Source organism: Proteus sp. TJ1640 (assembly GCF_003144445.1).
GTDB classification, from domain to species: Bacteria; Pseudomonadota; Gammaproteobacteria; order Enterobacterales; family Enterobacteriaceae; genus Proteus; species Proteus penneri.
Genome location: NZ_PENY01000016.1, coordinates 1 through 85,021 on the forward strand (window position 1 = coordinate 1; position 85,021 = coordinate 85,021).

The following is an 85,021-nucleotide window of genomic DNA, read 5'->3' on the forward strand; positions in this document are numbered from 1 at the left end:
TGCTATAGTCAAAGGCACTGGCACTAAATTTAAAAATAATAATCCAGCCATTAATATCGGAATGACGATTTTAATTAAATCGGGAAATACTAATATTCCGTATATGATTAAATCCGTTAATTCTGACACTGAATTAGTATTAGCACAGCCTGCATTAGCTACCGCAACGAACACCACATTCTCAATTCATATTACTGAGCCAGACAATAATAGTGATGCAGCTAGAACGATGGTTGCAATAAATGCATACACGCAATATTTTCTCGACTCAATGAATACGTGGATGACTGAAACAGGGCAGACAAAAATTGAGATGCCGAACGGGGAGATTGTTGCGCTAGATAGTATTAAGAAGATGCAGAGGGATATACAAAATAAGGCAGATAAATCAACAACAGCACTTCAACTGTTTTCAGGTGGAGTGAGAGCGCCTTACGTAGATGCCATTCAAGGAAGTGATTATTTTGGTTTGAGGGCATTTAATAAAACGCCCTCTTTTTATCTTTCATTTGATGGAGTGGGATACAATATAAATGTACCAATTAAACAAGGTACAATGATGCTGACTGGTGATTATGGATTTGGCTTGGTAAATAATTACATAAATAATAAGTATTTAGAGGATTTATCAAGCCCATCATGTTTATTTGCAATGGGTGCTGCGGTGGGTTCTGATTATTTCAGCGCGTATGGTGCGGGTATTAATATACGATATGATAACAATGGAGCCGTTCGTTTATTTATCTATGGCAGTGGTAATGCTGCAACAGAATATAGAACTGGAGCCATAATTAGACGTAATATGTTGTGGGGGGCATTGAATACAACAACAGACCCACAAGGTTTCATCAAAAAAGCTTCTCCGATTATCAACATCAACCCCGACGGCACATTTACCACTAATGACGAATCAGAAGGTGCAACTGTTACTCGAGTAGCTCAGGGTGAATATCTTATTGAAGGTGTGCTGGGTTTTAACGCTGACGCTGGCTGGGGCGGTGTCGATGGTGGTATTGAAATACCACTTGATGTCAATAAACAGCCTCTTATTTGGGTTAACTCTGAAGTAAATGAGGACGGTTCTATTCTCGTTAAAACGTATCATCGAACTCATCCTAACGCACCTAAATTCGCCCGTAATGATATTGACGGCTATAATGACGGTGACCCAATTGATATCCCTGATGGTCGTTTTATTTCCGTGCGTGTACAGATGCCAGAGCAATCCATCTATAACGTGAGAATGCGTGAGATGGAAGAGGCGCAGAAAGTGGAAGAGGAACGCAGACAAAAAGAAGAGGAGAAAAATCAGGACACCAATAAGACACCAGAAATTGATAACTGATTGATTATATAACTCAATCAGTTCCGTCGAGTATCGTGGCTATATTTCTAGACCATACCAAAATAGTTAGTTGTAGTATCAAATATTATAATTTGCCATAATGTTGCTAGGTTTGATTCTTTATAACCATAGTAATTCATACACTTTTAGAAAAATTGATTATTTCAACAATATTAAATTTAAACAAGTTTTTATAAATATTTCATAAAATGAGGTAATAATGATTTGGCTTATTTTGTATGGAGTAGTACTTTCATTAGTTATAATAGTTTATTATTTTAAAGATTGGTTCAAGTTAACTCATGATTCTTTAAGTTCACAAAAGCTATTTTGGGGAGCGATTCTTATCCCATTCATATCATTCTTATATTTTGGTTTTTTTTCATGGGTAGGCCATTCAGTAGATCTATCATCGGAAGGATTAAATAGATTTATTATGATAAGTAAACTACCTCTGGGATTATTATCATTATCAATACCATTTGTTGCAATTATAACTAGTTTACACAGATCTATTCAAACCGCCGCGCAGATATCATCTGCAAATACCCAGATTGATTTGGCAAAGAAAAAAAATACTTTAGATGAGCTTTTTTCAAGAGAAAAAAATTTTGTCGAGAAATGTACCTATATCGAGAAACAAGTTGGAAGTATTAGCATCAAGCTTCAAAACAGTATTACCACTTTTCAATTTAACATATCTGCACCTCATATTTTATTTCATAAAATATACGACACAACTCTTAATAATGGAAATATCACATACGATCTAACTGGTTTCATAAGTGGTTGTTTTATGCAACATTTTTCAACCATAGAAGAAAATCTTAAACTTCGTTATGAATGCATTGATAACAAAAGTGGGGTAGGGATTGATGGTGAGCTATCTCAGCTATTTGTAATAGTTAGAGCAATATGTAGATCTTTTGATATATTATCAGTTCCTACTTGTACAGTTCCTTATTTTTATATAGCGGGAAAGAGTAGCAATTTTCAGCTTTGTATCAGTTCAGAAGCAGAGTTAAAAATGTTACTAAGGAAATATATAACTCTAGCCGAATCTTTATTCAGTATCACCAATCTCTCGGGTAAATATTCTTTTCATTATATGAAAAAATATACTTTTGAAGGTTTTAGTTTATTTCCGTCATTCGACAATGGAGTTATAGCTTCTGATTATATAGAAATAAACTGGGATAGTACTGTTAATGCATTTAAAGGATATAGTTAGGTATAATGAATGTGATTTAAGTGAATATTCAATATAATCTTTTAATGATTACCATATAAATGGTTGTTTAAGTGTAAATCTAAGGCCCAATTTTTGTTTAATGCTAACTATCAAATGTAATTGTGTGGCACGTTAATAAATTACTAGTTCGCATTTAATTTAATGTAAATTAAATGAGTTTAACTCTCTTTAGTTGGGGTTTTTACACTAAGTTTCATTCTTATCTGCGTTAGCTATGAGACTAATATATGGTTATCAAAACCAATAAAAGCATTATGGTAATCAATCAGTTATAAAAAGGCATAACCATCATCTTTTGGGTTTATTAAAAGCAAATATACCTTAATAAACAAGTGGTTAATGATGGTGGATTTATATAATGCTACGCCACATGGGTTGGACAGAAGCCGCTGACTTAATCATTAAAGGTATGGAAGGCGCGATTGCCGCTAAGACTGTAACTTATGATTTCGAACGTCAGTTAGAAGGCGCTAAACTGCTGAAATGTAGCGAGTTTGGTGACGCGATTATCAAACATATGTAATATAATTAGCGTTGCGAACTGATTACGGGAACTTAAGGGTTCCCGTTTTTGTTACAGGATTTTTTATGAGTACGTGTAACGTCTTGATGCGTATTTTTGTATTAAAAGTAGCCTAATGTAGCAAAACCAAACAAACAATGCATAAAGCGTAAGTGTTAAAATCAACCCATTAAAAGAGGCGATAAGGCTTTATTTACGGCGAAATGAAAAAGAAAGAAAATAATCTGCAAACTGCATGATAAACGTGGCGAAAATTATCATTTGCAGATTATCTGATGGATTAAAATAAGGTCAGAAATAAGATTAACACGCGATGGTTATCCATTCTTTGCCACGAACATCATTATAACGGTCTGTCTGTGCTCGAGTGGCATGCCCTAATAAAGCTTGCGTATCGATACCCTGCTTTCGATATAAACGTTCTGATAATGAACGTTGCTCATGAAAGGACGCTGGCATTCCTTCACCCCAATCAATATTGGTTTTATTTCTTGCTTTGGTGAAATTCGTTGTCATCGTATTTGCGGTGACAGGGCCTCCTCGTTGCCCTTGTGATGTAGTCCGAAAATAGTGAATTAAATAGTGGCTTACCACGCGATCACGACAGCGGTCAACGATTTCTTTAAGTGAAACATTGATGGCTTGATTGCGTAAAGAAAGGGGAATGGCCACTTTAGCCCCCGTTTTTCCTTGAACAACATGTAAATGGTCATCCCAAATATCTTGAAAACGCATCCGTGAGATATCGCTAATACGCTGACCTGTTACGAGAGCAAGGAGCATCGCATTACCCATATAACGATGTTGCTTGTCCGCTAAATCATAAATCTGATGCCACTCATCTAAAGTCAATCTTTGACGTTTTATCCGAGTTTTTGGCCTTTTAGTTGCCAATGCGGGGTTATAACCTGGTGGAACTTCACCCGCATGTTGTGCTTCTTTAAAAATATCACTAAAAACGGATCTAACGACCTGTGCCATACGCGATTGTCCCGCCGTTTTATACTCGTCGAGAATACTGACCAAATCTCGAGTGCCTACTTTGGCTAATGGGAGCAACGCTAATTTTTGGCGCATAAGGGCGATGGGTTTTTTCTTTTGCCGATAGGTGGCCAGTTGTATCTCTCCTTGATCTAAGCGCTCCTTTTGGATGTTCCAATAACGATCTAACCATGTGGCAACCGTAATCGACTCATCTTTGTCAGTTGCAATGCGATCACTGATGGCTAAAATTTGACGCGTTCTTTGCTCTGCAATACGGTTATTGGCTTCGATGGCGATTAATCGCGCTTGAGTTTCATCAGCGCCCAAGGAATGAAATTTACCCGTTATAGGGTGACGATATCGCCAATACATTTTTCGCATTCTTGGATGATACGTTGTATATAAATTGGGGATATCAATGTTCTTCTCACGAGGTCGTCCGGTCATCTTTCAGTATCTTCCTTAATATTGGATCATCAAAGGTATTGATTGAAGGGATAGCTAACATGCCGACTAAATCCGCATCTTCTCTTACTCGCCACATGCCACCTTCTTTCCTTGCGGGAGGGCAGAAAAAACCTAATCGCGCATAGCGACTTAATGTGGTGAGAGACGGCGGACGACTTTTGTATCGTTTATCAGCCCATTCTTTTAATGTTAATACTTGCATTATTCTTTCCTTATATTATTAAAAATGAATTAATAATGATTATTCCTTTATTTTAAATAAATGAATGCTGTATTTATTTGATGACTAATTAATACGTAATTATATTTATAGTCTTTTATTCCCTTATCGTTTAAATGCGTGGGTGTTTGTTACTTGTGATTAATTGTACTCTATGTTTCTTTATAGGCAATAACACTGTGAGGGGAAGTACATATTGAGCTGAAGTGATCCAGCTCAATAAATTAAACTAAATAAGTTAAAGTGTTTGAATAATTTGTATCACATAACCAATGATTTGATAATCATGAGTTAATAATATAGGCGTAAAGGCGGTATTTAATGAAACCAAATAAAGATGAGGGGGTTCTGATATCAATTTCTTAATTACCACATCATGGGTAATACAATTTTTCGCGATGATTATCTTTCCATATAATTCAATATTATTTTTAAATTCCGGCTCGATAATAATCGTTGAACCCTTTGGTATGGAGGGGAGCGAGTAAGGGTTAGTCATTGATTCACCTTGATACACAAGCCCATAAGCCTGCTCAGAAACAGGTACTGTTGCATAACACCAAGTTTGAATATCACTTAATCTTAATGTTTCATAACGTGCATTCCAATCAATGGTTTGCTCTAGTGTGATAACGGGAATTTGACGAATATTCATTGTCTTGCGTGTGATTATTAATGCATCAGCATCGGATGATGTTCCACCATAAAGTAACCATTCGGGTGAAACTTCAAGAACTTTAGCCAGCATTTGTAAGTTTTCCCCGTCGGGCTCGGTGACTTGGGTTTCCCATTTTGTAATAGAAACTCGGCTGACACTTAACATCTTTGCTAATGACTCTTGTGTTAAAGCTAATTGCAATCGACGCTCTCTAATTCGGGTATGCATTTTGTTTCTCATGTAATTCCCATTTCCTTTTATTTAAGTAAAAATGATTTGCGTGTCCATTCTCTATTTGTTAATTTTAATAGCGTAATCGATAACTGATTAATTTAATCTATAAAGATGTTATTTAAATTAATCCTATTAATTTAACTCACGATAGTTTCAATAGTAATAACGAATTGGATTTTTTCGTTAAGTGTGCTAATTAAAATTAATGCAACGGAATATTTTACAAAACAAAAGTGGAATTACCATCTTTTGTTATTTTTTCAATTAAATTATTTTTAATTTGATGCGCATCTTTTTTTTAAAAGAATGGTAGAAAAAGGAATTCACATGAAATTATTAATGGAAAAAACACGTCCTCAGATAGTCATACCTGAATTAGCAGTTCAAATTGGGTTATACGAAGCAATTGTTTTGCAACAATTACATTATTGGATAACAGAAACAGCATCGGGTGTTGAATATGAAGGACGGCGATGGATCTACAATACATTACCTGATTGGCATTTACAGTTTCCCTACTTATCTCTATCAACACTAAAACGCGTCTTTACTCATCTTCGAACGGCTGGATTGATTGAAGTGAAACAGCTCAACAAACACCTTCATGATCGTACTAACTTTTATAGTATTAATTATCAGCATAAGATTTTGAAAACAGAAGATGAAGAGCAAAATACGAGTGAAGAAGGTAGTGATAATAAAACGAAAATACGTGCATTCGATGGTGCCAAACAGGAACAATCGAAGGGAAGCAAAAGTCAGTCTCAGAACGGTTCAAATAGGGCTCTTCTTACAGAGAATACAACAAAGATTACTACAAAGAGTAACCTTAAAAGATCTTGTTCAGATTGCTCATTATCAAATCGTGAGCGGCCTGAAATAGACATTATTCGCTATTTTAATAAAACAACTCACTCCCATTATCGAGAATGTCAAACCACGTTGAGCTATGTTCGAGCGAGGTTAGTTGATGGTTTTCAAGTTGATGAATTGATCTTAATTACCGATTACCTAACAGCAAAATGGCTTAATGATAATAAAATGCAGGATTATTTAAGACCTAAAACCCTGTTCCATAAAAACAATTGTGCAGAGTATCTTGATAAAGCGAAAAAATGGCAATTAAAAGGACGACCGGCTTATCAAAATGGGCGGTGCTTAAAGGAGGGCGAGATCCCTATTGAAATCGATTGTGCTGAAAGAGATAACACATTTAGTCTGTTATTTAGTTCAGCATGGAAGCCTAAAACAGCCCTTCAGATCCTCGCGAAAAAAATCGCCTTACAACGTGGTTTAGGGCGAATGCATATTCATAATGCTAAAGCGCTTTGGAAAGAAATTTGGTATCAGTCCGCACAGTTAATTGCACGTTCAACACACCACAATAGTATTGCATAAAGGTACTTGCGACATGAGAGATATACAGCAAGTATTAGAGCGATGGGGGGCTTGGGCATCTGATGCACAAAGTGGTGTGGATTATTCTCATATTGCGGCGGGTTTTAAAGGGATATTACCTTATCAATCCTCATCTCGTATAAGCTGTTGCGATGATGATGGATTGATCATTGATTCTGCTATCGCCCGTCTAAAACAACTGAGAAAAGAAGAAGAGGTGAATGCACTTATATTACATTATATTTATCAGCATCCTAAAAGAAGTATTGCGAGATGTTGGAAAATAAGTGAAAGCCGAGTTCGCCAAATTATACAAGTCGCAGAGGGTTTTATTGAAGGAGGGCTGGCAATGTTAGAAATACGTTTAGAGATGGATCATGAAGTTTATTGTTATAAGAAAACAAATTAAATAAAAAAGTATTAACGCGCTACGCAAACTAGCTGTTAATCTAATAAAAATAAAGATATTTACCTGACTTATGTTTTATTTAAAACGGTAATATTAAATAATGAAATATCAAATACTATTTTAATTAATGTTTATATGGCCTAATCTTGTTAAGTAATGCTTAATTTTTAAGGTTTGAATTTTTATGATATAAACTTACATCTTCATTTTAAATGTTAGAGTTATTATGATCCCTAAAAGACTAAAAACAGCAAGAGCAAGAGTTGAATTAACTCAAGAGGAGTTAGGAATTTTAGCTGAGATAGATGAAGAGTCAGCTAAAATTAGAGTTTGCCAATATGAGTCAGGCACACATCGTCCTAATTTTGAAACTATTTGCCGGTTTGCCAAAATATTGAAAGTACCAGAAAATTATTTTTACACTTTAAATGATGAATTCGCAGAAGAGTTAATTCTTATTTATAATGAAAAATATAATTTACTATAAATTTTTTTAAAGAAGTGCTATGCACGTTTTTTTACTTTATGATATAAAATAAATGAATTACTAAAATAAAATACTATTTTTAAAGAAATTGCTATTTGTTTAATAATTGGGAGGTGAGATAGAATAGATAAAATAAATATTATATTAATTTTGAAGAGTAATTAGTTTTGAATTATGGTTCCTATTAGATTGAGATATGCCCGTAAAAGGGCAAAGTTGACTCAGGCAAGATTAGGTGCTTTAGTTGGAATGGAAATAGCTAGTTCTCGTTCTAGAATTTCGCAATACGAGTCTGGGTTACATAAACCAAGCTTTGATATGGTATGTAAGCTAGCCAAAGTACTTAATTTGCCTGAATGTTATTTTTATACTGTTAATGATAATCTGGCAGAAGATATCATTGAATTATATTATAATAAATATTGCTAATGATGAATTTATTCTTTATTTTTATCATTAAATTTTTGTTCTCTTGTTTTTCGGATAATTTGATTTCCGTTTTCATCAAAATATCTTTCAGGCCATATTGTTGAAGGTGGCAAATTAAGTTTTTGAGCGATAATTTGTTCACCTTTAGGCCATGGTCGGGACAACGCATTAGCTAGAGTTGAGGAACTTAAACCAGCACCTCTGGAGATCTCTGCTAACGTTGTCCCTTTTTTCTTTAATGATGCGATAATATCTGCTGCATGCCAATTTTTATTAATCATAATATACCCATATGAGTTTGATGAAATAATGTATTATAAGTAATTTGTTAATACATCGGTTAACATTTTTTATTTTAAATAATTATTGTATTTTTTCAATTGAAGTGATTCCTATTTTTAAATGTAGTGAATTAGTATTTGTTTTTATAAAAATATCTTAAATATATAAATTAATATTTTTTGTTTTTACAATTATCAATAAAGTTATTTATTTAAAAATAATCTGACAAAAAACTTGCTGTTTTTAGGATGAGGAGTTACATCTTTAGATATATTCTCTTTTAAATAAAAGGTGTAAAATATCATGATAAAACAGAGTGATATGACTATTCAGGCATATGATGTATTAGAAATGATATCACAAAGTGTAGGTAAGGATATAATAGAAATCGTAAGTGAATCAAAACTCAGTTATGAAAGTTGCGAATTTTTACTCACTCAATTGGAAATATCAGGACTAATTTTAAAACAAGATAATTTTTATAGGCGAACAAGTAAGGGGATTAATTAAATACTTTATCTTATAACAGAATGCATCGGTTTACATTTTTCTTGCATAAAAGATGAATTTACATTTGATGAGCCATAGATAAAGATAAGGTCGAATAATTATTTTACAAATTAAAATATAAGATAAAGCTTTTCGATGAATTGACGATATACATAACTACTTATCTTAAATTAGAGATTGAATTTGTGAAAAAAATTTTAATATTATCACTATTGTTTAGTTCTTCTGTATTTGCACAAAATGTCGATGTGGGGCAAGTATGTAAAGCGTCTGCGGCAACCATGTTTGGTCAAGATCATAAGATTATGCAATTAGATACTATTGAAAACGGTATTGCTTATGTACATTACATTCGTTCAGTAGATAGCAGTCGCTGGGCTATTAAATGCAAGCTAAACGGTGAAAAGGTAATTTGGGCATCAAATAATGCTAATAGTATTGGTCGATGGAGGGATGATCCTTTAGATAGCATTGTGAAATATTCTGTAAATGGCGGGGACATCACGATTTCTGAAATTTATAGTGATGGTTCTAAAACGGAAAAAACATATCCAATAAAAGAGCTATAGATTACCACCTGTTTTTTCACTCTTTTATATTAAATATAAATACAAGTCAGAAGTTTGATAATTTCTGGCTTTTTTGTTGCCTCAATAAAGGATATAGATGCAATTATACAATAATGACGCATTGATTGTGCTGAAAGCGTTACCAGAGAATTGTATTGATTTGATAGTGACTGATCCCCCTTATTTTAGGGTTAAATCTTGTGCATGGGATAATCAGTGGGCAAATGAAGCTGAATACTTAGCGTGGCTAGATGACGTATTAACTGAGTTTTGGCGAGTATTGAAACCGAATGGAAGCTTGTATTTATTTTGTGGCTCTAAGCTTGCCTCTGATACTGAATTATTAGTAAAAGGACGGTTTAATATGCTAAGTCATATTATTTGGGCCAAACCTTCAGGCCCTTGGCGACGCCAGAATAAAGAAAGCCTGCGTGCATTTTTTCCTTCGACAGAACGAATATTGTTTGCGGAACATTATCAAAGACCAGTACAAGCAAAAGGGGCTGAGTTTGTTATAAAGTGTCGTGAACTCAAGCAACAAGTATTTAAACCGCTTATGGATTATTTTATCGATGCACGATCAGCATTACAGGTTGGTGTTAAACAAATAAATAAAGTTACAGGGAAGAAAATGGCTAATCACTGGTTTGGTCGCAGTCAGTGGCAATTACCATTAAGGGATGACTATCAAAAATTACAAATGTTATTTTCACAACGAGCTACGCATATTGATCAGTTATCACCGTTATTACGTACCTATGATGATTTGCTGTCAGAACATAAAGTTTCTCAGATACGTTATCAAGTATTGGTTGAAGAATACGGATTATCGAAGCGTCCTTTTTTTGTTACAGCTGATGTTCCTTACACTGATGTGTGGACATATTCTCCAGTGCAATATTATCCTGGGAAACATCCTTGTGAGAAACCATCAGACATGATGGAACATATTATTCGTTCGAGCAGTCGTGAGGGGGACTTAGTGGCCGATTTCTTTATGGGCTCAGGGGCAACACTGAAAGCAGCACTAAAACTTAATCGAGAGGTTTTAGGTGTTGAGCTAGAAAAAGAACGCTTCGAACAAACAGAGAAAGAGATAAATAATACATTGTTATAGATATAATCAGTACTCATTAAGCAAGTATTGGCAAGGTCAGTAAAGTCAGAAGTGCGATTTTAATCACCGAATTGACTTAAGCTAAATGTTATTAAATTATCTTCATACTTAAATGGAGGTAATGAATGGTTGTTTGTCGGGGATGTAAATATCCATTATCTGAATCTCAAGAGATAGAAATAGATGGTGAGTTGTTGAAATCTTGTCCCAAATGCTCATCCAATAAGGGTGTTCATATTTTCTATAGGTATGAAGACTTTGGAATGAGAGATATGGGGGATGGACGTCATATTGTACAATCATGGTGCCCATCATGTCGCTCTGATGAGTATCCGTCCCTTAAAACAAAATTTACTTGTTAATTTATTAGTAAAGTAAAATTATAAGGCCTCCTTTGGTGGCCTTTTTCGTATAAGAGATAGTTATGTAACATAAAAAATTATAAATTGCAGTTAGTATGGCATCAATGCAAGTGGAAGAACGAGGACAATAAATAATAGAGTTAAAAAAATAGCTAGCATGCAATTAATGAGCTATAAATTAGAAACTATTAATAAAGCTACACTAATGGCTCTACTATTTACCACTTAAAGCTTTTTAGTTGTTTGACCTATTAGAGCTATTTGCTCTTTAACTAGTAGTTGCTCATTCCATTTTAGAGTTTTATTTAACATTCTAAAAACGTTATTTTTTATTTTTATTACCATTAGTCATTAGCTTTGCTAACAATGAAAATAAAAAATGTGTGGCATACATCATTTTTCTACTTTAATTTTTAGATCTTTTATTTTTTCAAATTCATATTTCATAAAGCTTCTTTACCGAAGTAAATCAGCCATCCTTTCGGTTCATTACATTGGAATAACCTATCAGTTTAACTTAAGTTTTACTGTTTCTTGTTTAACTCACTCATATTAATCATCAACGGACACTCCATAGGGGTGTATATGCGCATGGAAAAATTGACCAATGTTACCTACGGAACGGCTGGCTTAACTGCCTTTTTTGCAAGTATCTCATTGTATGAATGGGGATTTGTAATAGGGATGGGATTTAGCATGCTGCTTGGATTAGCAACTTATCTGATGACATGGCGAGAACAGCGGAAACGAACAGCGTTATTTGCCGAGCTAGTTCATCGAAATTGTTCTAGTGATCCGCGAGACATAGAAAAGATAGTTGGTGAAATACTGACTAAAGCTAAAAAGGACATTTAATGAATCTAAAACAAAAGGTAGCTGCAGTTGCGAGTGCAGGTGTAGTAAGTATTGCGATAACTATGATTAGTTATTTTGAAGGTGTGCATTACGAACCTTATCGTGATGTTGTTGGTGTGCTGACGGTTTGCTACGGACATACTGGCAATGACATCATTCAGAATAGGCTATACACACAGCAAGAATGTGATGCTTTATTACAAAAAGATTTTATTAAAATACAACGACAAGTCGATGCTTTAGTTAAAGTATCCCTCGATAATCACACTCAAGCCTCTTTATATTCTTTTGCTTTTAATGTTGGAATAACTGCATTTGCGCGTTCTACTTTACTCAATAAATTAAATGCAGGTGATAAACATGGTGCTTGTGAAGAAATGAAACGCTGGGTTTATGCTGGTGGAAAAGTATGGAAGGGCTTAATTAATCGCCGTGAAATGGAATCTACTTTATGCCATGGAAATCTTTAATTATTATTTTGTGCTTTATTATTACTCTTTTTCTTATTGTTATCTTCAGTTTTTATCTTTCCATTGATCCTTTTTGTTCAAATGATAAAGCGAGTTTAGCTAAACGTTGTCAACGCGCTATTTCTCATCATAGGTATTAATCAATAATGAATTGGAAAGTTTATATCATGACTATAGCGATAGTTATCATTGCGGGTGGTTATATGGTGGTAAATGAGCAATCAAAAAAACTCAATAGATTAAACGATGCTAATAAGGAGCTAGCCAGTCGTTTAAAAGAGCTAGTGAATATAAATCACGATTATCAAAAACGGGTAACTCTATTAAATCAGCTCGATATTAAACACACTAAGGAATTAGTTAATGCGAAAAAGAAAATTGATGGGTTGCGTATTTTGGCTGAGCGTAATCCTAAGCGGGTGTATATCAGAGCCGAGTGCTCCTCTCGTATCACCACAAATTCCACCTCCAGCATGGATGATGCAACCCCCGCCAGACCTACTGACACCGCTATCCGAAATTATTGGCTACTTAGAGAGCGAATTGCCGAGTCGGAAAGAATGATTAAGGGATTGCAGGAGTATATCAAAATAGAATAAATCAATAACTACAGTTATAAATTTTTTGATAATAATAAGATTAATTAATAGTATGTATTGGAATATATAATTATAATGCTATTATGTTAAACAACTTTTATAAAATTTAATTTGGCTAGATTTAATGAAAATCATAATAAAATTATTAGTTATAACTCAATTTTTATTCTTATCAATAAATGCACACGCATTAATGGCGAGAACGGTAGTTATAGCAGCAACCTATGAATCTTATTTTGCATGTGCAGCCGCTCAAGAAAATATAGAGTTTGATAAAATTTATCTTCTAATGCGTGATAATCGAAATGAAGTAAATGGCGAAGGAGATCAAATACCATTGTCTTTAAATCCTAGATTTGATACCGATTTACTTAAACATTATCGTATAGTTCAAGAAATTAAAATGAGCGGAAAACAATTAGACTGTAATATCTTTGCTAGTGTTGTGTATGATTCATTAAAAGAAGAGCTCGATGCAAATGATATGAGTGAATATGTTCCAATGAGTAAGAAGAATGCGGATAAAATTTTATCTTTGTTAAAATGATTAATTCTTTGTTATTTATAAAGTTTTCAATAATATTTAATAAATTAATATCTATCTATTAATTCGTTAATAGCTTGAAGAATAGAATAAATTACAAAAGGTACTCCCAATAGCCTCCCTTCCCACGGGGCGGGGGCTTCGCGGAAAACGCCAAATTTTTGCATTTTATTTCAGCATCACCACTACTTAATCAACCTATTGATTTTTAAATATATAAATAATAAATGTTGATGAGTGTGAACGTTTTTTGTTCATCAACATATTTTGAGTTCCATTATTTTCTACAGAAACTTTTCTTAATATTCATAAGAATGTGATGTAGTAACTTGTATTAATTACATTCTGCACGTATATCATAATTTATTATTGAAAGTGGAATATCCCATAATGAAGTTTGATAAAAAATTATTGTTAGGTGTGTTTGGTGCAAGTGAACGAGGTAAAACTCAAACACTGAGCAAATTGATTGATAAGTTTGAATCAGATAAAAGCTATTCTATTCCTTTTGAATTAAAAATAAGGGAATTATCTTCAAGTGATGAGATCGCTATTTTTGAGAAAAATGGTATTAAAATAGGAATTTCTACAGAAGGTGATTATAAAGAAATAGTAGATAAAACAGTTGGGAAATTAATTAGTCATGGATGTGATCTGATCGTTACAGCGACAAGAACTAAAGGTGAAACTACGAACTTAATTAATCAAATAGCAGATAAATATTGCTATGAAATGCAATGGTTCGAAAAAAATACAAATATAAATGAGTGGTGTAATAAATGGCCTCATAAAGGTGAAGATTTTGAAAAAAGAAAAACCGAATATTTTAATAAATTAAACGAAACAGATGCTCAATTTCTTTTTGACTATATTGATTCCCTAACACAATAAAGTTAAATACCACTGTGAACACCCGCTCAACGCGGGTTTTTTTATTCACTATTTACATGCAATGATGGATCAAAAACTCAAACAGCTAACACTCAATATTAGCCAGATAGCTGCATTATCAGGGATACATCGACAAACAGTTTCATCACGCCTTAAAAATCTCACACCTGTTAATACCAATAACTCAAACCTCAAACTTTATGCCCTTAGCGATATTTTAGCCGAAACAATGAAAGCTCCTGCATCGATTGATAGTCAAGACATGCAACCTCAAGATCGCAAAGCATGGTATCAATCAGAACGAGAACGATTGAAATTCGAGCAAGAAATAGGTGAGTTATTACCTGCATCCGATGTTGCTCGTGAATATGCTGCTTTAGCGAAAGCAATGATACAGGTGTTGGAAACACTACCGGATATATTAGAGCGCGATTGTGCATTAACGCCTTCAGCGGTTTTTCAAATACAAACAGTGATTGATGACCTACGTGATCAAATAGCGATAAAAGTGCTAGCAGACGATGAGCTTAAGGAGGATTAAAAGGAGGGGAAATGGTTAAACCAATATCTGCCTCTTTGTTACGTAAGAATGTGGCTCAACTCATTAAAGCACCGAGGCGAATGCCGGTTGCGGATGCTGTGGCAAAATATATGCGCGTACCTATGGGAGCGGGTAACTCTGTTCCTTGGGACCCAGCAGTATCTCCTTACATTGTTGAACCCATGAATTGTTTATCGTCACGGCTCTATGATGCAGTGATATTCGTGGGGCCTGCGAGAACAGGAAAGACAGTTGGGTTAATTGATGGGTGGGTAATTTACAATATTGTGTGCGACCCTTCTGATATGTTGCTGGTGCAAATGACGCAAGATAAAGCACAAGAACACAGTAAAAAACGGCTTTCTCGCACCTTTCGTTGTAGTCCTGAAGTCAGCAAACAACTCAGTCCTCGTCGTAACGATAATAACGTGTTTGATAAATACTTTTTATCGGGCAGTTTTTTAAAAATGGGGTGGCCATCCATTAATGTGATGTCCTCATCGGACTTTAAATGTGTTGCTCTTACCGATTATGACCGTTTTCCCGAAGATATCGACGGTGAAGGGGATGGTTTTTCTTTAGCATCAAAACGGACAACCACTTTTATGTCAGCGGGTATGACGTTGGTGGAAAGCTCTCCGGGGCGTGATATCACCGATACTAAATGGAGTCGTTTGTCTCCTCACGAAGCTCCGCCCACAACCGGCATTTTATCGCTTTATAATCGGGGTGATCGCCGTCGCTGGTACTGGCAATGTCCTCACTGCCACGAATATTTTCAGCCTATTTATGATGCGGTAAAGGGGTATCGTAACAATCCAGATCCCGTAGAAGCGAGTGAATCTGCGTATGTGGAATGTCAGCACTGTTTAGGTCGCATCGAGCCCCATCAAAAAAGAGAACTCAATAATAAAGGAGTATGGTTGATTGAAGGGCAGTCCATTGATAAGCAAGGGAAGATCTCAGGCACTGGGCGTCGTTCGCGTATTGCCTCTTTTTGGATGGAAGGACCTGCTGCTGCTTATCAAACGTTGTCTCAGTTAGTTTATAAATTACTGACTGCAGAACAAGAATACGAATTAACCGGCAGTGAAGAAACCCTAAAAGCGGTCACCAATACAGACTGGGGCTTGCCTTATTTACCGCGCACAGCACAAGAACAACGCCGTAGTGATGAACTGATTAATCGTGTTGAAAGTTGGGATGAGTCAGTTGTGCCAGATGGCGTGCGGTTCTTGGTTGCCACGGTTGACGTGCAAGGTGGTAAAAAACGTCGCTTTGTGGTGCAAGCGGTCGGTTACGGTGAAAAAGGTGAACGTTGGGTGATTGACCGATTTGAGATCACACAATCTCTACGCTATGACAATAACGGTGAGTGCCGTCGAATTGATCCGGGCTCTTACCCTGAGGATTGGCAAGTATTAATCACAGATGTATTAGAGAAAACCTATCCATTGCAACATTATCCTCACCATGAAATGGAAATCATGATGTTGGGCGTAGACTCTGGTGGTGAAGAGGGTGTTACTGATAATGCCTATAAATTTTGGCGTCGCTGTCGAAAAGAGGGATTACACCGTAAAGTCTATCTCTTTAAGGGCGACGGGCATAAACGCAGTAAGTTAATTACTAAATCATTCCCTGATAACACCAGTCGTTCTGAAAGGCGCGCCCAAGCCAAAGGGGATGTGCCTCTTTATTTACTGCAAACAGACCAACTTAAAGATCGGATCAGTTCTGCGTTATCGCGCGATACTGTCGGGCCTAATTATATTCATTTCCCTGATTGGCTGGATGAATCGTTCTATGACGAGTTGACGTATGAAGAGCGTGATGAAAAAGGGCATTGGGAAAAACCGGGTCGAGGCGCTAATGAGGCATTTGACTTGATGGTTTACGCCCATGCCTTGGTGATATTAAAGGGGTACGAAGGGATCAATTGGGAAAAACCGCCTAAATGGGCAAGGTTGCCTGATGTAACGCTTTCCTCATCTCCGTCAATTGCCGATATCGCCACAGAGCCTGAAATAAAACCCTCACCCGAAATCCAAAAACAGGAAATGCCTGCCGTATCAGCATGGGCACCGGTATCAAACAGCGGAGGCTGGATATGACGAAAGAAGAAATTGAACACATGATTGAGCAATACCGTTTAGCGGAAGAGGCGGTATTAAAAGGCAAATCCATCACCTTTAATGGACAAGCCATGACAATGGAAAATCTCAACGAGATCATTAAGGGGCGGGAGCGTTGGGAAACCCGTTTATCGGCGTTGATATCACGAAAACGAGGTAATCCAATGTATAAATTAGCGAGGTTTAGATGACATTATTAGACAACGCCATTGGTTATTTTGCCCCAAGCTGGCAAGCCTCGCGTCTCCGCTCTCGATTACAAATTAAAGCCTATGAAGCCGTTTTACCCACTCGTACTCATCCCGCTAAACGTGAAAATCGTAATGGTAACCAACTGACTCAATTTGGTGGCACATCATTACGGGAGCAAGCGCGATGGCTAGATAACAATCATGATATCTCTATCGGCATTCTCGACAAGATGGAAGAGCGCATTGTCGGGGCAAAGGGCATTATTGTTGAGCCTCAGCCCTTAGATGGCGCAGGGCAAATCCATGAAGAGTTAGCCTCGCAAATTCGTCAAGCCTGGGCGGAATGGTCCGTGTTACCTGAAGTGACAGGGCAATTTAGTCGCCCTGTATTAGAACGTTTATTGGTCAGAACGTGGCTACGTGATGGTGAAGTCTTTGCTCAACTGGTCAAAGGTAAAGCCAAGGGGTTAGATCCTCAAGCCAATATCTATTTTTGGCTCGAAGCCTTAGAGCCTGACTTTGTGCCGATCCACATGAATATGCCAGAAAGTAAGATTATCCAAGGCATTAAGTTCAATGAGTGGGGGCGACCCACAGGGTATCAGGTATATAAAAACCTCCCCCAATTCAGTGCCAATTTAGGGGATATCAAAACCATTGATGCCGAAAATATGTTGCACCTGAAATTCACTCGTCGGCTTCATCAATCGCGGGGTATCAGTTTATTTTCAGGGATCTTGATGCGCTTAAGTGCGTTAAAAGATTACGAAGATGCGGAGTTAACCTCCGCACGTATCGCTGCTTCATTGGGCATGTACATCAAGAAAGGGGATGCCGGCTCTTTCCCAGAGGGTGAATACGACGAAGATGAGCAACGTAACATCGATATTCAACCGGGCATGATTTACGACGGATTAAAACCGGGTGAAGAAGTGGGCATGATCAAATCAGACCGACCCAATCCTAATCTACAAACTTTTCGCAATGGGCAATTACGTGCAGTTTCTGCAGGCAGTCGGGGCAGTTATTCCAGTATCGCCCGTGACTATAACGGTACATATAGCGCTCAACGACAAGAGCTGGTGGAGTCATTTGAAGGTTATAACATTTTCCAAGATACCTTTGTGGCAGGTATTAGCCGTCCGATATATCGCAATTGGTTAAAAATGGCGATAGCCAGTGGTGTGGTCGCCGTGCCTCCTGATGTTGATACTAAATCCCTGTTTAATGCGGTTTACAGTGGCCCTGTGATGCCGTGGATTGATCCGAAAAAAGAGTCTGAGGCATGGAAAACCTTATTACGCGGTGGTGCGTCAACAGAAAGTGACTGGATACGCGCCAAAGGGGGCAACCCTGCGGATGTGAAACGTCGTCGTAAAACCGAAATTGACGAAAATAAACGATTAGGACTGGTATTTGATACTGATCCTGCTAATGACAAAGGGGCACAAGATGCTAAACAACAAAAACTTGATGACGATGCCTAAAATGTCGGGGCCAGTAATTCAAAAAAGCTGGTTTCGCATGCAGGCTAAAGAAGACCAAACCGCCGATATCTATATTTATGATGAAATTGGTGGGTGGGGAATTAGCGCAAGACGCTTTACAGAAGATTTACTCTCGCTGGGTAATCTCAGCCATATCAATCTGCATATTCACTCGCCGGGTGGTGAGGTGTTTGATGGTATCGCCATTTATAACCAACTTAAAAACCATTCTGCAACAATCACGGTTTATATCGATGGTTTGGCCGCCTCAATGGCGTCGGTCATTGCCATGGTCGGTGACACGGTCATTATGCCGAAAAATGCCATGATGATGATCCACAAACCGTGGGGTGTTTCATGGGGGGATGCGAATGATATGCGCGAATATGCTGACTTGCTCGACAAGTTAGAAAACGTATTAATCCCTGCTTATGTGGCGAAAACAGGAAAAACAACAGAAGAAATTACCGCCATGTTAGAGCAGGAAACATGGCTGGATGGTGACGAGTGTGTTGAACACGGTTTCGCCGATAAAGTGATTGAGCCAGTAAAAGCAATGGCAAGTCTTACATCTAAACGAATTGAGGAATTTTCATCTATGCCAAGTGCAATTAAAAATCAAATTACCCCTAAAAATACCACGAGTCCTACACAACCTCATCCAACTCCAGTGCCAGCACCGGAGCCACAACCTAGCGCCACCTATGCTGACGAACAAGCGCGATTAAATGGGATTAAAGATTTATTTGCCATGTTCGGTGGTCGTCACAATGATTTGATGATTACTTGTTTAGCGGATGCGAGCTGTTCTATTGAGAAAGCGCGTGAGCAATTACTTAACACGGTTGCACAACAACAAAATCCTGAACCATCAAATAAAGGTAATGCACATATTTACGCTGGAAACGGCAATATCGTGGGTGACAGTGTGCGTGCCTCTGTGATGGCACGCGCGGGTTATCAGGATTATGAAAAAGATAACGCCTATAACAGCATGACACTGCGTGAATTAGCGCGCGCATCACTGACAGAGCGTGGCATCGGTGTGGCCACGTATAATCCGATGCAAATGATTGGTATGGCGTTTACGCATAGCACCTCTGATTTCGGTAATATCCTGCTGGATGTCGCGAATAAAGCGATTTTGCTCGGCTGGGAAGAAAACGACGAAACCTTTGAAAAATGGACGAAAAAAGGGCAACTCAGTGACTTTAAAACCGCACATCGTGTGGGATTAGGGGCATTCCCTTCCTTACGTCAAGTGCGTGAAGGTGCCGAGTATAAATACGTTACGCTCGATGATAAAGGCGAAACCATCGCGCTGGCGACCTACGGTGAGTTATTTAGTATTACTCGTCAAGCCATTATCAATGATGATATGAACATGCTGACGGATGTGCCAATGAAGTTCGGTCGTGCAGCTAAAGCGACAGTCGGCGATTTGGTATATGCGGTGCTTATCGACAATGAAAAAATGAGCGATAAAAAAGCGCTATTTAGTGCCGATCATAAAAACATGATCACCGGTGGGATGGATGTAGAAACCATCAGTGCGGGTCGAACAGCTATGCGTCAACAAAAAGAAGGAGAGCGTAAACTCAATATTCGCCCTGCCTTTATGTTGGTACCGACCACACTGGAAACACAGGCTATCCAGGTGGTTAAATCAGGCAGTGTGAAAGGCGCAGATGTTAATGCCAATATTATTAACCCAGTGCGTGATTTAGCGGAAATTATTGCTGAACCTCGTTTAGATGATGCGAGCGAGAAAGATTGGTATATGGCCTCACGTCAAGGTAGCGACACCATTGAGGTGGCGTACTTAAATGGGATTGATGTGCCGTATATTGATCAGCTTGAAGGCTTTACTTCCGATGGTGTCACCACAAAAGTGCGTATTGATGCGGGTGTAGCGCCAGTTGATTATCGTGGTCTGCTGAAAGTAACTGGTAAGTAAGACGTCTTTTTTCTTCGTTTTATTCTGATGCCCTGATGGGCTTTTTTTATATCTAAAATCCGGTGTTTCGGCATCGAAAAGAGTTTTTATGGCTAAAAATTATGTACAAGCAGGAAACACCATCGCCATACATAACACCACTCAACATAGGATCAAAAGTGGTCAGCTAGTTTTTGTGGGGAAAGTTGCCACGGTTGCATTGACCGATATTGCAATAAAAAGTGTGGGGGATGGGATCACGGAAGGTGTCTTTTTACTTAACAAAAAAGCGGGGATCACGCTAAAAGCAGGCACAGTCGCATTGGTCAAAAATAATGAAGTTGTGGAGGCAGAAGGCATGCCTGCAGGAATGGTATGGCAGGATGTTGAAGCTTCAGATAGCACTATTGCCGTGAAATTAAATGTTGGTATGCCTAAACACGAATAGAAGGAAAAAATGAGTGTATTTGAATATTTGCGTTATCAAATGGATAGTCTTACTGCAAAACGTATTGGAAAAAGTATCAGAATAAATGGGATCGTTTATCAAGCCATTGATGCTTATTTTATGGCTGAATTAGGCCCAATTCAGGGCGATAGCGTGAGCTATATCGTGTTTTCCCAAGATTATCGACCTCAACGTGGTGATGAGGTTGAAGTGGATAATCACATTTATAAAGTGACTCGCTATCAACAATTTAATGGAAAACCGCATATATGGGTAACATAAGGAACAAATATGAAAGGACTCGATCAGGCAATAAAAAACCTGAACAGCATCAATGATCAAATGGTTCCTAAAGCGACGGCACAAGCGATTAACCGTGTTGCAACACGGGTGATCAGCCATAGTGTAAAGCGAGTGGCGAAAAAAACAGGCGTACCACAGCGATTAATTCGACAACGTGTCAAACTCAATAAAGCTAAAAGTAATTACACAAAACCTCGTGCAAGGCTGGTGATAAATCGAGGTAACTTACCTGCGATTGCATTAGGTAAAGCTCGACTTCAACTGACTCGAAAACAACGTTATCAAAAAAATCAGGGGAGCGTTCTTAAAGTAGGGAAATTTACTTTTCCTAATGCCTTTATTCAGCAACTTAATAACGGGCGCTGGCATGTTCTTCAACGTGTTACAAAGGATCAATATCCCATTGATGTTGTAAAAATCCCACTTGTTACACCTCTGACCCAAGCTTTTCAAGAAGAGACTCAACGATTAATGCATTCAGAAATGTCGAAAGAAATGGGGTATGCATTGAAGCAACAATTGAGACTCTATATTAACGAGAGGACGAGATGAGTAAACATGCTCAAATACGACAGAAAGTGAAAGACTCGATAATACCTTATGTAACGGGGGCGACATTTTTTGATGGACGCCCCTTTTTTATTGATACACAAGAATTACCCGCCATTGCAATTTATTTAACAGATGCGATTTCGATTAGCGATACACTTGATGCAGATAGTTGGCAAGCGATTATCCATATCACTCTTTTTCTCGAAGCGAAAAACCCAGATACCGAATTAGATCAATGGATAGAAACACTAATTTATCCTGCTTTGAATACGCTACCTTCGCTCACCTCTTTAATTGATGTTATGACACCTCATGGTTATGACTATCAGCGCGATGACGATGTTGGCTTATGGTGTTCTGCTGATCTTACCTACCACATACAGTATGTATTGTAAGGCGATTATGATGACAACCTCACTAGCACCGATTAAAGGTACAGGTACTACATTATGGCTTTATCTCGGTGAAAATAACCCATTGGAAGCCCCTTTTTCAGATACAGATTGGATAAAAATAGCCAAAGTGAAAGAACTTCAACCTGGAGAAATGACAGCCGAAAGCCAAGACGACACTTATCTTGATGATGAAAATGCGGATTGGAAAATAACCACTCAAGGTGAAAAATCAGCCGGTGAAGCGAGTATTACACTGGCATGGTTACCTAATGAATCAGGGCAAAAAGAGATCATTCGTTGGTTTGATAAAGGAAGTGTTCGTTACTATCGCATTCGTTTTCCTAATGGTGCTGTCGATATTTACCAAGGCTGGGTAAGCGCATTAGGTAAAACCGTCACCGCGAAAGAAATGATCACTCGTACAATTAAAATTACCAACAACGGCCGCCCTACATTAGCTGAAATTTTACCTAACCCGCCTGTAATAATAAAAACAGTGACTCAACTCACTGAAGAAGAGGAATAAATTATGTTTTTAAAACAAAAAACACTCAATTATGGTGAAAACAATATTGTGATACATGAATTATCAGCATTACAGCGTGTTGAGTATTTCGATTTTCTTGTTGAACAATCAGAACATAAAGCGCCAGAGAAAAACAATGATGACATTAAACGCACCGCTTTTTATTTACGTTTATCTGTAGAAGCGAATGCTTGGTTAGTATCTTGCTCATTACAACAAGGATCCCAAGAGGTAAATGATGTTTACAAAGAGGTTATTAATACATGGCCTCCTAGCATGTTAGAAAGTGTGGCAAAAGAAGTATTATTACTGAGTGATATGTTACCTAATAACCCATCATCAAAATCTTCTTCTCCAGAAGAAAATGGAGAACCCACATCTTATGAGTCATTGGAAAAGTAAGAACCCGTGAACATCAATTTATTTTACGTTTAGCTCATGAATTTAGACGATTAGATTGGCATAAAATGCTGAGTGAAATGTCGTCTAGTGAACTTGCGGATTGGGGGCGTTATTTCGGTGAAGTACCGTTTACGCTCCCTTTTTATGATTGGGCGTTTGCGGGATTAAACTGCACCATAATGATGGCATTAACAGGGAAGGAAAATTGTTCATTAACTGACTTCACCTTATTGAATCAGGAAAATACTGACGAAATGAAAGCAGAAACAATGATGACTATTAGCGAAGGAATGGCAGGTGGAATAAGGTATGAGCCAACAAATAGCCGATCTCACGATTAATTTAAGTGCGGATACCGCAGAGTTTGGTCAACAAATGGGGCGTGTTGAACGTCAACTGCAAGAAACCGCAGAAAAAGCCGAAGCCAGTCAACGACGTATGGCTCAACTGGTTGAACAACAAGCGCAAACTGCTCGCAGTTCAGTAGAGAGTACTGCGCAGTCTCTTCAAGAACTTAACAATCAACAAGAAATCTCTCAACAACAACGGGCTGATTATTATCAGCGAATTGCTCAAGAAGAGGCACGTTCAGCTATTGAATCACGCAAACAAGCCGATGCTTTTTTAGAGCAAGCTCAAAGTGTTGTGCAAACGAGAGATGCACTCAAACAACTCACTGAGGTTTTAAATAAATCAACAAAGGCTTATGACAAGCTCAAAATTACAGGTGAGCAGTTTGCCGAAATTCAGAATGTCACTAAATCAAGAATAAAGGCGATACAAGATCAACAAGATGCGAATACTGAAAAATACTACAAACAAATCGAAGCCGTTAAAGGATTATCAGGTAGTGCATCAGCGTTAAGAGCCATTCAGGCTCAGTTAAACCAAGAAGTGAAGAAAGGCACTATCCATCAACGCGATTATCAGGTGCTTATTTCTGCTATTACTTCAGAGTCAATGAAGTTACGCAGAGAAGAAGAGTCTCTAACACAACAAAAAACACGGTTTATTCAGCGACTAAAAGAACAGGTTGCCACTCAAAATTTAAGTCGTGAACAGATGTTGCGTTATCAAGCCTCTCAACTAGGTGTCAGTTCTTCAGCCGAGATCTATATTCGTCGATTATATGAATCGAACAAAGAAACTAAAGAGTTTGATAAAAACAGCAAGTCATTATCTGGTCGTCTTCAAAGTATTGCCAACTCCTTTAATATGGGCTCACTGGTTCGTGGTGGTATTTGGGGGGGGATCACCGCAGGGTTAACGGGCGTTGCAAAATTAGCTTATGATGCAGAAAGAGAGTTTTCTCAATTTAATAAGCAGTTGATCTTAACAGGTAACTACGCCAATAAATCTGCCAGCCAATTAAATGAAATGGCGCGAACCCTTGCAGGTGGCGGTATTACGCGTGGTGAAATGGCAACATCCATTTCGAGTGTGGTCGGTACAGGCGTATTTTCAAATAATGAAATTTCTCGTGTTTCAAAAGCGGCCGCACAGATGAATTACATCACTGGGCAGGCGATTGATACCACGATTGATCAGTTTAAACGCTTGCAAGATGAACCACTTCAAATGTCGCTTGAATTAGAAAAAGCGAATCATCATCTCACAGCATCCCAATTAGAGCAAATCAGAACACTCGAATTGCAAGGTAATAAAACCGAAGCAGCACGATTGGCAATTGATGCTTATGCCCAAGCTATCAATGATGGTGCTAATGATATTGTTGAAAATCTTGGGTATTTAGAATCGGCATGGCTAGGGATAAAAAATACAGCGAAAAAAGGCTGGGATGCCATGCTCAATATTGGGCGTACAGAAACATTAAATGATCAAATTAGAGAGCAAGAGTCATTATTAAAGAGCCTCAGTAATATCGTGATCACTCCGCAATATCGTCTTGATGAAATCAAAGTAAAAATCGCTACTTTAAAAGAGCAAGTAAGCGATATTGATCTTAAAAATGCACAAAAACAAGCAGAAGTGGTGGCAAATCAATTAGAAGTGAACCAAATCAGGTTACAAGAAAAATGGCGAAGTTTTTATAGTTGGGAAACACAACGGCTAAAAAAATTAGCTGAATTAGAAAAAGAGAAACATGCCTTAACCAAAGAGCAGTACGAAGAAGCTAAAGCGATGATCAATTACCGATTAAGAGATCGTCAAATACCAAGAAGAGGACGAGAAAATGGAAATCGCGTCTCTGCTGGGAAGCGCGAAGAAGAGAATGCCTCACGTGACTTACTCGCATTACAAGCCCAACTTGATGTACTCAGAAAACATCACAATACATATCAACAAATTAGCCAACAACGTAAAGACTTACAAAAACAACAAGCGCAATTTACCCTCTTAGAACAAGCCTCTCAGTCTCGGCAATTAACGGTAACTGAAAAATCGTTATTAGCTCACAAAGATAATATCCTCACACAAAAAGAAAAATTAGCATTAATTGGTGATGAAATCGTATTACAGCAACGCTTAAACAAGATGCAAGCGCAAGCTGAAAAATATCTCACTCAACAAATTAAAAAACGTCAAGCAATAGAGGCAAATGCAGGACTTTCTCGTCAAGAAATTCAACGAAATAATCAGCGAGAACAATTATTAATAGACAATAAAGATAATCCTCAATTATCTATGATGGTTGCAGAGCAACAAAAAACATTTGAAGCGGAAGACAATCAACGAAACAACTGGTTAGCAGGGGCAAAAAGTGCGTGGGCTGATTATTGTGAAACGGCATTAGATGTTAACACGCAAGTTAAAAATGCCACATCAATGGCATTAGACGGATTTAGTAGCCAGTTAACAGATGTATTAGTAGAAAGAGAAGCTGATTTTAAAGCATTCACTAAATCGATATTTAAAATGATCACGAATATCTTAGTTAAAATGGCTTTAATAAAAGGCCTAGAAGCCTTTGGCTTTGGTGGTTTTAGTGCGCCAGTCGCTAATGCGAAAGGGGGTGTTTATTCCTCATCAAGTCTTAGTCGTTATAGTGGACACATCGTCAATCGCCCTACATTATTTGCCTTCGCTAAAGGCGCAGGAGTGATGGGGGAAGCTGGGCCTGAAGGTATTTTTCCTCTTCGCCGAGGGATTGATGGCAAATTAGGTGTTGTTGCTAAAATACCGAATCAAGGTGCAGGATTCACTCAAATCAATAATGTCACTATTCAAAATGAAAGTAGTCAGGGACAAATTAGCCCTCATGTGCTGAAAAAAATCTATGAGATAAGCAAGCGGGGAGCTCAAGATTATATTTTAAGTCAGCGCCGTGACGGTGGTGGAATGTAGGAGGTATATGGACGTTTTTAAATGGAAAGTGAAACCTGATATGACCAAAGTATCTGAACCCAGAGTAAAATCGGTAAAACTGGGAGAGGGTTATGAACAACGACGGCCTGATGGGCTAAATTCTAATACAGTCAAATATCATGTCACATTTCTATCGACTCACGCTGGTTCACAAGAAATCGATCGTTTTTTAGCAAAACATCAAGGTGTTAAAGCCTTTCTCTGGCAACCTCCATACCAATCTGACTATATCAAAGTGATTTGTCGTAAATGGTCAGAGCAAATCAAACTAATGCGCAGTGAAATTGAAGCTGAATTTGAACAAGTGGTAAATTAATAAAATTAATTATTACTGTGTAATCAATCTGAAAATAAAGAATAGAAGAGGAAAATGATTTTTTTGTCTCTGATACATGTATAGAGTATGCTTACATTTTTCTTTTATAGCGAGATTAGTGTGGGAGAATTAATAATGTCGAAATTCACTTTAGAGGGTAATGAAGATTTACCTGCTGTGTTTGGTGGCTATTTAGTGATTTTAAAAGACAATAAAGAGCTTGCGGTTGTGAGTGTACCTTCATTCAATTTACTTGCTGATAGATATAGAGATAGTGTCATTGAAAATGATGATTCATTTGAAGATGATGAGGGTAACGAATATATGATAAATATTTATTCTTCAAATACAGGTATCGATTGGAATTTAGAAATTGGATCACAGAATGAGGAGATATTAAACCATATAAAAGTGGAGTATCAACCCAATGACTACTAATAATCCATTTTATAATATATTTCGATCAGGGATTGAAAATATAAGAAATCAAAGCAAAGATCCTTTCCATAATAAATTATATTATTCTAATGTGATCAGCTTAATGGAACAGTATTTATCAGGCTTATTTATCAATGAGATTACAAAAAATAGAAAATATCTGATTAAATTATCTTCTCATGGGAAATTTAATGCCGACAACCTGCCGTTAGTTAAAGCAATAAATCTATCAAGGAATGATATTGATAATATTCTTATTGATAAGATGAAAAATTTAGTTTGGCATCGCTTAAATGATATAGAAGGATACTTTAAACATGTTTTTAATATCAAGTTTAACATCAGTAGAGAACTACTTTCTTTATTAGAAACGAGACATGATCTTATTCATAGGAATGGGTTTAATATGGATGGTCAAGAAACACAAATCACAGAAGATAAACTGGTAAATTGTATTAGGGTTGTTGAAGATTTTATAAATGATATTGATAAAAAGTATAATTCCTTTCTTAACTCTCATCAATAAATAATTATTGCATTTAAATACTCACTTTTTTATTAATTTAAGCTAGTAATAAAATAATTATCTACGATATATTTTATAAAATAATCGGAGGCATTTATGGATAGAATTACATTTTGGGCTATGATGGGAACTTCATATAAATCAAAGCCAAAACCCAATGACAGCTGTGAAGAAAAAATAAACCGCAAGATATTCTTGTGGCAAGAAAATTCAATATATTACAATCAGTAGATAGACGAAGAATAAAATCTCATTATTAATATAAGCTAAACTAGTGTATTCTATAGTTACTATGATTTCTTTTATTCTGGAGAATTTATGCGAATTTTCGGTGCCATATTAATAGCCTTTGGATTATTGGCTATTATCTATGCATTAAATATGAGTGTAACAGTAAGAGTTTCATCAGGTTATGGTGAAGTAAATAATATGGGATTAATTGCAAGTAAAAATAATACCCTGATGTTAGGATGCTTTATCACATTAATGGGGTTTATTTCATATTGCACGGCTATTATAAAAGAAACTATCGAAAAGAGTGTTCTAGGTGGTTTTATTCATAACAATAATAAAGTTGAGATAATAAAAAGTAAAAAATCTGAGGGTACTGAAGATAAAGAAGAATATAAAACACCTGAAAAGGTTGATATAAAATCTTTATTAATACCTAAAAAAGATGGTTTTATGATTGATGATGAGTCAATTGCAAAACTTGCACTAAGTATTATTCAGCATAATCCTGATGTGAAAAAGGAAAATTTATTTCTACATTGCGAGGAGTTAATAAATAATATTGAATCCTCTTTACCTTCTGAAGTACGAATAACATTTATGCGACGTATAAAGTATTGGTTAGAAAATTAAAAAAATATTGTGATACTGACCCGCTTCGGCGGGTTTTTTATTGGAGCTAATATGCAACATATTCCTCCTGAAATGCGAATTAGTGTTACCGAACTCTCCTCCACTGATGCTTTGCTTGAACTTTACGAATTTGATTTAACCAAAATAGGCGGTATTCGGTACCGCTTTTTTGATGGACTCAATCAGCGTAAAGAACCGTTAATCTGGCAAGGAAATACCTATGAACCTTACCCCGTGAAAGGTGAGGGATTTACCTTCAATGGCAAAGGCCCCTCAGGGCGACCCACTATTACATTGTCTAATTTATTCGGGCTCATTACTGGTATTGCCAGTCAGCTAGATAGTGCAATTGGTGGGCTGGTGGTACGTCGCATTGTCAGCACCCAATTTTTAGATGCGGTAAATTTTCCTCAAGGCAATCCTAACGCTGACCCTTCACAAGAGATTGTGACACGTTGGATCATCGAACAGATGACCAGTTTAAATTCAGTAACTGCTACCTTTATGTTGGCGACACCCAGTGAAACCGACGGATTGATGCTTCCTGGTCGCGTGATTTTGTCGGATATCTGCCCTTGGGGATATCGCTCAGAAGAGTGTGGATATAAAGGGCCTCCTGTTGCCGATGAATGGGGAAAACCGACCACGGATCCATTAAAAGATAAATGCGGTAAGCGTCTGAGTGACTGTAAGTTACGAAAAAACGAATCCCGCATAGGGGCATTTGTTTCCACGTCCCGCATTGGTAACAGTTAATTCCCTCCTAAGGTGTTTCTTATGATTGAACAAGCAATTTTGGCGCATGCAAAAGAGCAAGCGCCCTTAGAGGCGTGTGGTTTATTGATAAGTACCGCGCAGGGTGAACAGTATTTACCTTGCGTTAATCAGCATGCTGATCCGAAAAACCATTTCACAATTTCTTTTGATGATTTTATTCGCGCCGAACAGCAGGGTGAGGTGATTGCGGTTGTACACAGTCACCCCGATGGTCAGCCTTATCTCAGTCCCTTAGACCGACAACTGCAGGTGAACAGCGCGTTGCCGTGGTGGGTGGCCTGTAATGAAAAAATTCACAGCTATCAGCCAGTGCCTCATCTGTTAGGTCGCCAATTTATTCATGGCTCAATCGATTGTTATGGGTTGTTTCGTGATGCTTATCATTTAGCTGGGCATGAATTGCCTGATTTTGAGCGACATGATAATTGGTGGCGACAAGGTAAAGAGTTGTACCTCGACAATATGGCGAACAGTGGTTTTCGGCAGGTCAAAAAAGAGGCGCAACCCGGCGATATTATTTTGTGTTGCTATGCCAGCTCTCGCGCTAATCACGCAGGGATCTATTTAGGCAATCAAACAATTTTGCACCACATTCCTAATCAACTTAGCAAACGCGAGGAGTATAACGAACGATGGCAACGAATGACGCACTCAATCTGGCGTTACCGAGATTGGCAACCTTCCGACTTTACGGGAATTTGCAACGATTTGGACGTCGCTTTGATTTAAATGTGAATACTGCTTCTGAAGGGCTTCACGCGCTTTTTATTCAAATTCCAGCCTTACGTTTAGCGATTCGTGATGGTTGGTATCAAGTCCGCATTGCGGGTACTGATATTTCCCCGCAAGAAGTTCACCAAAAATTCAATGAAGCCTTACCTGATAATGCGGTCGTCCATATTGTGCCGAAATTATCAGGGGCTAAAAACGTCGGCGTTTTTCAGTTTGTTGCGGGTGCCGCCTTATTTTCACTGGGATGGTGGGGGCCTGCGTGGATCTCCGCAACCGTTGCCACATCTTTGATGGCGGGTGGTGCGGCCATGATGATTGGTGGTGTCGCTCAAATGCTGATCCCCGCGCCTAAGCCACCTAATTTATCTCGTAGTGATGAAGAAAAAGGCAATACCTATTTTAGTAATCTTGATAACGCGGTTGCTCAAGGGATGCCGGTGCCCATTGCGTATGGCGAAATTATGTGTGGCTCACGTGTCATTTCACAATCTGTTGAAATTATGGATGACAGTGACGGTGAAGATATTGATGCAGGCAAACACGGTGGATAAGAGGAGTTCGTATCATGGGTAAAGGTGGTGGCGGTCAAAAAACACCGTATGAGGCACCAAACGATTTAACATCACGCCAAAAAGCCTCATTAATTGATTTAATCAGTGAGGGACCGATTGAAGGTCCTATTCATATTCAAGGCTCGATGGATGATTTAGGGTGTATTTATTTGGATGATACACCTGTGATAGACGGCTCTGGCAATAGCACCATTAATGGAATGTATGCACAATGGCGGGCAGGGACATTAGAACAACCAGCAATGAGTGGCTTTACTGCGTCTGCGAATGAAGTGCCGGTGGGTATCGAAGTTAAATATAATTCCCCCGTCACTCGTACTATTACCTCACCCAATATTGACCGTTTACGTCTAACCTTTGGTACACAAGCTCTGGTTGAAACCAAAGATAATGGTGATCGCGTACCGACTTCTGTTCAATTACAAATCCAAATTCAGCGCAATGGGGCATGGATAACAGAGAAAAACGTCACGATTAATGGCAAACGCTCTAACTCACCTTACTTAATGGCCGTTGTGTTGGATAATTTACCCCCCGTGCCATTCAGTGTGCGCATGATCCGTATCACTCAAGACAGCACGTCTGACAAAATTCAAAATAATACCATTTGGTCAAGTTATTCTGAATTAGTCGATATTTCACAAACCTATCCGGGGTCTGCTGTTGCAGGATTAATGTTTGATAGTGAACAGTTTGGCAATAAATTTCCACGCCGTAATTATTTAATTAAAGGTCGTATTATTCAGGTACCGAGTAATTATGATCCAGATAAACGGATTTACTCGGGAATTTGGGATGGCACCTTTAAGCCCGCATTTACTAACAACCCCGCATGGATATTATGGGATTTATTAACCCATCCGCGTTATGGCATGGGGAAACGTCTTAATATTAGTGAAGTCGATAAATTCGCCCTGTATGCAATCGGTCGTTATTGTGATGAACAGGTTGATGATGGGTTCGGTGGAAAAGAACCCCGTATGACGTGTAATGCTTACATTACGGATATGCGCAAAGCCTATGATGTCATGGGTGATATGTGTGCCATGATGCGCATTATGCCTGTCTGGAATGGGCGAACATTAACCTTTATTCAAGATAGACCGTCTGATGTGGTGTGGCCCTATACCAACGCCAATGTGATTGAGGGTAACTTTCAGTATAGTTTTAGTGCATTAAAATCGCGTCATACTGCTGTCGAGGTTCGTTTTATTGATCCCGATAATGGCTGGAAAACCAGTGTTGAGCTGGTTGAAGATGATGCCAGTATTGCCCGTTTTGGGCGTAATGTGATGCGCGTCGATGCCTTTGGTTGCACTAGCAGAGGGCAGGCTCATCGTCACGGTCTGTGGTTATTAACCACGGAAAAATTAGAGACACAGACAGTTGAGTTTACTGTCGGCAGTGAAGGCTTGCGTCATATTCCGGGTGATATTATTGAAATTGCTGATAATTATTATGCCGATAATCAAATCGGTGGACGCATAACACACATTGATTATACCTCTCAAACATTAACCTTAGATCGTAATATCGACACACCCAAAAGCGGTAAATCAAGCGTTACGCTCATCAATGCACAAGGTGATCCACAATCTTATGAAGTGTTGAGCTATCCCGCATCTAACCAAATAAAGCTGGATACCTTACCGTTAGGGTTACGCGAGGGCGGAATTTGGACGTTGACGCTCCCGTCTTTACGTCGTCGATTATTTCGTGCTATCAGTTTGGCAGATAATGGTGATGGTAGTTTTACGGTTATCGCAGTGCAACACACACCCGAAAAAGAGGCGATTGTTGATAAAGGCGCTAAATTTGAGCCAAAGCCCGATACGCCACTGGGTGGATTTATTCCACCGGTTGAAAACCTTTCTGTGGATATCGAATCGGATGCGAGTGCGTGGCAAGTGGAGGCGAGTTGGAACACGCCTTATTCCAGTCGAGGAGTCGATTTTTTATTAAAACTCACCACCGGTTATCGCATTGTCGGTACCGCTTCAACCACGGATACGATGTATCGTTTTGGTGGTTTGCCTCAAGGAAATTACGTTTTATCCGTTGTACCTCAAAATGATCGGAAACAAAAAGGCGAGGTGACCACAACCTCATTTGCGATTAATCCACCCCTACCACCGAGTTATATTGAAGTGGAGTCAGGTTATTTTAGCTTGGGTATTATTCCGCGTTCTGGTGGTCAAAATAGCTTACGAGCACAGTATGAGTTTTGGTTTTCAGAAAAGCAGATCACAGATATTTGCGAAGTGGAAAGTCGTGCCGAATATTTAGGTGTCAGTACGATGTGGGTTATTCAAGGGCGCAACCTAAAGGCAGGGCATACCTATTATATTTATGTTCGCAGTATAAACGCTGTAGGGCGTTCAGAATTTGTGGAAGGAATAGGGCAACCAGAAAGCTACACCAGAGAGATATTAGATAACTTAGATAAAGAATTACAAGAAACCCAAGCATGGAAAACACTGAGTGAAACTGTCGATTGGAATGAAACCACCGTTAAAAGACTGCGTTACAATGAATACCGCTTATCTCGAAAGTTTGAAAAATACAGTGAACAGATTGAAACAGATATTAAAGATATCCGAACTCAAATAGAAAATACGGAAGCGGATATTATTACCCAAAAAGAAGCCATTTCCTCAATAACACAAGCACAATCAACTTATCAACAACAGGTTCAAGCCAAGTTTAATCAGCAGTCAGGTATTGTTAATCAAAAGATGAATGCGCAATTTACGCAATCAGGCGGATATGCGAGGCATTCAATGAACATTACCATTATCCAAGATAATATTAAATATAATGCTGGTGGCCTTGTGGTGAGCGCTGAAATTAAAAATAAAAAGATCACCTCCTATATTGGATTTAATGCCAATAACTTTGCCTTTTATAATCCTAAAAATAATCGAATGGAACTGTTTATGTCAGCAAAAAATGGACAGTTTTTTATTCGAGATGCATTAATTGATAAAGCCATGATCAGAAAATTAGTCTTATCAGAAGCCATTACTTCCGATAATTATTATCCCGACGAGTCAGGTTTTATTATTGACGTGAAAAATAATAAATTAGAATTTTATGGCGGTAATGGTGGTACATCCCTCACAGAACAAAATTTATATGTCAAAGATGAGTTTGGAAATAACGTTGTTATTATTGGTGATATCAGCAATGAAGAGTAAATATGGCGTACTGGTTAGGTCTACATTATATGATATGGATTTATTAAATACCTCAGACAGAGTAGGAAGAATAGTCGGGTATCATGATATCACACCCATCCCACTACATACTCAAAAAGAGTATATTTTCGATTATCAAGATTTAAATAAATATGGCAAGGTTTTTGCTTGGTTTGGTTCGGCATTTTTGATGGGATTGGCAGGTGATATTAAATTAGAGATAAATAATGGAGTGATTAAACTTGAATTAAAAAATATGTATACCAATGGAGTTGATGGTGAATATGAAGATATTATAAAACTCTACTATGGTGTTTATTAATGAAAAGTAAATATGGAATAATCATCCGCGGTGAAAATAGGCAAGTTCAGATCGATAGCCATAACCAAGTGATGTGCTGTCTTGATAAAAGAACCATAAGGATGGCTGGTGGGATAACATCAAATAATGAAGGATATAGCCAAGAGTTTAAAATACCTCCTCATCCCAATACAAAATTATTAGCAATATCACCTAAACATGCATTTATTCGGATCACCTCAAGAATTATAAATAACGAGATGAAAGCGGTTTATATATCACAACCTTGCTATGATTCACAGGGCGTTGTTGATATTTATGAGTTTGGTGATCAGCCAAACAATATTTTTAATGAAAAATATGGATTGGTTGTAAAAAACAGCAAAACAAAAAAGACCGTTTATAATTCAAATTGGGGAATATTGAAAATAGTTGATTATTTTATTGTTTCACAAAAAGAAAGTATGGATTATCCGTTACCGAATATAAAGGATTTAGCCTTTGTTTTTGGTGGAGGTATGGCCGGAATTTGTGAAGATGGTTTTGAAGGTGCTTTGATGGAAACTTTTATTCGAAGAGAAGGAAATGTGCTCCAAATTCGATATAAAGAAAGCATTAAATGGGCAACAAATGTTGCAGGAGAAGAAATATCGAGATTTCCCGCAACCTGCTTGGTGGTTGATGTGGGGAATATAAATAGGGTTTTGTAGTTTGTTTTAAATTATTTATTTTAATCTGATCTAACATCATAATACCTTAATGAAAATTAGTTTTTGAGAGAGGGGTAAGTATGGCGATTGATTATGGGAAAATATCAGTACAAGTAACTAAATTGTATAGTAAAGATGATGATATTTATGAACTATGGGAGAAAGAGCATGGTAAACAAAGTGACAAGAGGATTAAAAGCTGTCCTCGAAGTGTTTTTATAGCACTATGTGAATTAGGATATATAAAACATATTCCCAAGAATAAATATTCAAAGAGAAATGTGAGTGAATCAAAAAAGCATGCTAATAATCTAATTTATTTAATGAAAGCTAATCCAAAAGTATCTTTATCAGAATTAAGAAAACAAAAGAGTGGAGAGCAATCACGAGCTTCTGTCGTATATTCGTTATTTAGAGAGGGTTTATTAATCATCTAACCCATCCTTGGGCTATTATCATTATTATTTATTTTCCACAAGGAAATGCAGACATTAATGATTTAACAACTAAAGACATGCCTGACGAAGAATCAGGTACTTTGTTATTCAAAATGTATCTGATAACTCCTTTATTTAGCGTTATTAGGGTAGCATCAATAGGAGGGCAGTAATAAATTCCTTCTCCAGAATCATATATACCAGCAACATATCCTTGGAATATAGATGCTTCCATAAGCTCTTTGCTGGATAACTCTCCTTTTGTGTAAGCTTTATTGGAAGCAATGGCGAATCTTTTTATTTCTCCGGCGGTATATGCTGAGGAGAATACGGATGGAGAAATAGTTAATAAAATTAAAAAGATGATTTTCTTCATTATTCAAATATTCTATGCTTTCTTAGGTTAGTGGTTGGTTTGGTTATCTGTTTGTTTCATTGAAATTTTAAATCTAAAGTGCTTGTATGTTTGGTATTATATCTACTTTAGTAATTGTACAAGCATTTATTGAAGTTTATTTAGTATTTACTGAATTAGTGGTTATTCACTTAATGCATTGCGATACTTACAATCTATATCTATTTTTTACACCAAACAAGCTATATGCAAAGTTGAAGAAAAGGGCAAAAACTAACTTATCCAACTGAACATAGCTACTATGATGACATTTTTAGTCAAAATATGTAATTAATAATAGGGGGATAAATCAGAAATAAGGACACAAGGAACAATGGATATTTTGTCTTTAAAAGAATTGCTTCGTCCAGAAGTTGGAAATTTAAATGGTCATTGCACTCACCAGGAGCTTCCTGAATTTTTCCGTCAATTGGGATTGCCGATATCAGAGGATAGTGGAAGTAAGCGTGAACGATTATATTCAGCTTTTGACTTACTTGATGACGCAGAATTACCTAGGTTTGCAGAAAAATTGTTAGCACAACAAATTCTAAATGAAAGAGTTCGTAACCAAATCCAAGATTTGTTGTGGGAGGATGAATTAAGCATCGAGATCTCGAAAAGACATCGTCGAGAATTGGCGACTGTTTTACAGCCATTAAAACTTTTTAGCCACTGGGAAAATTTTAAGCAACTAATTAACGATATCTTTATTATTCCTGTTGATTTAAGTTCAATGTTCTTAATACCTGAAACAGGTATTTGGGCAGAAATTGAACGACGTTTTGTTAAATGTCCTGAACATGCTGATATAGAATGGCTATTTGATGAATTGGGTGTAGTTGAATTATCCCATCCACGTTTTCGCCGATGGTTATTCAGATAATGCATTATATAGAGCAAAAAGGCTTTTATTCCATTCAGATCGCCATAATCTGAAACCATTACTTTGATCTTGCTGTTGTTCAGAATTGACTTGAACAGATACTCGCCTTGGTCAAACACATTTTACGGATGAATTTTTGATCGTTTTTCCGTTCTGGGAGATAGTCCATTCAGAGCCAGCAAAGCTAATTTTGGTATCTTTAAGGGCAAATTCAAACGGAAATAGTTATCACCGAATTTCATCAAAACTATATCTGCATGAACATCATTACTGTCAGTAAGTATCAAGATCATTGGTAGAATGTGTCTGAAATTTTTTGTTCACTTAATATCCGATAGTTATGTTACATCGTCAATATTAATTATTGTTAATTATAATTTATTGATTTAAAAGTGGTTTAATCATTGCGTTGGTTTTTATAATCTAATTTCAATTAGGTATTTTATCTTTTATTTTAGTATCTCTTGTAAACTACTTTGCTTTTATTTGACTTAACTAGACTTTTGAATTTGATGGCTTTGTGCTTTTGGTGGCTATGGAGTAATCTAATGTGTAGTAAAACTATGCTAAGGGCTCAATAGATTACTATGTATATCAATAAATTAGCTATTAGAAACTATAAAAACTTTCGAAGCTCAAATTTCTACTTTGTTAAAGACTCAGTGAATACAATTATCGGTGAAAATGCTTCGGGAAAAACAAATTTATTTAATGCTATGAGATTGATTCTAGATGATTCTCTCCCAATGAATTCTAGGATTCTATCTAATGAGGACTTCTACTGTGGATTATCCGAACCTTTTGGTCATTGGATCATAATTACGCTATATTTTGATGATTTAAGTGAGTCGGAGGAAGAACAGGTCCTTGCCAACTATACAGTAAATGATGGTAATGATAAGTCTATAAAGGAAGGTATTTACACTTTTATATATCGACCAAAATTCCATATTCGTCAAAAATTGTATGAGTTAACATTAGAAGATGAAAATGTGGAAGCAAGATCCGATTCTTTTACTGAATTTGTATCTAATCATATTATTTCTAAAGAAACATATGAAGCAGTGGCTTTTGTTAGAACAAAGGTTGATTTGAATAATGACGAAATTTATAAACAAGTAGTTGGGGATTTTGATAGTTACTCCTTTTCAAATCCTAATGATGATGATGCTACTGTATTAGGGGTTAAGAAGCCTCCTTATTTTGCCTTAGGCAGCGAAGTCGCTTGCACTTATGTAAAAGCACTTAGGAATGTAGTTGCAGATCTTAAATATTATAAAACGAATCCATTGTATAAATTACTTACTTTAAAAAGTAAACAAATTGATGATAGAAAAGATATTGTAGAAAATGTTAAAGAGATCAATGGTAAAATCTCTGCCATACCTGAAATTGAGAGATTGAGTAATAAAATATCTGCTTCATTACTTAATACAGTAGGTTCGACTTATTCCCCTAAAATATTAGTATCCTCACAACTTCCAGAGGATTTCACAGAATTAATTCAATCACTTGGTTTAGTAGTTGAAGATTCTCTGGATTACAATGGCTCAGGAAAGATTGATGATCTGAGTCTTGGTGGAGCAAACTTAATTTATCTTGCTTTAAAGTTATATGAATACGAAGAAATAAGGGATAGTGAAGAGCATATTACTCACTTTTTGTTAATTGAAGAGCCTGAAGCACATATTCATAATCATATCCAAAAAACCCTTTTCGATAACTTCAATTTTAAAAATACGCAAGTGTTTGTTTCTACACATTCAACACAAATTAGTTCTGTATCAAAAATATCATCAATGAATATACTATCACGCCAAAAAGGATTCACTGATGTATATCATCCATCGTTTGGTTTGACGCCGAAAGAAATTTCTTCCGTAGAACGATATCTTGATGCAATTCGTAGTGACCTTTTGTTTGCTAAAAGTGTCATTCTAGTAGAAGGCGATGCAGAACTTATTTTAATACCAGCAATGGTAAAAGAAACTTTAGGAATTAGTTTAGATGAGTTGGGCATAAGTATTATCAAAGTAGATGGCACTGTTTTTAAACATATTTCTAATCTTTTCCATGAAACACGGTTGAAAAGAAAATGTGCTATTCTCACGGATCTTGATTCGGCCTATGTAAAAGTAGCTGATAATATTTTTGATGCGGATTTTGTCGAATCTCTGGTAGATGCCGAAGATGATGGATTACGAAGAAAAGAAGAGTTAGATAAATATATTAAAGGTAATGAGTTTATTACTGTTCATTACGCAGAAAATACTTTCGAAACTGAGCTTGTTCGCTACGATGAAAACAATAACTTGTTTATAGAAGTTATGAAAACAGAGTATAAAAAAGAAGCGTATTTTAAAAAGGCTGAATCAGATGTAAATTCATCTGATCTCAGAGTTCGATATAAAAGAGTATTAAAGTTTGCAAAGAAAATAGGGAAGGGATGGTTGGCTACTGAAATGGTAGAGCATCTTAGTGTTGATAATCGTGTTCCTGATTATATTTTACAGGCCATTCAATTTGTTCTTCAGGATAGAAATGTCGAGCCTATATATCAAAAAATGCTTGACTACAATATGTCTTTAATGGGGGTTAAAGAATTTGATTGTATAAATGCCGAAAAGGATTTTTCTAGTAAAATGATAGAATATAAGAAACACTTCAATGACAGTTTTGTAAGATTGTTGGAGTTATAGTTTATGCCATATAGAAATTTAACTTCTGAGCAAATGGATGCCGTTAAATTCAACGGGAATTTATTATTAACGGCATGTCCAGGGTCGGGTAAAACAAAAACATTGGTTTCTAAACTTTGTTTTATTTTAGAAAATAAAGAACTATTTTGTATAGGTAAAAAAAAGATAATTGCTCTTACATATACAAATATAGCAGCTGATACGATTCTTGAACGGATTATGTCATTCGGTATAAGTAGTGAATCGTTATGGATTGGAACAATACACAGTTTTTGTTTGAATTGGATTATAAAACCTAATGTAGATAAGATACCAAGGCTTTGCCGAGGATTTAGTGTAATTGATGAGCATGAAAAGGAATTTCTCATAAATGAATTAAAAGAAAAACATGGCCTATCTGCAAATGATAAAGTTTTTACTAATTTAGATTTTAACCTTGGTCAGCTTTATTCCCGTGGGACCAAAGAATATTTGGTTGTAAAAGAATATCATAATCACTTGTATGAGCAAAAGTTAATCGATTTTGATTTGATATTAAATCTGACTTGTCGAGTGTTGACAAAATATAATACACTTTGTGAAAGATTGTCTTTACTTTTAAGGTGTATTTTAATCGATGAGTATCAAGATACATCTCTTATACAATATGAAATACTCAGACAAATTGTATTAAAGAAAAATACAATGATTACTTTTATTGGAGATAAAGAGCAAGCTATATACACTGGTTTGGGGGCTGTCGTAAAGAATAGAGATGAATTAATTGATTGTTTCAAACTTGATAATCTAACCGAGATGAAATTAACGGGGTGTTTCCGTAGTAGCCAATCTATTATTGATTTTTATAGTAAATACAAAGACGAAGATTATGAGATTAATTCACTTTCAGATAATAAGGATTTCAACTCAGTAATTTTTAAAGAAAGCGAGGTAGATGTTACTCAACTGCCTATTTATGTATCAGGTATTATTAGAACTCATTTAGCTCAGGGAGTACTTCCAAATGAAATTGCTATTCTGTGTCCTGGTTGGTTTGATGTGATAAAACTTTCAAATGATATTGTTACTCTTAATCCTGATATAGAAATTGATGGAGTCATGATCTCTCCTATACCTAAAAACAATGAAAATCTCTGGCTTGCTTTAGTTAAACTCTTTTTAATTAAGAGGGTTCCATCTAATTTTAATACAAGACAGAAGCTATTGCGAGATTTCCTTCAAGAATTAAATGTTACTGCACCCTATACTGAATCTTTGTCTCCTAAAAAAATATTGAAGATGATAAACAAAATATCATTATCAGTGGATTATGATTGTGAAATTGATGTTTGGTTGAGAGAGGTTATAACGAACTTTTGCCATTCTATTAATTTGAGTATAAGTAATGATAGTTACTATTATCAAGAAATGGATCTTTTGATTAATGCCACATTGAAAAGAATGTTGAAGTATAAAATGGCTTATAAAGCAAATGAATTACATTTATTTTTCAATTTTAGAAACGGTGTTAAAATCACGACTTGTCATTCGACAAAAGGTGATGAGTATGAAGTGGTCATTTGCACTGGGTTACTAAATGGAAAAATACCTAATTGGAATGATATTATAAATTGTAGCTCAGAGCATCAAAATTATGTTGCCCGTAGACTTTTATATGTTGTTTCTTCGCGTGCAAAGAAACATTTATACATGATATCAGAGAGAGGTTACAAAACAAAAAGAGGATATCCATATCAGACAACACCACAGCTTTGATCCCGCATTTCTTGTATTATTTGTCAGTTCATACAGAAAATCGCTTTTGTTCGTTACAGTCTATGTATCTTGGTTCAGAAGAAAGTGATATAAAAACAGAAGGTTATGTCTTGGGAGGGAATAAGGGCTAGGAGAATTAACCCCTTATAGAGTTGTTACTCCGCAATAGCCTTAAATTTTTGAGTAATGACGTAATGTCCACTCCCCATTAATTGAGACACGTTAAATTAGAGTTTTCTAACTGTTTTCTGTATGCCTCCGGCGGGAGATGATTTAAACTTTCATGAGTGCGGTTCTGATTATAATCTTGCTGCCAAAACCACACCATTTCTCGCACCTGACTTAATGATTCAAATAAATAGGCATTTAAAAATTCACGGCGAAATGAGCCGTTAGATCGTTCAATAAAGCCATTTTGCTGTGGCTTGCCGTGTTGAATATGGCAAAGCTCAACGTGGTGAGTTTCACAGTAATTCAATAAATTAATCGAGATTAGCTCAGGCCCATTATCCACGCGTATCTGTTTTGGCAACCCCCTTTCTGTTCTTAACCGTTCGAGTACCCTAATGACGCGCTCGGCGGGCAATGACGTATCAACCTCAATTGCCAAACATTCACGCGTTCCTTCATCAATAATGTTGAGTGTTCTGAAACGCTTACCACAATATAAACTGTCATGCATGAAATCTAATGCCCATTGAATATTCGGGACATTTTCAATTTTTAATGGTCTTTTTTCACGCTTCGGAAGTACTTTTTTAACCCGTTGCTTCAAGTTCAGCCCTAGTCGACAGTAAACGAGATAAACTCGTTTATGATTAAACGAATAGCCTTGAAATCGCAGCTTCTCACGCCAATCTTGAGTCTTCCGATAAAACGTGGATGGAGGCAATGACGTGAGCAGACAAGCCTTAATGACTGATAACCCTTGCCTTATTTAAAGCTTGAGCACAGGACTTTTTCTCAGCTATCACCAACCCTTTTTTACGAAAAGCTTCTTCATGGTATGATTTTCAAGGCTGACTTCTTTTTCAGTTTAACATTTTCATCTCCGAGCTCTTTTAATCGTTTAACATCACTGGCTTCTATACCACCATACTTTCTTTGATTTCCAATAATAAGTGGCATTACTGATCCCATTTTGGCGACAAATATCTTCCACTTTCATACCAGAATCAGCGAGTTTTAAAATATTAACGATTTGAGCTTCAGTAAAACGAACTTTTTTCATGATGACTTCTGCAAATTAAAGAGCCGAAAATCTAATTATAGCTGTCTTATTTTAGGGGAAGTGGACATATTGACTGGAAAGGTTTTGGTGTTAACACAAATACACGAAATGGAAATTGTATAGTTTAGAGTGCAAAAACAATATTCATTACATTAATTAGGTTATTAATTAAACTTAAGGTATATTAATGTAACTATAATTAATCATGAGATATCGAGATGAATGGTTTGTATTCTTTGTATGAAACTCTTTATTTTAAATCACTTGAAGAAAGAGATAGGGTTATTTCACGTATTCAAGTGAATGTAACATTATTCACTGCCTTTTCTGTTGCAATATTTTATATGTTTAAATCAATGGATTATAATGAGACCGAAATCCCCATAATTATCTGTATTGTGGCTTTAATATGCACATTCCTTTCTATACTTGCATCTGCTTACTATACATACAAAGTTTTAAAAAATAAAAATGATTATTTAAAGATCTCAGAATGTTCAAGTCTTACTCAATATAGGGAAGGAATGAGTCAATATATAGCAAAACTAGAATTAAAAAATTTAAATAGTGAGGAAAAAATAGTACTACCTGATTTATCCTTAGAAGTGAAAAAAAATTTATGCAAACAAATGTCTGAGTGTATAGATAAAAACAATGCTATTAATGAAAAAAAAATGTTATTGATAAATAACTCATTCACATTTTTAGGTGCTGCATTTGCTTTTTTACTTATATCATCAATGATTTATGTTGTATGGGATTTGGATGGTTCTACTCCTCGAAAAAAATTACAAGTAGAAGATAGCAGTCTGAGTTTTTCTTTAAATAATATTGAGTATTTCTTATATAGAAATCAATCTGTATTAAGTGATTTTATATATACAGCAGGAAAAAATAAAGGAGTACAAAAGATAGAGAAAAAACAATAAATAATAAGGTTAAATATCTTTCTCAATTGAGAAAATGGGAAAATAGTAATTAATATTAATCATATGGAGCAATATATGAGCCGTAGTACAGATAGCAATCCATCAAACGAAGAAAACAATACGCAACCAGAGGAAAGGCCAACAGATAATACAGCTTTTTTTAGACCAAAAGAACCAGAGCCAAGAGTTGTAACTGAGAGCTATAATCCAAAGAGAAATCATGATATGTATAAAGAGAAGAATGATTAAACTTTGACTAGTCCTGATATAGGTTGACAACTTTTCAGGTATAAACGCTCGATGAATCTCATCGAGCGCTTTATAATTATCGGCTTTAGCCAGTTTAAGTCGCGTCAGCCTCTTAAATATACAACCACCCGCTATGCGGGTGGGTATTAAAGGTTATACCAAGAAAAACACCTTTCCGTTACGATATAGATGTTCAAGCTAATATTCGTAACTTAAATAAGGAAAGGTGCTTTTTTTCACCATATATTGGCGAATAAAGGCAGTGATATTTTTTATCCATCCAAGATACAAACTGCTCAACAGTTAAATCAAAAATCTTTTTATCAACTTCAAGCCAGTAATGATGATTATCATCTTTACGAGAACTACCTTTAACAATAGTGACTTTAGCATTTGGGTGTAAGTCTAGGATAAGTTGTCCTAATATAATTGAAGTACCTTGGCAACAATTTAGAGGATAAGTACAGAAAAATGGTAAATCCATCCGCTCATGATATTGTTGAAAAATAGCGTGTAATAACTTAGCAACCTCAATATATTTTTTATTCATTGTACTCAGCCTTTACAAATTAACTTTGTACTTAAGGTAGCAAAGTTAAGTTACAAGCATGATTAATATAAATTGTTTAATTAACCCTACAAAACTAAAAATAAGAAAGTAATGAATGAAATATACCCTACAAATTAATAAAGTAAGTGATAATTTAGGTGTTACTGCTACGCCACATGGGTTGGACTGAAGCGGCTGACTTAATCATTAAAGGTATGGAAGGGGCGATTGCCGCTAAGACCGTAACTTATGATTTCGAACGTCAGTTAGAAGGCGCTAAACTGCTGAAATGTAGCGAGTTTGGTGACGCGATTATCAAACATATGTAATTGTTGATTTGATAAATAGTTAACGGGAGCTTATTAGTTCCCGTTTATTTTTTGTACTATAAAATTCTTCCCCAAAATATCCCCAAAACTCTTCCCCAAAACTGTTCAATTAAACAGCAATAATTTGCCATTCTGTGCCTCTATCATCGTGGTATTTAGCAGTCATATTTTGTGTTTTATGACCCAATAATTTTTGTGTATTAATTCCTTGCTCACGATAAAGTCGCTCGGATAAAGAGCGTTGTTCATGGAAAGTCGGTGCAGTGCCTTTTTCCCAAGTTAACCCGCATTTATCTCGCGCGTTTTTAAACGTTGTGGTTAACGTATTTGGCGTGACTTGTTCACCACGTTTCGCTTGTGCGGTGGTATGTCGATAATGCACGAGATATTTACTTACAACAGCATCACGACATTGAGCAACAACATCCCTTAAGGAGAGATTGATAGCCTCACATTTTAGCGAGAGAGGGATGGCTAACTTACTGCCTGTCTTCTCTTATCAATTTCTAAATCTCGTTTTTCGGTTGCTAACATCATTAAGTCGGCTAAATGAACGGCGGCCGATATAACGGGTGGCAAGTTATATTTTTGACGAATAACAGCATCAATTCTTTTTTCTATTTCCTTATATTCAGGTAATAGCTTTTTAAGTGATGATGGCAGATCTTTTACATAAGCTTCACTGGCATCATGAAGTAAGGCTTCTAAAGCATATTCAGGAGTAACTAAATAGCTGACATATACCGAGTGTTGAGCAACAGAATAGAAATTATCAATCTGCCCATTAAAGCGACATTCATTAGCTAAACCTGTCGCAATGTCTTGAATATCTATATCCTCGATCCGTACATCGAGGTAATAGAAGTGCTTATTTGTTGCTGTTGCAATATAAGACATTATTCTCTCCACATAATTTAAGTAATAAAGATCCCTCTCGAATTAATCGAGATTAAATTTCCCTGATGTTGGTTAATGGTAAATAAAGACTTATTTTTTATGTTTCAATTATTGAACTTGATTATTGCTTACCTCAAGTTGTAGCGGTTTCTGCTGTTTCCCAACAGACAGAAACTATTTATCTTCACATGAAAATTTTTATTAAGGTGTTTTTACACACATAATTGAATTAGATATTAATCATAATGTAACTCATCCTACACCGCACACTTAAAATGTAGGATAACCAACATTGATGTGTCAAGTGTTTTTGTGGGAAATCTTACATCGGTATGTGATGGTAATAAAAAATCCTCCGAAGAGGATCCTTTTAGCAATGAGATAGGAAATTATGGTAAATGAGCTATTTTGGCATCCACAACAACACCCACAATTTTACAATTTCCATTGATTGGTATTAAGCGGTATTGAGGGTTTAATGGTTTTAAGTAATGGTTGCCTGCATCCACAATGTACTGCTTAAATGTAACTTCATTTTCAGATTCTAATTTAGCGACAACTAGCTTGCCACTAACAACCTCTACTGCGGGATCTACTAATATAATCATCCCTTCAGGAATACTTAGTCCAGAAGGAGAGGTCATAGAATCTCCTTTTACTTCTAGCCAAAATGATTCTTCGGAACAATGCACAGTTGTCTCATACCATGTATCGATTGATTTTCTATGATATGGCTCTACGGCCTCAGACCAATTCCCAGCGCTTACCCAGCTAATTAAAGGGTATTCACCACTAGATCTATTAAATTTTAAAAACGAAACATTAGAAATAGGATCTTCTTTTCCATCAACAAGCCAAATAGGGCTTGTTTCAAGAGCACTCGCTAATGCTTGAAGATTAGCGCCATTGGGTTGATAGTCACCTTTTTCCCAACCAGTAACAGTTACACGATTAACTCCAGCTTTTTTAGCTAGAGCCTGTTGTGTCATTTTCAGCTCAAGGCGTCTTTGTTTAATTCGTTCGCTCATTTCTTTCATGTAGGAAAGCCTACCACATTCTAAATGTAAGAATCTTGACATTTAAATGTAAGACATCCTACATTGTATGCGTGTGAATTATTCACTTACCAAAGGATTACAAATGAAGAAAAAAGATGTAATCACGTTTTTTGGTGGTACGTGTAAAACAGCAAAAGCCCTCGGTATTAAACATCCTTCGGTGTGTGGTTGGGGATATATCATTCCTAAAGTAAGGGCGTATGAAATAGAAAAAATCACCAAGGGAAAACTTAAATATAACCCTGAACTTTATAGAAAAAATACCAAAACAGCATAAGGCAATTAACTACCAATAAAAGATAGAGCAGGTAGATATGAGCAAATATTCAATTAAAGAAGTTATTAAAGAAATGTGCAAAGCACTGCCGGGTGGACGTTCTGCTATGGCAGGGGCTCTAGGTATGTCACTCGAGACGTTTAATAACAAGTTATACGAAAAAAATGGCTGTCGTTTCTTTGATATTGATGAACAGGAAGCCATGGAAGACATTTCGGGCACTAAGTTGCTGGTGGAATATCACCTAGATCGTCATGGCATGAGTGCACTACCAAAAATAGAAGCAGAAAAGATAGATCAAGTAGAGCTATTTGATATGCGAATGACATTGGCTGCTATGCAAGGATCACTCGCTGTTTTAATTCAAGAAAGCCTTGTTGATGGTGTTTTAACGGATGAAGAAATAGGGCGTATTTATCGAAAAGCAGGGAAAGTTTTTGCATATGCAATTGGGTTCTTGGATTCACTGAAAGTGTTATACGGTGAAAAACAGGAAGCGGCTAAGAGAGGGTGAAGCCAAAGGTATACGGCCTCTGGCTTCGGTTGCCAATTTCAATGATGTGAAGAGAAATAAGCATGAGTAGATTAGCGTATTTAATACCTAAAAAGCAATTTCGCTGTTTACCCTTAACTAAAGAGGGAACATTTCGCTATGTAGAAAGCATACCGAGTGACAATCGATCACACAACTACCGAAAAAATATCGATTTGGTAGATAAGAGGACACTGAAAAAGTCATGGGCTGATTTCTATTTCTTGAGTGGAGGAAAATGCAATGCGAAATGAAGATCCCAATCGTCTTGATCGCTATTACAGAAACCCTCGAGGGCTCCTTGTTCATGTCATTCGTTATGATCGAGAAAAACAGCGCGTTATTTTTATGATTGATGGTTGTGAATACGAACAATGCGAGCCAGTTCAACGATTTAAAGAGAGATATACCCGAGTTAAGTGAGGCCTCTTATGAGTGTTAAATTATCTAGTTATGTTTGGGATGGTTGCGCCCATGCAGGTTTAAAACTCACATCAGTCGCTATCATGGCAAGATTAGCTGATTTTTCTAATGATGAAGGTATTTGTTGGCCTTCTGTTGTGACGATTGCTCGCCAAATTGGTGCGGGTGAAAGCACGGTGCGCACAGCAATAAAACAGTTGGAAAAAGAAGGATGGTTAACCAGCGAAAAGCGTAGAAAAGGCAATCGCAACGCAAGCAATATCTATCAACTGAATGTAGAGAAACTATACCAATCAGCAAAGAAAGGGCTTTTTCAACCAACAAAATCTGACGTGTCAAAACCTGACGCATCAGGATCTGACCCATCAAAATTTGTTGCATCAAATTCTGTTCCCTCAAAATCGAGCAAAAATAGGGATTTTGACCCGCCAGCTCCTGAGGGCGATCCATCAGTAACTTCAAAATATGATCCATCAATAAATTATTCTTCGTCGCAGAATTCTGACGCATTCAGCGACCAGCTGAAAATGGATTTTTTAGCACGTTATCCAGAGGCGGTTATTTATAGCGCCAACTTTCAAAAATGGGGCTCTGCTGACGATTTGAAGTGCGCTAAATGGCTATTCAGTCGTAAATGCGAAGTGTTTCAAGAGATGGGATTAAAAACGCCTAAAGAGCCAAATTTCACTGATTGGGCTAATGATATTCGCTTAATGACAACGATTGATGGGCATACTCACAAAGAAATTTGCCAGTTCTATAAACGAATTACGCAAGATGATTTTTGGAAAAAGAATGTTCAGTGTCCTCGTACACTCAGGGCTCAATGGGATGATTTAACCTTACGTTTGGCGGGTAAGAAAAAAATCACCATCGACTCTGTAGAGCGTGATGAAACATTTCGGCTCATCTGGGGTACGGGTTGGAAACCTAAAAATAAAATCCAAGAATTAGCCGCTATTCAGGCAAAGAAAAATGGTCTAGGCCGAATGAATGAGGTTGCAGGTTTAGCTGCGTGGCGAGGTATTTGGCAACAAGTCGCAGAACAAGTTGCTCAGGAAGTTTTGCTATAAACGAGAGTGGAGAAAAATAACATGAATGGACTAATTGTTATTGATGGTGTTCAAATTCGTCGAGATACCGCAGGGCGTTATTGTTTAAATGATCTTCATCGAGTCTCAGGTAGCGAAAAACGGCATCAACCATCGAATTGGAGTGCTTTGACTCAAACTAAAGAGTTGGTTGATGAAATTTCAACCGCTCCTGAGATCACAGGAGCGGTTCCCATTGTGACCATTGTTGGTGGGCTTAACCAAGGAACGTATGTTTGCAAAGAATTAGTATATGCCTATGCAATGTGGATAAGTCCTTCATTTCATTTAAAAGTGATCCGTACTTTTGATGCATTGATAACACAGCAACACGGCGAAAAGTTAGCCGATAAAGTTCAAGCTGGGGTTATATTGCTTGAATCGATGGCAAAGAGCCTGAATTTCTCAAACTCTTCAAAATTAGGGGCGTATCAAAAATTACAAGCCATGGCAGGCTTACCCGAATTAGCCCCTGTGTATGCGATTGATGCGCCAAGCGGATCAATGGATGGTTCAAGTCGTCCAACAGTAGCTTTATCAACACTGATTAGAAAACATCAATTACCTATTTCAGCCCAACAAGCTTATAAGCGGTTGGCCGATCTCGGCATTGTTGAACGTTTATCTCGTCCAAGTACGAAAACCGCAAACAAAGTGAAAGAGTTCTGGTCAGTGATTGCGCGGGGCTGCCAGTTTGGGAAGAACATGACCAGCCCTAATAATCCTCGTGAAACCCAACCCCATTTCTTTGAAAGTAAAACGGATGAATTGATCCGTATGGTGATGCTGAATAAACAGGTGAGTGCATGAAATTATTATTAACACCCTATATTCAGCTCGATCTTGGTGTTGTTTTATTGAAGCCTGAAGCGGAGTTGCTTGAGCAACTAAAACAACATTCTCGTGTGATTATTAGTGATGTACCAAAGAGTTTAGATAAATGGCCTTCTGGGGCATTAACAGGAAACGAACAACCATTATTGAATAACAAGGACATTATTGGCTTTTTGAATAATGAAAAAGTGATCCAAGCTATGGGCGGGCTGGCATCGATGAATATGTGGATAGGCAGAAATATCCATTGCTGCCAGATCAACGATGAGCATGATAGTTATCATCATCATGAATTAACAACCACATGGCATAAAGACGGTGTGATACGGACTTGTTGGTATCATGATAATCATATTCGCAATTCATTGGCGGGGTGGGTTGCTGAATTAGCGTATAAAAATCGTATTGCTTGGATGATAGACACTATTCGCAGTCGTTTGAGATTAGATGATAGCCATTCGCTGACGATACCTGATTTTTTTGCTTTTGCCGTGATGCATAAACTGGTTGATAAAATACCTGATGCCATATTGCGCCGTATTCTAAATTGGTCTGATAAACCTAAAGAGCGCAGGGTGCATGGCGGTTTTCCTGAAGCTGATATTGTTCCAAATGAAGTGACAGCGCTATCAGCAATGAATGCGCGTTTAGATGCTATAAAACCCGTTATTAATGTGACTGTCGATCCTGAACCTCCAGCCTCATTTCTTCTTAAACCTAAAATGCGCCGTTGGGAGAATACCCAATGGCTTCAATGGGTAAAAACACAGCCATGTTGTGTTTGCGGACAACAAGCTGATGATCCACATCATATCATCGGCCATGGTATGGGAGGCATGGGAACGAAAGCCCATGACTTATTCACTATTCCATTATGTCGGCAACATCATGATGAGTTACATCGTGATCCCAAATTGTGGGAAGCCACTTACAGCAATCAAATCGAATTGTTATTTTCTTTTTTAAACCGTTCATTAGGAATGGGAGCATTGGTTTAACGTGTATACGGCACGGGGAGTCTAAGTATGAGAGATATGCAGGAAGTTTTATCACGTTGGGGAGCGTGGTCAGCTAATGAGGGAAATAGTATCGATTACTCATCAATCGCAGCAGGCTTTAAAGGATTAATTCCAAGTTCAAGACGAAGCCGAGAGCAATGTTCAGATGATGATGGCTTAAAAATCAATAAAGCGGTATTACATTTAAAGGTAAATAATAGTTACTTGTTTCAGTTGGTTATTATGTACTATGTGAAGAATTATCCTTTACGCTCAATGGCTTCAAAACTCGGTATTTCTCATAATGAAGTGGCTAAGCGATTGCAGACAGCGGAAGGATTTATTGAAGGGTGTTTATCGGTTGATAACGTAAAATTAGATATGGATAAAATAATTAAAAAACACCACATTTATAGTCTTGCGTAATTACAAAACACAATATATTGTATTAATAATAATTTCAATGTTACATGACTTATCTATTAAAAACCTCGTGAGTATAACGGGGTTGTATTTTTTATAGGTCTACTTAAGCTGATTTACTGCTAAAAAATAAAGTTTGCTATCTGCATTTTTCTATGGCTTAATAGCGTCACTGGTTTGGAAGTACAGACCTATTTATGTTAGTAAGTTTAAAGTTGTTCCCGTTTAGCGTTATCCTCGATACCTCTTCATTGTGAATTCCTTCTAATTAATTCCCATAAGTAAAAATACAAAACAAACCGCATATGCCTTATGGCAAATTAAATAAATTAAAGGAAATTCTATGTCTAATACAATGACTGGTACAGTAAAATGGTTCGATGAAGGTAAAGGTTTTGGTTTTATTACTCCAGCTGATGGCAGCAAAGATGTATTCGTACATTTCTCTGCAATCCAAAGTGATAGCTTCAAAACATTAGCTGAAGGCCAACAAGTTTCATTNCTGAATATATAAAACCTCGCTTCGGCGGGGTTTTTGCTATCTGCAATCCCATATTAATTAAAGATAAAAAATTTAGGTTTTAGGGCTTGAAAAATGTTTATTAGTTCATATTTATATTTTGGGTAAATAAGATACCGCCCATAATTCACGAAATACTGAAGGAGGAGTTATATGCCTAACATTAAACCTTTTTCATTATTCCCAACATTATCTGACAACTTAGTTTCAAACCGTTTTGATCAGATAGATCGCTTGTTTAGTCAGTTAACAGGCAGTAAGCCCATTGCATCACCAATTCAGACTTATAACCTGAAACAGATTGATGATAACCATTATGAACTGACAGTGAGTGTGCCTGGATATCAAGAAGATGACTTATCGGTTTCATTGAAAGGAAGCCGTTTATTGATTGAAGGGAAAAAAGAAGAAAAATCAGAAGAAGACAATGATAAATGGATCCACCGAGGCATATCTCAAGGGCAATTTACGTTGCAATTTGACCTCGGTAAAAATGTTAAAATAGACAAAGCCGATTTATCAAGTGGAGTTCTGACCATTGCTATTGAGTATGAATTACCTGAAGAAGAAAAACGGCAAACAATAGCGATAGAGAATAAAGATAAAAGTTAATTGAGTTAGATAACGTGAATAAGATTAAGGCTACGCATGGTGTGTAGCCTTAATTGTTTTTGTAAGGTCATTAAACTGGATTAACTTAGAGTAAGGTTCGTAAATAGAAAACGATTGGAGATTACAGTCTGGCTTGAGCGATCTGAGTGGCCATTACTAGCAGAATTCAGTATGAATAACGGGGAGCAGATTACACTGTATAGGTGTATAGTATCTCAAAGTTTTAGGTTTAGTCGCTGTTTTGACTTAATACTGGTTTTTGATGGGGGGATTTAATGAATAAAAACGAAATTGAAAATATATCTAATAGGCCTGAGGTACTTTACAATATTCCGTTCTATAAAGATTTGCCCAACCTTCCTGTAAAGATTGACTTGGAGGGTATGGCTGGTGATTTTTTGAGTTATGATATAGCAGATTTATTTGGTTTACAGCCGATTGAGAAAGATCATTTAGATACATATGGTAAGATAATTACTATCAATCCATCAAAGGAGTCCCTAGAGCTTTATAAAAAAAGAGATGATTCCTTCCAAATGGTATTTTTAGTAATTAATGCTTATAGCTTTAAAGAAATCGATGGGATAATACATTGTAAACCTTACAATATATCACTTTTTCCTGCAAGCAAAAGAGGTGAGTTGACTTCACTTAAGTCGGATTTGATTGAGAAATTGGATCTTGAGATAGATGCTAAAGTGCCGAAATTTTACTATGGATTTAACCCATTCAAGGGAGCGTTTGGATTATATTTTTATGATCATGTCGACTACTCTGGAATTGAATCAGATATGATTGGTTTCGTAAATAGCATGTATCTACTGTCAGATAAATATAATTACCATAATGTTATACCTCCATTCATCAAATCTATTGACAAAAATGCGCAAATAAAAGCTGATTACAAAAAATATAGAAAAGACAGATACTTTAAGAAATTTAACAAAATAAAACCAAGGAAAATATGGGGTTGTGATTCACCTATCGAACTTTTTTTACTTCAGTCAATGGATACCTTAGGCTTAACACCTGAAATTCAGACGATAATTACTAAAGATGGACTCACGATTCCTAGCTTGCATAAATTGTGGCAAAACTCTCGCTCACGTAAACGTTTGAATGCCATAACAGATGCAGATTTCTATTTTCCTGAAAAAAAATTGGCAGTTTTTTGTGATTCTAAAGAACATCATTCGTCCAAGGAATCTATTGATAAAGACAATAATATTGATAAGTCTTTAGCAGAAATTGGTATTTTTAGCATAAGGATCTTTGGTAAGGATATTGTGGCAGATCCCATTGCATGTGCAATGAGAATCAAGGACCGTTTGAACGAGTTGTAAGTTAAAAATAATTTCTTTGGGTTTGATTTTAATAATGCAGATGGGCCTGAATACTCAGGTCTTCAATCAGGGATGCGACTGTCGCCGCTCATGCTGAATGTGAGATATTTTAACGGCAACTATGAGTGAGATGCCGACATTTTTCTGCTGACGGAGGCTGATAAATGAATGGCATTTTCATTCATTTCATAGCTTTTATAATGTTTCGTTATAATCCAAGTCTGCAATAAACTTTCTCTTTCTGCTAGTATCAAAGGACAGCATTACTACTAGGATATGAGAATGTCTAATTTAACCATCGATGCATTAGCATCTCCAGTTTCCCGTGAAACAGTTGAGCAGACTGCCAATTCTTTGGGAGTTGGTAGCTTTTCGCTCACTCCGTTACCTTATAATGAATTATCAAAAAAATTAGGATATACAACAAGTTTGCTAATGCAGTGCCTTTCAAAAAACCCCAGGGTTAGCATTCCTGCATTAAAAGGAACAGTAGAATTAATTTCTACACTGACTGAATATCCATCGTTCAAAATTAACTCGTTAACAATATCTAATGATGTCTATCCAGTTTTCACATTGGAGACCTGGACTGCTCACGGTATATTTTCAAACGATTTGGAATCTTTTACAAACATCTCTCATTGCTTTCGAATTAACCCAGAATTAAAAGTACCAAAGATATCTCTAGGCTTGAATGCAAGCGGATCGTATACATTAGACTTATCCTTGGAGTTGGTGATTATTAAAGAATTGATTGAATACTCTGTAGCAAAAGTAATCGTTGAATTTGATGGCCCAATGCATCTTAATTCAGATAAAGTTCGTTATGATAAACTAAGAGATTCTTATGTTCAAAGTCAAGGATCTACGGTTTTTCGTATTCAGAGCGTCAATACACATGATCTAACCAAAATCCAGCAAACTGAGAAATCACATGAACAATTGATGGCACATATTGGAAATATAAAAGAACATTTCCGCACGAGACTATTCGAATTTTTAAGAACGTTTTATAATAGGTGATTAGGTGAGTCCTCCTCAATTAGAAGTTATCTCTTATAGCAATTCAGTATCAGCCCGAATTAATGGCAATACCCCAGAGATTAACTAGTACACGAGCAGCGCCCGCACCTAGCACTGAGTGGAATATCTAAATTATAAGAATGAAAGAGCTACCCAACACAAAATAAAAAAATGCCGATACGCTAGGAGTCATATCGGCATATAAAATAAACGCAAGAAGCAATGTAAGTCATGTCGTACTAATTCGTATCAAACCTGTCAATTTGATACATGTGTAATGATAATTATTCTCATTAATATATTCAACCCTAAATTAAATAAGGTTACCTTGTAGCCTTTCCGTCTACGCCGACCACAGAATCAACACCCACTTATACCGTTCACACAAGAGCTGTGAGTCGGCACCTTATTAACTAAATAAATCGGTAAATGTTATGTCAAAAGAGATAAACGAATTACAGTTTAGTCTTCACTATGCATCAGAAACAGACAGTGAAAAGAATACCTCCATCATTTTAACGGCAAATATCCATACGGCTGATGGCGAAACTCAACAACTGACACAATTAATTTGTACGACATCTCCCACAGGTAAAAAACAATATCGAATCGGCACACAAAAGATTAATGATGCAGGCGACCCATTGCTGGTGGCGATTGAATCCTATTGGCGAAAAAATACGCAAGAGAGTTGTATTTATTTGTTAGAGAAAGCAAAACAATTTATTCAAGGGCACTTACAACAAACGAATACATGGATATCCATGTACGGCCTTGTGATTGTTTCTAATGCGTCACTGGAAGAGCAGTTACCTGAAGGTTTATTAAAGGCCCTTAAAGTATTAATACCCGCCTAATTTTTTATCGTTTCACTTTTAACTCTCTCACACTAATCATCAACGGACACTCCTCTGGGGGTGACTATGCGTATGGATAAATTAACCAATGTTACTTACGGAACCGCAGGCCTAACGGCCTTTTTTGCCAGTCTCTCTTTATATGAATGGGGATTTGTTATTGGGATGGCGTTCAGCATGGTTCTGGGTTTAGCCACTTATTTTATGACTCGTCGAGAGCAACGAAAACGCACTCAATTATTTGAAGAGCTTGTTCGTCATGTTGACCCACAAAACCCGACCGAAACGTTAAAAAGACTTGCTGAATTAATGGTAAAAGCGGCAAAGGATATTTAATGTCTCTCAAGCAGAAAATAGCTGCGCTAACAACAGCGGGAGCAACAGCCATCGCGTTAGTTGTCATTGCCCATTTTGAGGGTGTGCGTTATGAACCTTATCGTGATGTGGCAGGTGTTTTGACGGTTTGCTATGGGCATACAGGGAAAGATATTATTCAAGGTAAGAGATACACACAACAAGAATGTGATGCGTTATTACAAAACGATTTTATTAAGACACAACAGCAAGTCGATGCATTAATCAAAGTACCACTCGATGACTACACCAAAGCCGCTTTATATTCCTTTGCTTTTAATGTAGGAACGACAGCATTTGCTCACTCAACATTACTCAAGAAACTAAATACAGGTGATAGAGCGGGTGCCTGTGAAGAAATAAAACGTTGGGTTTATGCAGGAGGAAAGGTTTGGCGAGGGCTTGTCAGTCGTCGAGAGGCGGAGTCAGCACTATGTCATGGAAACCTTTAATTATCGTTATTAGCTTTATCCTCGTATTACTCATTACGGTTGCTGGTGGCATTTATCTCTTGATTGATAACTCATGTACTAAAGACCAAGTGAGTTTAGAAAAACGCTGTCAGATTGCACTCTCATATCATCGGTACTAATCATGAAATACGGGAAACTCTATGTCATCATCGCGATGGTAGGCATCATTGTGGGTGGCTATATTGGCAAAAGTATACAAAACATCATCACTCAAAGAGATACGTTAATAGCAGAGAATAAGCAATTAACAAAAGAAAATAAGAGTTACTCAAAACTGTTAAGCGATCAGGTATTCCAATTCAATAGGTTTAATCAAATAGCGACCACAGCCTACCTCTATGGTGTTCAAGTAGATGCAAAATCACAGGAGAAAGTCATTGAATATAAAACGATCTTTAAAAAAGAGCCAACCTGTGATTTGCTTGTTCCTCAGCATATTACTGACGGGTTGCTCAAGTACACTTACGAGTTACGGTCAATGTATAGCGATACCCAAAACACTAACTCAACCAGTGTTAGTACCTCTACCACCAGCACCTTAACATATTGTCAAGCAGTATTATGGATAGACTCTTTATTAACTGCACTCGATAAGGCAAATGGGCGATTAAAAAAAATAAGGATCATTGAAGAAAGGGAAAGAAACTAAGTTTTGGATATGGAGGATTTATGTGTTCATTAATAATTTTAACTTAATAGTGAATATACTATTTTCTAATTTCTAACTTAGTGATTATTGTGTTTTATCTAAAGGATATACATCAATATTCGCTTTCATCTATTGATTGGTTACACAAGTTAGGTATCATTTCACATTTTATTCAAGTAGATGAGACAGTAATGGCTTCCAACGATATTTTAGTAATTGATTTATTTGCTGGTCCTGGAGGTTTAGGTGAAGGGTTTTCATCTTTTGTCAACAAGGACGGTATACAGCCATTTAAAATAGGTATATCAGTCGAAAAGGAAAGTAGTGCGCATAAGACGCTGACAACTAGAGCTTTTTATCGTTTGGTAAGAAATGACCGTAGAGCTAGGATACATTATTATAGTTATATCAAAGGTGAGATAAGCAGAGATCAACTTTTTAATATGTATCCTAGAGAGGCTTTACTTGCTCACGAAGAGACTTTGTTTGAGCCAAGAACATTAGGATTAGATAATGATCTTATCCATAAAAAGGTTAGAGAGCTTACTCAAAACCATAACGGTTATAAAGTAGTTATTGGAGGACCTCCATGCCAAGCATACTCATTAGCTGGCCGTTCTAGAAATGCTGGTAATCAAAACTATGTACCGGAAGAAGATGCGCGCCATTTTTTATATAAAGAATACTTAGAGATACTTTCAATTGTTAATCCAGAAGTTTTTATTATGGAAAATGTAAGGGGGATTTTATCTGCGAAAATTAACAATCATTTAATTTTTCCTGAAATTTTAAAGGATTTAAAGCAACCCGGTGCAGTAACTAAAAACCATAGTACTTTAGGATATCGTATTTATTCTTTAACAGAAAAATCTAGTGATATTAATAATCCTCAGTATGATAGTTTATCTAGTTTTTTGATTAAATCAGAGGAGTATGGTATTCCTCAAGCTAGACATAGAGTGATCTTAATGGGGGTTAGAGAAGATATTAAATATACTCCTAGTATTTTAATAAAGAAAGATAAAGAAATAACAATAAAAGAAGCCATTGATGATCTGCCAAGATTACGTAGTGGCCTATCAAAAATTGAAGATAGTAATTTTTCTTGGAATTGCGTTATTGATAAGAATGCAAATATTTTATATAAAATATTTAATGCGAAATATCCAAATTTTAACTTAAATGAGTTGGATTTATCTTCTTATCCTAATTTGAATAGAAAAGAAACAACAGAAAATAATATCAAAGATAATTTACCAAAAGATCTAGCAGGATGGCTTTTAGACCCGGACTTGGATTATGTAGCTAATCATGAAACAAGAGGGCATATAGAAAGCGATCTATTACGTTATGCCTTTTGTGCTAGTTATGCCAGAATAGCTGGCTACTCACCTAAATCCCATGATTTTCCTGATGTGTTGGCTCCAGCGCATGCAAACTGGAAGTCAGGAAATTATACTGACCGTTTTCGTGTTCAAATTGAAAGTAGACCTTCAACTACTATAACAAGTCATATTTCTAAAGATGGACATTATTTTATTCACTATGATCCTAAACAATGTCGGAGCTTAACGGTTAGAGAAGCGGCTAGGTTACAAACGTTTCCTGATAATTATTTTTTTGAAGGTAATAGGACTCAACAATATGTTCAGGTAGGTAATGCAGTTCCTCCATATCTTGCACAACAAATAGCTTCTATTGTGATGAAGTTACTAGAATAATAACTTATTATAAAGTATAAGAAAGGTTTATTTTTTTATGGTGCTAATGTTATGGAAGATAATAAATTAATTTTAAAATTTGACCCTAATACGATAGAGCATTTAGGTGTCTCTTTATATTCAAAACTACCGAGTGTATTATCAGAATTAATAAGTAACTCTTGGGATGCAGATGCCACTAAGGTTAGTATCAATTTTATTGAAGGTAAGGCTAAAGAAATTATTTATACTGATGATGGTGAGGGGATGACTTTTTCTGAACTAAATGATAAATATTTAGTGATTGGACGAAATCGTCGTAAAGAACTAGAAAAACAGACAAGTACAAATGGTCGACCAATAATTGGTAAGAAAGGTCTAGGAAAATTATCTGTCTTTGGTATTTGTGATGAAATTGAAGTCATTTCCGTCAAGAATGGCTTAAAAAACCATTTTGTAATGGATTTAAATGATATAAAAAAAAGTAGAGGAAATGTATATTCACCAAATTTAATTACTTTTAATGAAAACACCACTTTGAAATCTGGTACAACGATAAAATTAAAAAGAATGAGAAGAAAGTCTGGATTTCAATTAGATGAAATAGCTCTTAATTTATCTAAAAAATTCATCATATTTAGTGAGATGGAAACGGTTATTTTTAAAAATAATGATAATTCAAATAAGATAAATGTTACGAACGAATTAAAATATCAATCATTGAAAACAGAATTTGAATGGAGTTTCCCGAATAAAAGTTATGATGATAAATACCCGTATTGGTCTGATGTTAAAGGCTCAATTATAACGTTAGAGACACCAGTAAAAGATACTGATATGAGAGGGATTTATCTAATATCAAGAGGGAAAATTGTTAATACGGCTAGTTTTTACGGTGCTCGAGATAATGATCAATTCCATAGTTATGTTACTGGGTATTTAGAAGTAGATTTTATTGATAATTTTGATGATGATGTCATTTCTACTGATAGACATTCATTAAATTGGGAACATGATGAAACACGCTCATTACAAAGTTATCTGCAAGCCGTGATTAGAAAAATAGGCAGTGATTGGAAGAAAAAAAGGGGCGAAAAGAAAAAGATAAAAGTTAGAAATGAGCATAATGTCAATGTAGATAGCTGGCAAAGTAACTTACCTACGTATGAAAGGGAGCTTAGCGAGCGAATTATTAACCCAATTCTAGAAAATTCTAATATTGATATATCTGAATCAGCTGAGATTATTAATAATGTCATAGGTAAATTTGATAACCAAGCTTATAAAGAATATGCTTCTAAGATTGCAGATATATCAAGTAGTGATGAGGATATCCCAAAACTTTTACGTTTGATGGATGATTGGAAAACAATTGAATCTAAGCAATATAGAGACTTAGCTGTTTCTAGAGTAGAAGTTATTAAACAATTCGAGAATTATATTCAAACGAATACAAAAGAAGTTCCAACTCTTCATAATTTTTTGAAAAAATTTTCTTGGTTATTAGATCCAAGAATCTTAGAGTTTAGAGATGAGGTTACATATTCGACTTTATTGAAAGAAACTTATCCTGATGAAGATTTATGCGAAAATGATAGAAGAATTGATTTTTTGTGCAGTAATGCTCTAGGAAATATTTTATATGTAATTGAAATAAAAAGAAGTAAATATAAAGTAGATCTTAAGGCATTAGAACAAGCATATGATTATGGCGATTTCCTTCAAGAAAGGTATGCATCTAAAACTGGTTTTTCTAAAGTTGTATGTTTTGTTGTTGGAGGAGAAAAGTCAGAAGATAGAAAGTTTAAATCTAAAGAAGGTGATTATTCTGAAGTTGGGAAGGTTTTTGTAAAAACATATCGAGAGTTACTTGAACAATCTAAGGAATATCATAAGGAGTTTATTGAAGCTTATAATATGAATATGTAAATTATTAATACTATGTAGCATTGATAAAATACATACGGAAATTACAGTCTGAAAGAAGTATTATTATTTGGATAAGAGCCATTAACTTAAAAGATAATGGCTTTTTTGTTGCGGTTATCTTACTAAAAATAAATAGCTAATGATAAAATCTATTTATTAAGTGGTTATTTTTAATAAGCAAGAAGGCAAACATGGTGGTTAAACTGGATTGGGAGAACTGAGTAGCTATTAGATTTAGCTGATGTAATTAGAGCACTAATGCCATATGATGAATGGGTTATAAGGTTAGGTAAGAAAATTAAGAATTAAGGATAGCGATAGCAAAATATATGGCGTGCTCTGGCGAACTTTTACGTAATAATAAATATGCGATTGTTGCTAAAATGGTTTTCAATAATATTTCAAATATATGAATCATAAATATCTCCTTATGTTGTTTTAAACGTCAGAACGATTAATCTCTTCTAGAGAGGTCTCTAAATAGTGAGTTTCATTAAATCGCTAGTGCTTATAATAGGTGCCACTCTCAAATTATTGTGTATGTCATTTATTTCATATCTAAAGTGCGAGTTAATTTAACCAATTGATTTTTAATGGCTTGATTCAAGTTTTCTGACGAAATTAATAAGATAAGGAAAGAACATAGATAGCCATCAGTTAACCGCTGGTGGCTTTTTTATTGGAGAAAATTTGTGATGGAATAAACCATGAAAAAGCGCAATGTCTATGGTGGTCGCTGGGCTAAAGTGCGATTAGCGTTTCTTAATGAACATCCGCTTTGTGTTATGTGCCAAGAGCAAGGGCGCATTACTGCTGCCACAGTAGTTGACCACATTACTCCACATCGTCTTAAAGAAGCACTTGAATCAGGCGATAAAGAACGTATCGCAAAAGCCCAAGCCTTGTTCTGGGACACAAAGAACTTCCAAAGCTTATGCGAACTGCATCATAACTCAACCAAACAACGTATCGAAAAGAGTGGCAAAGTCATTGGCTGTAATGCGGATGGCATTCCACTCGATCCCAATTCTCATTGGCATCAATAACACCATGAAATACAGGGTGGGGGCGGGGTAAAAGTTCAAACACTTTCGCCCTGATTACCTAGCGCCCTCATTTGTGTGCACAACCGCGAAATGAAAAGTTTTTTTCTGGGAGGTTCCGATGGCAGGAAGACGCCCGAAACCGACCCACTTGAAGGTGGTCACCGGTAATCCGGGAAAACGAAAACTCAACGATAAAGAACCCCAACCTAAACGTGAAATTCCAAGCCCACCCGAACATTTAACGGATTGGGGGAAAATGGCGTGGGCAAAATTAACCTTATTACTCGATGGAATGGGCGTTTTAACCGTGGCTGACACGCTGGCATTAGAACGGCTGTGTGATATCTACGCTGATATTCTTCAATTGCGAGACACCATTGCGATTGAAGGTCGGACATACACCACAAAAACGCAATTAGGGGATTTTTTAATTAAAGCGAATCCTGCCGTTGCCATGTTGGCTGATGCAGATCGCCGTTTTAAAAGTTATTTAGTCGAGTTTGGTTTAACCCCCGCCGCTCGTTCGAAGGTGAAGATGGATGGTGGAGAAGAAGAGGAAGATCCGCTCAACCAATATTTCGGTTGATCCCGCAACGCAATACGCGCAAGACGTGCATCAAGGCAAAATCTTAGCGGGGCCTGATATTCGTCATGCTTGTGCGCGTCATCTCAAAGATTTAAACGAAGCCGAGCAACGAGGATTAGTCTGGGATGTTGAGGCCGTCAAAAGGGTGATCGACTTTTTCGCGAAAGTCTTAAAGCTCAATGGCGGGGAGCATGAAGGGAAACCGTTTATTTTATTGCCTTGGCAATGCTTTGTGATTGGCTCTATTTTTGGTTGGAAAATGACAGATGGAACACGCCGATTTCGCATGGTGTACGTTGAATCGGGCAAAGGTTCAGGAAAATCACCGATGGCAGGTGGCGTTGGGTTGTATTGTTTGGTTGCCGACAGTGAGCCGCGTGCCGAAGTGTATGCGGCAGCCACGAAAAAAGACCAAGCCATGATTTTGTTTCGTGATGCGGTGGCGATGGTTGATCAATCTCCCGCATTAAGTCAGAGGATCACCAAATCAGGCGGAACCGGTAAAGAGTGGAACTTGGCTTATTTAAAAACGAGTTCATTCTTTCGTCCGATCAGTTCGGATGATGGGCAATCAGGACCTCGTCCCCATTGTGCGCTGATTGATGAAATTCATGAGCACAAAAATAATACCGCCGTTGAGATGATGCGAGCGGGCACAAAAGGTCGGCGACAAGCCTTGATATTTATGATCACCAATAGTGGCCATGATAAAACCAGCGTGTGTTATGACTATCATGAATACGGTCGAAAAGTCGCCGAAGGCACTATCGAAGACGACAGCTTCTTTTCCTATATTTGCTCACTGGATGAAGGCGATGATCCCTTTAAGGATGAGTCTTGCTGGGGGAAAGCCAATCCGTCATTGGGCTACACTTTTTCTGATCGCTACTTACGCGAACAAGTGACTCAAGCCCGAGGTATGCCCGCGAAAGAAAGCATTGTGCGTCGGCTCAATTTTTGTCAGTGGGTGGATGCCGATAATCCATGGATTAACAGTGAAACATGGATGCAGTGTGAAAATACGTTCACCTTCGATGATCTTCAAGGTGAAGAATGTTATGGCGGATTGGACTTATCGGGAACTAAAGATTTAACCGCATTAGCCTTGTATTTTCCTCGCCTCAAACGTCTTTATGTTGAATTTTGGACACCCAAAGACACCTTATTGGATAGGGCGAAAACCGACCGAGTGCCTTATGACTTATGGGTAAGGCAAGGTTTTATGCATACCACGCCAGGGAATGCGGTGAGGTATGAATTTGTGGCAGAACGCATTGCTGAAATGGCGATGCTCGTCAGCATGAGAGCCATTGCCTTTGACCCTTATCGCATTAAATACCTTGAACCCAAACTCGATGAAGCGGGTGTGACGGTTCCTTTAACTCCGCATGGACAAGGATATTACAAAGCCAAAGATTCAGGGCTATGGATGCCACACTCTATCGAACTGTTTGAACAGCTAATTGATGACAAGAAGATTGAGATCCACACCAATCCTTGTTTGAGATGGAATGCCGCATCCGCTGTGCTTGAGGCTGACCAAAAAGATAACCGCGTCTTTGCCAAGAAAAAAAGCACTGGTCGAATTGATGGTGTGGTGGCATCAGCAATGGCGATTGGTGCTGCGGAAGGTGAGGTTGATAATGGCAACCTTGATGACTTTTTCTCTAACCCATTGAGTATGTGATGACAGATAAACAATATTCAATCGATTTGCGCACTAATCATGGTTGGTTTGCGCGTCTGGCTTCCTTCTTTGTTGGGGGAAGACTCGTGACACCTGAACAAGGTTCACAATCAGGCGTTATCTCAGCGCAAGGCTCGCTTGGTGATTCTTCTGTAAATGATGAGCGAATACTTCAAATATCAACGGTTTGGCGTTGTGTTAGCTTAATTTCGACGTTAACGGCTTGTTTGCCACTGGATGTGTTCGAAACGGATAAACAGGGAAATAGAACCAAAGTTGATTTAAGTAACCCATTAGCTCGATTACTGCGATATTCGCCCAATCAATATATGACCGCTCAAGAGTTCCGAGAGGCAATGACTATGCAGCTTTGCTTTTATGGTAATGCTTTCGCGTTGATTGAGCGAAATAAAGTGGGTGATGTGATTAGCTTGCTTCCTCTGTTGTCTGCCAATATGGATGTACGCATGGAGGGGAAGAATATTATCTATAAATATCAGCGTGATCATGAGTTTGCGAAATTTAAACAACACGAAATTTTTCATTTAAAAGGGTTTGGTTTTAATGGATTAGTTGGATTGTCGCCTATTGCTTATGCATGTAAGACAGCAAGCACGGCCGTTGCGATGGAAGATCAACAACGTGAGTTTTACGCTAATGGAGCTAAGTCTCCTAAAATTCTGACAACGGGCGATAAGGTATTGAATAAAGAGCAACGTAGCCAACTTGAAGAGAATTTCAAAGAAATTGCGGGTGGTCCCGTTAAAAAACGATTGTGGATCTTAGAAGGGGGATTTCAAGCACAAGATATTGGTGTTAGTCCTCAAGATGCAGAAACAATGTCTTCCCGCAAATTTCAAGTCAGTGAATTAGCGCGTTTCTTTGGTGTTCCCCCGCATTTAGTCGGCGATGTTGAAAAATCAACAAGTTGGGGAACAGGTATTGAGCAACAAAACTTAGGTTTTCTTCAATATACCTTACAACCCTATATCTCCCTATGGGAAAACTGCATTGCGCGTTGGCTTCTAAAACCCCCCGAAGTGGGAAAATACCATGCTGAACATAACCTTGATGGATTATTGCGAGGCGATTCTACTTCACGCGCCGCGTTTATGAAAGCGATGGGAGAATCGGGGCTAAGAACTATTAATGAAATGCGACGGCTCGATAATTATCCTCCTCTTGAAGGTGGAGATGTCGCTTACCGGCAAGCACAATATTTACCGATTAACCAACTCAATAAAGAGCCTCACGAAAGTGGGGCTTAATTATTTATGGGGGTTCAATGCCTGATATTAGAAAAACACTAAATTTTGATGAAGCGGAAATCAAATTTACGGGTGATGGCACACAAGGCGTTTTCGAAGGTTATGCCTCTGTATTTAGTCATCAAGATCTCGATGGTGACATTATTTTACCCGGTGCGTTTAAGCATGTTTTAGATAAGCAAAAACAAAAAGTCGCTATGTTTTATAACCATCGAGTCTGGGAGCTTCCTGTGGGGAAATGGGAGTACATGGAGGAAGATCAAAAAGGATTACGTGTAAGAGGACAACTGACGCCCGGTCATAGTGCGGCTCAAGATCTAAAAGCGGCAATGAAGCATGGCACGGTTGACGGGCTTTCTATCGGATTCGGTTGTCTGCGTAATGATTTTGAGCGAACACCTTCAGGCCGTATTTTTAAAAATATCTCCCTGTTACGTGAAATCAGTATTTGTACATTTCCCGCTAATGACCAGGCACAGGTTTCATCACTCAAGAGCATCGATGGGTTATTAACGATCCGAGATATTGAGGATTGGCTGAGAGAGTCAGCCGGTTTATCAAAATCAGAAGCAGTTGGTTTTATTTCCCGCTTCAAATCCGCTATTCGGAGTGAGTCCGATGACACTCAACAATCCCTAGTCGCATCCATTGTTAACCAAATTAATGCATTTAATCTGAAAGGATAGAATATGTCTGACTTAGCTATTATCCAAGAAGCCATCGAAGGATCACAAAAAAAGGTGCAAGAGCTCTTTGATGCACAGAAGAAAGAAATTGAAGCTACTGGCGTAGTTTCAAAGCAATTACAAACAGATTTAGCCTTAGTCCAAGAGGAATTAAAAAAAGCCGGTGAACGTCTGTTTGATTTAGAGCAGAAAGGGGCAACGAGTGCTGATGATCCTAATGCGAAAAAAGATTTTTCTGAGCGAGCAGCAGAAGCGCTGACAAAATCATGGAATGGGAGTCAGGCTTCTTATGAAGTGAAGACCTTTAATAAATCATTAGGCAGTGATGCGAGCTCAGCCGGAGTTCTCATTCAGCCGATGCAAGTACCGGGGATTATTATGCCGGGGATGCGTCGTTTAGTTATCCGCGATTTATTAGCTCAAGGTCGTATTTCCAGTAACTCACTGGAATATGTACGCGAAAAATTGTTTACCAATAGCGCGGCACCCGTGAAAGAAAAGGCACAGAAACCAGAATCTAATCTGACTTTTGAAAAACAAACGGCAAATGTGATCACTATTGCTCATTGGATCCAAGCGTCTCGCCAAGTGATGGATGATGCTGTGCAGTTACAGTCTTACGTTAATAACCGCTTATTGTATGGCTTAGCATTAGTGGAAGAGGAGCAATTACTTAATGGTGACGGTACTGCGGATAATTTGACGGGGATTAATCATGTTGCCACTGCTTATGATACCACGTTGAGTGCTACGGGCGACACACATGCTGACCTGATTGCTCATGCTATTTATCAGGTAACAGAATCTGAATTTAGCGCCTCTGGTATTATTTTAAATCCTCGTGATTGGCATGCCATTGCGTTAATGAAAGATAAAGAAGGGCGTTATATTTTCGGGGGCCCACAAGCGTTTACTTCAAATGTAATGTGGGGATTACCTGTTGTTCCAACAAAAGCACAAAAACAAGGTGAGTTTACTGTTGGTGCATTTGATTTGGCGTCTCAAGTATGGGATCGAATGAATGCAGTTATCGAAGTGAGTCGAGAAGATCGTGATAACTTTGTGAAGAACATGCTGACCATTTTGTGTGAAGAGCGTTTAGCCTTAGCCCATTATCGCCCTCAAGCCTTAATTAAAGGGACTTTCCCAACGTCTGGAAGAAGTGCTTAAGTAATAGGTCGGGGTAGGTAACTATCCCGTATTACATCATGAATATCTTAGATGTCATTCCTCTTTCTTTACTAAAACAGCATCTCGAATACAGCGGTGATGATCGTGATGAGCAGATTATATTTTATGCACAAAGCGCATTAAATTATTGTTTGAGATGGTGTGATGAACCAGCATGGAAATCACCTGATGATATCCCTTATGAAGTGAAATCGGCAATGCTCTTGGTGCTGGGGGATATGTTTGAACATCGAACCAGTCAAAGTGAAATTCCGTTATATGAAAATAAAGCAGTAGAACGATTGTTACTGCTTTGTCGAAATTGGCGAGGTAGTTAATGGATCCGGGACGATTACGCCACACTATTCATATTCAAAAATCAGTATTAGCGCCCGATGCCATCAGTGGCAGTGATGTGATTTGGACGGATCATGCGACAAAAGTACGTGCAGCGATCATGCCTTATCAAGGGCGAGAATATTTTCAAGCCCAGCAAGTACAAAGTGAAGCCACAACGCGAATTCTTATTCGCTATATTGCTGATATTGATACCTCAATGCGTATTGTATGGGGTAAGCGAATATTTAATATTATTTCGATTATTGACCCTTATGAGCGTCATCGTGAGCTTCAATTAATGTGCAAAGAGGGCGTGAATGATGGGTGAAATTAAAATCAGTGGATTGTCTGAACTCGCTCAACGAATGCAAGACATCGCCCGTAAAACTAGAAATCAAAGCGCGCGTAAGGCGATGAATGTAGGGGCTTCGGCGTTAAAAGAAGAAATCAAACATCGAGTACCTATTCTTAAGGAAACGGTGCCTCATCGACGCAAAGGCACCATCAAGCGCAATATTCGTTCTAAAACGAAAGTGCAGCGCAATGGGCAAGTTAAAACGCGCATTTGGGTGAAATCATTATCGGGTAAAAAGGTGTCTGCCTTTAAACAGGCAACGGGAAAAAGTGCGGCATTGAACCCGAATGATCCGTTTTATTGGTGGTTTGTCGAGTTTGGCACCGCCAAGATGCCCGCACAACCGTTTATGCGGCCCAGTTTTGAAGCGAAAAAGGAAGCGACGGCTAAAGTGATTGTTCAAACACTCAAAGAGGACATTGAAAAAGTAAGGTAGAGATCATGATACAGCAATTAAAAGAGACCCTTTCACCGCTTGTCGATGGAAGGGTTTTTTTTCAGGTATTACCTGAAGGCAAAGGGCATTATCCCGCCATTGTGATCCAGTTTGCCAGCATCACGCCTAACAGTGCGCTGGAGGATACGGATTTAGACAACTATCGCGTGCAACTTGACGTGTATGCGCCACAGCCACAACCCCTTATGGTCTTGCGTAAAAAGATTGAAACTCAGATTGTTGCGACAATCCCATTTGCACAACGGGTGAATGCGGTCTTTGGGTATGAAGCGGATGTCAAATTGCATCGGCTTGTTCTTGAATTAATGATTTCATCAGATAAATAAGGAATGGATATGGCAAAGTCAAAAAACCATAAAGCGACGCCTTTCCTCGGCACGAAGATCTTTGTGCAAACAGGCTTAGGGGAGGCGATGACAGTGACGGAAGCCACGTTATCACCGGCAACTATTACCATCGCCAATAATAAGCTGAAAGCCGATGACATGATTATGTTATCGGGATTCGGGGAGTTAGATGGACGTTTTCCTGTTGAACAGGTTGATGGCAACAAAGTGACCCTGTGCGACGAAGTGGATTGGAGTGATAAAACGTTACCCACGGATTTTGCAAACGCCAAAGCACAACGTATTCAATGGTCTAATAACTTTTGTGCGGTAAAAAGCTTCAGCAAAGACGGTTCAACGACTGAACAAATCGATGTCACCACCATTTGCAGTGATGGCAAGGAATATGAATCCGGCGATACGGAATACGGCTCAATTAAATTGACCTTTTTCTTACGTTATAGCTCCAGTGAGGTGCAGCGACTCTTGCGTAAATATGAAAACAGCAAAGAAAAATTTGCGGTGAAAATGGTCTTAACACGAGATGAGGGCTCCATGTTTTATTACGGCTCCGTCGAAACGGGCATGAATATTGATGGCAGTGTAGGACAAATGATGGATTCAGGGATCTCGATTAAATTGTCTGGCCGTGATTATTTGAATGTGAAGAAATAACCCCTAATTCACCTCTTTCATTATTTCTCTTCTCCCTTCTCAATAAAAAATCTTAGGAGTGATTATGTCTAACGCTTTATTGCGTGAATTAGTGTTAAACCAAGCACTGAAAGTGACGCCTTTTACCTATTTAGACAACACCTTTTATGTCAAAGAGCTGGATGTTGGCACCATGAATTATATTCAGCGCAAACTTCGCCAAATTAAAATTAAGCTCGCCGAAGCGCAGGATATTTATTTAGATGAAGACGATCCCGAACAATTTAATGAGGCGATAAATCGTGTCTACGATGAATATGATGTCGCCAGAATGTTGGCCTTTAAGTTGTGTGATGAAAAAGGAGAACTGCTTTTTGATGCTGAAAATGAAGCAGATTTAAAAGGTCTTAATCGTCTAGGGCAAGGGTTCTCTAATGCGGTGTTTACAGCCGAAGCGGGGAACAGCGAAAAAAACTCGGAGACCGACGACAATTCCAACTGATATTGTCGTTGGCATTGGGAAAAACCCTCGCGGAAATAGAGCAAATGCCTGAAAGCCACTTGTGTGAATATGAGGCCTTTTATCGCAAACAACCCTTTGGTTTATGGCGAGAGGATTATCGGATGGCACAAGTAGCGCATCTTCTTGCGATGATAAATCGTGATCCGAAAACGTCTCTGCCTGAATTGATGGATTTTATGCCGATGTGGAAGAAGAAAATTACGGAAGAAGAGCTGTGGGATAACGTTACTGAGAGTGTATTAGCTAATCGATAGCCCCACATCAGTGGGGCTTAATTGTTAACCACCGCGAGACATTTTCTCAATTTTTTTATCCGTATTGTATTGAGAAAGGGCATAAACCGACCAGATAGCCGCAGGGATCCAGCCAATTAAGGTGATTTGTAGGATAAGGCAGAAGATGCCAGCAAATGGGCGACCAATCGTGAAAAATTGTAACCAAGGTAGTAATAACGCCAGAATAAGTCTCATAAAACCCCCTCTATTATTCGAAATTTCAGTTTATCAATAATTAAATCAATAGCAAATAACAAGGAATATTGCATTTATTCAGAGTGAAAGTTTGCTTTTGTAGTGTTCATACCAAGGATTGAATTTATGGCGGGAGCATTAGGTAGATTAGATATTGATTTGACGCTGAATACGGCAAATTTCACAAATGCGATCAACCGTAGCCAGCGCCAAACAGAACAATTTGGGCAAAGTATTCGCGTCAGTCTTCAAGCTATCACCGTACAACAAGAGCGAATGGTATCGCAAACCGCAAAATCCTCGGCGCTTTTTGCCCGTTTTGCGAGTGTCACCGCAAGCGCATTATCCATTCATCAAGTCATTAATTATGCTGATAGTTGGACGGAATTACAGAACCGCTTAAAACTGGTGACGGAAAGTTCTGTCGAGTTAAATAAAGCCACAAAAGCCGTCTATGATATTGCCCAGAAAACTTATCAATCATTGGATGCCACAGCACAAGTTTATCAACGTTTTGCGGATAATGCCGATCGCTTAGGATTAAGTCAGCAAAAAGTCGCTGAACTCACGGAAACTGTCTCAAAAGCCGTGGCGATTTCGGGAGCAAGTGCAACCGCAGCCCAAGCGGCATTAACTCAATTTGGTCAAGCATTAGCCTCGGGGCAGTTACGTGGCGAAGAGCTAAATTCAGTGATGGAGCAAACCCCTGCGTTAGCGAAAGCCATCGCTGACGGAATGGGTGTCAGTGTGGGTGAACTAAGGAAGAAAGCCCAAGACGGTGAAATGACGATTGAGAAAGTCATTCAAGCCTTAGAACGTGCAGCCGACAGTGTGGATAAAAAATTTGCTACCAGCGTGACAACGGTTAGCCAAGGTTTTACCAATCTTCAATCGGCGATGACAAAATTTATCGGTGAAGCGAATCAAGGTACAGGTGCGACTCAGCTTTTTACCACAGGGATGGCCACTCTTGCCGATAATCTATCGTTAGTCGCTAAAGTGGTTGAAGGGATCGCCGTCACGGCATTGGTAGCAAAACTCTCTCAATGGACGAAAGCCACTTATCTGAAAAATCAGACAACGTTGAATGAAGCCAAAGCCACATTACAGAGTGCAGAGGCAAACAGTGTGGCAGCAACCAGTGCCGTGAGGAAGGCATGGGCGGATAAAGAAGCCGCCACATCGGCGCTCAATAGAGCCAAAATGGAATATCAAGTTGCTAGAGGCACTAACGCGGAAAAAATCGCACTCGATAACCTTATCGCCACAAAGTCACTCGCAAGAACAGCCTCGCTAAATTATACACAGGCATTAACCGCCGAAAACGTTGCTCAACGTGCATTAACGACCGCTCGGCGTCAATCAACGGTGGCGGGGCGAGCACTTAACAGTGTTATGGGATTAGCGGGTGGCCCTATTGGATTAGTGTTGACTGGTGTGGCGGCATTGGGCATGGGATTGTATGAATACAGCGAAAATGTCAAACAAGCTAAACTCGAATCGATTGAATTTGCTAATTCCCTTGATACATCAACAGAAGCGTTAAACAAAATGAGCAATGCCACGTTAGTGGCGAATTTAAGCAAAGTTTCATCGGGCATTAACGCGCAATTGGAGAAAATTGAGGAACTTAAACAACAGGTTATTTCCTTACAAGGTCTATCAAAATACAGCATTGAGAGTGAAAAGGCATTTACTGAACAAGGTGTGGGGGATTTATACCTTAAACGAGTGGCTGAAAAGCAAAAAGAGCTTGATGCTGCGATGGGGATATATGCAGAGCAAGTTAATAACTTAGAGCGTCAGCGAGCCAATATGCAAAATATGTTGGCGACACTCAAAGAAAAAGTGGGCGATCAAGCTCCGGAATATAAACGCTATGCCACTGAGTTACAAAATGTTGATGCCGTTATCAATTCACTTAAGGCGAGTTTAAAGAGTTTAGGCATTGAATATGAATCACTCATTGATATCACGCTTCAGGCGACAAATAGCCAAGTGAATGCCGCCACGGCGATTGCTAAACAGATTGATGAATCGATTGAAAAATCGCAACGTTCAGTGGCAAAAGCGCAAGCCACAGGGAAGGCATTAGCGAGATTAAATGCAGAAGATGTATTGGCTTCACGCAAAATTACGCCAGATATGCAAGGCTACGATAAAGCCTTACAAGCGGAAATTGAGGCACAACTGGCACTGCAAGCCAAACGGACGTATAAGCCCAGCCATAAATCAACCATTGATTACGCCAAGCAGTACACCAAAATTTTGACGGAATTAGAGGAAAAACAAGCCTCACTGATTGCGGATGGACAAAGTATTCAGCTGTATGGCACTACCTCTTCCTTTAATGAATACACATCCGCATTAGCCGATATCAAACAGAATAAAGACAAGTTTGATGCCATCTTAAAAATCGATCCCAACGCCATTGAGACGATTAAAGAAAAAGCGAAAGCCATTGATGATCTGGCGCGTGCTAACTCGGTTGCGCAATTTGCTTATGATCGCGGTAAAGAAATTGAGCAGATGCAATTTGAAACCACCTTGATAGGAAAGACACGCGCAGAGCAAGAAAAGCTTAATGCCCTTCGTCAGATTGATGTGCTGTATCAGCAAGCCAGTGTGGATTTAGGCGAAAAAGAGCTGGTGAACTTACAACGTAATGTCGAACTCACTAAACAGCAGATTGAGGAAGAGCTAAGGAAGCGAGAGGCCATGAAAGGCGATCCGATGGCGGGATTAAAACAAGGTTTATCGGATTTCAGTGAATCGGCTATGGATGTGATGGAAAACGTCAGAAACGTCACCACCAATGCCCTTAATAATATGTCTGATGCATTAGCCGATTTTGCTTTAACGGGCAAAGGAAGCTTTAAAGATTTTGCCAATGCGGTGATCTCCGATATCACTCGAATGGTAATGAAAATGTTGGTTTTCAAAGCCATTGAAGCGGGCGGGCAGGCAATGGGCTTTGATATGGGATGGATGAGCAAAGGGCATGCTTACGGTGGCTATACGGGGCATGGAGGGAAATTTGAGCCTAAAGGGATTGTGCATGGTGGTGAGTTTGTTTTTACCAAAGAAGCGACGGCTAAATTGGGTGTCGGCAATCTCTATCGCTTAATGCATGCGGCGCAAGGTTATGCTTCGGGGGGCTTTGTGGGGGCGGTCGCAGGACGAATACCGGTTACACCACAACCGACGTTAGCCCGTGCGGGTGGTGTACAAATGACCGTCGTTAATCATATTACAGTGACAGGAAATGGTGACGCTGTACTTGCTCAAGCAATGAAAGAAGCCGCACAACAAGGGACAGAAGCAGGCGCACAGAAAGCTCACGCGATGATGTTACAAGACTTTCAAAGTAATGGCGCAGCACGCAGAACATTAGGAGTTTAAATGTCTATTCTTGAATGGCCAAAAGCGGTGATCCCCACACAGGAAAACTGGCAATTATTGAGTAACAGCAAAACCTTTACCTCGCCGTTTAATGGAAGTAGTCAGACGGTACGCTTTCCAGGAAGTCGTTGGCGTTGTGAGCTGACATTTAATAATTTAAATGAAGAGAAATCGCGCCAATTAGAAGCGCTGGTGGCTTCATTGGATGGCATGTCGGGGCGAGTCAAAATAGCCAGTTGGATAAGAAAAGGGCGTTATGGGTATGGTTCGCCTCGTATTGCAATACCCAGCCAATTGGGTAATCAGTTAGAAACAAAGGACTGGAAGCGCAATATGCGCGTGTTACAACAAGGGGATCGCTTAACTGTGGGTAATGAACTCAAAATGGTGGTGGCGGATGTGGTCAGTGATAATCAAGGCCGTGCGATTATTTTTATTTCGCCGATGTTAAGAACGTCACCTACTGTTAATGAAATGCTTGAGGTTGAGCGTCCTTTTGGGGTTTTTCGGCTTGTTGATAATGAACAGGGTAAATTTCAGCATCGTCGATTGGGATATACCAATATCACGTTATCTTTTGAGGAGGTGTTGTACTAATGCAATATCATCCATTTTCTGACGGTATGGTAAAAGCAATTAATGAGGGGGCTTATATCGTTTTAGCCGCCAGACTCGATTTGAAATCAGGCGTCATCTGTGCGCATACCGGTGTTGGGCAACTGATTATTGTGGGGGAAACTTATTTGGGCGTGGGCAGTTTAGGCGAAATTAGTCAGCTAAAAGAAAATAAGACAACCAGTCCTCCACAATTACAGCTTAAATTAGCCGGTTTTGATAAATCGCTGGTGGGAATGGTGATGAATGAGCAAAGTCGAGGGCGAGAAGTGCGGTTGATGATGGTTGCCATCGGTGAAGAGGGAAAACCGCTTCTTGCTGAGGTCTTATTTGTCGGACAAATCACATCTATCAATGTGGTGTCTGGCGAAGAAAATGCCGTATGTGTTAATGTTTCTAATCGATTCTAGCGATGGTCAATCGGGTTACCCGATAGATTCACCGATGAGTCATGGTCATCTCGACGACAAGGTGATCGTATCTTTCGCTATGTGGCTCAAATGGCTGAACGGGCGATTTATTGGGGCAGTAAGAAAGATGCACCTGCATTTATTTATAAATAATCTTATTGCTTTGTTAAACCCACTTTTGTGGGTTTTTATTGCATAAACAAGAGGAACTGTGCCCTTTGTTGTTTCATGAAAGAGCTAAGTTTATCCTTGTTAGAAGATATCAGCGTTGGGAGTATAGATAGGTAATTGATGCCAAAAACTACATTCATATACCTTTATAACCGCAAAAAAAAACAAGCTTTAGTTGATAAATCTGGGTTGTAATGGCGACAAGATGACTCTATTATGAATAGGCCACTGGTCGAAAAGGTTCACAAAAAATAATCCAGTACCCACTAACAGTGTGGGTGATTTTTTACATGCAGAGTAATTGCAATAACCTCAAAATCGTCTATTTTGTATATATGCCAGAGATCCTGGTAAGAGGGTATTTATATGAGTCACGCACTGAGAAAGGCTAGTCGTTTAGATATACCGCCTCGTGACAAAAGTAAAGTTGCGTCTCCTAGAGCAGTAGTTGGATATAATTGCTCACACAAAGATCAAGTGAAAAATGCTTTCAGTCTTGGCTTTGAGCGTTATGAGACTGCTATGGATAAATTATCTAAGGTGTGATAGATGTCTAGGGAGTTTGGTTATCATCTTGACGGCGTGAATTACTTATCTGTTGATGACATAATTTATATCAATGAAGTTCTTATTAAAGCACAAACGCCAGATGAGCCAATCCAAGTTTTAAATCAAAGCAATCTAGAATCGTCACAAGCCAGACCTAGCGTAATAAGATATTACGAACAAACAGAGGATATGTTTAGACTATCCTCTGTTCTTATTGAAAGCCTTATCCAAAACCATCCATTCGCGAATGCTAATAAAAGAACAGCCATGATGTGTGGTTATGTTTTTTTATTGATAAATGGTTATGAACTTACTGCACCAAGTGATGATATGGTTGATATTGCATCTGGTTTAGCCACTAAAGATTATAGTTGTGAGGATCTTGAGAATTGGCTGTGTCATTGGTCTAGGACTTATGACACAGTAGAATTATGTAATCCTGATTTCGGTAAACTATGTTGTGGTGTAATCAAATTAAAAAATATCTGATATTACGCAATTGAAACTAACCCACTTCGGTGGGTTTTTTATTGCCTGAATTTCACCATGCCTCTTAATTGAGGTTTTTTGCTATTTAAGGTCAGTACATGAAACAACCCAACTGGACACTTAAATTACCTGAAACCATAAGGGCGGCGATGAGTCGCCCTTTTTCATGGGGTGAATTTGATTGTTGTATTTTTGCCTCTGAATGTATTTACGCACAATGCGGTTTCTCGCCAATAAAGCCTTATCTCAATCACTATAAAACCAAAGCCGAAGCCTTCAACCTGATCAAATCTAAATTTGGCACATTAGAGAAAGCCGTATCACGCTATTTCAAATCCATTGAGATTGAGCGCGTTCAGCGTGGCGACCTCGTATTGTTTAAAGGTGAGGACGGTGACAGTTTAGCCGTGGTCTGGGCGGGGCATTATTGGGGAGTAACCCCACAAGGTGTGAAGCCAGTGCAGATTAACCCAATCAAAGCGTGGAGAGTGGAATAATGGGTGGGAGTGGTGGATTAATTTCAAAAGTCGTGGGTGCTGGCTTAATGATTGCGGGGCTATTTACTGGAGGCGTCACCTCGGCGATGGGCATGGCGCTGATGGCAGCAGGCGTTGCGGTTCAAGTCGCAGGTTCGCTTATCTTTCAGCCTAAACTACCCTCCATGAATTATCGAGATACCGGTGAACGCAAACAGATGTTACGTTCATCGTCTGCACCTGAAACCGTGATCATCGGAAAAACGGTGATATCGGGTTTGCTTTTCTTCGCAGAGGAAGAAACTGGCGAACAAGATGAAAATGAAAAAATCACACTGGCATTAGCGTTAGCAGGGCACTCCATAGAGAAAATAGGGAAGATTTGGTTGGGTGATGATCTCATTGAGACGTTTGGTGATAAAGCGTCATGGGAATTACATAACGATAGGGAAAATGTCGATCCCTTTATGCTTAAAAATTGCCCGTCATGGAAAGAGGATATGATAGGTCGAGGTCTGGCGTGGTTACGTGTGACACTCACGTTTGACCAAGAAAAATTCCCTTATGGATTACCCAATGTGAAATGTGAAGTCTGGGGAAAACATCTGTTTGATCCTCGCACTGAGCAAATCGCATGGAGTAATAATGGGGCTTTAGTCATTTTGGATTATTACCGCCATTATTTAAAAGTGCCTGATACGGATATTGATTTTGACAGCTTTAAACAGGCGGCCGATTTATGTGATGAAAAAGTGAGTCTGCCAGAAGGCGGATTTGAGTCGCGATATACCCTTAATGGTGCCTATGACTTAAATGAGAGTCCATCCAGTGTCTTGGAAGCGATGCACAAATGCATTAACGCGGAACCGACATTCACCGCAGGAAAACACGGTATTCAAATCGGCGCTTATTATGGGCCGGCAATAAAAACCATCACTGAATCACAATTGATTGGCACCGTCACTTGTACCCCTGAAACAGGCTTAAAAGACGCCACCAATGCGGTGTATGGCACGTTTATTGATGCCGAACAGTTATACACAAAAACCGACTTCACGCCTGTGATTGTGGACGAATGGGTGAAAGAGGATGGCTTAGAAATTCGGGAGAATATCGACTATCGTTTTGTTACCAGCCCTTATCAAGCCCAACGATTAGCCCGCCAATATCTCCGCAAAAAGAAAGCCGGAAGACGGGTTCAATTGACCATGAACTTAGACGGCTATGCTTATCGCCCGGGGGAAGTTGTGCTTTTAGCATTACCTTCTTTGGGGATTAGTGGGCTGGAATTCCGTATTACCGAATGGTCATTTCATGCATTAGACGGTGTGGCTTTAACGTTGGAAGAGGATGGCGCCTATTTATATGAAGATGTGATTGGCAAACCGTTTGAGCGCCCGCCATTTGTGAGTTTACCCGCTGGCGGTGTTGCTTCACCGATTAATCTTACCTTTGTTCCACTTGCAGTCAGTGACATCATACAAGGTACGCTTTCTTGGCAGAATGTGGCGTCTGATGTGCGCTATAACACCGTCACTATTCTTCAAGAAGGCAACGTTATTCAATCTATTCAGGTATCGGCCGAGCGTGTCGATATTAACGGATTAGCGCGAGGAACTTATCGTGTTGAAGTTAGAGCAACAAATGTGGCCGGTGCGATGTCGGCACCCGCTATCAGTGATTTTGCCATTCAAGCCCCACCGCCTCCTGAGCATTTTGATGTCACCTCTGGCTTATTTAATCTGACCGTTGCACCGAAACAAGGCGATAGTGCTGTCTTTGGTTATACCTTTGAGTTTTGGTTTAGTGAGGAAAAACTCGCTGATCTTTCTGAAAATGAAGTGATCACCAAAACAAATAAAGTTGGCCAAGGGAATTTCTGGACGCAAGAGAATTTACAAGCAGGGCATACGTATTATTTTTATGTTCGAACAATCAACAGCTATGGTAAATCACCTTTTGTGGAAGCTTCAGGTACTTGCTCTTCTCAAACCGATTTAATTCTTGAGGAATTAGCGGGTCAAATTAGTCGAGATCAACTCGCACAAGACCTATTGGGTGAAATTAACAGCAAAGCTGACCAATCAGCTATTGTTGAGTTAAACACGCAAGTGAAAGCAAACCATGATGCGATTTTAGCGGAGCAAGTTGCACGAGGAGCGGTAATTAACCAAGAGCAACAAGCTCGCGCTGAAGCTGATAAAGCGGAGGCACAACAACGCCAATCTTTAGCGACACAACTTCGTGGTGATTATACCGGCAATGATTTATCGAAAGTCACCGCAGGACTCATCTCCGCAGAGAAACAAGCGCGTGTTACCGGCGACCAAGCAGAAGCGAAAGCCCGACAATCACTGGAAACACGGATGAATGGGAATGTTTCCGCGATTAATAAATCATTAGAAACCCTCACCTCAAAACAGCGAGCACAGACGCAAGAGATTTCAACACTCAATTCAAATCTTAAGGGGAAAGCTGATAGTAGTGCAGTAAATGCATTAAATACGCGAGTATCTAATATCGATGGCAAAGTGACGTCTGCAACCTCACAGGTACAAACGTTATCCAGCAAATTAGATACAGTGAAAGCCGATTTAATGGAGTCTGTGGTGGTGGATTTAGATTTATCAAAACTCAATGAAAACACCTATTATCCAGTTATTTTGCCATTAGCGACCTCTCGTCGTTATGCCTTTAAGGTCTTTAGAACCTTAGGGCAATATTCGGACAATAAACCCAGCTATGCGACTCACAGCACCAAAGGCTTTGCCATGATTGTGGAATGGCAAGTGAGTGCTTCTGGATGGGGAACACAGTCTGAAAACCGTATCATTGATAATTTTGATTGGCGATGGACAAATCAATCTCCTGTGATGGGACCCGCTCAATTAATAAATGGTTCTGTGGAATATATTTATTTACGAGGAGGGGCAAAATATCAGTTAACCAAACACAAAAGTGTTAACCATCAAATTATCACCAGCACTTACACCAATAACAAGCAATCGGTGGCACCAAAGGGATTTGTGGCGAATGAAGTACCTAAATCCAGCGAACAGACAGCCAATGCAACGGCGAATGCGGTAAGCCAACTCGAAACCAAAGTGACTGAGGTTTCAGGTAAAGTGACCTCTACCGCTCAGCAAGTCACTCGCCTAGAAAGCCAAATGGGTACAAGTTCAGCCAAAATCGAACAAACTTCGAAAGTGGTCACAGACATAAATGGCAAAATTTCGGCATCATGGACAATGAAAGTCCAGCAGGATAGCAAAGGGAATAAAGTCATTACTGGCATTGGCTTAGGGTTTAATGCACAAGGAAATAGTCAATTTCTGGTCAATGCTCAAAACTTTGCGGTGATATCGTCATTAAACGGCAAAGTGGTGACGCCTTTTGTTATTCAAAATGGACAAGCTTTTTTCAATGATGCGTTATTTAGCAAGGCAACCATTGATAAATTATCAGTAGGTAAAAAAATCACATCCACTAATTATTTAGCGGGCAAGAAAGGATTTAATATTGATGCCACAACAGGGAATGTGGAATTAAATGATGCAGTATTTCGTGGACGGTTAGATATTAACTCAGGAGGAACAAAAGGGCGGTTAGTGATCACAAATAATACTATTTATGTTTATGATGAAAACAATCAGTTAGCGGCAAAAATAGGTTATTTAGGGTAGCGTATGAAGCTTATTGTTTTAATTACAGCATTATTATTGTCAGGGTGTACCTCTGGATATAAGAAAGTCGATTGCCAAGGTGTTTACCAAATAAAAACTTTTCACTATCAACAACCTGTATTAGTAAAGTTTGATAAAAAGAGAGAAACCATTAAAGGGCCTCTTTATCATGCTGTACCTCAATTAGGATTTAAATTCTTAGGAGGATGGGTATCTCCTGATGCCGTAGAGGATTTCTCATGTCGTGGGGAATAGAGATATATGAAAAAGGAAAGCCAATAAAAATCACAGGGCGTTCGTTTATTTTTGACCAAATAGCGGTCACTCAAAATGGCAGTAAAACTTATAATAATATTCCTAAAGGGCGGTCATTGGCCGCCTATATTGTCGCTAGAAATCGAGGATCTTATTTCACTGTTAAAGTCGAGAATAATAAAATCTCGTGGAATTCTTTACGTGGTAGTCAATCGATTAATGGAATTATTATGGTACTAATTAAATGAGTAAATATGGTGCATTATTTTTTAATCAGGGCATTACCGAAGAATTAACGCCTTATGAATCAGCCGTATTTTTAAAAAAGATAAAAACTAAGCCAGGACTAATTAAAGTTATCGAAGGTAATAATAACGCAGTGCCACTTATTTTTATTCGAATTTTGAATTCTTCTAATCCATCATTAGGTGGATTATCTGAAGTAATTTATGAGAACAATGCGTGGTGTGTGAATTTAATCGATACGATTCAAGGTAATTCAGCAGAATATGAGCTTTATGTATTTGTGAAGTCTTCTTATCATATTTCACTTCATCCTCAAAAATGGGGAATTCAAATCTATCATAAAGGTGTTATTACACACGCTTCAAGTCAAAGACCGCTTAATTTATTAGAGGGAAATAACTTTGTACTCACAGGAAATAATTGGAGTGGTGTGGATGTCGGTTTCCCTTGTGCGGTATTAATCACAACAATAGGGCAGATTGGTATGATGGATTCGATGGGAGGAAAAACGATTAGAGTAACTCTTTGTGGCCGAGGTAACCGTATTATTCCTCATTCCATGATAGTTTCAGGACAGATGTCAACAACCTCATTAGGTAAGCAGTATTTTTATATTGATGTGAGGGAGTATGGTGGGTAGAAAGAGTTTAGATGGTTAGTTTAGTTATTGAGTACAAAAGATCATTAAAGGCAAATATATATTTGCTGGTGGTCGGCTTTGTGTTGTGAGTTCAATTAATCAATGCAAGGATATGCTAAAAACAGGCTGTCACAGTTAATCTAACCAATCATAACCACCCGTAAAACGGGTGGTTTGCTCTTGCCCTATAAGGGCTTGTTACCGACTGCGCCTAAATGACGCTGCTTTCTCTTCGTTCAAGCTAAGTGTCTTTGCTACTTTGGCTTACCCCTTGAAGGGGTTTTCATATTCCTTACTACTCAATTTATCCGAGATTAAATCCGACTTTTCTTGCTCTCTGATATACTTTTGAATTGTGGCTTCATTGAGTCCAACTGTTGTGACATAGAACCCTTCCGCCCAAAACTTTCTGTTGCCAAATTTATATTTGAGATTGGCATGTCTATCAAAGATCATCAACGAACTTTTACCTTTCAAATATCCCATGAAACTTGATACGCATATCTTCGGTGGAATACTCACTAACATATGAACATGATCTGTCATGAGATGCCCTTCGATTATCTCCACACCTTTATACTTACAAAGGTCTCGAAGGATCTCACCTATACTTGAACGAATTTTATTAAAAATCACTTTCCGTCTATATTTCGGCGAAAAGACGATATGGTATTTACACTGCCACTTTGTATGTGCTGAGCTTTGTGCTTTAATGCCCATAAACACCTTTCCTTATTTAAGTTACGAATATTAGCTTGAACATCTATATCGTAACGGAAAGGTGTTTTTCTTGGTATAACCTTTAATACCCACCCGCATAGCGGGTGGTTTTATATTTAAGACGCTGACGCGACTTAAACTGGCTAAAGCCCATAATAAACGATTTGTATCATCGTTGGTCAACGATGATACAAATCACTAAGGGTATTGACATTCCGTAAATTCAGGGTTGGTAAACCTGATATTTTTTCGTTTCCAGCAGTTTCTACATCTGGATTTGACATTATTTAAATAGGTTGAACCGAATTAGCAAGGCGCTTTTCTTGTCCAAATGGTGTTGTATAAAAACGTTGTTCAATACCGTAAAGCAGCAACTTCAATTCATCATCACTATTTATAGAAAAAGTTCCAGATAGTGAATCAAATCTCACATTCGCCTGACAGTAATTATTAATATATAGAAGCATTCTGGCCTTATCTGCAGGAGTCAATGTCGCTAGCGTATCCATTGCAAGAGTAACTCGCTTCCTATTTGGTTTGGATACTTTGCTTACGTTATACTCTTCGGAAAGATTGATGAAGGATTCGGAAAGGAATTGAATTACTTCTTCTTCCGTAGCCTCTTTAAATAGTACATCAATCCCTTTGAATATACTGCTTATTGTAGCTAAGTCTTTGAAAATAAAACTGTCAGCTTCTTTAAAGTACACTGCATCAGGAAATTCATTAATTACTAGGCGATTTTCATCATTTTCAACAACTGCTGCATCACCAAATGAAATGGTTTTTTTTCTTATCATTTGCGAAGGAGTAACCTTTTGAAAATAAAAATCACCATCCTGTGCAGCCATGATATAAGAAATATTGGAGAACTGAGATTTCGTCAAACTCAGAAACTCCTTAGAGTCAAAGTCAATTTTCAATATTGGCAAACAATACTCTTGCTCGCTAAAACTGTCGATCTTGAACCATACCTCTTCATCCAAATTATGGTCAGGATTATAAGCTACACAATTTCCATTAGTAACAACGACAGGTGAATAGAGAGTACAATCTGATAGTAATTTAAAATAAGGGTTTTTTCGTAATCTTTTTATTTTCGCGAACACATTGTTCATTACTATTTCCTTTCAATAAAGGTGTAGTCATTAATTCTGAATGCCTTGGAGATGACAATCCCTTTAGGTGTTTTATATTTGCATTTGCTTATAAGAAAGATAGAAGCGCCACCTTTAGTTTGTATACTATAAAACTCGTAACGGAAAACTAGAAACAGTGGGTTGAAGTATAGAGCTTGAGACAAAAAGGTAAAAATAAACAAAACGCCATAAACAAAAAACAAAGCACTCCAACTTGAAATGCTTAGTGCTACAAAAAAATACCCCAAATAACTGGGTAGGAAACTATTATTTGCATGCTCAATGCTTACTGCATCGCCTTCTTTAAAATCATCCGCGCTTAGACCACGACTGAGTAAGATACTTAAACCGGTGAGCAGTACAGGAATCAGCAGATACAGGAAATATGAATTGAACGGGTGCCAATCACTTAAAAAGCTAAACTGTGGGTAGAACTGCAGGAAATATCCCAGAGTGTACTTTTTCTGAACGAGAAAAACTATAACTAACAAAGATGTAGCATTGAATGTTAGCAACAGCCTGAAGAGTATGTTAATTATGGCGCATCCCCTGTGAGTGAGAACACGGTACATTAACTACCTTATGTACCGAACCTCTCATTTTATTTTTGTGAAGTAGGTAATAGCGGCTTAAAAGAACGAAGTAAAAAGTTACTAATAGCTAGACCAGCATAATTCAAATAATTACTGCATATCAACTATTATTTTTCGGATAGATAAAGCTTATCAAAACTGCAGTAACTTAATGGGTTTAAAATTCTGGCCTATCGGGTAGCCTGAAAGGTAGCCATTTTAGAAGATTTTCACGAGTTTTAACGCATCTTTCTCAACTCTGAATGGCCGTTTTGAGTTTCTGAGCGTTGATTAACACAAAGTGATGTTAGTAACACATCTGCAGTGATAACAATTACGAACTTCCACTCCTCGCTCATAGCAGTCGCCCTTAAAGGTTTTCCATATAATTAAGCGCTTTCAATAACTCTTCTTCTGTAAGTGGCGATATCAGACTTGCGCCTGTATCGTTCTCAACCTTCACCAATAGCTCGCTACAAGTGATTCCTAATCTATTCGCTACGTGATTTGCGCAACTCCGTGTGTGTGACGCTTTGTGCGCAAGAAGGCCTTCTATGTCTAAGACTTTCCTTTTTGATGATGAATGTGACATTGATTACTCCTTTAATCGAAATTGCTATCCATTCCGGTATGATGCGATAAGATAAATAACTGATGTTTCTTGCTAGCCTCTACCGGAAGTGCGCCGTAAACACAACTTCGTAAACCCAAATAGCTGAAGTTGGTGATTGCGTCCGCAGTTCGCTCAAAGCTGATAATCAAGTTCGAATGGTTGCATAATAAATTGTTATTTTTTATTTTCAGTTTAAATAAGATACTCTAATTTATTACTAGCTTTAATTATTATAACTAAAGCATTATTTTCTATTATTCAATATAAATAATAGATTTGAATACTTGATAGTAAATTTGATAAGCTTTCGAATACTTCAAATCACTTCCCCAAAACTACCCCAACCCAAACTAAAAATCAACCTGTTACATACAAACCAAGATCACATAAAAAATAAATTACAACCATAATAATTATAATTTATTTAATAAGTTACATAATTATTTTGGGTATAATGCTACGCCACATGGGTTGGACAGAAGCGGCTGACTTAATCATTAAAGGTATGGAAGGCGCGATTGCCGCTAAGACTGTAACTTATGATTTTGAACGTCAGTTAGAAGGCGCTAAACTGCTGAAATGTAGTGAGTTTGGTGACGCGATTATCAAACACATGTAATTGTTGACTTGATAAATAGTTAACGGGAGCTTATTAGTTACCGTTTATTTTTTGTACTATAAAATTCTTCCCCAAAATATCCCCAAAACTCTTCCCCAAAACTGTTCAATTAAACAGCAAT

General features: G+C 37.9%; 94 protein-coding genes and 7 pseudogenes. 87 read left to right on the forward strand and 14 right to left on the reverse strand.

What is annotated here, in order from left to right; genetic code table 11:
* The 3 genes and pseudogenes from DK861_RS05685 to DK861_RS05695 all read left to right on the forward strand — a co-directional run.
* On the forward strand, positions 1 to 1,345 hold a 1,345-nt coding region (locus DK861_RS05685; RefSeq protein WP_109399512.1), incomplete at its 5' end, for a hypothetical protein.
* A 220-nt stretch (positions 1,346 to 1,565) separates the two neighbouring features.
* Positions 1,566 to 2,576 carry a hypothetical protein gene (locus DK861_RS05690; protein ID WP_109399513.1) on the forward strand — a complete coding sequence of 337 codons (1,011 nt, stop codon included), beginning with the start codon at positions 1,566 to 1,568 and terminating at the stop codon, positions 2,574 to 2,576.
* A gap of 376 nt (positions 2,577 to 2,952) precedes the next feature.
* A pseudogene (locus DK861_RS05695) lies at positions 2,953 to 3,120 on the forward strand (isocitrate/isopropylmalate family dehydrogenase); the annotation flags it as partial.
* A gap of 303 nt (positions 3,121 to 3,423) precedes the next feature.
* Here the strand turns inward: DK861_RS05695 and DK861_RS05700 are convergent.
* The 3 genes from DK861_RS05700 to DK861_RS05710 form a co-directional block, all read right to left on the reverse strand.
* Entirely contained in the window at positions 3,424 to 4,551 is a 1,128-nt protein-coding gene (locus DK861_RS05700) for a phage integrase Arm DNA-binding domain-containing protein (protein WP_109399514.1), read from the reverse strand.
* Positions 4,532 to 4,774 (reverse strand): excisionase, encoded by a 243-nt coding sequence (locus DK861_RS05705; RefSeq protein WP_109399515.1) that lies wholly within the window; start codon positions 4,772 to 4,774, stop codon positions 4,532 to 4,534. Before DK861_RS05705 ends, DK861_RS05700 begins: the two co-directional genes overlap by 20 nt.
* Before the next feature lie 256 nt (positions 4,775 to 5,030).
* On the reverse strand, positions 5,031 to 5,690 hold the full coding sequence (locus DK861_RS05710) for a helix-turn-helix domain-containing protein (RefSeq protein WP_072062694.1): 660 nt from the start codon (positions 5,688 to 5,690) through the stop codon (positions 5,031 to 5,033).
* Between the two features lie 321 nt (positions 5,691 to 6,011).
* Between DK861_RS05710 and DK861_RS05715 the strand changes: the two genes are divergently transcribed.
* The 4 genes from DK861_RS05715 to DK861_RS05730 all read left to right on the forward strand — a co-directional run bounded on the left by DK861_RS05715 (position 6,012) and on the right by DK861_RS05730 (position 8,407).
* Complete coding sequence (locus tag DK861_RS05715; RefSeq protein WP_109399516.1) at positions 6,012 to 7,082, forward strand: conserved phage C-terminal domain-containing protein; 1,071 nt, start codon at positions 6,012 to 6,014, stop codon at positions 7,080 to 7,082.
* Positions 7,083 to 7,095: 13 nt separating this feature from the next.
* Positions 7,096 to 7,491, forward strand: a complete 396-nt coding sequence (locus DK861_RS05720; protein ID WP_072062692.1) for an antiterminator Q family protein — start codon at positions 7,096 to 7,098, stop codon at positions 7,489 to 7,491.
* Positions 7,492 to 7,717: 226 nt separating this feature from the next.
* Positions 7,718 to 7,978 (forward strand): helix-turn-helix transcriptional regulator, encoded by a 261-nt coding sequence (locus DK861_RS05725; protein ID WP_072062691.1) that lies wholly within the window; start codon positions 7,718 to 7,720, stop codon positions 7,976 to 7,978.
* A 174-nt stretch (positions 7,979 to 8,152) separates the two neighbouring features.
* Positions 8,153 to 8,407, forward strand: coding sequence for a helix-turn-helix transcriptional regulator (locus DK861_RS05730; protein WP_023582489.1), 255 nt, complete (start codon positions 8,153 to 8,155; stop codon positions 8,405 to 8,407).
* A gap of 8 nt (positions 8,408 to 8,415) precedes the next feature.
* Here the strand turns inward: DK861_RS05730 and DK861_RS05735 are convergent, their stop codons facing one another.
* Positions 8,416 to 8,688, reverse strand: coding sequence for a helix-turn-helix transcriptional regulator (locus tag DK861_RS05735; protein WP_023582488.1), 273 nt, complete (start codon positions 8,686 to 8,688; stop codon positions 8,416 to 8,418).
* Between the two features lie 304 nt (positions 8,689 to 8,992).
* Here DK861_RS05735 and DK861_RS05740 point away from each other — a divergent pair, with 304 nt between their 5' ends.
* The 32 genes and pseudogenes from DK861_RS05740 (at position 8,993) to DK861_RS05900 (ending at position 35,719) form a co-directional block, all read left to right on the forward strand.
* Entirely contained in the window at positions 8,993 to 9,199 is a 207-nt protein-coding gene (locus tag DK861_RS05740) for a winged helix-turn-helix domain-containing protein (RefSeq protein WP_109399517.1), read from the forward strand.
* A gap of 185 nt (positions 9,200 to 9,384) precedes the next feature.
* The gene (locus DK861_RS05745) at positions 9,385 to 9,768 is read left to right on the forward strand and encodes a hypothetical protein (RefSeq protein WP_109399518.1); all 384 of its coding nucleotides are present in this window, start codon (positions 9,385 to 9,387) and stop codon (positions 9,766 to 9,768) included.
* 97 nt (positions 9,769 to 9,865) lie between these two features.
* Positions 9,866 to 10,885: a site-specific DNA-methyltransferase gene (locus tag DK861_RS05750; protein WP_109399519.1), complete on the forward strand. Its 1,020-nt coding sequence runs from the start codon at positions 9,866 to 9,868 to the stop codon at positions 10,883 to 10,885.
* Between the two features lie 947 nt (positions 10,886 to 11,832).
* Complete coding sequence (locus tag DK861_RS05760; RefSeq protein ID WP_109399521.1) at positions 11,833 to 12,102, forward strand: hypothetical protein; 270 nt, start codon at positions 11,833 to 11,835, stop codon at positions 12,100 to 12,102.
* Positions 12,102 to 12,572, forward strand: a complete 471-nt coding sequence (locus DK861_RS05765; RefSeq protein WP_109399522.1) for a lysozyme — start codon at positions 12,102 to 12,104, stop codon at positions 12,570 to 12,572. The genes DK861_RS05760 and DK861_RS05765 overlap by 1 nt, the downstream gene beginning before the upstream one ends.
* Positions 12,573 to 12,715: 143 nt before the next feature.
* Complete coding sequence (locus DK861_RS05770) at positions 12,716 to 13,171, forward strand: lysis protein (RefSeq protein WP_109399523.1); 456 nt, start codon at positions 12,716 to 12,718, stop codon at positions 13,169 to 13,171.
* A gap of 124 nt (positions 13,172 to 13,295) precedes the next feature.
* Positions 13,296 to 13,718 (forward strand): hypothetical protein, encoded by a 423-nt coding sequence (locus DK861_RS05775; protein ID WP_109399524.1) that lies wholly within the window; start codon positions 13,296 to 13,298, stop codon positions 13,716 to 13,718.
* 387 nt (positions 13,719 to 14,105) lie between these two features.
* Entirely contained in the window at positions 14,106 to 14,606 is a 501-nt protein-coding gene (locus tag DK861_RS05780) for a hypothetical protein (protein WP_109399525.1), read from the forward strand.
* A gap of 64 nt (positions 14,607 to 14,670) precedes the next feature.
* The gene (locus DK861_RS05785; protein ID WP_109399526.1) at positions 14,671 to 15,147 is read left to right on the forward strand and encodes a DUF1441 family protein; all 477 of its coding nucleotides are present in this window, start codon (positions 14,671 to 14,673) and stop codon (positions 15,145 to 15,147) included.
* Between the two features lie 11 nt (positions 15,148 to 15,158).
* A complete protein-coding gene (locus DK861_RS05790; protein WP_109399527.1) occupies positions 15,159 to 17,261 on the forward strand; it encodes a phage terminase large subunit family protein in 2,103 nt (700 codons plus the stop codon).
* Positions 17,258 to 17,473 (forward strand): hypothetical protein, encoded by a 216-nt coding sequence (locus DK861_RS05795; RefSeq protein WP_109399528.1) that lies wholly within the window; start codon positions 17,258 to 17,260, stop codon positions 17,471 to 17,473. Before DK861_RS05790 ends, DK861_RS05795 begins: the two co-directional genes overlap by 4 nt.
* Positions 17,470 to 18,960, forward strand: a complete 1,491-nt coding sequence (locus DK861_RS05800) for a phage portal protein (protein WP_109399529.1) — start codon at positions 17,470 to 17,472, stop codon at positions 18,958 to 18,960. The genes DK861_RS05795 and DK861_RS05800 overlap by 4 nt, the downstream gene beginning before the upstream one ends.
* A complete protein-coding gene (locus DK861_RS05805) occupies positions 18,926 to 20,917 on the forward strand; it encodes a ClpP-like prohead protease/major capsid protein fusion protein (RefSeq protein ID WP_109399530.1) in 1,992 nt (663 codons plus the stop codon). Before DK861_RS05800 ends, DK861_RS05805 begins: the two co-directional genes overlap by 35 nt.
* Before the next feature lie 88 nt (positions 20,918 to 21,005).
* Positions 21,006 to 21,344: a capsid cement protein gene (locus DK861_RS05810; protein WP_109399531.1), complete on the forward strand. Its 339-nt coding sequence runs from the start codon at positions 21,006 to 21,008 to the stop codon at positions 21,342 to 21,344.
* Between the two features lie 9 nt (positions 21,345 to 21,353).
* Complete coding sequence (locus DK861_RS05815; protein WP_109399532.1) at positions 21,354 to 21,626, forward strand: ATP-binding protein; 273 nt, start codon at positions 21,354 to 21,356, stop codon at positions 21,624 to 21,626.
* Positions 21,627 to 21,635: 9 nt separating this feature from the next.
* A complete protein-coding gene (locus DK861_RS05820; protein WP_109399533.1) occupies positions 21,636 to 22,199 on the forward strand; it encodes a phage tail protein in 564 nt (187 codons plus the stop codon).
* Positions 22,196 to 22,594 carry a phage tail terminator protein gene (gene gpU / locus DK861_RS05825; RefSeq protein ID WP_109399534.1) on the forward strand — a complete coding sequence of 133 codons (399 nt, stop codon included), beginning with the start codon at positions 22,196 to 22,198 and terminating at the stop codon, positions 22,592 to 22,594. Before DK861_RS05820 ends, gpU begins: the two co-directional genes overlap by 4 nt.
* A 10-nt stretch (positions 22,595 to 22,604) precedes the next feature.
* A pseudogene (locus DK861_RS05830) lies at positions 22,605 to 23,057 on the forward strand (phage tail tube protein); the annotation flags it as partial.
* Positions 23,058 to 23,123: 66 nt separating this feature from the next.
* The gene (locus DK861_RS05835) at positions 23,124 to 23,522 is read left to right on the forward strand and encodes a phage minor tail protein G (protein WP_109399536.1); all 399 of its coding nucleotides are present in this window, start codon (positions 23,124 to 23,126) and stop codon (positions 23,520 to 23,522) included.
* 65 nt (positions 23,523 to 23,587) lie between these two features.
* Positions 23,588 to 23,863 (forward strand): phage tail assembly protein T, encoded by a 276-nt coding sequence (locus tag DK861_RS05840; protein WP_239452137.1) that lies wholly within the window; start codon positions 23,588 to 23,590, stop codon positions 23,861 to 23,863.
* Positions 23,832 to 26,828, forward strand: coding sequence for a phage tail tape measure protein (locus DK861_RS05845; RefSeq protein WP_109399538.1), 2,997 nt, complete (start codon positions 23,832 to 23,834; stop codon positions 26,826 to 26,828). Before DK861_RS05840 ends, DK861_RS05845 begins: the two co-directional genes overlap by 32 nt.
* A gap of 7 nt (positions 26,829 to 26,835) precedes the next feature.
* The gene (locus tag DK861_RS05850; protein ID WP_109399539.1) at positions 26,836 to 27,165 is read left to right on the forward strand and encodes a phage tail protein; all 330 of its coding nucleotides are present in this window, start codon (positions 26,836 to 26,838) and stop codon (positions 27,163 to 27,165) included.
* Between the two features lie 135 nt (positions 27,166 to 27,300).
* Entirely contained in the window at positions 27,301 to 27,603 is a 303-nt protein-coding gene (locus tag DK861_RS05855) for a hypothetical protein (protein WP_099659624.1), read from the forward strand.
* Complete coding sequence (locus DK861_RS05860; protein ID WP_109399540.1) at positions 27,593 to 28,129, forward strand: hypothetical protein; 537 nt, start codon at positions 27,593 to 27,595, stop codon at positions 28,127 to 28,129. Before DK861_RS05855 ends, DK861_RS05860 begins: the two co-directional genes overlap by 11 nt.
* A gap of 318 nt (positions 28,130 to 28,447) precedes the next feature.
* Positions 28,448 to 28,993 (forward strand): hypothetical protein, encoded by a 546-nt coding sequence (locus tag DK861_RS05865; RefSeq protein ID WP_109399541.1) that lies wholly within the window; start codon positions 28,448 to 28,450, stop codon positions 28,991 to 28,993.
* Between the two features lie 51 nt (positions 28,994 to 29,044).
* Positions 29,045 to 29,749, forward strand: a complete 705-nt coding sequence (locus tag DK861_RS05870) for a phage minor tail protein L (RefSeq protein ID WP_072069159.1) — start codon at positions 29,045 to 29,047, stop codon at positions 29,747 to 29,749.
* Positions 29,750 to 29,770: 21 nt separating this feature from the next.
* Positions 29,771 to 30,499 (forward strand): Mov34/MPN/PAD-1 family protein, encoded by a 729-nt coding sequence (locus tag DK861_RS05875; protein ID WP_109399542.1) that lies wholly within the window; start codon positions 29,771 to 29,773, stop codon positions 30,497 to 30,499.
* Entirely contained in the window at positions 30,403 to 31,053 is a 651-nt protein-coding gene (locus DK861_RS05880) for a tail assembly protein (protein WP_193524908.1), read from the forward strand. Before DK861_RS05875 ends, DK861_RS05880 begins: the two co-directional genes overlap by 97 nt.
* A gap of 14 nt (positions 31,054 to 31,067) precedes the next feature.
* Positions 31,068 to 34,271, forward strand: a complete 3,204-nt coding sequence (locus tag DK861_RS05885; protein ID WP_109399544.1) for a host specificity protein J — start codon at positions 31,068 to 31,070, stop codon at positions 34,269 to 34,271.
* Positions 34,261 to 34,593: a hypothetical protein gene (locus DK861_RS05890; protein ID WP_109399545.1), complete on the forward strand. Its 333-nt coding sequence runs from the start codon at positions 34,261 to 34,263 to the stop codon at positions 34,591 to 34,593. The genes DK861_RS05885 and DK861_RS05890 overlap by 11 nt, the downstream gene beginning before the upstream one ends.
* Entirely contained in the window at positions 34,593 to 35,282 is a 690-nt protein-coding gene (locus DK861_RS05895) for a hypothetical protein (protein WP_109399546.1), read from the forward strand. The genes DK861_RS05890 and DK861_RS05895 overlap by 1 nt, the downstream gene beginning before the upstream one ends.
* A gap of 80 nt (positions 35,283 to 35,362) precedes the next feature.
* Positions 35,363 to 35,719 carry a hypothetical protein gene (locus tag DK861_RS05900; RefSeq protein ID WP_109399547.1) on the forward strand — a complete coding sequence of 119 codons (357 nt, stop codon included), beginning with the start codon at positions 35,363 to 35,365 and terminating at the stop codon, positions 35,717 to 35,719.
* A gap of 28 nt (positions 35,720 to 35,747) precedes the next feature.
* Here DK861_RS05900 and DK861_RS05905 read toward each other — a convergent pair whose 3' ends face one another.
* Positions 35,748 to 36,095 (reverse strand): Rap1a/Tai family immunity protein, encoded by a 348-nt coding sequence (locus DK861_RS05905; protein WP_109399548.1) that lies wholly within the window; start codon positions 36,093 to 36,095, stop codon positions 35,748 to 35,750.
* A 352-nt stretch (positions 36,096 to 36,447) separates the two neighbouring features.
* On the opposite strand from DK861_RS05905, the gene DK861_RS05910 reads away from it, so the two are divergent.
* The 3 genes from DK861_RS05910 to DK861_RS05920 all read left to right on the forward strand — a co-directional run bounded on the left by DK861_RS05910 (position 36,448) and on the right by DK861_RS05920 (position 41,453).
* Complete coding sequence (locus DK861_RS05910; protein ID WP_109399549.1) at positions 36,448 to 36,999, forward strand: hypothetical protein; 552 nt, start codon at positions 36,448 to 36,450, stop codon at positions 36,997 to 36,999.
* A 587-nt stretch (positions 37,000 to 37,586) separates the two neighbouring features.
* Positions 37,587 to 39,698, forward strand: coding sequence for an AAA family ATPase (locus DK861_RS05915; protein WP_109399550.1), 2,112 nt, complete (start codon positions 37,587 to 37,589; stop codon positions 39,696 to 39,698).
* A gap of 3 nt (positions 39,699 to 39,701) precedes the next feature.
* Complete coding sequence (locus DK861_RS05920; RefSeq protein ID WP_232240049.1) at positions 39,702 to 41,453, forward strand: ATP-dependent helicase; 1,752 nt, start codon at positions 39,702 to 39,704, stop codon at positions 41,451 to 41,453.
* 208 nt (positions 41,454 to 41,661) lie between these two features.
* On the opposite strand, the pseudogene DK861_RS05925 reads toward DK861_RS05920, so the two are convergent.
* Positions 41,662 to 42,684: pseudogene (locus DK861_RS05925) on the reverse strand (IS3 family transposase).
* A gap of 218 nt (positions 42,685 to 42,902) precedes the next feature.
* Between DK861_RS05925 and DK861_RS05930 the strand changes: the two are divergent.
* Both DK861_RS05930 and DK861_RS18165 read left to right on the forward strand, forming a co-directional pair.
* Positions 42,903 to 43,613 (forward strand): hypothetical protein, encoded by a 711-nt coding sequence (locus tag DK861_RS05930; RefSeq protein ID WP_109399551.1) that lies wholly within the window; start codon positions 42,903 to 42,905, stop codon positions 43,611 to 43,613.
* A 75-nt stretch (positions 43,614 to 43,688) separates the two neighbouring features.
* Entirely contained in the window at positions 43,689 to 43,862 is a 174-nt protein-coding gene (locus DK861_RS18165; protein WP_157955974.1) for a hypothetical protein, read from the forward strand.
* A gap of 193 nt (positions 43,863 to 44,055) precedes the next feature.
* On the opposite strand, the gene DK861_RS05935 is transcribed toward DK861_RS18165, so the two are convergent.
* On the reverse strand, positions 44,056 to 44,412 hold the full coding sequence (locus DK861_RS05935) for a hypothetical protein (RefSeq protein WP_109399552.1): 357 nt from the start codon (positions 44,410 to 44,412) through the stop codon (positions 44,056 to 44,058).
* Between the two features lie 161 nt (positions 44,413 to 44,573).
* Between DK861_RS05935 and DK861_RS05940 the strand changes: the two are divergent.
* Positions 44,574 to 44,741 (forward strand): annotated as a pseudogene (locus tag DK861_RS05940) (isocitrate/isopropylmalate family dehydrogenase); the annotation flags it as partial.
* A gap of 109 nt (positions 44,742 to 44,850) precedes the next feature.
* Here the strand turns inward: DK861_RS05940 and DK861_RS05945 are convergent.
* The 3 genes and pseudogenes from DK861_RS05945 to DK861_RS05955 form a co-directional block, all read right to left on the reverse strand.
* Positions 44,851 to 45,237: pseudogene (locus tag DK861_RS05945) on the reverse strand (tyrosine-type recombinase/integrase); the annotation flags it as partial.
* A 2-nt stretch (positions 45,238 to 45,239) separates the two neighbouring features.
* Positions 45,240 to 45,638: pseudogene (locus DK861_RS05950) on the reverse strand (HD family hydrolase); the annotation flags it as partial.
* Between the two features lie 389 nt (positions 45,639 to 46,027).
* A complete protein-coding gene (locus DK861_RS05955; RefSeq protein ID WP_049217153.1) occupies positions 46,028 to 46,675 on the reverse strand; it encodes a LexA family transcriptional regulator in 648 nt (215 codons plus the stop codon).
* Between the two features lie 103 nt (positions 46,676 to 46,778).
* Here DK861_RS05955 and DK861_RS05960 point away from each other — a divergent pair, with 103 nt between their 5' ends.
* The 31 genes and pseudogenes from DK861_RS05960 (at position 46,779) to DK861_RS06115 (ending at position 70,085) form a co-directional block, all read left to right on the forward strand.
* Positions 46,779 to 46,973 carry a Cro/CI family transcriptional regulator gene (locus DK861_RS05960; RefSeq protein ID WP_049217157.1) on the forward strand — a complete coding sequence of 65 codons (195 nt, stop codon included), beginning with the start codon at positions 46,779 to 46,781 and terminating at the stop codon, positions 46,971 to 46,973.
* Positions 46,974 to 47,010: 37 nt separating this feature from the next.
* Positions 47,011 to 47,487, forward strand: coding sequence for a YmfL family putative regulatory protein (locus DK861_RS05965; protein ID WP_109399554.1), 477 nt, complete (start codon positions 47,011 to 47,013; stop codon positions 47,485 to 47,487).
* Positions 47,488 to 47,748: 261 nt separating this feature from the next.
* A complete protein-coding gene (locus DK861_RS05975; protein WP_017628377.1) occupies positions 47,749 to 47,928 on the forward strand; it encodes a DUF4222 domain-containing protein in 180 nt (59 codons plus the stop codon).
* A gap of 8 nt (positions 47,929 to 47,936) precedes the next feature.
* Complete coding sequence (locus DK861_RS18410) at positions 47,937 to 49,001, forward strand: helix-turn-helix domain-containing protein (protein WP_239452138.1); 1,065 nt, start codon at positions 47,937 to 47,939, stop codon at positions 48,999 to 49,001.
* Between the two features lie 21 nt (positions 49,002 to 49,022).
* A complete protein-coding gene (locus DK861_RS05990; protein WP_109399555.1) occupies positions 49,023 to 49,829 on the forward strand; it encodes a KilA-N domain-containing protein in 807 nt (268 codons plus the stop codon).
* Positions 49,826 to 50,851 (forward strand): DUF968 domain-containing protein, encoded by a 1,026-nt coding sequence (locus DK861_RS05995; RefSeq protein ID WP_109399556.1) that lies wholly within the window; start codon positions 49,826 to 49,828, stop codon positions 50,849 to 50,851. Before DK861_RS05990 ends, DK861_RS05995 begins: the two co-directional genes overlap by 4 nt.
* 27 nt (positions 50,852 to 50,878) lie before the next feature.
* Positions 50,879 to 51,277 (forward strand): antiterminator Q family protein, encoded by a 399-nt coding sequence (locus DK861_RS06000; RefSeq protein WP_109399557.1) that lies wholly within the window; start codon positions 50,879 to 50,881, stop codon positions 51,275 to 51,277.
* 340 nt (positions 51,278 to 51,617) lie between these two features.
* Positions 51,618 to 51,770: pseudogene (locus DK861_RS06005) on the forward strand (cold-shock protein); the annotation flags it as partial.
* Positions 51,771 to 51,947: 177 nt separating this feature from the next.
* Positions 51,948 to 52,406: an Hsp20 family protein gene (locus DK861_RS06010; RefSeq protein ID WP_109399559.1), complete on the forward strand. Its 459-nt coding sequence runs from the start codon at positions 51,948 to 51,950 to the stop codon at positions 52,404 to 52,406.
* Between the two features lie 275 nt (positions 52,407 to 52,681).
* A complete protein-coding gene (locus tag DK861_RS06015) occupies positions 52,682 to 53,749 on the forward strand; it encodes a hypothetical protein (protein ID WP_109399560.1) in 1,068 nt (355 codons plus the stop codon).
* Positions 53,750 to 54,031: 282 nt separating this feature from the next.
* Positions 54,032 to 54,772: a DUF559 domain-containing protein gene (locus DK861_RS06020; RefSeq protein WP_162556764.1), complete on the forward strand. Its 741-nt coding sequence runs from the start codon at positions 54,032 to 54,034 to the stop codon at positions 54,770 to 54,772.
* A 434-nt stretch (positions 54,773 to 55,206) separates the two neighbouring features.
* Positions 55,207 to 55,629 carry a hypothetical protein gene (locus DK861_RS06025; RefSeq protein ID WP_109399562.1) on the forward strand — a complete coding sequence of 141 codons (423 nt, stop codon included), beginning with the start codon at positions 55,207 to 55,209 and terminating at the stop codon, positions 55,627 to 55,629.
* A gap of 66 nt (positions 55,630 to 55,695) precedes the next feature.
* Positions 55,696 to 55,965 carry a hypothetical protein gene (locus tag DK861_RS06030; protein ID WP_109399563.1) on the forward strand — a complete coding sequence of 90 codons (270 nt, stop codon included), beginning with the start codon at positions 55,696 to 55,698 and terminating at the stop codon, positions 55,963 to 55,965.
* Positions 55,965 to 56,435, forward strand: coding sequence for a lysozyme (locus DK861_RS06035; protein WP_109399564.1), 471 nt, complete (start codon positions 55,965 to 55,967; stop codon positions 56,433 to 56,435). Before DK861_RS06030 ends, DK861_RS06035 begins: the two co-directional genes overlap by 1 nt.
* On the forward strand, positions 56,417 to 56,575 hold the full coding sequence (locus tag DK861_RS18270) for a hypothetical protein (protein WP_204101254.1): 159 nt from the start codon (positions 56,417 to 56,419) through the stop codon (positions 56,573 to 56,575). Before DK861_RS06035 ends, DK861_RS18270 begins: the two co-directional genes overlap by 19 nt.
* Before the next feature lie 2 nt (positions 56,576 to 56,577).
* Positions 56,578 to 57,105: a hypothetical protein gene (locus tag DK861_RS06040; protein ID WP_109399565.1), complete on the forward strand. Its 528-nt coding sequence runs from the start codon at positions 56,578 to 56,580 to the stop codon at positions 57,103 to 57,105.
* A 191-nt stretch (positions 57,106 to 57,296) separates the two neighbouring features.
* A complete protein-coding gene (locus DK861_RS06045) occupies positions 57,297 to 58,826 on the forward strand; it encodes a DNA cytosine methyltransferase (protein WP_109399566.1) in 1,530 nt (509 codons plus the stop codon).
* Positions 58,827 to 58,877: 51 nt separating this feature from the next.
* On the forward strand, positions 58,878 to 60,734 hold the full coding sequence (locus tag DK861_RS06050) for an ATP-binding protein (protein WP_109399567.1): 1,857 nt from the start codon (positions 58,878 to 58,880) through the stop codon (positions 60,732 to 60,734).
* A 707-nt stretch (positions 60,735 to 61,441) separates the two neighbouring features.
* A complete protein-coding gene (locus DK861_RS06055; RefSeq protein WP_088495858.1) occupies positions 61,442 to 61,780 on the forward strand; it encodes an HNH endonuclease in 339 nt (112 codons plus the stop codon).
* Positions 61,781 to 61,898: 118 nt separating this feature from the next.
* Positions 61,899 to 62,366 carry a phage terminase small subunit P27 family gene (locus tag DK861_RS06060; RefSeq protein ID WP_006537822.1) on the forward strand — a complete coding sequence of 156 codons (468 nt, stop codon included), beginning with the start codon at positions 61,899 to 61,901 and terminating at the stop codon, positions 62,364 to 62,366.
* Positions 62,320 to 64,053: a terminase TerL endonuclease subunit gene (locus tag DK861_RS06065; protein ID WP_109399568.1), complete on the forward strand. Its 1,734-nt coding sequence runs from the start codon at positions 62,320 to 62,322 to the stop codon at positions 64,051 to 64,053. Before DK861_RS06060 ends, DK861_RS06065 begins: the two co-directional genes overlap by 47 nt.
* Positions 64,053 to 65,321: a phage portal protein gene (locus tag DK861_RS06070; RefSeq protein ID WP_109399569.1), complete on the forward strand. Its 1,269-nt coding sequence runs from the start codon at positions 64,053 to 64,055 to the stop codon at positions 65,319 to 65,321. The genes DK861_RS06065 and DK861_RS06070 overlap by 1 nt, the downstream gene beginning before the upstream one ends.
* A gap of 17 nt (positions 65,322 to 65,338) precedes the next feature.
* On the forward strand, positions 65,339 to 66,007 hold the full coding sequence (locus tag DK861_RS06075) for an HK97 family phage prohead protease (RefSeq protein WP_020946083.1): 669 nt from the start codon (positions 65,339 to 65,341) through the stop codon (positions 66,005 to 66,007).
* Between the two features lie 3 nt (positions 66,008 to 66,010).
* Positions 66,011 to 67,177, forward strand: a complete 1,167-nt coding sequence (locus tag DK861_RS06080; protein WP_012367785.1) for a phage major capsid protein — start codon at positions 66,011 to 66,013, stop codon at positions 67,175 to 67,177.
* A gap of 38 nt (positions 67,178 to 67,215) precedes the next feature.
* Complete coding sequence (locus tag DK861_RS06085) at positions 67,216 to 67,515, forward strand: head-tail connector protein (protein WP_012367786.1); 300 nt, start codon at positions 67,216 to 67,218, stop codon at positions 67,513 to 67,515.
* Positions 67,515 to 67,844 (forward strand): phage head closure protein, encoded by a 330-nt coding sequence (locus DK861_RS06090; RefSeq protein WP_075672647.1) that lies wholly within the window; start codon positions 67,515 to 67,517, stop codon positions 67,842 to 67,844. Before DK861_RS06085 ends, DK861_RS06090 begins: the two co-directional genes overlap by 1 nt.
* Entirely contained in the window at positions 67,834 to 68,307 is a 474-nt protein-coding gene (locus DK861_RS06095; RefSeq protein WP_087802806.1) for an HK97-gp10 family putative phage morphogenesis protein, read from the forward strand. The genes DK861_RS06090 and DK861_RS06095 overlap by 11 nt, the downstream gene beginning before the upstream one ends.
* A gap of 5 nt (positions 68,308 to 68,312) precedes the next feature.
* Positions 68,313 to 68,654 carry a DUF3168 domain-containing protein gene (locus DK861_RS06100; RefSeq protein ID WP_058336216.1) on the forward strand — a complete coding sequence of 114 codons (342 nt, stop codon included), beginning with the start codon at positions 68,313 to 68,315 and terminating at the stop codon, positions 68,652 to 68,654.
* Positions 68,655 to 68,663: 9 nt separating this feature from the next.
* Complete coding sequence (locus DK861_RS06105) at positions 68,664 to 69,329, forward strand: hypothetical protein (protein WP_109399570.1); 666 nt, start codon at positions 68,664 to 68,666, stop codon at positions 69,327 to 69,329.
* A gap of 64 nt (positions 69,330 to 69,393) precedes the next feature.
* Positions 69,394 to 69,810 carry a hypothetical protein gene (locus DK861_RS06110; RefSeq protein WP_041701217.1) on the forward strand — a complete coding sequence of 139 codons (417 nt, stop codon included), beginning with the start codon at positions 69,394 to 69,396 and terminating at the stop codon, positions 69,808 to 69,810.
* A gap of 44 nt (positions 69,811 to 69,854) precedes the next feature.
* Positions 69,855 to 70,085, forward strand: a complete 231-nt coding sequence (locus DK861_RS06115) for a DUF4035 domain-containing protein (protein WP_239452139.1) — start codon at positions 69,855 to 69,857, stop codon at positions 70,083 to 70,085.
* 24 nt (positions 70,086 to 70,109) lie between these two features.
* On the opposite strand, the gene DK861_RS06120 is transcribed toward DK861_RS06115, so the two are convergent.
* Positions 70,110 to 70,301 (reverse strand): YqaE/Pmp3 family membrane protein, encoded by a 192-nt coding sequence (locus tag DK861_RS06120; RefSeq protein WP_004242485.1) that lies wholly within the window; start codon positions 70,299 to 70,301, stop codon positions 70,110 to 70,112.
* Between the two features lie 126 nt (positions 70,302 to 70,427).
* On the opposite strand from DK861_RS06120, the gene DK861_RS06125 reads away from it, so the two are divergent.
* The 10 genes from DK861_RS06125 to DK861_RS06170 all read left to right on the forward strand — a co-directional run bounded on the left by DK861_RS06125 (position 70,428) and on the right by DK861_RS06170 (position 81,237).
* The gene (locus tag DK861_RS06125; protein WP_109399572.1) at positions 70,428 to 73,703 is read left to right on the forward strand and encodes a phage tail tape measure protein; all 3,276 of its coding nucleotides are present in this window, start codon (positions 70,428 to 70,430) and stop codon (positions 73,701 to 73,703) included.
* A complete protein-coding gene (locus DK861_RS06130) occupies positions 73,704 to 74,300 on the forward strand; it encodes a hypothetical protein (RefSeq protein WP_109399573.1) in 597 nt (198 codons plus the stop codon). It begins immediately after the preceding gene.
* On the forward strand, positions 74,300 to 74,728 hold the full coding sequence (locus DK861_RS06135) for a hypothetical protein (RefSeq protein WP_239452140.1): 429 nt from the start codon (positions 74,300 to 74,302) through the stop codon (positions 74,726 to 74,728). The genes DK861_RS06130 and DK861_RS06135 overlap by 1 nt, the downstream gene beginning before the upstream one ends.
* Positions 74,729 to 75,265: 537 nt before the next feature.
* Entirely contained in the window at positions 75,266 to 75,445 is a 180-nt protein-coding gene (locus DK861_RS18415) for a hypothetical protein (RefSeq protein ID WP_072062631.1), read from the forward strand.
* A 3-nt stretch (positions 75,446 to 75,448) separates the two neighbouring features.
* On the forward strand, positions 75,449 to 75,937 hold the full coding sequence (locus DK861_RS06145; RefSeq protein ID WP_072062630.1) for a type II toxin-antitoxin system death-on-curing family toxin: 489 nt from the start codon (positions 75,449 to 75,451) through the stop codon (positions 75,935 to 75,937).
* Between the two features lie 98 nt (positions 75,938 to 76,035).
* Positions 76,036 to 76,434 (forward strand): hypothetical protein, encoded by a 399-nt coding sequence (locus DK861_RS06150; protein ID WP_099073694.1) that lies wholly within the window; start codon positions 76,036 to 76,038, stop codon positions 76,432 to 76,434.
* Positions 76,434 to 80,096 (forward strand): DUF1983 domain-containing protein, encoded by a 3,663-nt coding sequence (locus DK861_RS06155; RefSeq protein ID WP_109399574.1) that lies wholly within the window; start codon positions 76,434 to 76,436, stop codon positions 80,094 to 80,096. Before DK861_RS06150 ends, DK861_RS06155 begins: the two co-directional genes overlap by 1 nt.
* 3 nt (positions 80,097 to 80,099) lie before the next feature.
* Positions 80,100 to 80,351 (forward strand): hypothetical protein, encoded by a 252-nt coding sequence (locus tag DK861_RS06160; RefSeq protein WP_109399575.1) that lies wholly within the window; start codon positions 80,100 to 80,102, stop codon positions 80,349 to 80,351.
* A complete protein-coding gene (locus DK861_RS06165) occupies positions 80,336 to 80,599 on the forward strand; it encodes a hypothetical protein (RefSeq protein ID WP_100159827.1) in 264 nt (87 codons plus the stop codon). The genes DK861_RS06160 and DK861_RS06165 overlap by 16 nt, the downstream gene beginning before the upstream one ends.
* Complete coding sequence (locus DK861_RS06170) at positions 80,596 to 81,237, forward strand: hypothetical protein (protein ID WP_109399576.1); 642 nt, start codon at positions 80,596 to 80,598, stop codon at positions 81,235 to 81,237. Before DK861_RS06165 ends, DK861_RS06170 begins: the two co-directional genes overlap by 4 nt.
* A gap of 264 nt (positions 81,238 to 81,501) precedes the next feature.
* Here DK861_RS06170 and tnpA read toward each other — a convergent pair whose 3' ends face one another.
* The 3 genes from tnpA to DK861_RS06185 form a co-directional block, all read right to left on the reverse strand.
* Positions 81,502 to 81,957, reverse strand: coding sequence for an IS200/IS605 family transposase (gene tnpA, locus DK861_RS06175; protein WP_109399577.1), 456 nt, complete (start codon positions 81,955 to 81,957; stop codon positions 81,502 to 81,504).
* 287 nt (positions 81,958 to 82,244) lie between these two features.
* On the reverse strand, positions 82,245 to 83,075 hold the full coding sequence (locus DK861_RS06180) for an ATP F0F1 synthase synthase (protein ID WP_109399578.1): 831 nt from the start codon (positions 83,073 to 83,075) through the stop codon (positions 82,245 to 82,247).
* Positions 83,076 to 83,077: 2 nt separating this feature from the next.
* Entirely contained in the window at positions 83,078 to 83,668 is a 591-nt protein-coding gene (locus DK861_RS06185; protein ID WP_109399579.1) for a hypothetical protein, read from the reverse strand.
* Between the two features lie 1,010 nt (positions 83,669 to 84,678).
* Between DK861_RS06185 and DK861_RS06195 the strand changes: the two genes are divergently transcribed.
* Entirely contained in the window at positions 84,679 to 84,900 is a 222-nt protein-coding gene (locus DK861_RS06195; RefSeq protein ID WP_275425644.1) for an isocitrate/isopropylmalate family dehydrogenase, read from the forward strand.
* Positions 84,901 to 85,021 lie beyond the last annotated feature (121 nt).

What these genes read in the sequence shown, in the direction of transcription:
- DK861_RS06165 (WP_100159827.1), top strand. Translation starts at nt 80,336, where the DNA reads ATGTCGTGGGGAATAGAGATATATGAAAAAGGAAAGCCAATAAAAATC.
- DK861_RS05735 (WP_023582488.1), bottom strand. Translation starts at nt 8,688, where the DNA reads ATGATTAATAAAAATTGGCATGCAGCAGATATTATCGCATCATTAAAG.
- DK861_RS05995 (WP_109399556.1), top strand. Translation starts at nt 49,826, where the DNA reads ATGAAATTATTATTAACACCCTATATTCAGCTCGATCTTGGTGTTGTT.
- DK861_RS05790 (WP_109399527.1), top strand. Translation starts at nt 15,159, where the DNA reads ATGGTTAAACCAATATCTGCCTCTTTGTTACGTAAGAATGTGGCTCAA.
- DK861_RS05750 (WP_109399519.1), top strand. Translation starts at nt 9,866, where the DNA reads ATGCAATTATACAATAATGACGCATTGATTGTGCTGAAAGCGTTACCA.
- DK861_RS05955 (WP_049217153.1), bottom strand. Translation starts at nt 46,675, where the DNA reads ATGAAAGAAATGAGCGAACGAATTAAACAAAGACGCCTTGAGCTGAAA.
- DK861_RS06040 (WP_109399565.1), top strand. Translation starts at nt 56,578, where the DNA reads ATGAAATACGGGAAACTCTATGTCATCATCGCGATGGTAGGCATCATT.
- DK861_RS05885 (WP_109399544.1), top strand. Translation starts at nt 31,068, where the DNA reads ATGGGTAAAGGTGGTGGCGGTCAAAAAACACCGTATGAGGCACCAAAC.
- DK861_RS06055 (WP_088495858.1), top strand. Translation starts at nt 61,442, where the DNA reads ATGAAAAAGCGCAATGTCTATGGTGGTCGCTGGGCTAAAGTGCGATTA.
- DK861_RS05935 (WP_109399552.1), bottom strand. Translation starts at nt 44,412, where the DNA reads ATGAATAAAAAATATATTGAGGTTGCTAAGTTATTACACGCTATTTTT.
- DK861_RS06170 (WP_109399576.1), top strand. Translation starts at nt 80,596, where the DNA reads ATGAGTAAATATGGTGCATTATTTTTTAATCAGGGCATTACCGAAGAA.
- DK861_RS18165 (WP_157955974.1), top strand. Translation starts at nt 43,689, where the DNA reads ATGAGCCGTAGTACAGATAGCAATCCATCAAACGAAGAAAACAATACG.
- DK861_RS06000 (WP_109399557.1), top strand. Translation starts at nt 50,879, where the DNA reads ATGAGAGATATGCAGGAAGTTTTATCACGTTGGGGAGCGTGGTCAGCT.
- DK861_RS06100 (WP_058336216.1), top strand. Translation starts at nt 68,313, where the DNA reads ATGATACAGCAATTAAAAGAGACCCTTTCACCGCTTGTCGATGGAAGG.
- gpU (WP_109399534.1), top strand. Translation starts at nt 22,196, where the DNA reads ATGAGTAAACATGCTCAAATACGACAGAAAGTGAAAGACTCGATAATA.
- DK861_RS05805 (WP_109399530.1), top strand. Translation starts at nt 18,926, where the DNA reads ATGCTAAACAACAAAAACTTGATGACGATGCCTAAAATGTCGGGGCCA.
- DK861_RS06155 (WP_109399574.1), top strand. Translation starts at nt 76,434, where the DNA reads ATGGGTGGGAGTGGTGGATTAATTTCAAAAGTCGTGGGTGCTGGCTTA.
- DK861_RS05705 (WP_109399515.1), bottom strand. Translation starts at nt 4,774, where the DNA reads ATGCAAGTATTAACATTAAAAGAATGGGCTGATAAACGATACAAAAGT.
- DK861_RS06020 (WP_162556764.1), top strand. Translation starts at nt 54,032, where the DNA reads ATGTCTAATTTAACCATCGATGCATTAGCATCTCCAGTTTCCCGTGAA.
- DK861_RS06110 (WP_041701217.1), top strand. Translation starts at nt 69,394, where the DNA reads ATGTCTAACGCTTTATTGCGTGAATTAGTGTTAAACCAAGCACTGAAA.
- DK861_RS06035 (WP_109399564.1), top strand. Translation starts at nt 55,965, where the DNA reads ATGTCTCTCAAGCAGAAAATAGCTGCGCTAACAACAGCGGGAGCAACA.
- DK861_RS05900 (WP_109399547.1), top strand. Translation starts at nt 35,363, where the DNA reads ATGGCGATTGATTATGGGAAAATATCAGTACAAGTAACTAAATTGTAT.
- DK861_RS06075 (WP_020946083.1), top strand. Translation starts at nt 65,339, where the DNA reads ATGCCTGATATTAGAAAAACACTAAATTTTGATGAAGCGGAAATCAAA.
- DK861_RS06145 (WP_072062630.1), top strand. Translation starts at nt 75,449, where the DNA reads ATGTCTAGGGAGTTTGGTTATCATCTTGACGGCGTGAATTACTTATCT.
- DK861_RS05870 (WP_072069159.1), top strand. Translation starts at nt 29,045, where the DNA reads ATGCAACATATTCCTCCTGAAATGCGAATTAGTGTTACCGAACTCTCC.
- DK861_RS06065 (WP_109399568.1), top strand. Translation starts at nt 62,320, where the DNA reads ATGGTGGAGAAGAAGAGGAAGATCCGCTCAACCAATATTTCGGTTGAT.
- DK861_RS05780 (WP_109399525.1), top strand. Translation starts at nt 14,106, where the DNA reads ATGAAGTTTGATAAAAAATTATTGTTAGGTGTGTTTGGTGCAAGTGAA.
- DK861_RS05710 (WP_072062694.1), bottom strand. Translation starts at nt 5,690, where the DNA reads ATGAGAAACAAAATGCATACCCGAATTAGAGAGCGTCGATTGCAATTA.
- DK861_RS05690 (WP_109399513.1), top strand. Translation starts at nt 1,566, where the DNA reads ATGATTTGGCTTATTTTGTATGGAGTAGTACTTTCATTAGTTATAATA.
- DK861_RS06180 (WP_109399578.1), bottom strand. Translation starts at nt 83,075, where the DNA reads ATGAACAATGTGTTCGCGAAAATAAAAAGATTACGAAAAAACCCTTAT.
- DK861_RS05715 (WP_109399516.1), top strand. Translation starts at nt 6,012, where the DNA reads ATGAAATTATTAATGGAAAAAACACGTCCTCAGATAGTCATACCTGAA.
- DK861_RS05810 (WP_109399531.1), top strand. Translation starts at nt 21,006, where the DNA reads ATGGCTAAAAATTATGTACAAGCAGGAAACACCATCGCCATACATAAC.
- DK861_RS06120 (WP_004242485.1), bottom strand. Translation starts at nt 70,301, where the DNA reads ATGAGACTTATTCTGGCGTTATTACTACCTTGGTTACAATTTTTCACG.
- DK861_RS05800 (WP_109399529.1), top strand. Translation starts at nt 17,470, where the DNA reads ATGACATTATTAGACAACGCCATTGGTTATTTTGCCCCAAGCTGGCAA.
- DK861_RS05725 (WP_072062691.1), top strand. Translation starts at nt 7,718, where the DNA reads ATGATCCCTAAAAGACTAAAAACAGCAAGAGCAAGAGTTGAATTAACT.
- DK861_RS06060 (WP_006537822.1), top strand. Translation starts at nt 61,899, where the DNA reads ATGGCAGGAAGACGCCCGAAACCGACCCACTTGAAGGTGGTCACCGGT.
- DK861_RS18415 (WP_072062631.1), top strand. Translation starts at nt 75,266, where the DNA reads ATGAGTCACGCACTGAGAAAGGCTAGTCGTTTAGATATACCGCCTCGT.
- DK861_RS05920 (WP_232240049.1), top strand. Translation starts at nt 39,702, where the DNA reads ATGCCATATAGAAATTTAACTTCTGAGCAAATGGATGCCGTTAAATTC.
- DK861_RS06010 (WP_109399559.1), top strand. Translation starts at nt 51,948, where the DNA reads ATGCCTAACATTAAACCTTTTTCATTATTCCCAACATTATCTGACAAC.
- DK861_RS05855 (WP_099659624.1), top strand. Translation starts at nt 27,301, where the DNA reads ATGTCGAAATTCACTTTAGAGGGTAATGAAGATTTACCTGCTGTGTTT.
- tnpA (WP_109399577.1), bottom strand. Translation starts at nt 81,957, where the DNA reads ATGGGCATTAAAGCACAAAGCTCAGCACATACAAAGTGGCAGTGTAAA.
- DK861_RS05880 (WP_193524908.1), top strand. Translation starts at nt 30,403, where the DNA reads ATGGCAACGAATGACGCACTCAATCTGGCGTTACCGAGATTGGCAACC.
- DK861_RS06130 (WP_109399573.1), top strand. Translation starts at nt 73,704, where the DNA reads ATGTCTATTCTTGAATGGCCAAAAGCGGTGATCCCCACACAGGAAAAC.
- DK861_RS05860 (WP_109399540.1), top strand. Translation starts at nt 27,593, where the DNA reads ATGACTACTAATAATCCATTTTATAATATATTTCGATCAGGGATTGAA.
- DK861_RS05905 (WP_109399548.1), bottom strand. Translation starts at nt 36,095, where the DNA reads ATGAAGAAAATCATCTTTTTAATTTTATTAACTATTTCTCCATCCGTA.
- DK861_RS06070 (WP_109399569.1), top strand. Translation starts at nt 64,053, where the DNA reads ATGACAGATAAACAATATTCAATCGATTTGCGCACTAATCATGGTTGG.
- DK861_RS05865 (WP_109399541.1), top strand. Translation starts at nt 28,448, where the DNA reads ATGCGAATTTTCGGTGCCATATTAATAGCCTTTGGATTATTGGCTATT.
- DK861_RS05765 (WP_109399522.1), top strand. Translation starts at nt 12,102, where the DNA reads ATGAATCTAAAACAAAAGGTAGCTGCAGTTGCGAGTGCAGGTGTAGTA.
- DK861_RS05835 (WP_109399536.1), top strand. Translation starts at nt 23,124, where the DNA reads ATGTTTTTAAAACAAAAAACACTCAATTATGGTGAAAACAATATTGTG.
- DK861_RS05890 (WP_109399545.1), top strand. Translation starts at nt 34,261, where the DNA reads ATGAAGAGTAAATATGGCGTACTGGTTAGGTCTACATTATATGATATG.
- DK861_RS05910 (WP_109399549.1), top strand. Translation starts at nt 36,448, where the DNA reads ATGGATATTTTGTCTTTAAAAGAATTGCTTCGTCCAGAAGTTGGAAAT.
- DK861_RS06025 (WP_109399562.1), top strand. Translation starts at nt 55,207, where the DNA reads ATGTCAAAAGAGATAAACGAATTACAGTTTAGTCTTCACTATGCATCA.
- DK861_RS18410 (WP_239452138.1), top strand. Translation starts at nt 47,937, where the DNA reads ATGAGTGTTAAATTATCTAGTTATGTTTGGGATGGTTGCGCCCATGCA.
- DK861_RS06030 (WP_109399563.1), top strand. Translation starts at nt 55,696, where the DNA reads ATGCGTATGGATAAATTAACCAATGTTACTTACGGAACCGCAGGCCTA.
- DK861_RS06160 (WP_109399575.1), top strand. Translation starts at nt 80,100, where the DNA reads ATGAAGCTTATTGTTTTAATTACAGCATTATTATTGTCAGGGTGTACC.
- DK861_RS05700 (WP_109399514.1), bottom strand. Translation starts at nt 4,551, where the DNA reads ATGACCGGACGACCTCGTGAGAAGAACATTGATATCCCCAATTTATAT.
- DK861_RS06085 (WP_012367786.1), top strand. Translation starts at nt 67,216, where the DNA reads ATGAATATCTTAGATGTCATTCCTCTTTCTTTACTAAAACAGCATCTC.
- DK861_RS06090 (WP_075672647.1), top strand. Translation starts at nt 67,515, where the DNA reads ATGGATCCGGGACGATTACGCCACACTATTCATATTCAAAAATCAGTA.
- DK861_RS05930 (WP_109399551.1), top strand. Translation starts at nt 42,903, where the DNA reads ATGAATGGTTTGTATTCTTTGTATGAAACTCTTTATTTTAAATCACTT.
- DK861_RS05815 (WP_109399532.1), top strand. Translation starts at nt 21,354, where the DNA reads ATGAGTGTATTTGAATATTTGCGTTATCAAATGGATAGTCTTACTGCA.
- DK861_RS06015 (WP_109399560.1), top strand. Translation starts at nt 52,682, where the DNA reads ATGAATAAAAACGAAATTGAAAATATATCTAATAGGCCTGAGGTACTT.
- DK861_RS05795 (WP_109399528.1), top strand. Translation starts at nt 17,258, where the DNA reads ATGACGAAAGAAGAAATTGAACACATGATTGAGCAATACCGTTTAGCG.
- DK861_RS05850 (WP_109399539.1), top strand. Translation starts at nt 26,836, where the DNA reads ATGGACGTTTTTAAATGGAAAGTGAAACCTGATATGACCAAAGTATCT.
- DK861_RS05740 (WP_109399517.1), top strand. Translation starts at nt 8,993, where the DNA reads ATGATAAAACAGAGTGATATGACTATTCAGGCATATGATGTATTAGAA.
- DK861_RS06045 (WP_109399566.1), top strand. Translation starts at nt 57,297, where the DNA reads ATGGCTTCCAACGATATTTTAGTAATTGATTTATTTGCTGGTCCTGGA.
- DK861_RS05775 (WP_109399524.1), top strand. Translation starts at nt 13,296, where the DNA reads ATGAAAATCATAATAAAATTATTAGTTATAACTCAATTTTTATTCTTA.
- DK861_RS06115 (WP_239452139.1), top strand. Translation starts at nt 69,855, where the DNA reads ATGCCTGAAAGCCACTTGTGTGAATATGAGGCCTTTTATCGCAAACAA.
- DK861_RS05990 (WP_109399555.1), top strand. Translation starts at nt 49,023, where the DNA reads ATGAATGGACTAATTGTTATTGATGGTGTTCAAATTCGTCGAGATACC.
- DK861_RS05720 (WP_072062692.1), top strand. Translation starts at nt 7,096, where the DNA reads ATGAGAGATATACAGCAAGTATTAGAGCGATGGGGGGCTTGGGCATCT.
- DK861_RS05760 (WP_109399521.1), top strand. Translation starts at nt 11,833, where the DNA reads ATGCGCATGGAAAAATTGACCAATGTTACCTACGGAACGGCTGGCTTA.
- DK861_RS05895 (WP_109399546.1), top strand. Translation starts at nt 34,593, where the DNA reads ATGAAAAGTAAATATGGAATAATCATCCGCGGTGAAAATAGGCAAGTT.
- DK861_RS05840 (WP_239452137.1), top strand. Translation starts at nt 23,588, where the DNA reads ATGCTGAGTGAAATGTCGTCTAGTGAACTTGCGGATTGGGGGCGTTAT.
- DK861_RS06125 (WP_109399572.1), top strand. Translation starts at nt 70,428, where the DNA reads ATGGCGGGAGCATTAGGTAGATTAGATATTGATTTGACGCTGAATACG.
- DK861_RS05915 (WP_109399550.1), top strand. Translation starts at nt 37,587, where the DNA reads ATGTATATCAATAAATTAGCTATTAGAAACTATAAAAACTTTCGAAGC.
- DK861_RS05960 (WP_049217157.1), top strand. Translation starts at nt 46,779, where the DNA reads ATGAAGAAAAAAGATGTAATCACGTTTTTTGGTGGTACGTGTAAAACA.
- DK861_RS05820 (WP_109399533.1), top strand. Translation starts at nt 21,636, where the DNA reads ATGAAAGGACTCGATCAGGCAATAAAAAACCTGAACAGCATCAATGAT.
- DK861_RS06095 (WP_087802806.1), top strand. Translation starts at nt 67,834, where the DNA reads ATGATGGGTGAAATTAAAATCAGTGGATTGTCTGAACTCGCTCAACGA.
- DK861_RS05975 (WP_017628377.1), top strand. Translation starts at nt 47,749, where the DNA reads ATGCGAAATGAAGATCCCAATCGTCTTGATCGCTATTACAGAAACCCT.
- DK861_RS06135 (WP_239452140.1), top strand. Translation starts at nt 74,300, where the DNA reads ATGCAATATCATCCATTTTCTGACGGTATGGTAAAAGCAATTAATGAG.
- DK861_RS06080 (WP_012367785.1), top strand. Translation starts at nt 66,011, where the DNA reads ATGTCTGACTTAGCTATTATCCAAGAAGCCATCGAAGGATCACAAAAA.
- DK861_RS05845 (WP_109399538.1), top strand. Translation starts at nt 23,832, where the DNA reads ATGAGCCAACAAATAGCCGATCTCACGATTAATTTAAGTGCGGATACC.
- DK861_RS06150 (WP_099073694.1), top strand. Translation starts at nt 76,036, where the DNA reads ATGAAACAACCCAACTGGACACTTAAATTACCTGAAACCATAAGGGCG.
- DK861_RS05730 (WP_023582489.1), top strand. Translation starts at nt 8,153, where the DNA reads ATGGTTCCTATTAGATTGAGATATGCCCGTAAAAGGGCAAAGTTGACT.
- DK861_RS06105 (WP_109399570.1), top strand. Translation starts at nt 68,664, where the DNA reads ATGGCAAAGTCAAAAAACCATAAAGCGACGCCTTTCCTCGGCACGAAG.
- DK861_RS05785 (WP_109399526.1), top strand. Translation starts at nt 14,671, where the DNA reads ATGGATCAAAAACTCAAACAGCTAACACTCAATATTAGCCAGATAGCT.
- DK861_RS06185 (WP_109399579.1), bottom strand. Translation starts at nt 83,668, where the DNA reads ATGTACCGTGTTCTCACTCACAGGGGATGCGCCATAATTAACATACTC.
- DK861_RS18270 (WP_204101254.1), top strand. Translation starts at nt 56,417, where the DNA reads ATGTCATGGAAACCTTTAATTATCGTTATTAGCTTTATCCTCGTATTA.
- DK861_RS05875 (WP_109399542.1), top strand. Translation starts at nt 29,771, where the DNA reads ATGATTGAACAAGCAATTTTGGCGCATGCAAAAGAGCAAGCGCCCTTA.
- DK861_RS05965 (WP_109399554.1), top strand. Translation starts at nt 47,011, where the DNA reads ATGAGCAAATATTCAATTAAAGAAGTTATTAAAGAAATGTGCAAAGCA.
- DK861_RS06050 (WP_109399567.1), top strand. Translation starts at nt 58,878, where the DNA reads ATGGAAGATAATAAATTAATTTTAAAATTTGACCCTAATACGATAGAG.